At 65.6% G+C, this 115,343-nt stretch carries 92 protein-coding genes, 3 pseudogenes and 2 riboswitches (1 of these 97 running past the window's edge); of the genes and pseudogenes, 32 read left to right on the forward strand and 63 right to left on the reverse strand.

Going from position 1 to position 115,343, the window contains the following annotated elements; all coding sequences use genetic code 11:
* Positions 1-124 precede the first annotated feature (124 nt).
* Positions 125-1,372 carry an HlyD family secretion protein gene (locus tag C2862_RS17055; protein ID WP_136221341.1) on the reverse strand — a complete coding sequence of 416 codons (1,248 nt, stop codon included), beginning with the start codon at positions 1,370-1,372 and terminating at the stop codon, positions 125-127.
* Between the two features lie 546 nt (positions 1,373-1,918).
* Between C2862_RS17055 and C2862_RS17060 the strand changes: the two are divergent.
* Positions 1,919-3,053: pseudogene (locus tag C2862_RS17060) on the forward strand (IS3 family transposase).
* A 147-nt stretch (positions 3,054-3,200) separates the two neighbouring features.
* Here the strand turns inward: C2862_RS17060 and guaA are convergent.
* A complete protein-coding gene (gene guaA, locus C2862_RS17065; RefSeq protein ID WP_136221342.1) occupies positions 3,201-4,811 on the reverse strand; it encodes a glutamine-hydrolyzing GMP synthase in 1,611 nt (536 codons plus the stop codon).
* A gap of 139 nt (positions 4,812-4,950) precedes the next feature.
* Positions 4,951-6,411 carry an IMP dehydrogenase gene (guaB, locus tag C2862_RS17070; RefSeq protein ID WP_136221343.1) on the reverse strand — a complete coding sequence of 487 codons (1,461 nt, stop codon included), beginning with the start codon at positions 6,409-6,411 and terminating at the stop codon, positions 4,951-4,953.
* 152 nt (positions 6,412-6,563) lie between these two features.
* On the opposite strand from guaB, the gene C2862_RS17075 reads away from it, so the two are divergent.
* Positions 6,564-7,061 (forward strand): DUF4124 domain-containing protein, encoded by a 498-nt coding sequence (locus C2862_RS17075; RefSeq protein ID WP_136221344.1) that lies wholly within the window; start codon positions 6,564-6,566, stop codon positions 7,059-7,061.
* Positions 7,062-7,226: 165 nt separating this feature from the next.
* Here C2862_RS17075 and C2862_RS17080 read toward each other — a convergent pair whose 3' ends face one another.
* From C2862_RS17080 to C2862_RS17090, 3 genes are all read right to left on the reverse strand, one after another.
* Positions 7,227-8,420: a diguanylate cyclase gene (locus C2862_RS17080; RefSeq protein ID WP_136221345.1), complete on the reverse strand. Its 1,194-nt coding sequence runs from the start codon at positions 8,418-8,420 to the stop codon at positions 7,227-7,229.
* A gap of 233 nt (positions 8,421-8,653) precedes the next feature.
* The gene (locus C2862_RS17085; RefSeq protein WP_136221346.1) at positions 8,654-8,962 is read right to left on the reverse strand and encodes an RnfH family protein; all 309 of its coding nucleotides are present in this window, start codon (positions 8,960-8,962) and stop codon (positions 8,654-8,656) included.
* Positions 8,955-9,386, reverse strand: coding sequence for a type II toxin-antitoxin system RatA family toxin (locus tag C2862_RS17090; RefSeq protein ID WP_136221347.1), 432 nt, complete (start codon positions 9,384-9,386; stop codon positions 8,955-8,957). Before C2862_RS17090 ends, C2862_RS17085 begins: the two co-directional genes overlap by 8 nt.
* A 98-nt stretch (positions 9,387-9,484) precedes the next feature.
* On the opposite strand from C2862_RS17090, the gene smpB reads away from it, so the two are divergent.
* Positions 9,485-9,934 carry an SsrA-binding protein SmpB gene (smpB, locus tag C2862_RS17095; RefSeq protein WP_136221348.1) on the forward strand — a complete coding sequence of 150 codons (450 nt, stop codon included), beginning with the start codon at positions 9,485-9,487 and terminating at the stop codon, positions 9,932-9,934.
* Between the two features lie 118 nt (positions 9,935-10,052).
* On the opposite strand, the gene C2862_RS17100 is transcribed toward smpB, so the two are convergent.
* Complete coding sequence (locus C2862_RS17100) at positions 10,053-11,219, reverse strand: multidrug effflux MFS transporter (RefSeq protein WP_136221349.1); 1,167 nt, start codon at positions 11,217-11,219, stop codon at positions 10,053-10,055.
* A 202-nt stretch (positions 11,220-11,421) separates the two neighbouring features.
* Here C2862_RS17100 and C2862_RS17105 point away from each other — a divergent pair, with 202 nt between their 5' ends.
* A complete protein-coding gene (locus C2862_RS17105; RefSeq protein WP_136221350.1) occupies positions 11,422-11,844 on the forward strand; it encodes a hypothetical protein in 423 nt (140 codons plus the stop codon).
* 39 nt (positions 11,845-11,883) lie between these two features.
* Here the strand turns inward: C2862_RS17105 and lepB are convergent, their stop codons facing one another.
* The 3 genes from lepB to C2862_RS17120 all read right to left on the reverse strand — a co-directional run bounded on the left by lepB (position 11,884) and on the right by C2862_RS17120 (position 14,031).
* Positions 11,884-12,555 carry a signal peptidase I gene (gene lepB / locus C2862_RS17110; protein WP_136221351.1) on the reverse strand — a complete coding sequence of 224 codons (672 nt, stop codon included), beginning with the start codon at positions 12,553-12,555 and terminating at the stop codon, positions 11,884-11,886.
* A gap of 103 nt (positions 12,556-12,658) precedes the next feature.
* Positions 12,659-12,844: a hypothetical protein gene (locus tag C2862_RS17115; protein ID WP_136221352.1), complete on the reverse strand. Its 186-nt coding sequence runs from the start codon at positions 12,842-12,844 to the stop codon at positions 12,659-12,661.
* Positions 12,841-14,031 carry a PepSY domain-containing protein gene (locus tag C2862_RS17120; RefSeq protein WP_136221353.1) on the reverse strand — a complete coding sequence of 397 codons (1,191 nt, stop codon included), beginning with the start codon at positions 14,029-14,031 and terminating at the stop codon, positions 12,841-12,843. The genes C2862_RS17115 and C2862_RS17120 overlap by 4 nt, the downstream gene beginning before the upstream one ends.
* 110 nt (positions 14,032-14,141) lie before the next feature.
* On the opposite strand from C2862_RS17120, the gene C2862_RS17125 reads away from it, so the two are divergent.
* Positions 14,142-16,331, forward strand: coding sequence for a TonB-dependent siderophore receptor (locus C2862_RS17125; protein WP_136221354.1), 2,190 nt, complete (start codon positions 14,142-14,144; stop codon positions 16,329-16,331).
* Here C2862_RS17125 and C2862_RS17130 read toward each other — a convergent pair.
* The 6 genes from C2862_RS17130 to C2862_RS17155 are packed head-to-tail and all read right to left on the reverse strand — an operon-like array spanning position 16,328 to position 22,564.
* The gene (locus C2862_RS17130; RefSeq protein ID WP_136221355.1) at positions 16,328-19,498 is read right to left on the reverse strand and encodes an NACHT domain-containing protein; all 3,171 of its coding nucleotides are present in this window, start codon (positions 19,496-19,498) and stop codon (positions 16,328-16,330) included. The two genes, C2862_RS17125 and C2862_RS17130, sit on opposite strands and share 4 nt — an antisense overlap.
* Before the next feature lie 20 nt (positions 19,499-19,518).
* Entirely contained in the window at positions 19,519-20,343 is an 825-nt protein-coding gene (locus C2862_RS17135; protein WP_136221356.1) for an SDR family oxidoreductase, read from the reverse strand.
* Between the two features lie 14 nt (positions 20,344-20,357).
* Positions 20,358-20,768 (reverse strand): hypothetical protein, encoded by a 411-nt coding sequence (locus C2862_RS17140; RefSeq protein ID WP_136221357.1) that lies wholly within the window; start codon positions 20,766-20,768, stop codon positions 20,358-20,360.
* A gap of 22 nt (positions 20,769-20,790) precedes the next feature.
* Positions 20,791-21,711 (reverse strand): SPFH domain-containing protein, encoded by a 921-nt coding sequence (locus tag C2862_RS17145; RefSeq protein ID WP_136221358.1) that lies wholly within the window; start codon positions 21,709-21,711, stop codon positions 20,791-20,793.
* Between the two features lie 39 nt (positions 21,712-21,750).
* Entirely contained in the window at positions 21,751-22,173 is a 423-nt protein-coding gene (locus C2862_RS17150; protein ID WP_136221359.1) for an NfeD family protein, read from the reverse strand.
* Between the two features lie 10 nt (positions 22,174-22,183).
* Positions 22,184-22,564 (reverse strand): hypothetical protein, encoded by a 381-nt coding sequence (locus tag C2862_RS17155; protein WP_136221360.1) that lies wholly within the window; start codon positions 22,562-22,564, stop codon positions 22,184-22,186.
* Between the two features lie 292 nt (positions 22,565-22,856).
* Between C2862_RS17155 and C2862_RS25330 the strand changes: the two genes are divergently transcribed.
* Positions 22,857-23,015, forward strand: a complete 159-nt coding sequence (locus C2862_RS25330; RefSeq protein WP_168710099.1) for a hypothetical protein — start codon at positions 22,857-22,859, stop codon at positions 23,013-23,015.
* Between the two features lie 581 nt (positions 23,016-23,596).
* Here C2862_RS25330 and ppsA read toward each other — a convergent pair.
* Entirely contained in the window at positions 23,597-26,032 is a 2,436-nt protein-coding gene (ppsA, locus tag C2862_RS17160) for a phosphoenolpyruvate synthase (protein WP_136221361.1), read from the reverse strand.
* 176 nt (positions 26,033-26,208) lie between these two features.
* Between ppsA and C2862_RS17165 the strand changes: the two genes are divergently transcribed.
* From C2862_RS17165 to C2862_RS17175, 3 genes are all read left to right on the forward strand, one after another.
* Positions 26,209-27,057 carry a pyruvate, water dikinase regulatory protein gene (locus C2862_RS17165; protein ID WP_136221362.1) on the forward strand — a complete coding sequence of 283 codons (849 nt, stop codon included), beginning with the start codon at positions 26,209-26,211 and terminating at the stop codon, positions 27,055-27,057.
* A 179-nt stretch (positions 27,058-27,236) separates the two neighbouring features.
* Entirely contained in the window at positions 27,237-28,532 is a 1,296-nt protein-coding gene (locus C2862_RS17170; protein ID WP_136221363.1) for a DUF2254 domain-containing protein, read from the forward strand.
* Between the two features lie 3 nt (positions 28,533-28,535).
* A complete protein-coding gene (locus C2862_RS17175) occupies positions 28,536-29,771 on the forward strand; it encodes a sodium:proton antiporter (protein ID WP_136221364.1) in 1,236 nt (411 codons plus the stop codon).
* A gap of 4 nt (positions 29,772-29,775) precedes the next feature.
* Here the strand turns inward: C2862_RS17175 and C2862_RS17180 are convergent, their stop codons facing one another.
* Positions 29,776-30,282, reverse strand: a complete 507-nt coding sequence (locus C2862_RS17180) for a DUF421 domain-containing protein (RefSeq protein WP_136221365.1) — start codon at positions 30,280-30,282, stop codon at positions 29,776-29,778.
* Between the two features lie 30 nt (positions 30,283-30,312).
* Complete coding sequence (locus tag C2862_RS17185) at positions 30,313-30,774, reverse strand: DUF305 domain-containing protein (RefSeq protein ID WP_136221366.1); 462 nt, start codon at positions 30,772-30,774, stop codon at positions 30,313-30,315.
* Positions 30,775-30,925: 151 nt separating this feature from the next.
* Between C2862_RS17185 and C2862_RS17190 the strand changes: the two genes are divergently transcribed.
* The gene (locus C2862_RS17190) at positions 30,926-31,888 is read left to right on the forward strand and encodes a mechanosensitive ion channel family protein (RefSeq protein ID WP_136221367.1); all 963 of its coding nucleotides are present in this window, start codon (positions 30,926-30,928) and stop codon (positions 31,886-31,888) included.
* A gap of 14 nt (positions 31,889-31,902) precedes the next feature.
* Here the strand turns inward: C2862_RS17190 and C2862_RS17195 are convergent, their stop codons facing one another.
* On the reverse strand, positions 31,903-32,793 hold the full coding sequence (locus tag C2862_RS17195; RefSeq protein WP_136221368.1) for an ion transporter: 891 nt from the start codon (positions 32,791-32,793) through the stop codon (positions 31,903-31,905).
* Between the two features lie 63 nt (positions 32,794-32,856).
* On the opposite strand from C2862_RS17195, the pseudogene C2862_RS17200 reads away from it, so the two are divergent.
* Positions 32,857-33,834: pseudogene (locus C2862_RS17200) on the forward strand (BCCT family transporter); the annotation flags it as partial.
* 42 nt (positions 33,835-33,876) lie between these two features.
* Here the strand turns inward: C2862_RS17200 and C2862_RS17205 are convergent.
* Together C2862_RS17205 and C2862_RS17210 are read right to left on the reverse strand one after the other, a co-directional pair.
* Positions 33,877-36,288: an ATP-binding protein gene (locus C2862_RS17205; RefSeq protein WP_136221370.1), complete on the reverse strand. Its 2,412-nt coding sequence runs from the start codon at positions 36,286-36,288 to the stop codon at positions 33,877-33,879.
* Positions 36,289-36,321: 33 nt separating this feature from the next.
* Complete coding sequence (locus C2862_RS17210; RefSeq protein WP_136221371.1) at positions 36,322-37,854, reverse strand: S41 family peptidase; 1,533 nt, start codon at positions 37,852-37,854, stop codon at positions 36,322-36,324.
* A 136-nt stretch (positions 37,855-37,990) separates the two neighbouring features.
* Here C2862_RS17210 and C2862_RS17215 point away from each other — a divergent pair, with 136 nt between their 5' ends.
* From C2862_RS17215 to C2862_RS17225, 3 genes are all read left to right on the forward strand, one after another.
* A complete protein-coding gene (locus C2862_RS17215) occupies positions 37,991-38,980 on the forward strand; it encodes an HDOD domain-containing protein (RefSeq protein ID WP_136221372.1) in 990 nt (329 codons plus the stop codon).
* Positions 38,981-39,136: 156 nt separating this feature from the next.
* Positions 39,137-39,676, forward strand: coding sequence for a heme NO-binding domain-containing protein (locus tag C2862_RS17220; RefSeq protein WP_136221373.1), 540 nt, complete (start codon positions 39,137-39,139; stop codon positions 39,674-39,676).
* Positions 39,646-41,676, forward strand: a complete 2,031-nt coding sequence (locus tag C2862_RS17225; RefSeq protein ID WP_136221374.1) for a bifunctional diguanylate cyclase/phosphodiesterase — start codon at positions 39,646-39,648, stop codon at positions 41,674-41,676. Before C2862_RS17220 ends, C2862_RS17225 begins: the two co-directional genes overlap by 31 nt.
* Here C2862_RS17225 and fdhD read toward each other — a convergent pair.
* Both fdhD and C2862_RS17235 read right to left on the reverse strand, forming a co-directional pair.
* Complete coding sequence (gene fdhD, locus C2862_RS17230) at positions 41,673-42,515, reverse strand: formate dehydrogenase accessory sulfurtransferase FdhD (protein ID WP_136221375.1); 843 nt, start codon at positions 42,513-42,515, stop codon at positions 41,673-41,675. The genes C2862_RS17225 and fdhD overlap by 4 nt on opposite strands.
* Complete coding sequence (locus C2862_RS17235; protein ID WP_168710100.1) at positions 42,512-44,827, reverse strand: FdhF/YdeP family oxidoreductase; 2,316 nt, start codon at positions 44,825-44,827, stop codon at positions 42,512-42,514. The genes fdhD and C2862_RS17235 overlap by 4 nt, the downstream gene beginning before the upstream one ends.
* Positions 44,828-44,956: 129 nt before the next feature.
* Here C2862_RS17235 and C2862_RS17240 point away from each other — a divergent pair, with 129 nt between their 5' ends.
* The gene (locus C2862_RS17240; protein WP_136221376.1) at positions 44,957-45,784 is read left to right on the forward strand and encodes a metallophosphoesterase; all 828 of its coding nucleotides are present in this window, start codon (positions 44,957-44,959) and stop codon (positions 45,782-45,784) included.
* A 142-nt stretch (positions 45,785-45,926) separates the two neighbouring features.
* Here C2862_RS17240 and C2862_RS17245 read toward each other — a convergent pair whose 3' ends face one another.
* The 18 genes from C2862_RS17245 to rpsB form a co-directional block, all read right to left on the reverse strand.
* The gene (locus tag C2862_RS17245; RefSeq protein ID WP_136221377.1) at positions 45,927-46,514 is read right to left on the reverse strand and encodes a DUF6151 family protein; all 588 of its coding nucleotides are present in this window, start codon (positions 46,512-46,514) and stop codon (positions 45,927-45,929) included.
* Positions 46,515-46,548: 34 nt separating this feature from the next.
* On the reverse strand, positions 46,549-47,745 hold the full coding sequence (locus C2862_RS17250; protein WP_136221378.1) for an EAL domain-containing protein: 1,197 nt from the start codon (positions 47,743-47,745) through the stop codon (positions 46,549-46,551).
* 59 nt (positions 47,746-47,804) lie between these two features.
* The gene (locus C2862_RS17255; protein ID WP_136221379.1) at positions 47,805-48,587 is read right to left on the reverse strand and encodes an RNA methyltransferase; all 783 of its coding nucleotides are present in this window, start codon (positions 48,585-48,587) and stop codon (positions 47,805-47,807) included.
* Positions 48,584-49,252, reverse strand: a complete 669-nt coding sequence (gene rnhB, locus C2862_RS17260) for a ribonuclease HII (RefSeq protein ID WP_136221380.1) — start codon at positions 49,250-49,252, stop codon at positions 48,584-48,586. Before rnhB ends, C2862_RS17255 begins: the two co-directional genes overlap by 4 nt.
* Before the next feature lie 112 nt (positions 49,253-49,364).
* Entirely contained in the window at positions 49,365-50,516 is a 1,152-nt protein-coding gene (lpxB, locus tag C2862_RS17265) for a lipid-A-disaccharide synthase (protein WP_136221381.1), read from the reverse strand.
* Positions 50,500-51,288 (reverse strand): acyl-ACP--UDP-N-acetylglucosamine O-acyltransferase, encoded by a 789-nt coding sequence (gene lpxA, locus C2862_RS17270; RefSeq protein WP_136221382.1) that lies wholly within the window; start codon positions 51,286-51,288, stop codon positions 50,500-50,502. The genes lpxB and lpxA overlap by 17 nt, the downstream gene beginning before the upstream one ends.
* On the reverse strand, positions 51,288-51,773 hold the full coding sequence (fabZ, locus tag C2862_RS17275) for a 3-hydroxyacyl-ACP dehydratase FabZ (RefSeq protein WP_136221383.1): 486 nt from the start codon (positions 51,771-51,773) through the stop codon (positions 51,288-51,290). Before fabZ ends, lpxA begins: the two co-directional genes overlap by 1 nt.
* Positions 51,770-52,843, reverse strand: coding sequence for a UDP-3-O-(3-hydroxymyristoyl)glucosamine N-acyltransferase (lpxD, locus tag C2862_RS17280; protein WP_229467484.1), 1,074 nt, complete (start codon positions 52,841-52,843; stop codon positions 51,770-51,772). Before lpxD ends, fabZ begins: the two co-directional genes overlap by 4 nt.
* 2 nt (positions 52,844-52,845) lie before the next feature.
* A complete protein-coding gene (locus C2862_RS17285) occupies positions 52,846-53,361 on the reverse strand; it encodes an OmpH family outer membrane protein (protein ID WP_136221385.1) in 516 nt (171 codons plus the stop codon).
* A 41-nt stretch (positions 53,362-53,402) separates the two neighbouring features.
* Positions 53,403-55,739 carry an outer membrane protein assembly factor BamA gene (gene bamA, locus C2862_RS17290; protein ID WP_136221386.1) on the reverse strand — a complete coding sequence of 779 codons (2,337 nt, stop codon included), beginning with the start codon at positions 55,737-55,739 and terminating at the stop codon, positions 53,403-53,405.
* Between the two features lie 168 nt (positions 55,740-55,907).
* Positions 55,908-57,245 carry an RIP metalloprotease RseP gene (gene rseP / locus C2862_RS17295; protein WP_136221387.1) on the reverse strand — a complete coding sequence of 446 codons (1,338 nt, stop codon included), beginning with the start codon at positions 57,243-57,245 and terminating at the stop codon, positions 55,908-55,910.
* Positions 57,246-57,249: 4 nt separating this feature from the next.
* Positions 57,250-58,425, reverse strand: a complete 1,176-nt coding sequence (ispC, locus tag C2862_RS17300) for a 1-deoxy-D-xylulose-5-phosphate reductoisomerase (RefSeq protein ID WP_136221388.1) — start codon at positions 58,423-58,425, stop codon at positions 57,250-57,252.
* A gap of 19 nt (positions 58,426-58,444) precedes the next feature.
* Positions 58,445-59,290 carry a phosphatidate cytidylyltransferase gene (locus C2862_RS17305; RefSeq protein ID WP_136221389.1) on the reverse strand — a complete coding sequence of 282 codons (846 nt, stop codon included), beginning with the start codon at positions 59,288-59,290 and terminating at the stop codon, positions 58,445-58,447.
* Entirely contained in the window at positions 59,290-60,048 is a 759-nt protein-coding gene (gene uppS / locus C2862_RS17310) for a polyprenyl diphosphate synthase (RefSeq protein ID WP_136221390.1), read from the reverse strand. Before uppS ends, C2862_RS17305 begins: the two co-directional genes overlap by 1 nt.
* 168 nt (positions 60,049-60,216) lie before the next feature.
* Positions 60,217-60,777, reverse strand: coding sequence for a ribosome recycling factor (frr, locus tag C2862_RS17315; RefSeq protein WP_136221391.1), 561 nt, complete (start codon positions 60,775-60,777; stop codon positions 60,217-60,219).
* 32 nt (positions 60,778-60,809) lie between these two features.
* Entirely contained in the window at positions 60,810-61,526 is a 717-nt protein-coding gene (gene pyrH, locus C2862_RS17320; protein ID WP_136221392.1) for a UMP kinase, read from the reverse strand.
* 188 nt (positions 61,527-61,714) lie between these two features.
* Entirely contained in the window at positions 61,715-62,623 is a 909-nt protein-coding gene (gene tsf / locus C2862_RS17325; protein ID WP_136221393.1) for a translation elongation factor Ts, read from the reverse strand.
* Positions 62,624-62,773: 150 nt separating this feature from the next.
* Positions 62,774-63,523: a 30S ribosomal protein S2 gene (rpsB, locus tag C2862_RS17330; protein ID WP_136221394.1), complete on the reverse strand. Its 750-nt coding sequence runs from the start codon at positions 63,521-63,523 to the stop codon at positions 62,774-62,776.
* Positions 63,524-63,850: 327 nt separating this feature from the next.
* Between rpsB and map the strand changes: the two genes are divergently transcribed.
* The 7 genes from map to C2862_RS17365 all read left to right on the forward strand — a co-directional run bounded on the left by map (position 63,851) and on the right by C2862_RS17365 (position 74,172).
* Positions 63,851-64,675: a type I methionyl aminopeptidase gene (gene map, locus C2862_RS17335; protein WP_136221395.1), complete on the forward strand. Its 825-nt coding sequence runs from the start codon at positions 63,851-63,853 to the stop codon at positions 64,673-64,675.
* A gap of 4 nt (positions 64,676-64,679) precedes the next feature.
* Entirely contained in the window at positions 64,680-67,262 is a 2,583-nt protein-coding gene (locus C2862_RS17340) for a [protein-PII] uridylyltransferase (protein ID WP_136221396.1), read from the forward strand.
* Positions 67,263-67,297: 35 nt separating this feature from the next.
* Positions 67,298-68,044, forward strand: coding sequence for a pseudouridine synthase (locus tag C2862_RS17345; protein WP_136221397.1), 747 nt, complete (start codon positions 67,298-67,300; stop codon positions 68,042-68,044).
* Positions 68,045-68,175: 131 nt separating this feature from the next.
* On the forward strand, positions 68,176-69,033 hold the full coding sequence (locus C2862_RS17350) for a phosphate/phosphite/phosphonate ABC transporter substrate-binding protein (RefSeq protein ID WP_136221398.1): 858 nt from the start codon (positions 68,176-68,178) through the stop codon (positions 69,031-69,033).
* Between the two features lie 16 nt (positions 69,034-69,049).
* On the forward strand, positions 69,050-71,848 hold the full coding sequence (locus tag C2862_RS17355) for an EAL domain-containing protein (protein ID WP_210736030.1): 2,799 nt from the start codon (positions 69,050-69,052) through the stop codon (positions 71,846-71,848).
* 231 nt (positions 71,849-72,079) lie between these two features.
* On the forward strand, positions 72,080-73,579 hold the full coding sequence (locus C2862_RS17360; RefSeq protein WP_210736032.1) for a peptide MFS transporter: 1,500 nt from the start codon (positions 72,080-72,082) through the stop codon (positions 73,577-73,579).
* 50 nt (positions 73,580-73,629) lie between these two features.
* Positions 73,630-74,172 carry a GNAT family N-acetyltransferase gene (locus C2862_RS17365; protein WP_136221400.1) on the forward strand — a complete coding sequence of 181 codons (543 nt, stop codon included), beginning with the start codon at positions 73,630-73,632 and terminating at the stop codon, positions 74,170-74,172.
* A gap of 7 nt (positions 74,173-74,179) precedes the next feature.
* On the opposite strand, the gene C2862_RS17370 is transcribed toward C2862_RS17365, so the two are convergent.
* Together C2862_RS17370 and C2862_RS17375 are read right to left on the reverse strand one after the other, a co-directional pair.
* Positions 74,180-75,745, reverse strand: a complete 1,566-nt coding sequence (locus tag C2862_RS17370) for a class I adenylate-forming enzyme family protein (RefSeq protein WP_136221401.1) — start codon at positions 75,743-75,745, stop codon at positions 74,180-74,182.
* A gap of 50 nt (positions 75,746-75,795) precedes the next feature.
* Positions 75,796-76,572, reverse strand: a complete 777-nt coding sequence (locus C2862_RS17375; protein ID WP_136221402.1) for a crotonase/enoyl-CoA hydratase family protein — start codon at positions 76,570-76,572, stop codon at positions 75,796-75,798.
* 189 nt (positions 76,573-76,761) lie between these two features.
* On the opposite strand from C2862_RS17375, the pseudogene C2862_RS26010 reads away from it, so the two are divergent.
* Together C2862_RS26010 and C2862_RS17380 are read left to right on the forward strand one after the other, a co-directional pair.
* A pseudogene (locus C2862_RS26010) lies at positions 76,762-76,815 on the forward strand (hypothetical protein); the annotation flags it as partial.
* A 73-nt stretch (positions 76,816-76,888) separates the two neighbouring features.
* Complete coding sequence (locus C2862_RS17380; protein ID WP_229467486.1) at positions 76,889-77,458, forward strand: hypothetical protein; 570 nt, start codon at positions 76,889-76,891, stop codon at positions 77,456-77,458.
* A 1-nt stretch (position 77,459) separates the two neighbouring features.
* Here C2862_RS17380 and C2862_RS17385 read toward each other — a convergent pair whose 3' ends face one another.
* From C2862_RS17385 to C2862_RS17395, 3 genes are read right to left on the reverse strand one after another with little or no spacing between them, the layout of a single operon-like run.
* Positions 77,460-78,809, reverse strand: a complete 1,350-nt coding sequence (locus C2862_RS17385; RefSeq protein ID WP_136221403.1) for an ATP-binding protein — start codon at positions 78,807-78,809, stop codon at positions 77,460-77,462.
* 12 nt (positions 78,810-78,821) lie between these two features.
* Positions 78,822-80,291, reverse strand: a complete 1,470-nt coding sequence (locus C2862_RS17390) for an ATPase domain-containing protein (RefSeq protein WP_136221404.1) — start codon at positions 80,289-80,291, stop codon at positions 78,822-78,824.
* Entirely contained in the window at positions 80,292-80,705 is a 414-nt protein-coding gene (locus C2862_RS17395; protein WP_136221405.1) for a hypothetical protein, read from the reverse strand.
* 209 nt (positions 80,706-80,914) lie between these two features.
* On the opposite strand from C2862_RS17395, the gene C2862_RS17400 reads away from it, so the two are divergent.
* Positions 80,915-82,690 (forward strand): DUF885 family protein, encoded by a 1,776-nt coding sequence (locus tag C2862_RS17400; RefSeq protein ID WP_229467487.1) that lies wholly within the window; start codon positions 80,915-80,917, stop codon positions 82,688-82,690.
* A gap of 23 nt (positions 82,691-82,713) precedes the next feature.
* On the opposite strand, the gene C2862_RS17405 is transcribed toward C2862_RS17400, so the two are convergent.
* The 6 genes from C2862_RS17405 to smc are packed head-to-tail and all read right to left on the reverse strand — an operon-like array spanning position 82,714 to position 91,550.
* On the reverse strand, positions 82,714-83,076 hold the full coding sequence (locus C2862_RS17405; protein WP_136221406.1) for a hypothetical protein: 363 nt from the start codon (positions 83,074-83,076) through the stop codon (positions 82,714-82,716).
* The gene (gene def, locus C2862_RS17410) at positions 83,076-83,612 is read right to left on the reverse strand and encodes a peptide deformylase (RefSeq protein ID WP_136221407.1); all 537 of its coding nucleotides are present in this window, start codon (positions 83,610-83,612) and stop codon (positions 83,076-83,078) included. The genes C2862_RS17405 and def overlap by 1 nt, the downstream gene beginning before the upstream one ends.
* Positions 83,599-84,498 carry a UTP--glucose-1-phosphate uridylyltransferase GalU gene (gene galU, locus C2862_RS17415; protein ID WP_136221408.1) on the reverse strand — a complete coding sequence of 300 codons (900 nt, stop codon included), beginning with the start codon at positions 84,496-84,498 and terminating at the stop codon, positions 83,599-83,601. Before galU ends, def begins: the two co-directional genes overlap by 14 nt.
* A 23-nt stretch (positions 84,499-84,521) precedes the next feature.
* Entirely contained in the window at positions 84,522-86,852 is a 2,331-nt protein-coding gene (gene ligA, locus C2862_RS17420; RefSeq protein ID WP_373888262.1) for an NAD-dependent DNA ligase LigA, read from the reverse strand.
* 37 nt (positions 86,853-86,889) lie between these two features.
* Entirely contained in the window at positions 86,890-88,029 is a 1,140-nt protein-coding gene (locus C2862_RS17425) for a cell division protein ZipA C-terminal FtsZ-binding domain-containing protein (protein ID WP_136221410.1), read from the reverse strand.
* A complete protein-coding gene (smc, locus tag C2862_RS17430) occupies positions 88,026-91,550 on the reverse strand; it encodes a chromosome segregation protein SMC (RefSeq protein ID WP_136221411.1) in 3,525 nt (1,174 codons plus the stop codon). The genes C2862_RS17425 and smc overlap by 4 nt, the downstream gene beginning before the upstream one ends.
* A gap of 302 nt (positions 91,551-91,852) precedes the next feature.
* Here smc and C2862_RS25545 point away from each other — a divergent pair, with 302 nt between their 5' ends.
* On the forward strand, positions 91,853-92,464 hold the full coding sequence (locus tag C2862_RS25545) for a PEP-CTERM sorting domain-containing protein (RefSeq protein ID WP_210736034.1): 612 nt from the start codon (positions 91,853-91,855) through the stop codon (positions 92,462-92,464).
* A gap of 47 nt (positions 92,465-92,511) precedes the next feature.
* Here the strand turns inward: C2862_RS25545 and C2862_RS17440 are convergent, their stop codons facing one another.
* Positions 92,512-94,860: a DUF1631 family protein gene (locus C2862_RS17440; protein ID WP_136221412.1), complete on the reverse strand. Its 2,349-nt coding sequence runs from the start codon at positions 94,858-94,860 to the stop codon at positions 92,512-92,514.
* A gap of 337 nt (positions 94,861-95,197) precedes the next feature.
* Between C2862_RS17440 and C2862_RS17445 the strand changes: the two genes are divergently transcribed.
* Both C2862_RS17445 and C2862_RS17450 read left to right on the forward strand, forming a co-directional pair.
* The gene (locus tag C2862_RS17445) at positions 95,198-96,484 is read left to right on the forward strand and encodes a methyl-accepting chemotaxis protein (RefSeq protein WP_136221413.1); all 1,287 of its coding nucleotides are present in this window, start codon (positions 95,198-95,200) and stop codon (positions 96,482-96,484) included.
* A 210-nt stretch (positions 96,485-96,694) separates the two neighbouring features.
* Positions 96,695-96,928 (forward strand): hypothetical protein, encoded by a 234-nt coding sequence (locus C2862_RS17450; RefSeq protein WP_136221414.1) that lies wholly within the window; start codon positions 96,695-96,697, stop codon positions 96,926-96,928.
* Positions 96,929-97,207: 279 nt separating this feature from the next.
* Here the strand turns inward: C2862_RS17450 and C2862_RS17455 are convergent, their stop codons facing one another.
* Positions 97,208-97,768 carry an ATP-dependent Clp protease proteolytic subunit gene (locus tag C2862_RS17455; RefSeq protein WP_136221415.1) on the reverse strand — a complete coding sequence of 187 codons (561 nt, stop codon included), beginning with the start codon at positions 97,766-97,768 and terminating at the stop codon, positions 97,208-97,210.
* A 170-nt stretch (positions 97,769-97,938) separates the two neighbouring features.
* A riboswitch (glycine riboswitch) is annotated at positions 97,939-98,024 on the forward strand.
* A gap of 16 nt (positions 98,025-98,040) precedes the next feature.
* Positions 98,041-98,135, forward strand: a riboswitch (glycine riboswitch).
* Between the two features lie 58 nt (positions 98,136-98,193).
* On the opposite strand from C2862_RS17455, the gene gcvT reads away from it, so the two are divergent.
* From gcvT to gcvP, 3 genes are all read left to right on the forward strand, one after another.
* Positions 98,194-99,312, forward strand: coding sequence for a glycine cleavage system aminomethyltransferase GcvT (gene gcvT, locus C2862_RS17460; protein WP_136221416.1), 1,119 nt, complete (start codon positions 98,194-98,196; stop codon positions 99,310-99,312).
* 40 nt (positions 99,313-99,352) lie between these two features.
* Positions 99,353-99,733, forward strand: a complete 381-nt coding sequence (gcvH, locus tag C2862_RS17465; RefSeq protein ID WP_136221417.1) for a glycine cleavage system protein GcvH — start codon at positions 99,353-99,355, stop codon at positions 99,731-99,733.
* A gap of 116 nt (positions 99,734-99,849) precedes the next feature.
* Positions 99,850-102,735 carry an aminomethyl-transferring glycine dehydrogenase gene (gene gcvP / locus C2862_RS17470; RefSeq protein ID WP_136221418.1) on the forward strand — a complete coding sequence of 962 codons (2,886 nt, stop codon included), beginning with the start codon at positions 99,850-99,852 and terminating at the stop codon, positions 102,733-102,735.
* Positions 102,736-102,914: 179 nt separating this feature from the next.
* On the opposite strand, the gene C2862_RS17475 is transcribed toward gcvP, so the two are convergent.
* Positions 102,915-104,627, reverse strand: coding sequence for a methyl-accepting chemotaxis protein (locus C2862_RS17475; protein ID WP_136221419.1), 1,713 nt, complete (start codon positions 104,625-104,627; stop codon positions 102,915-102,917).
* Between the two features lie 223 nt (positions 104,628-104,850).
* Between C2862_RS17475 and C2862_RS17480 the strand changes: the two genes are divergently transcribed.
* A complete protein-coding gene (locus C2862_RS17480) occupies positions 104,851-105,855 on the forward strand; it encodes a DUF3108 domain-containing protein (protein WP_136221420.1) in 1,005 nt (334 codons plus the stop codon).
* 45 nt (positions 105,856-105,900) lie between these two features.
* On the opposite strand, the gene C2862_RS17485 is transcribed toward C2862_RS17480, so the two are convergent.
* The 7 genes from C2862_RS17485 to C2862_RS17515 form a co-directional block, all read right to left on the reverse strand.
* Positions 105,901-107,568: a peptide chain release factor 3 gene (locus C2862_RS17485; RefSeq protein ID WP_136221421.1), complete on the reverse strand. Its 1,668-nt coding sequence runs from the start codon at positions 107,566-107,568 to the stop codon at positions 105,901-105,903.
* A 135-nt stretch (positions 107,569-107,703) separates the two neighbouring features.
* Positions 107,704-112,320: a pilus assembly protein gene (locus C2862_RS17490; RefSeq protein WP_136221422.1), complete on the reverse strand. Its 4,617-nt coding sequence runs from the start codon at positions 112,318-112,320 to the stop codon at positions 107,704-107,706.
* A gap of 59 nt (positions 112,321-112,379) precedes the next feature.
* Entirely contained in the window at positions 112,380-112,982 is a 603-nt protein-coding gene (locus tag C2862_RS17495) for a hypothetical protein (protein ID WP_136221423.1), read from the reverse strand.
* Complete coding sequence (locus tag C2862_RS17500) at positions 112,982-114,142, reverse strand: PilW family protein (RefSeq protein ID WP_136221424.1); 1,161 nt, start codon at positions 114,140-114,142, stop codon at positions 112,982-112,984. The genes C2862_RS17495 and C2862_RS17500 overlap by 1 nt, the downstream gene beginning before the upstream one ends.
* 8 nt (positions 114,143-114,150) lie before the next feature.
* Positions 114,151-114,591, reverse strand: coding sequence for a hypothetical protein (locus tag C2862_RS17505; protein ID WP_229467488.1), 441 nt, complete (start codon positions 114,589-114,591; stop codon positions 114,151-114,153).
* Positions 114,588-115,214 carry a Tfp pilus assembly protein FimT/FimU gene (locus C2862_RS17510; protein WP_168710101.1) on the reverse strand — a complete coding sequence of 209 codons (627 nt, stop codon included), beginning with the start codon at positions 115,212-115,214 and terminating at the stop codon, positions 114,588-114,590. The genes C2862_RS17505 and C2862_RS17510 overlap by 4 nt, the downstream gene beginning before the upstream one ends.
* Before the next feature lie 44 nt (positions 115,215-115,258).
* Positions 115,259-115,343: the end of a type IV pilin protein gene (locus tag C2862_RS17515; protein WP_136221426.1), read on the reverse strand. It continues 329 nt past the right edge of the window; only the last 85 of its 414 coding nucleotides appear in the window; its start codon lies beyond the right edge, outside the window; it ends in the stop codon at positions 115,259-115,261.

Here is a 115,343-nt window from a genome sequence, read left to right on the forward strand (position 1 = left end):
CCTACTCGCACCGCTCGGCTATATACCGCCAGCCGAAGCTGAGGCAAACTATTACAAGCAACTGAGCAGTCAAGCCATTCCGGCCTGACTCACACTAACCGGCCTCCACGAAAGCCGGGGCGATTCATAGACCTTGTTCTTTCCCGTAGGTCTTAATTGTCTGCCGCGCCAATCTCACCTTAATCCGGTACAGCGCTTCGTTGTTGAATCTATTGCTGTTTTGCTGTGCGTTACTGAGGATCGTGCTCGCCAAACTCGACGGCAGTTCACCCGGGGCGAACGGCGCCGTACTGATATCGCTCACAACACCGCGTTGCAAGCCGAATTTTTGATATGGGAACGCTTGATAACGGATAAGTACTTCCTGCCCTCGAGCGACGAATCCCGCCGCTCGGCTGGGAGCATATAAGTGCGCCTCGAGTTCCCCTATGCTACTTTCACTCTTGGGTGTTGGTTGTGCCGTCGCAATAATTACTGCAAGAACTTGACCGACACTCACCGCCTGACCTGCCTGATTCGTAACGGTCGTGAGGACACCCGACTCCCGTGCAGTAATCATGAGTGATTTGCGCGAACTGTTTTCAGCCATTTCACGCGCTAAGCTTGATTTCGCACGGGAAATTTCCGACAGTTCACTTGCCATGGCCGTGTCAAGCCCGCGCAGCTCTGCTTCAACATCGCGTCGGTTCGCTTCAAGTTGAACAATATTGCGAACAACATTGCTCGCGCGCGTCTCCAGGTCGAGCAGGTCTTCTTGCTTCTGCTGTACTTGAGCCGACGACATATAACCGCTTGCCTGCAGCGATTCGTATTGTTTGAGGCTGCGTTCGGCTAATCGTAAGCGTCTCTGCGCCAATATGAGTTCTTCTTTAACCTGTTTGATTTCAGCAGCCAAACTCTCGACACGCTGTTGTAGCGCCAGCCGTCGCTCTTGATTTTGGGCGATACGAAAGCGTTGCTGGTTGTCCAAGCTACGTACTTCAGCCGCAAGTTGCCGGGATACGATCTCCGACACTTCCCCAGAGGCGACCTGCCGCTCAATAGACAATTCGAACAATGTCTGCCCCTTATGGACGTATTCTCCTTCTTGAAACATGCTCTTTATTAGTACGCCTGATGAGGGAGCGATTATGCTCAGGCTACCGCCCGCTGGCACAGTGATACCTATCACGCGCGCCTTTCTAGTAACACTTCCTACAATGATGAGGTAAATAAATGCTGTGCCGATCAGCAATGCTCCTACTGTAAACCACAGCGCCGAAATCGGTCGTGCGAGCCGTATGCTTCCGAGATCACCCTTGTTCGCCGCAGAAAATATCTCAGCTCGGAACAAGGATACGCCGGACTCAGCTGATTTCGACTCGATATTCAAGAATGTCTCCGTATTACCAATATGTTTAGCTCAACACATAATATCCGGACAAAAGTTGGCATCAGCAATTAGTAGCAGACGCATTACTACGAGTATGCAACTCTCGGCCGAACAAGGAAGGCTTGGTGGAATTTTTATTCACATAACATACTTAACGATAAGAGGATCTCTGCGTTAGGCATGTCAGGCCACGAAACTACTTTAATTTTACAAAACTTTTAAGATTGATCGGCTCGCTGCAAATTATTCCTCTCAAATAATCCGTTTCATTTTATTTTCAGCTTTATAGTGTGCTTCAGTGTATGTGACGATAAAGTATCTAGGCCTGCGCAGCATCATAATGTTTCCTCCAGGAACTTGATCCACTGCATAAGTTAGCCCATCGGAGGAACCCATCCATTGGCTCGCCCCCCTCTTTCGGAAGGTTCAGTCAGAGTGCGCCGAGTAGTGGACTTCCCCCACTCCGGTGGACATTTCTGACCTATGATTGGACTTCCCCACTCCGGTGGATATTTCTGACCTATGATTTGTGCATAGGAGAAATGAATGAGTACACAGCGTTACACGCCGGAATTCAAGGAAGAAGCAGTCAGACAGGTGGTAGAGCGGGGCTACCCGGTACCGGAGGTTGCGGCCCGGTTAGGGGTATCAGCCCATAGCTTGCACAAGTGGGTCAAGGCAGTGATGCCGACCAAGGACGAAAAGCAAAGTGCCGAGCTGGTCGAAGCAAAAAGCGAGATCTTGCGGCTGCATTCTCAGATGCGCCGGCTGGAAGAGGAGCGAGATCTGTTAAAAAAAGCCGCACGGTACTTTGCCAGGGAGCCCGAGTAAAGTACCGGTTCATGAACGAGCATCGGCACGAGTTTTCGCTTGTGCTGATGTGCCGGGTATTGAAAGTGGCCCGAGCCGGGTGTTACCAGTGGCTGCATCAACCGATCTCGGAGCGGGCAAAGGAAGATGCTCGGCTCGTCGAAGTGATCCGGCATTCCTATTCGGCCAGTGGCGGCGTCTATGGCGCGAACCGGGTTTTTGGCGACCTACGAGAGGCTGGCGAGACCTGCGGCCGCAATCGTGTAGCGCGGCTTATGCAGATCAATAAAATCAAGGCGGTACGCGGCTACAAGGCACCCAGAAGGATTGCTGGGCGGCCTTCGATCATTGCTCCCAATCGCCTGAATCGGGAGTTTACCGTCGACGCGCCTGACCAAGCTTGGGTGACCGACATCACCTATATTCGAACTTGGCAGGGCTGGCTTTATCTGGCTGTCGTTGTCGACCTTTTCGCACGCAAGGTTGTGGGCTGGTCGATGAAGCCGACCTTGTCGCGCGAGCTGGCGATCGACGCTTTGCTGATGGTGGTTTGGCGGCGTAAGCCCAAGAACCCGTACTGGTGCATTCAGACCAGGGTAGTCAATACGGCAGCGATGACTGGCGGCGCTTCTGCAAGGCCAATAATCTTGAACCAAGCATGAGCCGTCGCGGAAATTGTTGGGATAACGCTGTGGCCGAATCGTTCTTTAGCAGTCTGAAAAAGGAACGTATCCGAAAACGTATCTACAAAACCCGGGATTTGGCCCGGGCCGATATCTTCGATTACATCGAAGTCTTTTACAATCGAACCAGGCACCACAGCCATCTGGGCGGCGTCAGCCCGGAGGCCTTTGAACGCGCCTCAATGTGAGGTCGGAATTTGTCTACCGAACTGGGGGAAGTCCACTACTTGTTCGAGCATGTCCATCGGAAAGTAAAAAAAGCCGTTGATCATTCATCCGAAAGATCAACGGCTCTACAGCTTCCACTTCAAAATCAGCTATCTAGAGAAGTCCTGTCACTCCCACTCGATCGTCGCCGGCGGCTTCCCCGAAATATCATAAACAACGCGATTAATCCCGCGCACCTCGTTGATGATCCGGTTCGACACTTTACCGAGCAGCGAGTGCGGCAGGTGCGCCCACTGCGCCGTCATGAAGTCCAGCGTCTGCACCGCGCGCAGCGCGACCACGTACTCGTAGGTCCGGCCGTCGCCCATCACGCCCACCGATTTCACCGGCAGGAACACGGCAAAGGCCTGGCTGGTCGCTTCGTACCAGTTCACCGGCGCCTTGCCGGCGTCGATGCCGGCCACCGGCGGCAGTTCGAACGGGGTGTTGCGCAGTTCTTCGATGAAGATGGCGTCGGCTTCGCGCAGCAGGTCGGCGAATTCCTTCTTCACTTCGCCGAGGATGCGCACTCCCAGGCCCGGGCCCGGGAAGGGGTGGCGGTAGACCATGTTGTGCGGCAGGCCCAGCGCCACGCCGAGTTTGCGCACTTCGTCCTTGAACAGTTCGCGCAGCGGTTCCAGCAGTTTCAGGTTCAGGGTTTCCGGCAGGCCGCCCACGTTGTGGTGGCTCTTGATGGTTTGGCCCTTCTTGCCCTTCCCTGCCGATTCGATGACGTCCGGGTAGATCGTGCCCTGGGCCAGCCATTTCGCGTTGGTCAGCTTGCCGGCTTCGACCTGGAAGACTTCGACGAATTCGCGGCCGATGATCTTGCGCTTCTGCTCGGGGTCGTTCACGCCGGCCAGGTGGCCGAGGAACTGCTGTTCGGCGTCGATGCGGATGACCTTGACGCCCAGGTTCTTCGAGAACATGTCCATCACCATCTTGCCCTCGTCCTTGCGCAGCAAGCCGTGGTCCACAAAAACGCAGGTCAGCTGGTCGCCGATGGCGCGGTGAATCAGGGCTGCGGCGACGCTGGAGTCGACGCCGCCCGACAGGCCAAGGATGACCTCGTCCGTGCCGACTTGCGCGCGGATCTTTTCGACGGCTTCGCCGATGTAGTCGGGCATGTTCCAGTCGGATTTGCAGCCGCAGATCTCGTGCACGAAGCGGCCGATGATGGCTTCGCCTTGCGTGGTGTGGGTGACTTCCGGGTGGAACTGCAGCGCGTAGAAGCGGCGCTCTTCGTCGGCCATGGCGGCGACCGGGCAGCTATCGGTCGAGCCCATCAGCTTGAAGCCTTCCGGCATTTCCAGGACCTTGTCGCCGTGGCTCATCCAGACCTTCAGCATGCCGTGGCCTTCATCGGTGACGAAGTCGTTGATGCCGTTCAGCAGTTTCGTATGGCCGCGGGCGCGTACTTCGGCGTAGCCGAATTCGCGGACCTTGCCGTTCTCGACCTTGCCGCCGAGCTGGGCGGCCATGGTTTGCATGCCGTAGCAGATGCCGAGCACGGGGACGCCGAGTTCGAAGACGGCTTGCGGGGCGCGCGGGGAGTCGCCTTCCAACGTGCTGTTGTGGCTGCCGGAGAGGATGACGCCAGAGGCGCCGTAGTTGCGGACGAAGTCGTCGCCGATGTCGTAGGGGAAGACTTCGGAGAAGACGCCGGCGTCGCGGACGCGGCGGGCGATCAGTTGGGTGACCTGGGAACCGAAGTCGAGGATGAGGATTTTGGAGTGCATTGAGGCCAATTTATAGAAGTAATCAGTGTCGGTGGTGGCGTCCGGCGTCGCGGTCGATCACAGGGTGAGACCGCGTGGGCATGAATGCCCACCCTACAAAAGCGTATAGAAAAAGCGGCCGCTATCGGCCGCTTTCCTATCATTCCGAACGGTAGTTCGGCGCTTCCTTGGTGATCTGGACGTCGTGGACGTGCGATTCGCGCATGCCCGCCGAGGTGATCTCGACGAATTCCGCCTTTTCGCGCAGTTCGTCGATCGTCGCGCAGCCGCAGTAGCCCATCGACTGGCGCACGCCGCCGACCAGCTGGTAGATGATCGCGAGGACGCTGCCCTTGTAGGCGACGCGGCCTTCGATCCCTTCCGGCACGAACTTCTCGGCTTTCGCCTGCGCGTCCTGGAAGTAGCGGTCGGCCGAACCTTCGGCCATCGCGCCCAGGGAACCCATGCCGCGGTAGGATTTATAGCTGCGGCCCTGGTAGAGAATGACTTCGCCCGGCGCCTCTTCGGTGCCGGCGAACATCGAGCCCATCATGACGGTCGAGGCGCCCGCTGCGAGTGCTTTCGAGATGTCGCCCGAGAAGCGGATGCCGCCGTCGGCGATGCAAGGGACGCCCGTGCCTGCGAGGGCTTCGGCCACGTTCGAAATGGCCGTGATCTGGGGCACGCCGACGCCGGCGACGATACGGGTGGTGCAGATGGAACCTGGGCCGATGCCGACCTTGACCGCGTCCGCACCGGCCTCGACCAGCGCCTTGGCGGCCGCTGCCGTGGCGATGTTGCCGCCGATGACGTCCACATGCGGGTAACGGGTCTTGATCATCTTGACGGCGTCCAGGATGCCCTGCGAGTGGCCGTGGGCGGTGTCGACCACCAGCACGTCGACGCCGGCCGCAACCAGCAGCTCGACGCGTTCGCGGTCCTTCTCGCCCACGCCGACCGCCGCGCCGACGAGCAGCTTGCCCTGCGCATCTTTCGATGCAAACGGGTGCTCGTGCGACTTCAGGATGTCTTTCACGGTGATCAGGCCACGCAGCTCGAAGGCCTCGTTGACGACCAGCACGCGCTCGAGGCGGTGCTTGTTCATCAGGCGCTTGGCCTCGTCGGTGTCCGCTTCCTCGTTGACGTAGACGAGTTTCTCGCGCGGGGTCATCTTGGTGCGGGTTTCCGCATCCAGGTCTTCCTCGAAACGCAGGTCGCGGTTGGTGATGATGCCGACCACTTGCTTGCCTTCCACCACTGGGAAGCCGGAGAAGCCGTGCTGGTGCTGGAGGGCGATGACGTCGCGGATCTTCATCGTCGGCGGGACGGTGATCGGATCGCGCAGCACGCCCGCTTCGAAACGCTTGACGCGCGCAACTTCGCGCGCCTGGTCGGCCGGGCGAAGGTTCTTGTGGATAATGCCGATGCCGCCTTCCTGCGCCATCGCGATCGCCAGGCGGGCTTCGGTCACGGTGTCCATCGCCGCAGAGAGCAGCGGGATGTTGAGCGTGATGTTGCGAGTCAGCTTGGTGCGAAGGGAGGTGTCGGCCGGAAGAACATTGGAGTAGGCCGGGACGAGCAGCACATCATCGAACGTGAGTGCTTTTTGGAGTAGACGCATAGCATTTTCCTATAGGCGCAAAAGCGAATTATACAGAAAGCAGCGAATGTCGTCGCACGTTGGCTAAAAAAGACCTTCCCGATCGGCTTTCATTGACAGGCTGAACGAATCATGAGGAAATCTCGAATCGTACTCACAGGAAACTTTCGATCATGCTTCGCTCCCGCTCATCCCGTCTTGCCGCCCTGCTCCTCTTCTGCTGCGCGGGAGTGGCACAGGCCCAGTTCGTCTGGATCGGACCGAACGGCACGCGCCAGTATTCCGACCAGCCGCCGCCGCCCGGCACGCCGGCTTCGAAGATCCTGAAGGCGCCGGGCCGCCCTGCCCCGGCGCAGGAGTTGCCGGCGCAGTTACCGCCGAGCCTTGCGCCCGCCGACAAACCGAAGACGCCGACCTTGGCCGAACGCGAGGCCGACTACCGCAAGCGCGCAAAGGCACGCGACGAGCTCGAGAACAAATCGCAGGCCGAAGCGCAACGCGCCGCCGCCCGCGCCGAGCAGTGCGAGGGCCTGCGCAAGAACCAGCGCATCTACCAGTCAGGCATGCGCATCGCCGATGTGGACGGCAAGGGAGAGAAACGCTACCTGAGCGACGCCGAACGCGCCGCCGCGGCCGAACGTACCTCCCGTCAGCTGCAGGATTGCCGCTAATTTATTCGACGTGTACTCGTCGTTTTTGTAGGGGTGGGCGAGGCCAATGGTCTCGACTACGGCTTTATTGGGCGCCCCGTGCCCACCAAATTGAGAAGCAGGCACAGCGCGTGTATTCGGTGGGCACGGGGCGCCCACCCTACGTGATACGGGGTGATTCGACGTTTAGCGCCACTCGCGGCGTTCGGGCACCGGCACGACGCGCGGCGGCATGGGCGCGCTGACCACGCGGTTGCGTCCGTCCGCCTTCGCCACATACAGCGCCGCATCGGCGCGCGCCATCAGCTCGGCCAGGGTTTCGTTCGGCGCCAGCGTGGCCACGCCGATGCTGACCGTGTAGGCAACCGGCAGGGTCGACGGCGCCTGCGGCAGCGAGCGGTCGAGCGCCGTACGCAGGCGCGCGGCGACGTCCATTGCCGTCTGGTGGCTGGCGTCGGGCAACAGCACCGCAAATTCCTCGCCGCCCATGCGCGCGCAATAATCGATCTTGCGGATCACCTGCTGCGCGTGCAGGACGATGTCGCGCAGCACGCGGTCGCCGGTGGCGTGGCCGTGGGTATCGTTGATGCGCTTGAAATGGTCGGCGTCGAAGACCAGCAGCGACAGGCTGCTCCCGATGCGTTCCGCGCGCGCATGCTCGTGCTCGGCGAAGTTGAAGAAGGCGCGGCGCGACCAGGCGCCGGTGAGATGGTCGTGGTCGGCGGCGTAGGCGGTGTCGCCGATCACCCGGGCGTTGGCCATCATGACGGCGCCGAGCGTCAGGGCCGGCAAGGCCAGGGTACCGAATGCGAAGAAGGCGAGGTTGTACACGGCCGGCTCCAGGAAGCTCAGCGTTTCGCCCACCTGCAGGGCATAGAAGATGCCGCGGCAAGCGTGGACGCTGCCGAGCACGAAGGCGGCGCGGCGCGTGAACAGGAAGGCGTAGCGCAGCCGCGCTTCCGGCCCCGCGGGGATGCTACGGCCGATCGCGATATAGACGGAAAAGTGGAACAGCGAGACCACCACGGTACGCATCGGCAGCGCATCGACGCCAATGTGAAAGAAGACCAGGCCGGCCATGGTCGCGGTACCGCCCAGCAGCAGCGGCCGCGTCGGCACCGCCTGGCCGAGGTGGCGCCGGAACCCGGCCAGCATCAGCGCGACCGAGCCGATGAAGAGCAGGTTCGCGCCTTCGATCGAGAGGACGTCCGGCAGCACGCCGCGCGAGGCGAACAGCAGCAGCGCCAGCACGGCCATCGCATTGCCCTGCCCCCACTCGCGCACGCCCTGCACCCCGCTGCCCTTCAGCGAGGACAGCACGAACAGCATCACCACCGATAAGGCGGTGGTTACCAGCAATAGACTCAGGGCACTCAGCATCGGCGGCGACAATCAGGATGAACGGCGGCGCGAGCGCCGGCTCCCTCCGAAGACCGCACGGAATCCCGGCAAGCCCGCCTCATCGGCACGGCCTGCTCGAGCGTGATGTTATGCAACACGGGTACAGAGGCAAGCTCGGGATAGTAGCAAAGAAAGACGTGCTTGCGACCACTTTTTGCTGTATCGCAACAATTATGCGCGCTGGACGCGCATTGTTTCCTGCTTTGGAATAATCAGGCGGCCGGCCTGGCGGCAGCCGCATCCTTTTTCGCCGCGCGCTTGCGGCGCGAATCCTTGGGATCGGCGATCAACGGACGGTAGATTTCGATGCGGTCATTGGCCCGTAACACCGTGTCCAACGTCTTCTTTTTCGCAAAGATGCCGACCGGCTGGGTCACCAGGTTGATTTCCGGGAAGGCAGCCAGCACGCCGCTGGCTTCGATCGCCTGGCCGATGGTCGTGCCCGGCGCTACGTGCATGAGCTGCGAGAATTCCTGCTGCGGCCTGGCGTAGCAGACCACGACTGGCAGCAGCTCAGCCATAGATCGCCTCGGCCCGCTTCGAGAAGGAATCGACCATGGTGTTGGCGATCATGCCGAACACGGGACCGACCAGTTGTTCGAGGATGATGCTGGAGAACTCGTAGTGCATGTCGAAGTCGATCTTGCAGGCATCGGCACGCAGGGACTTGAAAGTCCAGGTTGCCTCCAGCACCTTGAAAGGGCCGTCGACGAGATGCATCTTCATCTGGGTGGGACGCATGTTGTGGTTCGAGGTGGTGAAGCTTTGCTTGACGCCATGGAAATTAATGCCAAGGGTGGCGACCAGCTTGTCCTCCGTGCGTTCGAGGACTTTCACACTGCTGCACCAGGGCAGGAACTTCGGATAGTCTTCCACTTTCGCCACCAGATCGAACATCTGTTCTGCGCTATAACCCAATAAAACTGATTTGTGCACTACTGCCATTGGTCAACCGTTTGTTATGATGTTGGATAAGTTGCATTTTGCGCCAACTTCTGGCGCGGCAGCGCTAGTTTAACCGACCCGCGGATTTTCGCTATTTCATGAGCATCGCTGACAATAAAAAAGCATTTTTCGACTACTTCATCGAGGACCGTTACGAGGCGGGCCTGGTCCTGGAGGGTTGGGAAGTCAAGGCCATCCGCGAAGGACGGGTCAACATCAAGGAAGCCTACGTGGTCGTGCGCGGGGACGAGCTGTTCCTGTTCGGCTGCCACGTCAGTGCCCTGACGACGGCCTCCTCCTTCAGCCACCCCGAGGCGCTGCGCACCCGCAAGCTGCTGCTGCACCGTGCCGAGATCGACAAGCTGCGCGGCAAGGTCGAGCGCTCCGGCTATACGCTGGTGCCGCTCAATCTGCACTACAAGGGGGGGCGCGTGAAGTGCGAAGTGGGTCTCGCCAAGGGCAAGAAGCAGCACGACAAGCGGGCGACGGAGAAGGACCGGGATGCCAAGCGGGAAGTCGCGTCGGCGATGAAGACCCACCGGCGTTAATGAGCGGCGGGTGTGCACACGTGCGTAACGCGGGCATGCCCGCCCTACGTTGCGCATCAGTCCGTGGCAGCAGCGAACCGTAGGGCGGGCATGCCCGCGCAAACGGCGTGCATTGCGATCACGCCAGCTTACTGGCCCTCCACGCCCCAAAACTCAGCAGCAAGCCCACTCCCACCCCGCACGCCAGCTTGAAGGCGCTATCGAACAGGATCGGCGCCACCAGCCCCGACACCAGCGCAAACGACATCATCTGAATAAACCCCAGCATCGACGAGGCCAGCCCGCGGTTATCGGGAAACAGCCCCAGCGCCGTCATCTGCACCGCCGGCATCGCCACGGCCAGGCCGAAGGTATAGATCGCCAGCGGCAGCACCGCCCAGGGAATCTCGGCCTTGAAGACCGCGTTGTAGCCGATGTTCAGCACAGCCGCCACCAGCATGGTGCCGAAGCCGATCCACTTCAGGCGCCCCGCTGCCATGTGCGCGGCGCGCTTGCCGCCCCAGGCCGAACCCGCCACCATGCCGCCGATCAGCGGGATGAACATCCAGGCAAAGGCCGTCTCCGGCAGGCCCAGGATCACCATCACGAAGTTCGCGGCGGAGCCGATGTAGAGCGACAGCCCGCCGAAGGCCAGGCCCACCGACAGCGACAGCAGCAGGAACTGCGGATGGCGCAGCACCTTCATGTAGTTGGCGGCGATCGTGCCCGGATGGAAAGGCTGGCGCTTCTCGACCGGCAGGCTTTCCGGCAGCAGGCGCAGGGTCATCACGATCAACAAGGTACCGAAGGCGGCCAGGAACCAGAAGGTCGAGCGCCAGCCGTAGTGCACGTGCAGCCAGCCGCCGACGATCGGCGCGATGGCCGGCGCCAGGCCGAACACCATCATGATGTGCGACATCATCTTCTGCGCCTCGGCGCCTTTCAGGCGGTCCTGCACGATGGCCTGGCCGATCACGGAACCGGCGCCCGCCGACAGGCCCTGCAGCGCGCGGCAGGCCAGCAGGAAGCCGAAGCTCGGCGCAAAGGCGGCGCCCACCGAGCCGATCGTGTACAGCACCAGCGCGACCAGGATCACGCGGCGGCGGCCGAAGGAATCGGACAGGGTGCCGTAGAACAGCATCATGAATGCGAAGCAGAACAGGAAGACCGAGAGGGTCTGCTGGACGGCGACGTTGCCGACGCCGAAGTCGCGGCCGATGGCCGGCATCGAAGGCAGATAGGTGTCGATGGCAAGGGCCCCGGCCATGCCGAGGCAGGCCAGGACGACGGTAAGAACTCTGTACATCGGGGACTTTCAGTGAAGCGGGAGAGGCCGGGATTGTACAGAGATTTACGCCATGGCATCGTCGCCTGTCATTTCCTGACGTTCTGTCTTCGCCCGAATCGAGACAGTTTGGTGATGCCGCCTTGCCGCAGCTTGTGAACATGCGAAGCCGCCCTAGACTGAATCGTCCAAGGGATTTTTGTTTGTTCAAAAGGAGACGATCATGCGCCCCCTGGCTTTGCTGCTTCCGGCCACGCTGCTCCTGACCGCCTCGAGCGCGCCGGCCCAGACCACCCCCTACCCGCCGGCCGACACGGCGGCCATCTCGACCGTCGAGGTGACGGCCCCGGCCAAGATCATCCGCATCCGGCCCGAACAGGCCGAGAAGATCGGCGGCACCTATGACATGTCGAACGGCTGGCACCTGAAGGTACGCACCACCTCGCGCTACATCGACGCGACCATCGACAACCAACGGCCGATCCGCCTGGTCGCCACCACGCCCTACCACTTCAGTTCGGGCGACGGTAATGTCAGGATGGAATTCAACCGCGGCGAATATGGCGACGACATGCTGATGAGCTATGTGCCCGCACCGGGCCTGGCCGCCATCGTCGTCAGCGCGGCGCCGATCGCGCAGCGCTGAGGAAAGCCCGCGTGGAGTCGGGACTCCACGCCTGACAGCTCATTCGTAAAGCGACATGCCGAAGCGCTCGAAGCGCGGCGTCCAGTTGTTCAGCGTGTCCGCCGAGACCAGCACGCGCTCGGCGCGACCGATCAGCAGATTGCGCGGCACGAAGCCGATGTAGCGCGAGTCGTGGCTGTTGTCGCGGTTATCGCCCAGCATCATGTACTGGCCGGGCGGCACCGTCACGGGGCCGAAGTTGCGGGCCGGGGTATCGACCCTCGGAATGAACTGGACGCGACGCTCGTGCCCGTCGAGATGTTCGCTGATGCGCAGCGCCGGCACCTCGACCTGGCCGATCGGCTCCATCACCTGCTGCACGGCGTCGTACTGCGCCTGCTTGCCGTTGATGATCAACATCTCGTTGCGCATCTCGACCACGTCGCCCGGCAGCGCCACCAGGCGCTTGATCAGGCGCGTGCCGTCCTTGGGGGAGCTGAAGGTGACGACGTCGCCGCGCTGCGGCTCGCCCATGTGGGTGAGGATAGTGTCGGTCAGCGGCAGCTTCAGGTCGAAGGCGAGGCGGTTCACGAAGACCACATCGCCCTCCAGCAGGTTGGGCCGCATGGAAGAAGAAGGAATCGGGTTCCAGTCCGCGACCGCCGTTCGGAACACGCCGAACAGCAGCAGGAAAGCGATAAGGCCCTTGTTGGCGCGGATGAGGTTCTTCACTGGCGTCTCCCGATGGGTGGTGGTTGGTATGGCCACCGTTATACGGGCGAATCCTTTGGAAAGACTTAAGCTTCTATCAACTCGCTGTCGTTCAAGCCTGCCTTCAGCGCGGCTTAAGCTTCCAGCCACGCAGGCTGTGCCAAAGGCCCAGCGCCACCGGGATGCCGAGCGCGAAAGCGGACACGGTGTCCCAGATCCCGTCGCCCAGCAGCGCGCTGATCAAGCCAATGGTGGTGAGCACGCCGAGCAGGATCGGCATGCCCCAGAGTTTCATGAAGGGGGTATTCATCGTCTTTCTCCGCTACGTGCCAGTACCGGTGCGGCCTGGCTGATCCCTGTTCCCTGCTGCGCGGCTGCCTGCGCGTGGCGCTTCACGGCGCGCCCGCGCTGGACCCACAGGTACAGGCCGCTGCCCAGCACCACGATGGTGGCGACGTCGAGCAGCGCCCACAGGAGCTTCATCCAGCCGCCGCCATAGTCGCCGAAGTGCAGCGGCTGCGAGATCAGCAGCGCCGTCAGGTACCAGGGCAGCTCGCGCTGATCCGTGATCGCCCCGGTCTGGGCGTCGATCAGCACCGGCTTGTACAGGCGCGAACTGAAGGCCTCGTTGCCGCGCATGTAGACGCCGTAGTGATGCGGGCTGGCGAAAGGCGTACCGGGGAAGGCGACGAAGCCGACCTGCATGCCGGGCGAGACGCGCTCGGCCAATTTGACGGCCGCGTCCATCGAGGCCAGCCGGGCCGGCGGCGGCGCGCCTTTGTATGGCGCGAGCATGTCGGCGATCTCGGTCGCCTGCCAGTATTTCAGCAGCACGTCGGCCCAGGTGTTGACCATGCCGGTCGCGCCCACCACCAGCGCCCACACCAGCGTGACGATGCCGAGCAGATTATGGAGATCGAGCCATTTGAGACGCTGCGTGCGGCCGTGGCGCACGGTGCCGAAGTCGAGCTTGCGCATGAAGGGCGCGTACAGCACGACGCCGCTGACGATCGCGACCAGCAGCAGCAAGCCCATGAAGCCCAGGAAGAGTTTGCCGGGCAGGCCGGCGAACAGGTCCACGTGCAGGCGGAACATGGTCGACATGAAGGCGCCGCCCTCGAAGGCCGGTTCGACGATGACTTTCGCCGTGCGTGCGTCCACCGCGATCGGCTTGTAGTGTTCGTCGTTCGGCGTGTCGCCCAGGGTCACGTTCCAGATCGCCGGCTCGTCGGCCTCCTGCGAGATGTACATCGTAAGCTTGTTCGGATACAGGGCGCGGGCACTGGCGATGACCTCGTCGATGTTCGCGCGCGGCGGCTTGGCCGCCAGCTCGGGAGACAAGGCCGGCGCCTCGACGTCGTTGCCCAGCAGGTGGCCGATCTCGTGGTGATAGATCAGCGGCAGGCCGGTCAGGCACAGCAGGAGCATGAAGACGGTGCAGACCAGGCTGCTCCATTTGTGGATCCAGGACCAGCGGCGTAGGGAGTGCGAAGACATGGGGATTTTCTTGATGTTGAGCCCAGATAATAATGGTTCTCATTTACAGCCGCAAGCTTTGCGCGCATAATAATGAGAACTATTCTCATTTCAAAAAGAACAAGCCTCTCATGAATCAATTCCGCCTGAACCCTCTCGCCCTCGGTGCCCTGCTCCTGTCCGCCGGCTACGCTTCCGCCCAGACCACCGCTCCCGACACCACGGACCAGCCGATCCAGACCGTCGTCGTCACCGCCTCGGCCGATGCCTCGGCCCAGGGCCTGCCCAAGGACTACGCCGGCGGCCAGGTCGCGCGCGGCGGCCGCATCGGCCTGCTCGGTAACGTCGACATGATGGACACGCCCTTCAACACCACCAACTACACGCAGGCCCTGATCCAGGACCAGCAGGCGCGCAGCGTCGCCGACGTGGTGCAGAACGACCCGTCGGTGCGCGTGGCGCGCGGCTTCGGCAATTACCAGGAGCTGTACGTGATCCGCGGCTTCGCCGTGAACTCGGACGACCTCGCGTATAACGGCCTGTACGGCCTGCTGCCGCGCCAGTTCGTCGCCTCCGAACTCCTGGAACGCGTGGAAGTCTTCCGCGGCGCGAACAGCTTCGTGAACGGCGCGGCGCCGGGCGGCGGCGGTGTCGGCGGCATGATCAACCTCGTGCCCAAGCGCGCGCCGAACGCGCCGCTGAACCAGGTGACGGTCGGTGTCGAGAGCGGCGGCCAGCTGTACGGCGCCTTCGACCTGGCGCGCCGCTTCGGTCCGGAGGGACGCTTCGGCCTGCGCGTCAACGGCGTGCGCCGCGACGGCGACACCGCCATCGACCGCGAAGAGCGCGAGCTGAGCGTGTTCTCGGTCGGCGCCGACTACCGCGGCCGCGGCTTCCGCGTCTCGGCCGACGCCGGCTACCAGAACCACCAATTGAACAATGCGCGTCCGAGCGTGACCGTGGCCGCCGGCCTGCCAATCGTCGCCGCACCCGACGCCGACAGCAACTGGGCCCAGCCCTGGACCGTGTCGAAAGAGCGCGACGTGTTCGGCACCCTGCGCGCGGAAGCGGACCTCGGCGCCGACTCGGTGGCCTGGGCCGCCTTTGGTGCGCGCAAGGGCGACGAATCGAACATCCTGGCGTCCGCCACCGTCACCGCAGCGGACGGCAGCGCCACCATGACCCGGTTCGACAACGTGAGGGAGGACGAAGTGCGCACCGGCGAAATCGGCGCCCGTACCAGCCTGCGCACGGGCTCGGTCGGCCACACGCTGTCGGCCACCGCCTCGGGCTTCCATTCGGAGTCGAAGAACGCCTACGACCTCGGCGACTTCTCAGGCTGGTCGACCAACATCTACCGCCCCGTCGACATCGCCGCGCCGGCCACCGGCTTCTGGCCGGGCGGCGACACGAACAACCCGCTCCTGACCCGCAAGACCATCTTGTCCAGCGCCGCGATCGCCGACACCCTCTCCTTCGCCGGCGACAAGGTCCTGCTGACCGTCGGCCTGCGCCACCAGCGCATCAAGGACGCCGGCTTCGACTACGTGACCGGCGCCGAAACCTCGCGTTACGAGTCGAGCGCCAACACGCCGGTCGCCGGCCTCGTCTACAAACCGGTACAGGGTGTCTCGCTGTATGCGAACTATATCGAAGCCCTGCAGCAGGGCACGGTCGCCAGCAGCGGCGGCTTCGGCGCGCCGCTCGCCAACGAAGGCCAGGTGTTCGCACCCTATGTCTCGCGCCAGAAGGAAGTCGGCGTCAAGGTCGATGCCGGCAAGTTCGGCGCCAGCGCGGCCCTGTTCACCACCGGCCAGCCGCAGGCGAGCGTCGTCGACAACGTCTTCGGCCTGTTCGGCGAACAGCGCAACCGCGGCCTGGAACTGTCGGTGTTCGGCACCCCGGCAAAAGGCCTGCGCCTGCTGGGCGGCGCCACGCTGCTCGACAGCGAACAGCTGCGCACCAACAACCCCGCCACCGACGGCCGCGAAGCCATCGGCGTGCCGGAAATGCAGTTCAACCTCGGCGCCGACTGGGACGTCCCGAACGTGCAAGGCCTGTCGCTGAACGCACGCGCCCTGTACACCTCGACGCAGTACGCCGACGCCGCCAACCTGCAGAAAGTGCCGTCCTGGACGCGCCTGGACATCGGCGCGACCTGGGCTACGCGTTTCATGGAGCGCAACCTGACGCTGCGCGCCCGTGTCGACAACGTGCTGGACAAGAACTACTGGGCATCGGCGGGCGGTTATCCGGGTTACGGCTACCTGGTGGCGGGTGCGCCGCGCACGGTGAGCGTGACGGGGACGATCGACTTCTAGTCATCCCGATCGAACCTGTGCGCCCTTGCTAACACCTCGTACATCTCCTGGCGTTCCGGCTGGGGCGCACCGAAGCGTCGTTCGAGTCGCGCCAACATGTCGGCGTTGAACGGGTGCGCAGGACCGTTCTGATACAGCTTTTGTCGCAAGGGTTCAAGTGTACTGCCATCCTCCACCTGAACAAGGACACGCGCGAGCTTGGTGCGAAAAGCTTTGGCTAGGGCGGGAAGCGAACTGCGCCGGACGCCCAGGCTGTAGAACAACAGCGGGGCGCGCACGCGACCGCTGCCGTCCGCCGCAAGCTTGAGGGCCGCCCGGAAGAACGTCCGATACGGGCCTGTTTCGTCCCACTCCAGCTTGCGAAGGATCGTTTCGAGCGCCTCGGAGGCGGCGCGCCGGGCCCGCTGGTCTGTGGAAGTAATGACCCCGCCGAACAGCTCGGTAACGAGCGGCCAGTGTTCAGGTGGGACGGCAAAGGGATCGAACCGTGCTAGACAGCCGTAAGGATCACGCTTGTCCACTGCGCCGCTGAAGATGGCCCGCAGTGGCACGTGCGCCTCCGCGCCCGCCAGCATGACGAGCCACCAGATATCGGTCCAATACAATGCGTCGAGCGCCCCGAACAACTCGTCGAGATGATGACGGTACGGCTTGAGTGTCAATGCGCACAACAGAAGACGGCGTCGGCTTCGTCCGGGGCCGGCCAGCGCAAGCAGTTCATCGGTCATCGCCTCCCACTCGCCGTTCGCGCCCGGGACAGGCTCATGAACCACAGCCCGGACCAGGGCTTTGAAGAAATCGTCGACGACTTCGTCGACCGCTGCGGCTGATTTGCGTGCCCGTCCAAGCGCATGGCGCGCGAAACCGAGCGGATAAAGGGTGGCCAGGTTCGTGGTCACGTCCCTGCCGACGAGCTTTAGCCTCATGCAGCAAGACAGCGTTTCCGGCAATGCCACGGCTGCCGCTTCAAAGAGGAGCGCCGTCGCGATCGCGTGACGGATTCCTCCTCCGGCTTGCCCGGCCAGCTCTTCGAGCAAGGCCATGCTGTCGATCGGGTGGCTGCGGACCATGTCGCATATCGTGGCCGCAAAGGGCGTAACCGTACGGCCGCGCGCGTCCGGATCGAGCCAGAACTTCCAACGCCAGTCATCCTCGTCCTCGTGATCGGCTAGTCGCATGAGCAGGTCGAACCGGTCCGGCACCGGCAGGCGCAGGTCATCCATCAGCTCATGCAGATTCGAGGCATACAGCGCTAGATTAGTCCAGTTCCATGCGTCGAAAATCTCGCGCAGGACCGGAAGATGACGACTGTGATCCTCAACCTCTGCCATGATCCGTGCGGCGAGTTCGTACCAGGTCCCTGAGTCCTCCCGAATGCGGGGCAGAACGGCCGCCAGCAACGCAGGCAGCTCGGCTTCCCTGCCGGGCAACTGGGGAGCCAGCGCGATCGCACCGAGAAAAATCGGATCGGTCCTGCCCTCCTCAACCGCCAAAAGCGCCTTCCCGACGTCGAGTTCAAGGGCGATCAGATACTCGGCCAAATCGTCGCTCTCTGGCCGCAGCCACGGGGGTTCGCTGACCAGAATATCCTCCCGATGCAGTTCGTCGAGGAGGGTCGTGTTACCGAGGAAGTCCTTCGAGCGTATCCGCGCATCCGGCACAGCCGCCAAGGCCCGACTAAGATCGCCGAAAGCACGTTCGACATCGATCCTGCCGAATGCAAGAGTAAGCGTTGCCTGTCGCTGTGCCACGCTGCTGTCCAGCAGCCTCGCGCGCGTCACCGGCCCGCCGAGCTCCCCCTTCAACTGCGACAGGCGGCGAATCAGCGAAGGCGTCCGCAAGGGACGATGATGCTTGATCGGTGACAGCCCATAGGCGCGGTATAAGGCCTGCGCCTCTTCATCCGACAACAAACCCAGATGGCAGGGCTGGTGCACCGGGGTGCTCATGCAGCTTCCGATTCTGCGCCATTCTTCGTTGCGCGAAACCAATATCACGCGCGACGGCAGCTCCGCCGCTGCTGCAAGTGAATTCTCGATCCAGGTCGGCAGCTTGCCCCGCGCCTGCGCCGAAACTCTGTCCAAGCCATCCACCAAGAGTAACCGGTTGTCCGCCTCCAGCCAGCGCCACACTGCCGCCGTCATGTCAACACCGGTCAATTCCGCCGGGATCGCGTTCGCCCTGAGCAGACGGGCGAGCGTCTCGGCGAGGTTGACATCGGTATCGGCAAGATCCTCTCCCTTGATGAGCAGAACCTTCCAGCCGGGTGGAGGCGAGTCCAGTAGATTAGCTGCCCACGTCGTCTTCCCGTGGCCTGATCCGCCGGTGAGTACGAACACGCGTTCTCCCGAGCGCAGGAAGTCGGCGAAAGCGCGATCGATGACGGCCGACGGAACATAGGCCCCGGATGCGAGGTTGCCGGTTCGCTTGAAGCGGACAATCGCCTGATGCGCCAAGCGATCGACGAGCATGCCGACTTGCTCCGCGTCCGGCGACACAGGCACGTCGCCAGGACCACGAAAAAACCAGCGACGCACGTCCGTGTGCGCGATCAGGCGAAGCGAGATCGCCGTCTGCCCGACATGGGCAAAGCGCAGGCCCTGTGCGATGGCAATGACCTGGCGCGCCTCGTCCTCGGGCGAGATGCCGTGCGGCGAGGCCTTTTGCAATGCTTTGCTCGCCTTACGTGCCGCCTCTACGTGATCGACAAGGGTGGCCGCGTGCTCCTTGAAATAACGGTTCGGCTCCATGAAGAACTTGCCCGCCTCTTTCGTGACATCCCGCGCCGTCCAGAACTCGTAACGAAAATCTTTCGCCTGCGGCATCAGGGAAGGGTTGCGAAGCGCAAAAAGCAGGAATTTGAACAACTCTTTGAGCACGTCGCTCATCCCGATCGACTTTGCGTAGCGCTTGCACTGCACTACGCCGACCGGCAACTGCTCTCTGTACAAAACCACGTCCCGGCCCTCGTCAGCCCCATAGCTCAGGAGCAGGGCGGAATCATACAGCTCCTGACTCGGACTGTCCGCATCAACCAGAAGGTGGGCCAGCACCTCGAACTGGCGGTCGGTCAGGTAGGTGAGTGGAAAGGTCTGGTCCTGCGCGACATAGCAGGCCTGCTTGCACTGCGTCGAGCGCGTGGCTGCTGTTGGCAATAATGTACACATCCGTGAATTGCTATCTTTCGTTACCTGGGCCTGACGTCGTCCTTCAACGCCGCCAGCGCGATCTTCTCGACCACGCCCGGCGCCAGCAATTTGAGGAAGCGCCCGAGCTTGCCCTTGGCCGTCATCACGACTTCGCGCTTGCGCCCGTTCATGCCGTCGATGATCAGGCGCGCGCATTCCTCGACGCTCATCGCGCCCTCTTCCTTCAGGCCGCTGACACCCGCCGCCTCGCCCTGGGCATTGAAGCCGCGGTAGCGGATCTTCGTATCGACCACGCCTGGATAGGCCGTGGTCACGCTGACGCCCGCGCCTTTCAGTTCGGCCCGCAGCGCCTCGAAGAAGCCGGTCATGGCGAACTTGGTGGCGCTGTAGGCCGTGCGCCCCGGCACGCCGACCAGGCCCGCCAGCGAGGACACCGCGACAATGCTGCCGCGGGTGTTCTTGAGGTGCGGCAGCGCAGCCTGGGTGCACCAGACACTGCCCCACAGGTTCACCCGCATCAGCTCCTCGTACCAGCCGAGATCCTCGACCTGCTCGAACAGCGCGTGCGCCGAACGGCCCGCATTATTGACCAGTGCATCGAGGCGGCCGAAGCGCTCGACGGCAGCGACCACGAGGCGGCGGCACTGGATCTGCACGCCGACGTCGGTCGGCACCGTCATCGTTTGCGCGCCGAAGCTCGCGCATTCGGCGGCGACCGCGTCCAGCTGCTGCGCATTGCGCGCCGCGAGGACCAGCGCAATGCCCGCGCCCTCTTTCTCCGCCAGCTGGCGCGCCATCTCGGCGCCGATGCCGTCGGAGGCGCCGGTGATCACGATAACGCGAAGTGTTTGTGGCCCGTTCATGGCTTCGTCCTGGTTCAAGCGATGCCGGCGGCGGCGATCATGCCCAGGCTGGCCGCGAACACCAGCAAGACGAAAAAGCCGACCAGCCGCGCCAAGCCGCGCAGTTTCTGCCCGCGCGGCCGGCTGACCAGCACGTAGACGAGGATCGTCACTGGCCCGAACAGCAGGATGGCGATATTTGCCCACATCGAACGCCGCAGCCCGCGCGCATCACGGTCGAGCCGGAACCAGCAAAAGGTCAGGAAGTTCAACAGGAAGGCCGACAGCAGCGACCACCACACGGGTTCCTCCATCTGCCGCTGTTCCGCCACGCCGCTCATCAGGCCCGAGACGAACATCGTCACCAAAATCGCGGCCAGGATGCGGCGCATGGCGCTGGCGTGGGCCGAGGAAGCGATGTCAGGCGCGCCCGGCAAGGTGCTCATTTCTGCATTCATTGCCTACCCTTTACTTCTGTGTTTTCACGATCTGCAGCGCGCTCGCAATCAGGCCGCTCATCTCGCCCAGGTTCGCCGGCACGATGATCGAATTATTGGTCTTCGCCAGATTACCGAACGCATCGACGTAATGTTCGGCCACGCGCAGGTTCATGGCGTCCTCGCCGCCCGGCTCGCGGATCGCGGCGCCGACCTGGCGCAGCGCGGTGGCGCTGGCTTCGGCCAGGGCGACGATGGCATTGGCCTCGCCCTGGGCGCGGTTGATCGCGGCCTGGCGTTCGCCTTCGGAGCGCGCAATCGCCGCTTCGCGTTCGCCGCTGGCGATATTGATCTGCTCCTGGCGCCGGCCTTCCGAGGCTGCGATCAGCGCGCGCTTCTCGCGTTCGGCCGTGATCTGGCGCTGCATCGAATGCAGGATCTCGGCCGGCGGCGTCAGGTCCTTGATTTCGTAGCGCAGCACCTTGACGCCCCAGTTCGCGGCCGATTCGTCGATGGCGTTCACGATCGTCGTGTTGATGTGGTCGCGCTCTTCGAAGGTCTTGTCGAGTTCCATCTTGCCGATCACCGAACGCAGGGTCGTCTGCGCCAGCTGGGTGATGGCCTGGATATAGTTCGAGGAACCATAGGAGGCGCGCATGGCGTCGGTCACCTGGAAGTACAGGATGCCGTCCACTTGCAACTGCGTGTTGTCGCGCGTGATGCAGACCTGGGGCGGCACGTCGAGCGGGATCTCCTTCAGGCTGTGCTTGTAAGCGATGCGGTCGATGAAGGGAATCACGATGTTCAGGCCCGGCGCCAGCGTCGCGTGGTACTTGCCGAGACGTTCGACCACCCAGGCGTGCTGCTGGGGCACGACATTGATCGTCTTGAAGACGAACACGATGGCGATGATGAAGATGACCAGCGCGACGGTTCCGAACGAAAATTCCATGAGCATCCCTTATAGATGAGGTTCTGTTATCAGCTGTTCTTATGAATTCGCGACGATGAGGCGATTGCCCTGCACCTCGACGATGCGGTATTCGCCCGCCTCCGGCTGCGCGCCCGGCCCCAGCTCCACGTCCCAGAGCGCGCCGCGGTACATCACGCGCGCGCGGCCGTTCTGCCAGCTCGGGACGGTGACGCGACCGCCGATGTCGAGATTCACGTTCTGGTCGCGGCTGGCGCTGATCTTGGCCGGCCGGCCGAAGCGGCTGCGGTGCAAGATGCTGGTGGCGACCAGGCCGGTCGCGGCCGCGACCAGGGTCTGGATCGGCCCCGACAGGCCCAGCAGCGCGGCGATGCCGCCGCAGGCCAGGCCGATGGCGATCATCAGCAGATAGAAGGTGCCGGTGAAGAGTTCGGCGATCACCAGGATTCCCGCGCCCACCAGCCAGTTCATCCAGTCGGACATGACGTGCTCCTCAGCCGCTCTTGCGCGGCGTATAGATCGGCGAGGCCGGCGCCTTGGCTTCGGGCGCCTTGCACGAGCGCTCGCAGCGCTGGTAAGTCGTATCGCAGGCGGCGACGCGCTGCATGCGGCGCTTATGCAGGGCCGTCTCGACCGGTGCACGGGCGCCCGTCTGCGAGGGCGCGCCGGTATTCGCCGCGGTGCGCGCAAGCCGGTTTTTCTCCTCTACGGCGAGCAGGTCCTCACGGTCCTCCATGGCCAGCTGCTGCGCGTCGGCCTTGCAGGCGCGCCGTTCGCTGTCGCAGACGGAGTGGCAGAAACCGGGATCGGCGGCGTAGGCGGCGGTGGACAGCAGGCAGCCGGCCAAGGCAAGCGTCAGGGATGCGAGGCGCATGAAAGTCTCCAGTCGATGTGAAAAACCCCCACCACCGCAGGGGTGGCGAGGGTTTCCAAAAGTCTAACTAGTTCTGACAACGAGTCAAGCATTTTGTTGCCATTAGGCTATTAGCTCTACGGCGCGGCTGGCCCAAGGGGCGTCGAAAATACTTACAAATGTACGCTCAAGACAAGCTTCCCGCTCACCTAAGGCTCTGAAAATGTTAAATATTTTCCTTAAGATTGTCGCCGGTACAGAATTTGCTTATTTCGTCTAAATGACGGCATCAGCGCCCGGAGAGGAGAATACCTTGAAAAACCATAAAGAAAATACGCATTCGGTCCGATCGAAACAAGGGCATGCGTCCTTGAATCGCTTTCCTCTAGTTGGTCTGGCAATGCTCCTGGCCTGTGCGGCGGTGGTAGGGTATGGCATTCTTTATCTTTGTTTTTCGCTTGCAGGCTCGTGAACACGAGCAGAATTTGCATCTGTTAGTGCAGCTTTTACTATCCAATGCGACCTCGCAATTGAGCGCCAGCATAATCAGATTTGCTCTACCATGATTCGTCAAAGATACAACGTCTAGCTTCTTCGCACCGGTTGGAACATGTGCGATGAAGCGAAGCGTCGTGCCTATTTTTGCTGTGCGCACATCTTGTCCGGGATGCGCCGCTCGGCATCAACTTAACGCTTCGGTGAACTGTAGTTCGACTGAAAGACGAACCATGTTAATGAATGAGTTATCGAGGGCCATTGGCACTGTCAATGATGCCTCTCCCATCCCCCTGTCCCCAAGCGCACACCCCTACGTTCGAAAGAACGATCTGCTGGCAAGGACTGTGTATCGAGCGCAGCTGATCCGTCGTATTGCCGGCACCAGTGCAGCCCGCACTTTCCTGGCATGCATGCGTGTCGAGGCCGCGCTGGCCGAACGTGTTGTCTCGTCCTCATTTTCCAAGCTGAGACGTTAAACGCTCTTAGAAAAAAACCCCGCGACCCATGTGGGAGCGGGGTTTTGTCGATCAGCCTGCTACTGCAGGCTGTCCTGTCTTACTTGGCTGCCAGCTTCTGCCAGGTGTCGATCACCGAATCGGGATTCAGCGACATCGACTCGATGCCCTGCTCCACCAGCCACTCCGCGAAATCAGGATTGTCCGACGGACCCTGGCCGCAGATACCGATGTACTTGCCCTGCGCACGGCAGGCCTTGATCGCCAGCGACAGCATGGCCTTCACGGCAGGGTCGCGCTCGTCGAAGTCCTTGGCCAGCAGCTCCATGCCGGAGTCGCGGTCCAGGCCCAGGGTCAGCTGGGTCAGGTCGTTCGAGCCGATCGAGAACCCGTCGAAGTGCTGCAGGAACTGCTCGGCCAGGATGGCGTTCGACGGCACTTCGCACATCATGATGACGCGCAGGCCGTTCTCGCCGCGCTTCAGGCCATACTTGGCCAGCAGCTCGATGACCTTCTCGGCCTGGCCCAGGGTACGTACGAACGGGATCATCAGTTCGACGTTGGTCAGGCCCATCTCTTCGCGCACGCGCTTCATGGCGAGGCATTCCATCTCGAAGGATTCGGCGAAGTCCTCGGCCAGGTAGCGCGCGGCGCCGCGGAAGCCCAGCATCGGGTTTTCCTCGTCCGGCTCGTAGCGCGAACCGCCGATCAGCTTCTTGTACTCGTTCGACTTGAAGTCGGACAGGCGCACAATCACCGGTTTTGGCCAGAAGGCGGCGGCGATGGTCGCCACGCCTTCGGCGAGTTTATCGACGTAGAAGGCCTTCGGCGAGGCATGGCCGCGGGCGACCGATTCGACCGCCTTCTTCAGGTCGGCGTCGATGTTCGGGTACTCGAGGATGGCCTTCGGGTGCACGCCAATGTTGTTGTTGATGATGAACTCAAGACGCGCGAGGCCGACGCCGCCGTTCGGCACCGACTGGAAGTCGAAAGCCAGCTGCGGGTTGCCGACGTTGAGCATGATCTTGGTCGGGATCGGCGGCAGTTCGCCGCGCGAAACTTCGGTCACTTCCGTTTCCAGCAAGCCGTCGTAGATCTTGCCCTCGTCGCCTTCGGCGCAGGAGACGGTAACAAACGTGCCGTCCTTCAGGGTCTCGGTCGCGTCGCCGCAGCCGACGACGGCCGGCACGCCCAGCTCGCGCGCGATGATGGCCGCGTGGCAGGTACGGCCGCCGCGGTTGGTGACGATCGCCGAGGCGCGCTTCATGACCGGTTCCCAGTTCGGGTCGGTCATGTCGGCCACCAGCACATCGCCCGGCTGGACGCGTTCCATTTCCGACGGGTCGGTAATCACGCGCACGGGACCGGCGCCGATCTTCTGGCCGATCGCACGGCCGCTCGTCAATACGGTGCCGGTGCCCTTTAGGCTGAAGCGCTGCTGGGCGTCGGTCGCCTTCTGCTGCGATTTGACGGTTTCCGGGCGCGCCTGCAGGATGAACAGCTTGCCGTCGCGGCCGTCCTTGCCCCACTCGATGTCCATCGGACGGCCGTAGTGGTTCTCGATGATGACGGCGTACTTCGCCAGCTCGACGACTTCCTCGTCGGTCAGCGAGTAGCGGTTGCGCATCTCGATCGGCACGTCGACGGTCTTCACCGAACGGCCGGCCTTCGCCTCGTTGGTGAACTCCATCTTGATCAGTTTCGAGCCGATGTTGCGGCGGATGACGGGCGACTTGCCTTGCTGGAGCATCGGCTTGTGGACGTAGAACTCGTCCGGATTGACCGCGCCCTGCACCACCGTTTCACCCAGGCCGTAGCTGGAGGTGATGAAGACCACGTCCTTGAAGCCCGACTCGGTGTCGATCGTGAACATGACGCCGGCGGCGCCCACGTCCGAGCGCACCATGCGCTGCACGCCGGCCGACAGCGCGACTTCGGCGTGGGTGAAGCCCTTATGCACGCGATAGGAAATGGCGCGGTCGTTGTAGAGCGACGCGAAGACGTGCTTCATCGCTTCCAGGATGTTGTCGATGCCGACCACGTTCAGGAAGGTCTCCTGCTGGCCTGCGAAGGAAGCGTCCGGCAAGTCTTCGGCGGTGGCCGAGGAACGCACGGCGAAGGACATCTCGGCGGTCGAGTCGGCGACGAGGCGCTCGTAGTAGCTGCGGATTTCCTGTTCCAGGCGCGGCTGGAACGGGGTCTCGACGATCCACTGGCGGATCTCGGCGCCGGCCGCGGCAAGCGAACGCACATCGTCGATGTCGAGGCCTTCCAGGCGGGTGGCGATGCGGGCTGCCAGCGATGGGCCGCCGTCGACGGAATGCTCGAGAAAGTCGCGGAACGCCTGCGCCGTGGTGGCGAAGCCGGTCGGCACGCGCACGCCGGCGCCGGCCAGCTGGCTGATCATTTCGCCGAGCGAGGCATTCTTGCCGCCGACCGATTCGACATCGGTCATGCGCAGGTTCTCGAACGGAGCGACGTAGACGCCGGCGCCCTGATCGGGTTGTTTCAATGCTGCATTAGACAGGTTAGTCATGGTAAAGCACCTTACTTGATGATGGAAACCTTTGGGCGCGGCTGCAGGCCTGTTCTTGTTATTCTTGAAGCGGTGCAGCACAATGCAAAAATCCGTTGCCGAGCATTCTACCCCGTGTGCCCACGATTCACATCGCACAACACTGCAAACCCGACAGTATTCATTAAAAAAATATCATGACGCTCGACGCCCGCCCTCCTCTTCCCGCCCCGGCTCGCACTGTTTTCTTCGTCTCCGACGGCACCGGCATCACCGCCGAGACCTTCGGCCACGCGGTGCTGAGTCAGTTCGAAATGCGCTTCCGCCAGATCCGGATTCCCTTCATCGACACCTTGCAAAAGGCAAAAGACGCGGCCCGCCGCATCAACGAGGTCTACGCCGCCGACAACCAGCGCCCCATCGTGTTCTCGACCCTGGTCAAGCACGATCTGTCCGGCGTGATCCGGGCGTCGAACGGCATGCACATGGACCTGTTCCAGACCTTCGTTGCACCGCTGGAAATGGAACTGGGCGTGAAATCGACCCACACCATCGGCCGCATCCACAACGTGGTCGACTCCGAGGAATACAAGAACCGCATCGAGGCCATCAATTTTTCCCTGGCGCACGACGACGGCCAGTCGCACAAGAACCTGGCCGAGGCCGACGTGATCCTGGTCGGCGTGTCGCGTTCCGGCAAGACGCCGACCTCGCTCTATCTCGCCATGCAGTACGGCATCAAGGCGGCCAATTACCCGCTGATCCCGGACGACTTCGAACGCGGCAAGCTGCCCTCTTCCCTGCCGCCGTTCAAGCATAAGCTGTTCGGACTGACCATCACCCCGGAGCGCCTGACCGAGATCCGCAACGAGCGCCGCGCCGGCAGCAAGTATGCGTCGATCGAGAATTGCCGCTACGAGGTCAACGAAGCGGAGATGATGATGAAGCGCGAGGGAATCCGCTGGCTGTCGTCGACGACCAAGTCGATCGAGGAGATTGCGACGACGATCCTGCAGGAGATCAAGCCGGACCGGCGCGAGTATTAATCTTCGGGCTCGCCATGCCCCCGATCGATCACCGCGGCGAGCGGCGCGCAGGTGCGGGTAGTGTTGCCGAACGAACCGACAGGCCCGTCCTGTCCAGCTAAGCTGGGCTATCTCGCGCCATTGTCGCGCCTTTGCACACGCGAAGCCGGCAGCGCAAGCGAACGAAGGCGCTTGTCTATATGTACATACCAGGCCATTTCCAGTTTTTATTGAATCGCCTGCGCGAGCGATTATGGGTCAAGCCCGTCATCGCATGCGTACTGTCGGTGGCCGGGGTCTTGCTGGCGCATGCCGCGGACGGCGTCGCGCTCGGCTGGAAAGTGCCCGACATCGCACAGTCCTCGGTCATCGACCTGTTGAAGATCGTTGCCGCCAGCATGCTCGGTGTCGCCACGTTCGCAGTCGCATCGATGGTGGCGGCATATGCCTCGACCGGTCAATCGGCAACGGCGCGTGCCTTCCCGCTGGTCGTCGCCGACGACGTTTCGCAGAATGCGCTGTCGATTTTCGTCGGCACCTTCATTTTCTCCATCATCGCCTTGAGCGCGTCCACCAACGACTACTTCGGCAAGCCCGGCCGCTTCACCCTGTTCGTGCTGACGCTGCTGTCCCTGATTATCGTGGTGCTGGTATTCGTGCGCTGGGTCGACCGCATCGCGCGCCTGGGACGGCTGGGCGCCGTGATCGGCAAGGTCGAGCAGGCGACGGCGCAGGCCATGGCGCGGCGCAGGGAGCGCCCCTGCCTGGGCGGGCTGGCGGCGGACGGGCCGCCCTGCGGACTGGCCTTCCATAGCGAGGAACACGGCTCGCTCCAGCGCATCGACATGCCGGCCCTGCAGCGCCTGGCGGCGCGATGCCGCGTCCGTATCACCCTGGCCGTCGTTCCGGGCGCAGTGATCGTGCCCTCACGCCCGCTCGGTTATGTGCTGCCGGATGCCGGGGCTAGCGAAGCGGTCGATCCCTCACTCTTGCGCAAGGCCTTCGTGATCGGGCCGCATCGCCATTTCGACGAGGATCCCCGTTTCGGCCTGGTCGTACTGGCAGAGATCGGTTGCCGCGCCCTGTCTCCCGCAGTGAACGATCCCGGAACGGCAATCAGCGTACTCGGCGCCCTGCAGCGCCTGTTTGCCGGCTGGGTCGCGCCGGCGCAGCCGGCTTCGCCCGAGTACGACCGGGTCGAAGTACCCCGGCTGTCGCTGGACGACATGTTCGACGACGCATTTCCGGCCCTGGCACGCGATGGGGCGGGCCTGATCGAAGTGGCAATGCGCGTGCAGCGCGTACTCGGCGAACTTGGCCGTTGCGGTGACGCGCAGCTGGCGGCAGCAGCGCACCGTCATGCAGTCCTGGCGCTGGCGCGTGCCGAGCGCGCGCTCGCTTTCCCCCCTGACCTGTACCAGCTGCGGCTGCGGCACGCCGACTACCTGGGGCCGTGCCCGGCTCATGGCGCGCAGGCCGCAGACACGAAAGGATGAACCATGCCGGAAGTCGTACCCGTCTTCCTGGCGATTACCGCCGTGATCGCCTGGATCAACGCCCGCTTCCTGAAACTCCCATCGACCATCGGCGTGATGGCCGCCGCGCTGATCCTGTCGACCGCCACGCTGCTGCTGGACTATGCCGGTTACGGCAGGCCGCGCGACTACGCCGCCGAGCTGTTCGGCGCCATCGACTTCTCCGAGGTGCTGATGGAAGGCATGTTGAGCATCCTGCTGTTCGCGGGCGCCTTGCAGGTCGATTTGCAGCATCTGGCGAAGTACCGCTGGCAGGTCGGCCTGCTCGCGGTATTCGGCACCGTTGCCGCCGCACTGGCCGTCGGTGTCGGCCTGTACCATCTCCTGCCGCTGACGGGGCTCGAGCTGCCGCTGGCCTTCTGCCTGGTGTTCGGCGCCCTGATCGCGCCCACCGATCCGATTTCAGTCACGGGCCTACTGCGCAAGGTAGGCGCGCCGGCGAACCTCGAGACCGTCATCTCGGGCGAGTCCCTGTTCAACGATGGCGTCGGCATTGTCGTGTTCACGGTCATGGCGGCGGTCGCCGAGCACCATGCGCCTGGCGGCGCCGCGACCTCGGCGCTGCTCCTGCGCGAAGCGGCCGGTGGAATCGCCTTCGGCCTGGCCCTGGGCTACGTCACCTATCGCATGCTCAAGAGTATCGATAGCTACCAGGAAGAGGTGCTGCTGACGGTGGCTGCGGTATTGGGCGGCTACAGCCTGGCGCACCATCTCGGCGTGTCGGCTCCGCTGGCGATGGTGGCGGCTGGGATCCTGATCGGCAACCGCGGCCGCCGCAAAGGCATGTCCGACCTGACGCGCGAGCAGCTCGACCACTTCTGGGAACTGCTCGATTCGATGCTGAACGCGGTCCTGTTCGTGTTGATCGGCTTCGAAGCCCTGCTGCTGCCCTTCTCCGGACCGCTCCTTGCGGCCGGCGTGCTCGCGGTGTGCGTGACGCTCGTGGCGCGCCTGCTGACGGCGGGCCTGCCGGTCGCCCTGCTCGGCAGGCGCTCCGGCCTGCCGCAGGGAGCGTGGCAGGTACTGACCTGGGGTGGACTGCGCGGCGGCATTTCGGTGGCGCTTGCGCTGTCGCTGCCGGCCGGCCCCGAGCGTGACGCTCTGGTGACGATCACCTATATCGTGGTCGTCTTTTCCGTGCTGGTGCAAGGGCTCAGCGTGGAGCGGCTGGTACGCCGGATCGTGCCCTGCGCCGGCTGACCGTTCATCCGGCCAGGGTACCGTACGCGGACCGGCTTCCCGCCTGGCTAACCGAAATCACCGACAGGCTGCCGTCGGACTCGAGGATGACGGCGTCGATATTCTCGAGCGCGCCCTGGCCTTGCTGGCGCACCGCGGCGCGTACCTCGTCTTCGGTCACGCGCGCACGCTTCATGGCCGCGTGACGCATCTCGCCATCGAGCATCAGCACGGTCGGCCTGGTCTTCACGATGCCATTGACGAATGAAAAACGCACCGAGCACCAGGTAATGGCCAGCTGCAGGACAACCAGCAGGCCGAGGGCGGCGAGGCCCTCCGCCAGGGTGACATCCGTGTTCACCAGGATGGTCGAGAGCGTCGAGCCGAAAGCGACCGTCACGACCAGGTCGAACGCATTCATTTTCGAGAGCGTCCGGTTTCCGCTCAGCCGCAGCAGCAGGACCAGTCCGGCGTAGGCCAGGATGCCGACGACCGCGATACGGTAGATATTCTCCCAGCTATCGAACAGCATCCGCCTTCTCCTCGCTTCCTGCGTACCCGCTCACTTGCGTGGTCCATTGCGCTCGATGTCGGCGATCAGGGTTTCCATCTCCGCGATTTCCCTGCGCTGGGTGGCTGCGATGTTGTCCGCCAGCTTGCGCACCCGGGCATCGCTGATGCCGGCGCGCTCGCTGGTCATGATCGCGATCGAGTGATGGGGGATCATCGCGCGCATGTAGGACACGTCGTCCACCGTGCTCTGGCTGCGCACCAGCCACAATGCGAGCGCGAACAGCAGCGCGGCGCCGGCGAAGATGCCGGCATTGACCCGCTTGTCCTCGTACATGCCGCCCATGAATGCGAGCATGACGATGGCCATCGCCGCCCCCATCACCAGCGCCATCCAGGCGCGCGTCTGGCTGAAGTGGACATGGGCCGGCTCGTAGGTGTTCAGGTACATCAGGCCATACATGACGAGTGTCGAGACCAGGATCATGAGGCCGAAACGGCGATAGCTTCCCATCGTTTCTCCAGGCAGGTGGCAAGTGAGACCGCCAGTATCGCCAAAATGCGCGCCACGGCGCGCACGCGACCGCCCTTCCTCAAGCCTGCGCCGCCTGCCCGCCAAATCCGCCATCATCGGGGTTCGACATTCAAGGGAGAGACCCGTACCCATGTCCGCCGAACTTGCCGCCCTGATGCAGCGTGTGCATGCCCTTGGCCTGGGTGCCACGCGCATGCTCCCCAACCTCGCGATTGCCCTGCTTGTCTTCCTGCTGTTCCTCTTCGTCGCCAGCTGGAGCCGCCGGCTGGTGCAGCACCTGAATGCGCGCAAGCACGCGAACCTGGTGCTGGTCCTCGGCCGCCTCACCCAGTGGAGCATCCGGCTGCTGGGTCTCCTGCTCGCCGTCACCATCGCCTTCCCGACTTTCACGCCGGGCAACCTGATCAGCGCGCTCGGGATCACGGGTATCGCCATCGGCTTCGCTTTCAAGGATATCTTCGAGAATTTCCTGGCAGGGATCCTGATCCTGCTGACGGAGCCTTTCCGTATCGGCGACCAGATCGTGTTCGGTGGCTTCGAAGGCACCATCGAGGAAATCGAGACGCGCGCGACCAAGATGCGGACCTACGACGGACGGCTGGTCGTGATTCCGAATTCCGACCTGTACAAGGGCAGCTTCATCGTCAACACGGCCTATCCCGAACGCCGCCTGCAGTATGAGCTCGTGATCGGCAATGGCGATGACATCGCCGCGGCCAGGCAGGTAATCCTCGATGCGATCCGTTCGCTGCCCGGGGTCGAGACCGAGCCTGCGCCCGATGTACTGGTCGTGGAGTATGCCGATGCCGGGGTGAAGCTGCGCATGCGCTGGTGGATCAGGCCACCCCGCCGTGCCGACGCCCTCGACCTGCAGGACAAGGTGCTGGAAGCGGTCAAGACTGCACTGACTGCGCATGGGATCGACCTGCCCTTCCCGACGCACCAGGTGCTGCTGCACGACCAGACCGAGGCGAGCGACGGCGACCGCAGGCGCCAGCGCGAAGGCTGGCCCGCCGGGAAGGGCGAGGTGCCCGAGCCGGCAGGCCTGGCGCGGGCGGTACGGATGGCAGCCGGGCCAGCGCGCGAGGACTGAGCCTGTTTCGTTCGCTAGGAGCGAGCGCCAGTCCCGGACAAGGCCGCCCCGCAATCCTTGCAAAAACGCGCACCGGGATCATGGTCGCTGCTGCCGCAGTCGCCGCACGCGAGCAGTGGGCGGCTGCCGTGGCGCCGATCGTTGCGGCGCGCCGTCATTTCGGCAGTGACGATACCGGTCGGCACCGCCAGGATGCCCCAGCCGAGCAGCATCATGAAGGAGGCGATCGCCTTGCCGAGCGCGGTCTGCGGGGTGATGTCGCCGTAGCCGACCGTGGTCATGGTGACGATCGCCCAGTACATCGCGGTTGGAATGCTGGTATAGCCGTGTGCCGGACCTTCGGTGACGTACATCACCGTACCGAGGATGAGGACCGCCATGAGCACGACCGAAATGAAGACCATGATCTTGCGCCGGCTGGCGGCCAGCGCCTCGCCCAGCCGCGTGTATTCCTCGATATACAGCGTCAGCTTGAAAATCCTGAACACGCGCAGCAGGCGCAGGATGCGGATGTCGATCAGCGCCTCGCTGCCGGGCACCAGCAGCGAGACATAGGTCGGCAGCACCGACAGCAGGTCGATCAGGCCGTAGAAGCTCACCGCATAGCGCAAGGGATGCCGCACCGTCGCCAGCCTTGCCGCGTATTCGGCGGTGAACAGCAAGGTAAACACCCACTCCAGCGCGTACATCAATTCGGCATGCGGGCCGCCGATGGCCGGCACGCTGTCGAGCACGACGACCAGGATGCTGAGCAGGATGGCCACCACCAAACCGATGTCGAAGGCGCGGCCGGCCGGCGTATCGATGCCGAAGATGATTTCGTGCAGGCGTGCACGCCACCCGCCGGGAGGGCCGCCGCACTCAACGGGATGAAAGGCGTCGCGCTGGCTGGAAGGTGTCTTCATCAGCGGTGAACGAAAGGAATTCAGAAATCATAGCGCAGGCCGAGCGCCAGCGCATGGCCGCCGCCGGTGGCCGCATCGCTATCGGCCAGTATTTCACGCGGGCGCACCATCCGCGAGTTCGTCACCGGCGTCCTGCTGGTGCCGGTGCTGTTCACCTTCCTGTGGATGACCGTATTCGGCAACACCGCCATCGCACTCGACCTCAGCGGAACAGCCGCCGTCGCGCAAACCGTCACCGACAACCTGCCGGTGGCGCTGTTCGAGGTACTCGAGCAGCTGCCCTTCTCCCTGGTCGCCTCCGGACTCGCCACCCTGCTGGTGATTACCTTTTTCGTGACCTCGGCCGACTCCGGCGCCCTGGTGATCGACATGATCACCTCCGGCGCGGCGCCGAACCCGCCCGTCTGGCAGCGCATTTTCTGGGCGGTGTGCGCCGGCATCGTGGCGGCCGTGCTATTGCTGGCCGGCGGCCTGAAGGCCCTCCAGACCGCGGCCCTGGCGAGCGCGCTGCCCTTCGCCGTCGTGATGCTGTTCATCTGTTACGGCCTGATGCGGGCCCTGCAGACGGAGACGAGCGCCTCGTCCCTGGATCTGTCCGGCGCCGCGGAGACGCTGCCCGAGCCGGCAAGCCTGAGCTGGCAGGAGCGGCTGCGGAACATCACCAACTTCTACGACAAATCCGAGATCACCGCCTTTCTCGACGATACGGGGCGCTCCGCACTGGAAGCGGTGGCGGCGCAGATGCGCGAAAGCGGCCTGGTTCCCGAGGCGCGCTATCGCCCTGGCCAGCTCGACCTGCATGTGCCGCACGGCGACCGCGGCAGCTTCCACTACACGATCCGCGCGCGCAGCTTCCGTTCTCCCAGCTTTGCATGGGCCGAGACCGAGGGCGGGGTGCGGGAGAACAGGCACTACCGGGCCATGGCCTACGGCTCCGAAGGCGACCAGCAGCACGACGTGACCGGCTATACGCGCGACCAGCTGATCAACGACCTGTTGAACCGTTACGGCCGCTTTCGCCACGTGCGCAGGCTGGCCTGAGGGCGACCCGCATCGGAACGCGGGTCGGGCGCGTTCCAGCGATCAGGACAAGCCGGCTGGCCGCACCGCCCCCAGCACCTGCCCCAGCCGCTCGATATCCATCGGCTTGACGAAATGATGCTCGAAGCCGCTCGACTTCGACAGGATGCGGTCGTGCGCCTGGCCGTAGCCGGTCAGCGCGATAAACAGGGCCGAGGAGGTGGCCGGATCGGCGCGCAGGCGCCGCGCGAGTTCGTAGCCGTCCATCTCGGGCAGGCCGATGTCGAGGATGAGGACTTCCGGCGGGTCGAGCTGCGCCTGCGCCAGCGCCGGCACCGGGTGCGCTTCGACCCGCACCTGGTGGCCCTGGGCTTCGAGCAGCACGGCCAGCGATTCGGCGGCGTCGACGTTGTCGTCGACGATCATAATGCGCAGCGGCGAAGGGCCGGCCAGCATGCCTTCGCGCGCGGCGTCTTCGATGTGTTCCTTCAGGCGCTGGGTGATGGCCGGCAGGCGGAGGGTGAAGGTGCTGCCCTTGCCAGGGCCGGCGCTGTCGGCCGTGACGGTGCCGCCATGCAGCGCGACCATGGTCTTGACCAGGGCCAGGCCGATGCCCAGGCCGCCCTGGGCGCGGTCGGGCGTACGCGCGGCCTGGGTGAACAGTTCGAACACGTGCGGCAGCAGCAGCGTGTCGATGCCGATGCCGTTGTCGATCACGGCGATGTCGACCCAGCCCTCCTCCGCGTGCACCGCCAGCGTGATCTCGCCGCCCTGGGGCGTGTACTTGGCCGCGTTGTTGAGCAGGTTGGCGATCACCTGCACCAGGCGCGTGCGGTCGCCCAGCACGGTGGCCTGGGTGGCGTCGGTGCGCACGGTCAGCGCATGGCGGCGGGCCTCGATCAGGGGCCGGGCCTGCTCGACGGCGCTGGCCACGGCCCCCTTGATGTCGACCAGCTCCTTTTCCAGCTCGACCAGGCCGCGCGTGACGCGCGAGACGTCGAGCAGGTCGTCGACCAGCGCCGTCATGTGCTTGACCTGGCGGCTGATCACTTCGCTCGCCTTTTTCGTGCGGGTGTCCGCGGCATTCGTCAGGCGCAGCATCTCGGCGGCGGTGCTGATCGGCGCCAGCGGGTTGCGCAGTTCGTGCGCCAGCATGGCGAGGAATTCGTCCTTCTTGCGGTTCGCTTCGCGTAGCTCGAACTCGGCCTGGTAGCGCTCGGTCACGTCGACCGTCACGCCGCGCATGCGCACGGCCTTGCCTTCATCGTCGAACTGCACCTTGCCGCGGCTGTCGAGCCAGACCTGCCTGCCGTTGTCGGGTCGGAGGAAGCGCACCACCTCCTGGTAGGTGCCTGCGCCCGCGATCGCCTCGCGGTGGGCGCGGTCGATCTTCTCGCGGTCGTCGGGGTGGATGTGCGGGCCGACGACGTCCATCGCGGTCGGCGAAAAGCCGAGCACGAGGCCGATGTTGTCCGAATAGGCCAGTTCGCCGGTGGTGAAGTTCCAGTCCCAGACCGCCATCTTGGCCGCGTCCATGCCGTCGCGCAGGCGCTCGTCACTCTCGCGCCTGGCCGCCTGGGCCTCGACCGCGTCGGTGACGTCGTAGCCCTGGGCGAAGATGCCGACCGTGGTGCCGTACTGGTCCTTGTAAGGCTCGTACACGAGGTCGATGTAGCGCTGGCTGATCGGACCCTCGCGCTCGCGCTGGATCGCGATCGGCATGGCGCGCGTGATCCATGGCACGCCGGTGCGGTAGACCTGGTCGAGGAACTGCTCGAAGCCCTGGCCCGCCACCTCGGGCAGCGCGTCCCACACCGCCTTGCCGATCAGTTCGCGGTGGCCGACCAGCTGGTAGTAGGCCTCGTTGACCATTTCGAAGACGTGCTTCGGTCCCATCAGCACGGCGACGAAACCCGGCGCCTGGTTGAACAGGCTGCGCAGGTGTTCGCGCTCGTTGTTCAGGATGCGCGAGAGCGCCTCGTGCATCTGGGCGCGGTTGAAGTTCTCGGTATTGTTCTCGCTCGGGAGCGCCAGCTGCAGGGTCGCCACCTCGTTCTGCTGGTCGTAGCGATACAGCTCGGTGACGTCGACCGGGTTCTGGACCACGAGAATGGGCGTACCCTCCTCGTTCAGCACCGGCGTATGGACGGTGCTCCAGTAGCGCTCCTCGAACCGCTTGCCCTGCGGCGTATTCACCTCGACCGCGTAGCGGACAAAGGCCGTGGTGTCCGGCTCGCCCTTGGCCAGCGCGCGCAGCAGCGAAGCCTTGACCTCGCCGATGTTGGTCGCCTCGGCATTCCCTTCCTCGGCCGGGAAGGCGTCGAACACGTTGCGGCCGACGATCTCTTCCAGGCTGCGCTGGACCGAGCGCAGGTAGGCGCCGCTGGCGCCGACGATGGTGAGGTCGGGCGTCATCACGAGATAGGGATAAGGCGTGGCGCGAAAAAGCGCCTGGTAGTCCGAGAGCGTCATCATGCGCGCGATTGTCGCATGGATGGCCCCGAAGAACTAACGCCCACCGGTGCGCTCCCCCGCCCGCCGGTGCGCCAGGTCGGCCTCGACGGCTTTCAGCAGCGTCGGCACCGACCAGACGATGTCGCGCACTTCGATCTGCGGCCTGTAGATCTCGCCGTTGGCGCGCTTGCGGTTGACGTAGACCTTGTTCGGCACGATGACCGCCGCGCGCCCGGATTCCAGCTCGGCGACGCGCACGTCCATGTAGGTCGAGTCGGCCGAACTCGGCGCCCCGACCAGCACCGTATTCGGGAAGCGCGTCATCACGTCCAGCGCGTCCAGGCAGGCGCTGGCGCAGTTGCCGGGAACGATCACGTACACGGGGCGGGTGAAGGGCGGACCATCCGGCTCCGCGACGGCGCCGGCGGCCGCCTCGCTCGGCTCGACATAGAACGGAGCGCCGCGCGCCAGTGCCTCGCGCATGCCCCGCCCATAGGTGGCGATGCGGGCACCAAGCTGCGCGTGCCCTTCGCGCACCAGCCGCTCTGCAAGGCTTGCTACGTAGCTGGTGTTGTCCGGCGAGGCGCGCCACCAGACCTCGACGCCTGCATCGTAGTTCTCGCTCGCCTGCGCCACGCGCGCCTTTCCCCACAGGGCTTTGGCGAAGTCCAGGCTCCAGCTCGAAGAGCCCCCCTGGTTCTTGCGCAGGTCGACTACCACCGCATCCGCCGCCAGCCAGCGCGCGCGCCGCGTCTCCACATCGCGGTAGAGCGCGCGGTAGGCGGCGCGCTCGGCCTCGTCCGGATGGAAGGTCGGCATCGACACCCACAACAGGTTCTTGCGCTGCTCGGTGACGCCGACCGGTCCGGCATCGCCGCCGTTGCTCTCGTCCAGCCAGCGCTCGCCCTCGGTGTCGAGCGGGCGCCATGCCAGCGCGTGCTCGGTCGTGGTGCCCTTCGCCTCGAAGATGCAGCGCTGCGGCAGCGCGACGAAGGGATTGTGTTCGTCTAGGAAGACGCGGCGCGCGCGCGACCACCATTGCCCGGCCTCGTCCACGCGGCCCTGGAAGCTGAACACGTTGTCGCGAATGAGCTGCTCGGCCGCCTTGCCGTCGCAGGAGCGCAGCTTGCTGCCCACTGCCGGCGCGCCGGGCCGCGAGGAATGCACATACAGGCCGTCGCTGCGCCAGACAGTGACGAAGCCGGGCCAGCGCTGGGGCGGCGTGCTCGTACTGTCCAGGCGCGATACCATGCCTGCGTGGCCGTCCCTGATGCGCACATTGAAGCCCTGCACCGCGGCGACATAGCCCGGCGCATCGGTTACCCGCGCGGCCAGCGCCAGCCCATGGCTGCGCGCCGCTTCCAGGTTGTTCGAAAAACCGGGATTGTGCACATCGTAGGGCCCCGGATGGTTCTCGCGCGTGATGCGGACGGCGGCCTCGATGTCGGCCTGGGCGGCGGCGCGCCAGGCTTCGGGCGTGGCCGGCAAGCTGGCCGGGCCGGCGGCACACGCCGCGGCCGTCGTCACGGCGGCCAGAGCGGCGCCGGAGCGCGCCAGGGTGCGGAAACGGAAGGGTTGAAAGAACACGCTGTCCTCGTCATCGATGCAAGTTGGTCAAGCTTGCCAGAATAGCATTTGCGGCCCTCCCGTTTGTTCGAAAATTGTCGCTGCATGCATATCCGGGAGCCACCGCCGGCCCTACGTCCTCATGTAAAATCCGCCCGTGACATTCGACATGGGTAGCGGCATGGGTTGGTTCGGCAAATCGAAGGGCGGCGACGAGGCGCCAAAAGCGGCAGCGGCGCTACAAGCCGCGCCGCCAGCGCCCGCGCCGGAACCGGCGACCACGCTCGAGATCGACGTCGCCTGGTACCGCTGGCTGACGGCCGCGCCGCCGCCGCGCGCGCCGGCCCCCATCGAACGCCGCATCCTCGAGGAACTGGCCGGCCTGGCGCAGGCACCCGTGGCCGGCGCCGCCCTGGTGCCGCGCGTGCCCGAGATCATCCCGCAGCTGATGCGCACCTTGCAGGCCGAGGAGCTGAACGCATTCGACCTCTCGCGCCAGCTGAGCCAGGACACCCTGCTCGTGGCCGAGGTCTACCGCGAGGCGAACCGGCCGGCCTACCTGCCGCGCTACCACTCCGGACCACCCGTTAACAGCATCCAGGCCGCGATCATGCTGCTCGGGCAGAACGGCATGCGCATGCTGCTGGCGCGCGTGGCCTTCCGCCCCATCGTCAGCATGCAGAGTGGCGTGCTGGCGCGCCGCGTTTCGCCCGTGATCTGGCGCCAGTCCGAGAAGGCGGCGCTTGCCGCCAGCCTGCTGGCGCCCGGCCTGCGCGCGAACACTTTCGACGCCTATCTCGCCGGACTGATGGAAAACGTGGGGCTGGTCGTCGCCTTCCGCCTGCTCGACCAGATCTGCGGCGACCAGGCCCTGCCCTGGTCCGAGGAATTCGTCGAGGGCCTGTTCCGCCACGCGCGCACCCTGTCGGCGCGCATCACGACGCTGTGGGAATTCCCGGAGGCGGTGGCCGAAGCGATCGAGATCTCAGGCAGCCCGGAGGCGCGGGCATTGGCGCTGGGCGACCGGCTGGCCAAGCTGCGCATGCTGGTCGACGGCGCCCAGTTCGCGCCGGACGATCCGTTCGTCACGGATGGCTTGAACGAACAAGCGCTCATTGTCTTCGCAAAACTCCAGGACGAAGAATAGAGACCGGCCCGCGCGACATGCACGTCGATGATGCAGTTTGACAACACGAGTAGCCTTATTCAGGTGTGAACCGGTAGGAGCCTGCGCCGCCCGCACACGGACGCGGTATGCAGCGTACAATCCAGCCTGTATCTAAACTTACCTGGAAGAAATATCATGAAGGGCATCGTATTCAATCTGCTGGAAGAAGCGGTCAGTACCGAGTTCGGCGACGCGACATGGGACCGCCTGCTCGATGACGCCGGCCTCGACGGTGCCTACACCTCGCTCGGCAGCTACGACGATGCCGAGATCTTCCGCCTGGTCGGCGTGGCCTCGGCCGCTCTGGGCATGCCGGAACAGGACGTGCTGCGCTGGTTCGGCCGGCGCGCCATGCCGCTGCTCGCCAAGCGCTATCCGGCCTTCTTCGCCGGCCATCCGAACACGCGCAGCTTCCTGCTCACCCTCAACAACATGATCCACCCCGAGGTGCGCAAGTTGTATCCGGGCGCGTCCCCGCCCGTGTTCGACTTCGATACCGCCGACAGCGAACAGCTCGTGATCGGCTATAACTCCGCGCGCCGCCTGTGCGCGCTGGCCGAAGGCTTCATGCAGGGCGCGGCCGAACACTTTCAGGAGCAGGCCGCCATCACGCAGTCCCAGTGCATGCACGCTGGCGATGACAAATGCAGCTTCCACGTCCGGTTCCCCAAGTGAACGCCGGTGAGCCGGCGGGAGCGGTCGACCCCGAGATCGCGCGCCTGCAGCGCCGCCTGCGGCGCGAAACGGCGGCGCGCCAGGAAGCCGAGGCCATCGCCGAGCGCGGCCTGCGCGACCTGTTCCAGCGCCAGCAGGAAATCGCGCTGCTCGAGTCCATCGCGGTCGCCGCGAACGAGGCTGCCAGCGTCGACGACGCCATGCGGCGTGCGCTCGAAGCGGTCTGCCGCTATGCCGGCTGGCCGTTGGGCCACCTGCTGCTCGTGCGCGGCAAACATCCCGACGCGACGCTCGACTCGACCGCCATCTGGCACGACGAAAGCGGCGGCCGCTTTGCCGCGCTGCGCGAACTGAGCGAAGCGATCGCTTTCGACGGCCAGGTCGGTTTACCCGGCCGCGTACTGCTCAGCGCGGCACCTGCTTGGGCGAACGCCGACGCGGCCAATGCCGGCGACTATCCGCGCATGCCGCTGCTGGTGCGGCTCGGCCTGTCCTCGCTGTTCGCATTCCCTGTCGTGATCGGCAACGAAGTGGTGGCGATACTGGAATTCTTCAGCCGCGAGCTGCAGACGCCCGACGACTCCATGTTGCGCCTGATGGCGCAGATCGGCACCCAGCTCGGCCGCGTGATCGAACGGCGCCGCGCCCAGGACCGCCTGGTGCATGACGCGCTGCACGATCCGCTCACCCAGCTCGGCAACCGCAAGCTCTTCCTCGACCGCCTCGAACACTTCCTGGTGCGCTCGCAGCGCATTTCCGGTTACCAGTTTGCCGTCCTGTTCGTTGACCTCGACCGCTTCAAAGCGATCAACGACGGCCTCGGCCACCAGGCCGGCGACCAGGTCATCGTCGCCACTGCCCAGCGCCTGACAGCCTGCTTGCGCCAGAACGACATGGTGGCGCGCGACGCGGCCGACGGCGACTACGTCGTCTCACGCCTGGGCGGCGACGAATTCACGATCCTGCTCGACAACGTAGCCAATGCCTCCACTCCGATCCGGGTCGCCGAGCGCCTGCTCAAGGCGCTCGCCACGCCATTGCTGGTCGGCCAGCAGCAGGTCTTCGTCACCGCCAGCATCGGCATCGCCCTCAGTTCCAGCGGCTACCAGGACGTCCAGGACATGCTGCGCGATGCGGACATCGCGATGTACCACGCCAAGCAGAATGGGCGGGCGCGCTGGATGATGTTCGACCAGACCATGCAGGAAGGCGCGTTGCGCCGTCTGACGCTTGAGGCGGAGCTCCGCCAGGCGGTGGGGTCGAGCCAGCTGTTCCTGCAGTACCAGCCGATCGTCACGCCGCGCGACGGCCGGATCAGCGGCTTCGAAGCGCTGCTGCGCTGGCGCCATCCGGTGCTGGGCATGATCTCGCCGATCGAATTCATCCCGGTCGCCGAGGAGGTTGGACTGATCGGAACGATCGGCAACTGGGTGCTGGAAGAGGCCTGCCGCCAGTTGCGGCGCTGGCAGCAGGACCATGGTGTTCCCTTGAGCATGAGCGTCAACGTATCCGCGACCCAGTTGGCCGGGGGCGAGCTGGTGGACGCGGTCAAGCGCGTGCTTGCCGAAACGGGCATCGCCCACGGCAGCCTGAAGCTGGAACTGACCGAAAGCGCGGTGATGGCCGACGCGGAGCATGCCCTGGCGGTATTCAAGGAGCTCAAGGCGCTCGGTGTACGCCTGAGCCTGGACGACTTCGGCACCGGCTATTCCTCGCTCAGCCACCTGCGCCGCCTGCCGATCGACACCCTCAAGATCGACCGCTCCTTCGTCAGCGCCATGGACAGCCACAGCGACAAGCGCCAGATCGCCGAAGTCGTGGTCATGCTGGCCCGCACCCTTGGACTGGACGTGGTCGCGGAAGGCGTCGAGACCCGCGCCGAGCTGGACATCCTGCGCGAGATGGGCAGCGACTTCGTGCAGGGATACTTTTATTTCCGGCCGCTCGATGGCGAGGCCGCGACCACGACCCTGGCCGCGCAGGCCGGCAGCACGCGCTAGGCGCCAAGGCGCTCGGGGCGGCTGTAGACCACGTGCCTGCCGCCGCGCACGAAGCCGGCCAGGGTCAGGCCCGCGCCCTCGGCCATCCGCACGGCGAGGGCCGTCGGCGCCGAGATCGCGGCCAGCAGTTTGATCCCGGCGCGCGCCGCCTTCTGCACCATCTCGAAGCTCGCGCGGCTGGTAACGACGGCGAAGCCTTCGTTCACGTCCGTTCCCGCACGCGCCAGCGCGCCGACCAGCTTGTCGAGCGCGTTGTGGCGGCCGACATCCTCGCGCACGCACAGCAGGCTGCCGTCGCGCCCGGCCCAGCCGGCCGCATGCACGGCGCCGGTGGCCTGGTGCAGCGTCTGGCGCGAAGCCATCTCGCCCATCGCCCGGTGCAGCGCGGCGGATTCGAACGGCGCCTGCACCGGCCGCGCCAAACAGGGTTCGGGCGAACACGCGTCCTGTTCGAAGTAATCGAGGCTGTCCACGCCGCACAGGCCGCAGCCGGTCTTGCCAAGCCGCGCCATGCGCGTGCCTTTCAGGCGCGCCATCGCGCCCGAGGCGATACGCAGCTCGACCGCAATGCCGTGCGCCGTGTATTCGACCTCGATGTCGTAGACGTCGCGCGCGCTGCGCACGATGCGTTCGCCCAGGGTGAAGCCGAGTGCGAAGTCTTCCAGGTCGAGCGGCGAGGCCAGCATCACCGCGTGGTTGACGCCGTTGTAGCTGAAGGCGACCGGCACTTCCTCGGCCACCAGTTCGCTGCCCTCCTCCACACCTTCCCGCGTGCAGCGGCTGGCCGGCAGGCGCCGGGTCGCATCGGGCGCTTCGAGGAAGGGTTCGGCCGCGTTCATTGCGCGCCCCCGCTCGGTTGCCCACTTCTCTCGATCCGCACATCGATCGCCTTCGCAGCCGGCACCTTGCTCTCCTTGGCATGGTGCCAGAGCGGGATCAGCGGATTACATTCGGGGAAGTAGCCGGCGATCGTCCCCGGCGGAATATCGTAGGGCACCAGCACCAGGCCCTCGACCCGCCGCGTCACGCCGTCGTCGGCGGCGCAGCTGAGTGCGACCACGTCGCCCGGCGCCATCGCGTGCGCCGCCATGTCGGCGCGGTGCATGAACAGCACCATGCGGCTGCCGTACACGCCCCTGAAACGGTCGTCGCGGCTGTAGATCGTGGTGTTGAACTGGCCGTCGCTGCGTACCGTGAACAGGCGCAGCGTGTTTTCGCGCGGCTGCAGGTCGGGGTGGCCCGCCAGCGCCTCGGGTGCGCTGAACTGCGCCCGGCCGCTCTCGGTCTTCCAGACCCGGTGCGCAGCGCCGACGGGTTTCCGGAAACCGCCCGGGGTCCACATGCGCGCATTGAAGTTGTCGAAGATGTCGGGATAGGTCTCGGCGATGGCGTCGCGGATGCGGCCATAGTCGGCCACCCACGCATCCCAGTCCAGCTTCGGATTCGGATCGAGCGTCGCTTTCGCGATGCCGGCGACGATGGCCGGTTCGGACAGCAGCGTGTGCGCCGCCGGTTCCGCCATCCCGCGCGAGCCGTGGATGCAGGCCGTGCTGTCCTCGACCGTCACGGACTGCTCGCCGTTTGCCTGGCGGTCGACTTCGATCCGTCCCAGGCAAGGCAGGACATACGAGGCCTTGCCGTGGATGATGTGGTTGCGGTTCAGTTTCGTGGCGATCTGCACGGTCAGCGGGATCTCGCGCCAGGCCGCTTCCATCAGCACGGTTTCGGGCACGGCGCGCAGGAAATTCCCGCCCAGTGCGATAAAGGCCGGCACCTTGCGCGCGAGGATAGCCTCGCAAGCCTCGACCGTGTTCATGCCCTTCTTGCGCGGCGGTTCGAAGGCGTATTGCTCCTTCAGCTTGTCGAGCGGCGCCAGCTCGGGCTTCTCGGTGATGCCGACCGTGCGCTGGCCCTGCACGTTGGAGTGGCCGCGCACCGGGCAGACGCCGGCGCCGGGTTTACCGATGTTCCCGCGCAGGAGCAGCAGGTTGACGATCATCTCCACGTTCTGCACGCCGTTGCGGTGCTGGGTCAGGCCCATGCCGTACACGCCCAGCACGGCGCCCGCACCTGCATACACCGCGGCCGCGCTTTCCAGCGCCGCGCGCGTCAGGCCCGACTCGCGTTCGATCGCGCTCCATTCGCAGGCACGCACGGAGGCTTCGAACTCGGCGAAGCCGTGGGTGTGCTCCATGATGAAGGCGGTATCGATCACGCGCTGCTCGCCGGCCTGGACCGCCGCGTCGTCGAGCGCGAAGACCGCCTTGCACAGGCCCATGATGGCCGCCGTGTCGCCGCCGGGTTTTACCTGCAGGTAGTCGGTGCTGATGACGGTTTCGTGCCCGGTCAGCATCTCGACCGGGGACTGCGGATTGGTGAAGCTGACCAGGCCGCGCTCGCGTAGCGGATTGAAGGTGACGATGGGGACACCGCGCCGGCGCGCTTCCTGCAGCTGGTGCAGCATGCGCGGACTGTTCACGCCCACGTTCTGGCCGAAGAAGAAAATACAGTCGGTCTGGGCGAAGTCGTCCAGCACCACGGTGCCGACGCCGTCGCCGATGCTCTTCTGCAGCGCCACCGAGGTGCTCTCGTGGCACATGTTGGAGCTGTCGGGCAGATTGTTGTTGCCGTACATGCGCGCCAGCAGGCTGTACATATAGGAGGTTTCGAGCGAGGCCCGGCCCGAGCTGTAGAACACGACCTGTTCGCGCTCCATGGCGCGCAGGGCCGCGCCGATCTCGGCGAAGGCCGTGTCCCAGCCGACCGGGCGGTATTTGTCGCTGGCCGCATCCCAGCGCAGCGGCACGGTCAGGCGGCCCAGGTCTTCCAGTTCGTGGTCGCCCCAGGCTTCCAGTTGCGTAAGCGTGTGGCGCTCAAAGAAGGCGGGGTCGATGCGCTTGCTGGTGGTTTCCCAGGCGGTAGCCTTGGCGCCGCTTTCGCAGAATTCGAAGGGATGCGGATTGGCCGGCTTGGCCCAGGCGCAGCTGACGCAGGCGTAGCCGTCGGTCTTGTTCTGCTTCGCCAGCAGCGGCGCGTCCTTCAGCGCCGAGCGCTGGTCGAACAGGATGTGCGCCACCTCGCCTACCGAGCCCCAGCCGCCGGCCGGCATGTTCGCCGGCTTGACGCGCAGATTGTCTGTGTCCTTGCTCATGCTGTCCCCCTCCGCTGGTCGATGCTGCACCGTAGCCCGGGCACCGCCCGGGTTCTGTGCGCTTGCGCACCCTTGCCGCGTTTCGGGTGTACGCTACGGGACGGAGCCGGGTCAGGCTATACTGCCGCCATGCGCATACAGCTGTTCTCCGACCTCCACCTCGAACGCTATCCGGCCTTCCAGCCCGAGCTGGCGCCCGACGCCGACCTCATCGTCCTCGCCGGCGACATCGGCTCCTACCAGAACGGCTCGCGCCTGACCGGCACCGACTTCGGCCTGGAACGCTTCTCCCCGCTGCTGGGCGCAACCAGGGCCAAGGTGCTCTACGTGCCGGGCAACCACGAATACGACGGCCTCGACTTCGACGCGACGAACGCGCGCCTGCGCGCCACCTGCGAGCGCCTCGGCATCACCTGGCTCGACCGCGAGACCGTGATCGTCGACCACGTGCGCTTCGTCGGCACCACCCTGTGGGCCGATTTCGACGCCCTCGCCGTGGGACACGAATTGACGAAACAGCTGCAGCTGCGCGAAAAAGCCTTCCGCGCCGCGAATTTTTATCTAGGCAAGAACACCACCCTGCGCAACGGCGAGCCGGTGCTGGCCGAGGGCTGGCGCGCCATGGCGCTCGACTGCCAGGCCTGGCTGCGTGCCGCGCTGGCCGAACCCTTCGATGGCGTGACGGTCGCCGTCACCCACTTCGCCCCCAGCCTGAAAAGCGCCGACCCGCGCTACGGCGTCACGCCGGGCACCGCGGGCTTCTGCAACGCCCTCGACGACTTGCTGCCCCTGGCCGACGTCTGGATGCACGGGCACCTGCACTGCATGAACGACTACGTGGTCGTGGGCGTGGAAGATGGCCAGCCCTGGTCCTGCCGGGTCGTGGCGAACCCGCTGGGTTACCTCAGCAAGGGCGAGCAGGAAGGCTTCCGGCCGGAGCTGGTGATCGAGGTGTAGGGTGGAGTCCTGACTCCACGCGGTGATACGTAGCTGCCAGATTATCCGGCACGAAATCGGAGCCTGTAGCGATCACTGGGTTACCTCAGCAAGGGCGAGCAGGAAGGGTTCAGGCCGGAGCTGGTGATCGAGCTCTGATCCCTTACGGTGTGACGGCCGCGCGCTCCTCGCGGCTCAGGACGCGTGGGGCTCGTACCGGCGCGCCTGCGGCGTCGAAGAAGGGATTCTGGCGCCAGCCGCCGCCGATGCGCGCCCCGACCAGCATGGCGCCGAGCCTGGGCACTGCGCGCAGCACGGCGAAAGGCGTCGCTTTCACCGGCGCGTGCGCCGACTCGGTATTTGCCGTCATGCGCCCGCTGCCCAGCTGGCGGTCCAGCTCTTCCGGCGCCGCGGCGAGGCAGGTACGCACCAGGCCGAGGTAGGAAGCTTTCGGATTGCGCGGGGTATTCCCGACCGGCGTATTGCAGCAGGACGCGTACCAGCGGTAGATGCCCTTGGGGCTCAGCGACATGCAGGCCAGGTGCTCGACGCCCCTGGTGAAGCGCAGGCCGGCCGGCGGCATCGCCTCGACCTCGGTGCCGCCCGCACTGTCGAGCAGGCTGCCGTCCGGCGCGAGGAAGCGCGCAAAGGCCTGGCAATCCTTGCAGTAGCAAACCGCCCGCGCCTTCACGCGCGTGGCATCGACTTCACCTTCCAGCTTGCCGCAACGGCAGCGCAATGCAATGCCCATCCATCCTCCTCGACAGAAGAAAAACGAAGCGCGTTTAAAAGAAGTGACGCCAGTCTTCGAGCCAGCCGGGGAAAGCGGTGGCCTCCATCGGATTGGCGATGTGATAGCCCTGCGCATAGGTGCAGCCGAGCCCCTGCAGGAAGTCCCAGTCCTGGCGCGTCTCCACGCCCACCGCAACCGACATGCGGTCCAGGCTGTGCGCCAGGCTGAGGCAGGAGCGCAGCACGGTGCCGAGCGGACGCCGCTTGGAGGCGCCGTCGACGAAGCTGCGGTCGATCTTCAGCTCGGTGAACGGGATGCGCGCCAGCAGCTGCAGGTTGGAGCGGCCGGTGCCGTAGTCGTCGATGGCGAGGCCGAAACCCATCATGCGCAGGCGCACCAGGCGTTCGATGAAGTTCGGGTCGGTGTTGAGCACCGAGGATTCCGGCATCTCGAAGGTGATGTAGTCGGGCAGGACCGCATGGCGGCCGAGCACGACGCCGAGCTGGCGCAGGAAGGCCGGGTGCGCCAGGGTCTCGGGCGCCAGGTTGATCGAGATCGAGATCGGCGTGCCCTGGTCGTGGAACCAGCGGCAGCGCTCGACCGACAGCTCGATCATGCTCCAGTCGAGGAAGTCGATGCGGTTGTTCTGCTCGAGCGCGTCGATGAAGGCCGAGGGGCCGAGCAGACCGTGCTCGGGGTGGCGCCAGCGGGCGAAGGTTTCCAGGCCCTTGACCTGGCCCGTGGCGAGCTCGATCTTCGGCTGGAAAAAGGGTTCGAACTGGCGCTTTTGCAGGCCGGTGCCGATTTCGGCGAAGGAGAAGCGCGGCGTCGTGTCGGCCGCGGCATGGTTTGGGGCCGGCGCGTAGTTGTCGAGCAGGGGTTTCAGCTTGGCGGCGGTAACCGGCTTGGAGATGGAACCGAGCAGGTCGATGCCGTAGACCTGGGCCAGGGTCTCGACCGAGAACAGCAAATTGGCTGCTTGCGCGCCGGTGACGATCAGGCTGATGCCGGAATCGAGCGCGGCCAGGTTGCGGATCAGTTCCAGCCCGTCCATGCCAGGCAGGGCCAGGTCGACGATCGCCACGTGCACGCGCGGCGTGAAGCCGGCCTGGAAGGTGCGCAGCGCCATGTGCCCGTCGGGCACCTCGGTGACGCGGCTGGCGCCCAGGCGGCCCAGCATCTCGACCAGCCCGGCCCGCTGGGCGCTGTCGCCCTCGGCTACCAGAAAATGCAAATGCGCGATGTCCATCTCTACTGCTCCACGGGTTCGTTAGCCGGAGCTTACCCTACCGGCCCGGCTGCCGTCCATTACGCTCTTTGGCGCAGCTGTTCGAAGAAGCAGACCGCGGCGGCCGCGGCCACGTTCAGCGACTCGACCTGGCCCGCGTGCGGGATCACGACCTGGTGGGTGGCGCGACTCATCAGCTCGTCCGCAACGCCCTGCCCTTCGTGGCCCAGCAGCCAGGCGACCGGGCCGCGCAGGTCGACCTCATACAGTTTTTGCTCGGCATAACCGCTCATCGCCAGCACCGGAATGCCGGACGCGTCGATCAGGGCGGCCAGGTCGACATTCTCGAAGATCTCGAGCACGAAGTGGGCGCCCATGGCCGCGCGCAGCACTTTCGGCGACCAGCAGAAGGCGGTGCCGGGGCTGCAGAAGACCTGGGTGATACCGGCCGCGCCGGCGCTCCTCAGGATCGAACCGACGTTTCCCGGGTCCTGCACGCCGTCGAGCAGCACCGCGGACACGCTCAGTGCGGTGGGTTGGGCCGCGCTCGGGGTCTCGACCAGGAACAGCAGGTTGACGCCGTGCTCGACCTGGCTGAGGGCGCCGAACAGGGCGTCCGGCAAGGCCGTCACGTGGGCGCGCAGGCCTTCGCAGCGGGCGACGATGTCCGCCACTTCGGGATTGTGCAGGGCTTCTTCCGAAACCACGCAGTGGCTTGGCGCACCGCGCAGGTCGAGCCAGGACTGGCACAGATGCACGCCGTCGAGCAGCGTGCGGCCGGCCTTGCGCCGCGCCTGCGAGCTCGATGCCAGCTTGACCAGGTCTTTATAAAAGGGATTGTCGCGCGAGGTGATGGTCTTCATGCGAACGCCACACTTTCATCCGGCGGCGCGAACAGGTCGACCTGCAGCAGGCTGCGCACAGGCGCGAAGGAGCGGCGGTGCACCGGCGAGGGGCCGTGCCGGCGCAGGCGCTCCAGGTGCAGCGCCGTGGAGTAGCCCTTGTGCTGGTCGAAGCAGTATTCGGGATATTGTGCATGCAGGCGCACCAGTTCGGCGTCGCGCGCGGTCTTGGCCAGGATCGAGGCGGCCGAGATCGCGTGGCACTTGTCGTCGCCCTCGATCACGGCGTGGGCGCGGATCTCCATCGGCGGACAGCGGTTGCCGTCGATCAGGGCGATGGTGGGGACCATCGTGAGCGCTTCCACGGCGCGGCGCATGGCGAGCATGGTCGCGTGCAGGATGTTCAGGGTGTCGATTTCTTCGCAGCTCGCCTGGCACACGGCCCAGGCCAGCGCGTTCTCGCGGATCTGCGGCGCCAGCTCGTCGCGGCGCGCTTCGGTCAGCTTCTTCGAGTCGCGCAGGCCCTCGATCGGACGCCTGGGATCGAGGATGACGGCGGCGGCGAACACCGGCCCGGCCAGCGGACCGCGGCCGGCCTCGTCGACGCCGCAGACGATGTCGAGGTCGGTGAACGGGCGCAGCCGGGGCGGCAGGCCGGGGTAGAAGTTGACGCGTTTTTTGCTCATGGTGCTTGTTTGTTTGATTCGATATTCAGGGAGCGCGGCACGCGGATCCGTGCGTCACGCGGGCATGCCCGCCCTACGGACCGGTGCGTAACGTAGGGCGGGCATGCCCGCGTTACGGCCGGATGATCCGCAGCACAGCCTCGGCACTCAGCGCGCCGCTGTCGCGCAGGAGGCTATGATGCATCTCCGTGAAGCGCGCCGCAAGCCGGTCGCGCCCTGGCGCGTCATTCAGTTGCTTCCACACCGCATCGGCCAGCGCTTCCGGCGTGGCGGCGTGCTGCAGCAGCTCCGGCACCAGGAATTCGCGCGCCAGGATGTTCGGCAGGCCGATCCAGGGCTGGTAGCCCATGTGGCGCATGATTTCCCAGGACGCCCGCATGACCTTGTAGGCGATCGCCATCGGCTTCTTGAACAGCGCCACTTCCAGGGTCGCCGTGCCCGAGGCCACCAGCACCGCGTCGGCGGCGGCGATCGCCGTATGCGAGTTGTCGACCAGCTGGAGTCGGATGTCCTGCAAGCCCGCCTGGGCGACGATCTCCGTGAAGTAGGCGCGCTGCTTCTCGCCGGCCATCGGCACCACGAACTGGAGGCCGGGGTCGCGTTTTGCAAGTAGCCCGGCCGCGCGCACGAACGGCTCGGCCAGGTATTTCAGCTCGCCCATGCGGCTGCCGGGCATCACGGTGACCACGCGCGCGTTCGGCGCGATCCCCAGTTGCGCGCGCGCCGCGGCCACGTCGGGCACCAGCGGGATCGTCTCGGCCAGCGGATGGCCGATATAGGTCACCGGCACGCCGGCGTCCCGGTAAATTTTTTCCTCGAACGGGAAGATCACCAGCATGTGCGACACCGCGCGCTGGATCTTCTTGATGCGCCCTCCCCGCCAGGCCCAGATCTGCGGGCCGACGAAGTGCACGGTCGGAATCCCGGCGGCGCGCAGCTGCTCTTCCAGGCCGAGGTTGAAGCCGGGGTAGTCGGCGCCGATGAAGGCGGCCGGCCGCTCCGCCAGCAGGCGATCGCGCAGGCGGTTCTGGATGCCCTTGATTTCGCGGTAGCGCGGGATGATCTCGAACAGGCCGCGCACGGTAAGGGTCTCGATCGGGACATCCGACTCGAAGCCTTGCGCAATCATGCGCGGGCCGCCGATGCCGTGGAAACGCGCGTTGGGGAGATGGGGACGCAGCCCGGCCAGCAGGCGGGCGGCGAGCATGTCGCCGGACACCTCGCCGGCGACCAGAGCGAGATTCACTTCAGCGGACGATGCCACGGGTGGCGATGCCGAGGAAGTCGCGCATCGCGCGGATGCCGTCGGCCGCCTCGGGCATCGAGGCCTCGTCCTGGGCCAGCGCGGCCTTGGCCTCTTCCAGCGTCAGGTTTTCGCGGTAGATGTGCTTGTATGCGGCGCGGATGCCGTCGATCTGCGGACGGGTGAAACCGCGGCGCTTGAGGCCCTCGATGTTCACGCCGCGCGCGCCGGCCGGGTTACCCGAGACCAGCACGAAAGGCGGCACGTCCTGGGTCAGGCTGGTGTACATGCCGATGAAGGCATGGGCGCCGATCTTGCAGAACTGGTGCACGCCGGCGTAGCCCGACAGGATCGCGTGGTCGCCCACGTGCACGTGGCCGGCCAGCTGCGCGTTGTTCGAGAAGATCGTGTGGCTGCCGACCTGGCAGTCGTGCGCCAGGTGCACGTAGGCCGAGATCCAGTTGTCGTCGCCCAGGCGGGTGACGCCCTCGTCCTGGGTCGTGCCCAGGTTGAAGGTGACGAATTCGCGGATGGTGTTGCCGTTGCCAATTTCCAGGCGGGTCGGTTCGCCCTTCCACTTCTTGTCCTGCGGCGCGGCGCCGATCGAACCGAACTGGAAGAACTTGTTGTCCTTGCCGATCGTCGTATGGCCTTCGATGACCACGTGCGGACCCACGACCGTGCCGGCGTCGATGCGCACGTTCGGGCCGATGATCGAATACGGGCCGACCTCGACCGAGCTGTCCAGCTCGGCCTTCGGATCGACGATCGCGCTTGGATGAATCTTACTCATTACTGCCCCGCTGCGTTTTCATTAGCGCGGATGGTGCACATCAGTTCACCTTCCACGGCAACCTTGCCGTCCACGCTGGCGGTCGCCTTGTACTTCCAGATGCCGCGCGCGACGCGCAGGATCTCGACGTCCATCACCAGCTGGTCGCCGGGACCGACCGGGCGCTTGAAGCGCGCGTTGTCGATGCCGACGAAGTACACCACCGAGTTCTCGTCCGGCTTCACGTTCATCGTCATGAAGGACAGGATGGCGGCGGTCTGGGCCATCGCCTCGATCATCAGCACGCCCGGCATCACCGGCTGGTGCGGGAAGTGGCCGTTGAAGAATTCTTCGTTGACGGTCACGTTCTTGATCGCGGTGATGCGCTTGCCTACCTCGACGTCGAGCACGCGGTCGACCAGCAGCAGCGGATAGCGGTGCGGCAGGTATTCCTTGATCTCGGTGATGCCGAGGGTACGCTTTTCAGTGGTGGTGGTATCGGTCATTTTTCTTCACTAATCGTTTTAATTGTTTTCTCCAGGGCGCGGATCTTGTCGCGCATGGAATTCAGGTTGCGCACGATGGCCGCCGACTTCTCCCATTCGGCGTTCTTCGCCAGCGGGTAGAAACCCGTGTACTGGCCCGGCTCGAGCACCGAACGCGAGACCATCGAGCCCGACGAGATGTGGACATTGTCCGCGATCTCGAGGTGGCCCAGCACCATCGCCGCGCCTCCGAAGGTGCAGCGACTGCCGATCTTGGCGCTGCCGGCGACGCCGACGCAGCCGGCCATCGCCGTGTGCTTGCCGATGTGGCAGTTGTGGCCAATCTGGATCTGGTTGTCGAGCTTGACGCCGTCTTCGATGACGGTATCGGCCAGCGCGCCGCGGTCGATCGAGGTGTTCGAGCCGATGTCGACGTCGTCGCCGATCACCACGCGCCCGGTTTGCGGAATCTTGATGTACACGCCGCCTTCGTTGGCGAAGCCGAAGCCGTCGCCGCCGATCACCGCGCCCGAGTGGACGATGCCGCGCGCGCCGATGATGCACTTGCGATGGAAGGTGACGTTGGCGAAGAAGTGCGTGCCCTCCCCGACCACGGCGTCGCGGCCGACGAAGCAGCCGTGATCGATCACGGCGCCGGCTTTCACCACTGCGCCCGCTTCGATGGTCACGTGCGGGCCGATGTGGGCAGTGGCGTCGATTTCGGCCAATGGATCGACCACGGCGCTCGGATGGATGCCCGGCAGCGGCGCCGCTTCTTCCAGCGACACGAAGTACTGCGCGGCGCGGGCGAAATAAGCGTAGGGGTTGGTGGTGACGATGCGCGCGCCCGTGTAGGTGGCCGCGACCGACGGGTCGTCCAGCGGCGACAGGATCAGCGCCGCGGCCTCGCTTTGCGCCGCCAGGGCGCGCAGCTTGCTGTTGCTGAGGAAGCTGATCTGGGTGGGACCCGCGCTGTCGAGCGGGGCGATCGAGGCGACCACCAGGTCGGGGTCGCCCGTCAGCTGGCCGCCGAAACGCTCGACCAGGTCGCCGAGGCGCACGCCCGGCCGGGTTTGTTCACGTTGTTCCAAAATTACTTGTCCAGCAGTTTCAGGATGCGGTCGGTGATGTCGATGCGCGGGCTCGACCATGCGGCTTCCTGCAGCACGGCGTCGAGCTTTTCCTGCTCGGCGATCTGTTCGATCAGCTTGTAGGCCTTGGTGGCGATGGCGGCGCGCTCTTCGCTCTTCCTCTGCATGAGGTCTTCGGTGAACTCGCGGTTCATGCGCTGCACGTCCTTCTCCATGTCGAACAGTTCGCGCGCACGGCGGGTGCGCTCGATGTCGGTCAGGCGCGGTGCGTCGGCGTCGAACTTCTCGCTCATCGTCTTGAACTTGGCCATCAGCTCTTCGTTCGTCTTCTGGCGCTTCGAAAACTCGGCCTGGATCTTGGCGTCGGCCGCCTTGGCCATCTTCGATTCGGTCATCAGGCGCTCGGTCGTCACGAAGCCGATCCGGCTCGGCGCCGTCTGCGCCATCGCCAGCGGAGCGGCGCACAGGGCTGCCAACATCAGGACGGTTGGCAGCGTGGCTATCGGATTTTTCAACATAATTCTCCGCGATGAAAGGATAAGTGCCAGTACAAGCCCGGTCAGAAGCCCGTGCCCATCTGGAACTGGAAGCGCTCGAGCTGGTCGCCCGGTTTCGCGTTCAGGGGCTTAGCATAACTCAAGCGCAGCGGGCCGACCGGCGAAATCCAGGACAGGCCGATACCGGCCGAGTAGCGCAGCTCGCCCAGGAAGATCTTCGACTTCTCCTGGTAGACCTGGCCGCCGTCCATGAAGGTGAACCAGCGCAGGGTGCGGTCCTTGGTATTGCCCGGGAACGGGAACTGAAGCTCGACGTTGCCGATCACGCGCTTGGAGCCGCCGATGGCGTCGCCGTAGACAGGATCGACCACGCCCAGGGTCGAGCTCTCGTAGCCGCGCACCGAACCGATGCCGCCCGCGTAGAAGTTCTTGAAGACCGGGTAGGAGCTGCCGCCGATGCCCTTGCCGTAGTCGAGCTCGCCGCGCAGGGCCAGGGTCATCCAGGTGGTCAGCGGACGGTACCACTGGTGTTCGTAGACGACGCGGAAGTACTTGGCGTCGCCGATCGCGTCGACTTCGAGGTTGGCGCGCTGGTAGCGGCCGATGCTCGGGGTCAGCGCGCTGTCGCGGCTGTCGCGGCCCCAGGCCACGGTCAGCGGGATCGAGATGCTCTTGCCGGTACCGATACCGTTGGCCGGGCCGCCGTTCTGGGCCACGAAGTTGCGGTACAGGGCCGGGCTGGTGGCATCGGTTTCGAGCGAAGTGCGCTCCAGGCCGGCGCCGAAGTAGACGGTGTCGGTTTCCGAGAACGGCACGCCGAAGGTCAGGTTGCCGCCGGTCTGGCGCACCGTATACGAACCGATGTTCGACAGCGGCGGACGTGTCGTGCGCAGGTAGAGCTGGAAGGCGCGCGAGACGCCGTCGTCGGTGAAGTACGGATTGCTGTTCGAGAACGCGATCGTGCGGCTGTACTTCGAGGTGTTCAGGTCGATGCCGACGGTCTGGCCGGAACCGGCGAAGTTCGCCTGCTGGACCGAGGCCGTGAAGGTGAACTTCTCGGCCTGCGAGAACGAGCCGCCGATGGTGAAGTTACCGGTCGGGCGTTCTTCGACCGACAGGTTGATGTCGACCTGGTCGCTGGTGCCCGGGGACTCCGGCGTATCGACCTTCACGTCCTTGAAGTAGCCGAGGCGGTCGACGCGGTCGCGCGAGAGCTTGACCTTGTCGGCGTCGTACCAGGAACTTTCGAACTGGCGGAATTCGCGGCGGATGACTTCGTCGCGGGTGACGGTATTGCCCGAGACGTTAATGTGGCGCACGTAGGCGCGCTTGCCCGGATCGACGACGAAGGTGAAGGCGACTTCGCGCTTCTCGCGGTCGATCTGCGGGTCGGCATTGACGTTGGCAAAAGCGTAGCCGAACTGGCCGAGGCGTGCGGCGATGCGCTTGTTCGAGGCTTCCTGCAGCGCGCCCGAATAGGTCTTGCCCGGCTGGAGGACGATCAGCTGGCGCAGCTCTTCCTCGCGTCCGAAGGTCTCGCCTTCCAGCTTCACGCTCGAGACGGTGTACTTCTCGCCTTCGGTGATGTTGATGGTCAGGTAGATCTGCTTCTTGTCCGGGGTGATCGCCACCACCGTCGATTCGACGTTGGCTTCGAGGTAGCCGCGGTCGAGGTAGAAGGACTTGACCGCTTCCAGGTCGCCGGTCAGCTTGGTCTTCGAATACTGGTCGGCCTTCGAATACCAGCTGAACCAGCCCGAGGTTTCCAGCTGCAGCACTTCGCGGATCTGCTTGTCGGTGAAGGCCTTGTTGCCGACGATGTTGATGCCCTTGATGCGCGCGATCTCGCCTTCGTCGACGTTGAACATGACGTTCACGCGGTTGCGCTCGATCGGGGTGATCGTGGTGGTGATCTTCACGCCGTACAGGCCGTGCGAGAGGTACTGGCGCTTGAGTTCCTGTTCGGCGCGGTCGACCGCGGCCTTGTCGTAGATCTTGGCTTCGCCGACGCCGATGTCCTTCAGCGCCTTGACCAGCATGTCCTTCTCGAATTCCTTGGTGCCGGTGAAATCGACGGTGTTGATCGCCGGACGTTCCTCGACCAGCACCACCAGCACGCCGTTCTCTTCCTCGAGGCGGATGTCCTTGAAGAAGCCGGTGGCGTACAGGGCCTTGATCGCGGCGATGCTCTTGGTGTCGTCGAAGGTTTCACCCACGCGTACCGGCAGATAGCTGAACACGGTGCCGGCTTCGGTGCGCTGGATGCCTTCGATGCGGATGTCCTTGACGACGAACGGATTGACGGCAAGCGCTTGGCCGGCGCACAGCGCCAGCACGGCCGCGCCGATCAGGCTGCGGCGAATGAACGGCAGGGCAAAACGATCTGGTTGTGATTTCATTGGCTAATCAGTCAGTGGACAACGTACGTACATATTCTTGTTTGCCGCGGCGAGCATCTGACAAAACCTTCATGGCGGCGTTGCACCGTCTCGCCGTACAGTTCGTACTGTCTTCGACGGTGCGCCTTGCCCTGAAGGTTTTGTCAGATGCTCTATACCCTGGCGTCGCTACAGCCGCTGCGACAGGTCATTGAAGATGGCGAGCGCCATCAGCATGAACAGCAGGGCCACCCCTGCGCGCTGCGCGAATCCCTGGATTCGCTCGGACAGGGGACGCCCGGTCAAAACTTCCAGCGAATAATACAACAAATGCCCCCCATCCAGTACGGGGATTGGTAACAGATTCATTACACCCAGGCTCACGCTGACTACCGCGATGAAGCCCAAAAAGGTCGCCAGGCCCATGCGTGCGGTCTGTCCGGCGTAGTCGGCGATCGCGATCGGACCGGTGATGTTCTTCAGCGAAGCCTGCCCCGTGACGATCTTGCCGATCATGCGGAAGGTCAGCGCCGTCATCTCCCAGGTGCGGCCGGCGCCCTTGGCAATGGCCTCGACCGGTCCCGATTGCACGGTCACGCGCTCGATGGCCGGGGCCAGCTGGACGCCGGCCAGGCCCTGCCCTTTCGCGTCCCGTGCGGGCGTCAGGGGCAGCGTGACGACCTGGCCGGCGCGCCGTACCTGCAGCTGCAGCGTGCGGCCGGGCGCGGCGCGTACCGCCTGCACGAAGTCGGCGGCATGTTGGAAAGCCTTGCCGTCCGCGCCCAGCACCACGTCCCCTGGCAGCAGGCCGGCGCGCGCACCGGCGCCGTCCTCGGCCGCCTTTTCCACTTGCGGCATGCCGATCCAGACATCCAGGCCGAGCGCGGACATCGGATCGCTGTCGGGCCCCGGCTCCTTGAAGGCCGTGGCCGGAATCGTGGCTGCGTACTGGCCGCCATCACGGCCGCGCATGGTGAGATGAGCGTCCTGCTTGTCGACCGCGGCATGGGTGATCTGCCAGCGCAGGTCGGACCAGCTTGCAACCTGCTCGCCATTCACGGCAAGGACGCTGTCGCCGCCGCGCACGCCGGCGACATACGCAGGCGTATTCGTTGCCATCGGGCGCAGCTTGGTGGCCGGCTCTTCGATGCCGTGCATGAACAGGGCCGCGAACAGGACGATCGCCAGCAGGAAGTTGGCGGTCGGGCCGGCGGCGACGATGGCGATGCGCTTCCAGACGTTCTGGCGCACGAAGTCGCGCGCTTTTTCCGCCTCGTCCTTCGGCGTGGTGTTCGGATCGCGGCTGTCCAGCATCTGGACGTAGCCGCCCAGCGGCAGCGCGGACACGGCCCACTCGGTCTGGTCGGGGCCGAAGCGGCGCGACCACAGCACCTTGCCCATGCCGACCGAGAAGCGCAGCACTTTCACGCCGCAGGCGCGTGCGACCCAGTAGTGGCCGAGTTCGTGGAAGACGATGAGCGGCCCCAGCGCCAGGATGAAGGCGACCGCGGTGTAGAGGAAGCTCATGGCTTTACCTTGAAAGAGAACTGACGATGCTGGAAGCGGCTGCGCGGGCGCGCGCATCCTGGGCCATCACGGCCTCGATGTCGTGCGCGGCGCCGTGCTCGTTCTCGTCCATCACGCGGCGCACGACGCGGTCGATGTCGCGAAAGCCGATGCGCTCGGAGAGAAAAGCCTCGACCGCGATCTCGTTGGCCGCGTTCAGCAGGGCCGGCGCGGTTCCGCCCGCGCGCAGGGCGTCGAAGGCCAGCGCCAGGCAGGGGAAGCGCTCGAAATCGGGCTGGTAGAACTGCAGCGCGCTCATTTGCGTCAGGTCGAGCTGGGCGACACCGGAGGCGATGCGCTGCGGGTAGGCGAGCGCGTGCGCGATCGGGGTGCGCATGTCGGGGTTGCCGAGCTGGGCCAGCACCGAACCGTCGACGTAGGACACCATCGAGTGGATCACGCTTTGCGGATGGATCACGACCTCGATCAGCTCGGCCGGCGCGCCGAACAGCCAGTGCGCCTCGATCACTTCCAGGCCCTTGTTCATCATGGTCGCGGAGTCGACCGAGATCTTGCGGCCCATCGACCAGTTCGGGTGCTTGCAGGCCTCCGCCGGCGTCACGCGGTCGAGGGTCTCGACGGTGCGGTGCAGGAAGGGGCCGCCGGATGCCGTCAGCAGGATCTTCGCCACGCCCGATTCGCTCGGGCTCCGCGCGTAATTGCCCGGGAGCGACTGGAAGATCGCGTTGTGCTCGCTGTCGATGGGCAGCAGGGTCGCGCCGTTCTCGCGCACGGCGTCCATGAAGAGCTGGCCCGACATGACCAGGGCTTCCTTGTTCGCCAGCAGGATTTTCTTGCCGGCGCGGGCCGCGGCCAGGCTCGGGGCCAGGCCGGCGGCGCCGACGATGGCGGCCATCACGGTGTCGGTGTCGGGGCTGGAGGCGATCTCGCACAGGGCCGCTTCGCCGTGGGCGACGTCGATGTCCAGGCCCTCGAGCAGGCGCGCCAGTTCAGCCGCGGCTTCCGGCGTGCCGACGACGGCGCGCTGCGGCCGGAATTGGCGGCACTGCGCGGCCAGCTCGGCCACGCGCGCATGCGCGCTCAAGGCGTAGACGCGGTATTGGTCGGGATGACGCGCGAGCACGTCGAGGGTCGAGACGCCGATCGAGCCGGTGGCGCCCAGGATGGTGATGCGTTGCATTGTAAAACTCCGTGAGAACCTACAGCCAGGCGCCGATCAGTGCCGCCAGCGGCAGTACCGGAACCAGGGCGTCGATCCGGTCGAGCACCCCACCGTGGCCCGGCAACAGGTTGCTGCTGTCCTTCATGCCGGCGCGGCGCTTGAGCTGGGATTCGAACAGGTCGCCGACGATGCTGGCGGCGACGATCAGGATCAGGATGGCGTACGTGGCAGCCCAGCCAAGACTGGCCTGCACGCGCACCGGGAAAGTGTTAGACAGCGCGCCGCCCGCGGTGTTACCGCCGAAGACGATCACGCCGGTCGCGATCGCGAGCACGGCGATGCCGCCGCCGATCGCGCCTTCCCAGGATTTGCCGGGCGAGATCGACGGCGCCAGCTTGCGCTTGCCGAAGGCCTTGCCCGAGAAGTAGGCGAAGATGTCGGCGGCCCAGACGATGGCCATCACCGACAGCAGGTAGAGCGGCGAATACGAGAACAGGGTCACGATGGCTGCGAAGCAGCCGACCAGGGCCACGGCATAGGTCAGGCTCAGCAGGGTGTTGGCGGTACTGTCGAGGGCCGGCAGGCCGACCTTGAGCGAGGGTGCGAAGCGCAAGGCCCAGAGCAGGATGCTGATCGCGAACCAGAAGGTTGGCGATGCGCCATTGCCGCTGAAGAAGAAGGTCCAGGCAAAGGCGGCGGTCCAGAACACGGCCACCACGACGGCCTTGCCCGACTTCGGGTTAAACAGGCGGAAGGTTTCCCAGATCGCGGCGCCGAAGAAGGCGGTCGCCACCACCGCGAAGGCCGTGAAGTTGTTGGAATACAGGACCGGCAGCAGGACTGCCAGCAGCACGAGCGCGGTGAGGATCCGGGTTTTCAGCATCAGTTGTTGTTTGTCTTGTTGGCCACTTGTTCGCCGGTGCGGCCGAAACGGCGCTCGCGGCTCTGGTAGGACGCGATCGCCGCGTCCAGGGACTCGACCGAGAAATCCGGCCAGTAGGTATCGGTGAAGTACAGCTCGGAATACGCCAGCTGCCACAGCAGGAAGTTCGAGATGCGCTCTTCCCCGCCGGTGCGGATGAACAGGTCGGGCTCCGGCGCATAGGCCATCGCCAAGTGCGGCGCCAGCATGTCTTCCGTAAACTCGGTGACGCCGGGGTTGGCGGCGACCATCTTGCTCGTTGCCTGCATGATGTCCCAGCGGCCGCCATAGTTGGCGCAGACGGTGACGGTCAGGCGGGTATTGTTGGCGGTACGGCGCTCGGCGTTGGCGATCATCTCGCGCAGCTTGGCGTCGAAGCGCGACAGGTCACCCACGACTTTCAGCCGGATGTTATTCGCGTGCATCTTCGAGACTTCGCGCTCGAGCGCGGTCACGAACAGGCGCATCAACAGCGAAACTTCTTCTTCGGGACGGCGCCAGTTTTCCGAGGAAAATGCGAACAGGGTCAGGTATTCGACCCCGCGCAGCACGCAGGCCTCGACCACGCCGCGCACCGCTTCCACGCCCTTGACGTGACCGGCCACGCGCGGCAGCAGGCGCTTGGTCGCCCAGCGGCCGTTGCCATCCATGATGACGGCGATATGGCGCGGGACGGTCGGCACATCGGGAACTACGGTCGTCGAACTCTTGAAGATCATAAATCGATTGCCATCGCGGCAATTATTCTAAAAAATACGGTGAAAGAAGCGGTGAAAAAAGCGGTGAAAAGCGGACCCCTGCGGATTTTGGCCCGCACGCGCCCGCTTGCTGCTTTCAATTACTTTTTGTTACCAATCCAGTGCAGGTGCAGGAAAGGACCCGCCATCTTACACGGTCAGGACTTCTTTTTCCTTCTCGGCGACCAGCTTGTCGATGTCGGCGACAAACTTGTCGGTCAGCTTCTGGATGTCGTCCGATGCGCGGCGCTCGTCGTCTTCCGAAGCGGTCTTGTCCTTGACCATTTTCTTCAGCTGTTCGTTGGCGTCGCGGCGGATGTTACGCACGGCGATCTTCGCGTCTTCGGCTTCCGACTTGACCAGCTTGACCATTTCCTTGCGGCGCTCTTCGGTCAGCGGCGGGGTCGGCACGCGGATCATTTCGCCGAAGGAGGACGGGTTCAGGCCCAGGTCGGCATCGCGGATCGCCTTTTCGACCGTGGTCAGCATTTTCTTCTCGAAAGGCTGCACGCCGATGGTGCGGGCGTCGATCAGGGTGACGTTGGCGACGCCACTCAACGGGGTCGGCGAACCGTAGTATTCGACCATCACGTGATCGAGGATGCCGGTATGGGCGCGGCCGGTACGGACCTTGGCCAGGTCGGCCTTCAGGGTCTCGATCGACTTGTTCATGCGCTCTTGCGCATTTTTCTTCACGTCAGCTAAGGACATGCTGCTCTCCTGTTATTTACGAGTTACTAGATTTAAACGTGCACCAGGGTACCTTCGTCTTCGCCCATGATGACGCGCTTGAGCGCGCCGGGCTTGACGATCGAGAACACCTTGATCGGGAGTTTCTGGTCACGGCAGAGGGCGAACGCGGTGGCGTCCATCACCTGCAGCTGCTTCGAGATCGCCTCGTCGAAGGAGATCGATTCGTAGCGGGTGGCGCTGGCATCCTTGGCCGGATCGGCCGTGTAGACGCCGTCGACCTTGGTGGCCTTGAGGACGATCTGGGCGCCCACTTCGGCGCCGCGCAGGGCGGCCGCGGTGTCGGTGGTGAAGAAGGGATTGCCGGTGCCGGCGGCGAAGACGACGACCTTGCCCTCTTCCAGGTATTGCAGCGCTTTCGGGCGCACGTAAGGCTCGACCACCTGGTCGATGCCGATCGCCGACATCACGCGCGCGGTGATGCCGACATGGCGCATGGCGTCGGCCAGTGCCAGCGCATTCATGACGGTGGCCAGCATGCCCATGTAGTCGGCGGTGGCGCGGTCCATGCCCTGCGCACCCGGCGCGACGCCACGGAAGATGTTGCCGCCGCCAATCACGACCGCCAGCTCGACACCCAGCTCCGCCACTTCCGCGACGTCGGCAACCATGCGATCGATGGTGGCGCGATTGATGCCGAACTGATCGTCGCCCATCAGCGCTTCGCCAGACAGTTTGAGGAGGACTCGTTGGTAGGCTGGTTTTGTCATGATGAAGCGCTCTCCTAAAAATGTATGGTTCGAATTCGGTTCTGGCTTCAGGCTGGGCCTGGAGCCTCATCTGCAAATGTACAGATGGCGGCGAAATCGTGTCGCCGTCGTACGGCGCGCACGCCGTACGAACCCATCGCGTATAAAACGACGGGTTAAAAAAACGGGCCTTGCGGCCCGCTTTCACATTACTGCTTGTTGGCAGCCATCTGGGCTGCGACTTCTGCTGCGAAGTCGTCGACCTTCTTCTCGATGCCCTCGCCCACGACGTACATCGTGAACGACTTCACCGTGGTGTTGGTGGCCTTCAGCATCTGCTCGATCGACTGCTTGTCGTTCTTCACGAACGCCTGGTTCAGCAGCGACACTTCCTTCAGGTACTTCTGGACCGAACCTTCGAGGCGCTTGGCCAGGATTTCCGGCGACTGGGCCGGCTTGCCTTCGGCGGCGGCCTTCTCGGCATCTTCCTGGGCCTTCAGCTGGGCAACCGAACGCTCTTTCTCGATCAGTTCAGCAGGCACTTGCTCCGACGACAGAGCGACCGGCTTCATCGCGGCGATGTGCATCGCGACGTCCTTGCCGACCTGCTCGTCCGCGCCTTCGTATTCGACCATGACGCCGATACGGGTGCCGTGCAGGTAGGAAGCCAGCTTGCCGGTGGTGTCGAAACGCTGGAAGCGGCGCACGGTCATATTTTCACCGATTTTGCCGATCAGTGCCGAACGCAGCGCGTCGAAGGTCTGGCCGCCGGCGTCCAGTTGCGACAGGGCAGCGACGTCCGCTGGGTTCTGCTCAGCAACCAGCTTGGCTGCCAGGTTGGCCATGGCCAGGAACTCGTCGTTCTTGGCGACGAAGTCGGTTTCGCTGTTGATCTCGACCAGCGCGCCGACGTTGCCGGCGATGTAGGTCGCAACCACGCCTTCGGCGGTCACGCGCGACGAGGCCTTCGAGGCCTTGCCGCCCAGCTTGACGCGCAGGATCTCTTCGGCACGGCCCATGTCGCCTTCGGCTTCGGTCAGGGCCTTCTTGCATTCCATCATAGGCGCATCGGTCTTCGCGCGCAGTTCACCCACCATCGCTGCAGTAATCGCTGCCATGTTTTTCTCCCAAAATGTGTTCAGTGTCGCGGATGTTCGCTAAAAACATCCACACGATAATTTCTTGCTAATTCGGTGTTTAAAAAAAGGGGTGCGCAGCCATGGCCCAGCACCCCTTTCTACGCGGCGAGCGTCATGCCCGCCTACGATTTATGCCTGCTCGGAGACTTCGACGAAGTCGTCGCCGCCGGCCTTGACCATCTCAACGACTTCGTTGGTGGCGTTGGCACGGCCTTCCAGGATCGCATCGGCGACGCCGCGTGCGTACAGGGTGATGGCCTTCGACGAGTCGTCGTTGCCAGGGATCACGTGGGTGACGCCTTCTGGCGAGTGGTTGGTATCGACCACGCCGATGACCGGGATGCCCAGCTTGCCGGCTTCGGTGATGGCGCCCTTGTGGTAGCCGACGTCGACGACGAAGATTGCGTCAGGCACGCCGCCCAGTTCCTTGATGCCGCCGATCGACTTCTTCAGCTTTTCCATTTCGCGCGAGAACATCAGCGCTTCTTTCTTCGACAGCTTCTCGACCGAACCGTCTTCCACTTGCGCTTCCATGTCTTTCAGGCGCTTGATCGAGGTCTTGATGGTCTTGAAGTTGGTCAGCATGCCGCCCAGCCAGCGCTGGTCGACGTAAGGAACACCAGCGCGCTGGGCTTCAGCGGCGATGATGTCGCGCGCCTGGCGCTTGGTGCCGACCATCAGGATAGTGCCGCGGTTGGCCGAGATCTGCTTGATGGTTTTCATCGCATCCTGGTACATCGCCATGGTCTTTTCCAGGTTGATGATGTGGATCTTGTTGCGATGACCGAAGATGAACGGTGCCATCTTTGGGTTCCAGAAACGGGTCTGGTGGCCGAAGTGAATACCGGCTTCCAGCATTTCGCGCATAGTAACGGACATGTAATTCTCCAGGGTTAAGTCTTGAATAACGGCCAGTCACCATAAAGGCACCCTTGTCGGCCGCATTCGCGATTTGTTAAATAAATAGTCTACTCAGTGAGCAACTGAGCAACATTGCCGGACCTCAGCCCAAGCAACCCGAGATTCTAGCGGGATTCAGTCCGTTTTTCAAGCGTAACAATGTATGCGCGGCGGGTGGGACGGAACGGCCGGGCTCCTCTCTTCGGCAGGGGCAGTACGCATACCTTATAATGTCGGCATCCTGGCCGCGCTCCGAAACACTGAAACATACGCGCCGGCCCTCACCGAACGAATACCGAACCGCTTATGTCCATCTCCATCAAGACTCCGGAAGAAATCGAAGGCATGCGCCTGGCCGGCCGCCTCGGCGCCGAAGTGCTCGACTACATCACGCCTTTCGTGAAACCGGGCGTCACCACGGGCGAGCTCGACCGCCTGTGCCACGAATACATGACTAACGTGCAAGGCACCGTGCCGGCGCCGCTGAACTACGCGCCGCCCGGCTACCCGCCCTTCCCGAAAGCCGTCTGCACCTCGGTCAACGACGTGATCTGCCACGGCATTCCCGGCGACAAGGTGCTGAAAAGCGGCGACGCCGTCAACATCGACGTCACCGTGATCACCAAGGACGGCTTCCACGGCGACAACAGCCGCATGTTCCTGGTCGGCGAACCCTCGATCCTGGCGCGCCGCCTCTCGGAAGTGACCTATGAATGCATGTGGCTGGGCATCTCGAAGGTGAAACCGGGCGCGCATCTGGGCGACATCGGTTTTGCAATCCAGCAGCATGCCGAAAAGAACGGTTACAGCGTGGTGCGCGAATTCTGCGGTCACGGCATCGGCAAGGTCTTCCACGAAGAGCCGCAGGTGCTGCACTACGGCAAACCCGGCACCCTGGAAAAGCTGGAGGCGGGCATGATCTTCACGATCGAGCCGATGATCAACGCCGGCCGCCGCGAGATCAAGGAAATGCCGGACGGCTGGACCATCAAGACGAAGGACCGCAGCCTCTCGGCCCAGTGGGAACACATGATCCTCGTGACCGAGACCGGCTACGAGATCCTGACCCAATCGGCCGGCACGCCGCCACCGCCGGCGATCGTCGCCAACAAAGACGCGGTCCCGGCCTAAGCCCATGTCCACCGCCGCGCAGCTCGAGCAGGCCCGCCCCGAACTCAAGGGCCGTCTGAAGTCCGAACGGCAAGCGCTGTTCCACGCCTTCGGCGCGGACGGCAAGCCGGAAAAGCTGCTGCGCGGCCTGCGCCAGAGCGTCGACGCCATCCTGACCGACGCCTGGCTTGCTGCGCGCCTACCCGCCAACACGGCCCTGGTCGGCGTCGGCGGCTACGGGCGCGGCGAACTCTTCCCCTATTCCGACGTCGACCTGCTGATCCTGCTCGGCGCCCCGCCGGACGCCATCACCCAGGCCAAGCTGGAAGGCCTGGTGCAGCTGCTGTGGGACCTGGGCCTGGAGATCGGGCACAGCATCCGGACCGTGGACGAATGCCTGCAGGAGTCCGCCGCCGACATCACGGTCCAGACCTCGCTGCTGGAAGCGCGCCTGGTCACAGGCGACGCCGGCCTGTTCGCCCAGCTGGAAGAACGCTACCGCGCCGCCCTCGACCCGCAAGCCTTCTTCCAGGCCAAGACCGCCGAGATGCGCCTGCGCCACGCCAAGTACGAGTACACGGCCTTCGCGCTGGAGCCGAACTGCAAGGAGAGCCCGGGCGCCCTGCGCGACCTGCAGGTGATCCTGTGGGTGGCCAAGGCGGCTGGCCTGGCGAACTCCTGGGGCCAGCTCGCCACGCGCGAACTGATCACCCAGGACGAAGCGCGCCAGCTAATGGAAAAGGAGCGCGCCTTCAAGGACATCCGCATCCGCCTGCACCTGCACACCAAGCGGCGCGAAGACCGCCTGCTGTTCGACGTGCAGACGGCGATCGCCGAATCCTTCGGTCTCACCGGAGATGCGCCCGGCCCCGGCGCGCGCCGCGCCAGCGAATACCTGATGCAGCGCTACTACTGGGCGGCCAAGACGGTCACCCAGCTGAACACCATCCTGCTGCAGAACATCGAGGCGCGCCTGTTCCCGCAGCCGACCGTGCCGGTGCCGATCAACGATTGCTTCAATGATGTCGGCGGCTTCATCGACATCGTGCGCGACGACACCTTCGAGACCACGCCGTCCTCCATCCTGTCGATTTTCGTGACCATGACCGAGCGCCCCGAGATCAAGGGCATGACGGCGCGCACCACGCGCGCGCTCTGGCATGCGCGCAACCTGATCGACGAGGACTTCCGCGCCGACCCGCAGAACCGCGCCAACTTCCTGCGCGTGTTGAAAGCGCCGCAAGGCCTGGTGCACGCGCTGCGCCGCATGAACGACTTCGGCGTGTTGGGGCGCTACCTGCCGAACTTCCGCAATATCGTCGGCCAGATGCAGCACGACCTGTTCCACGTGTACACCGTGGACCAGCACATCATGATGGTGGTGCGTAACCTGCGCCGCTTCACGATGGCCGAACACGCCCACGAATACCCCTTCTGCAGCCAGCTGGTCGCCAATTTCCGCGACCGCTGGCTGCTGTACGTGGCCGCCCTCTTCCACGATATCGCCAAAGGCCGCGGCGGCGACCATTCGGAGCTGGGGAAGGAAGACGCCGCGGAGTTCTGCCGCGACCACGGCCTGAGCGAAGCGGACACCGAGCTGGTGGTCTTCCTGGTCGAGCAGCACCTGACCATGTCGCAGGTGGCGCAGAAGCAGGACCTGTCGGACCCGGACGTGATCCAGGCCTTTGCCGCCGTAGTCAAGGACGAGCGCCACCTGACCGCGCTCTACCTCTTGACCGTGGCCGACATCCGCGGCACCAGTCCGAAAGTGTGGAATGCCTGGAAGGCCAAGCTACTGGAAGATTTGTACCGCGTCACGCTGCGCGTGCTGGGCGGCGAGCCGCATTCGGCCGACCGCGAACTGCGCATGCGCCAGCAGGAAGCGCTGGCGACCCTGCGCCTGTTCGGCCTGCCCGCGAACGCGCACGAAGCGCTGTGGGACCAGCTCGACGTGGTCTATTTTCTCCGCCACGACGCCTCCGACATCGCCTGGCAGACGCGCTGCCTGTACGACAAGATCAAGAGCACCAGGCCGGTCGTGAAAGCGCGCCTGGCGCCGGCCGGCGCCGGCCTGCAGGTGGCTGTCTTCGTAAAAGACCAGCCCGACCTGTTCGCGCGCATCTGCAGCTACTTCGACCGCAAGAACTTCAGCATCCTGGATGCGAAGATCCATACCACGCGGGACGGCTATGCGCTCGACAGCTTCCTCGTCACCGAAGAGAACTTCGCGCGCAACTACCGCGACATCATCAGCTTGATCGAGCACGAGCTGTGCGAGCTCCTGACCTCGAACGCGCCGCTGCCGCCGCCGACGCGCGGGCGCCTGTCGCGCCTGTCGCGCCACTTCCCGGTCGCGCCGAGCGTGGAACTGCGCCCGGACGAGCGCGGCCAGCACTACCTGCTCTCGATCGCGGCCAACGACCGCACCGGCCTGTTGTATGCGATCGCCAACGTGCTGACGCGCTACCGCATCAACCTGCACACGGCCAAGATCATGACCCTGGGCGAGCGCGTCGAGGACGTCTTCCTGGTCGACGGCCCCAACCTGAACAACCCGCGCGTGCTGGTGCAGCTCGAAACCGAGCTGCTCGACGCGCTGGCGATCTGAAACAACCTGTCTCACTTATTACTTGATCCTGACTCATGACCGAACCGCTCCGCCTCTCCAAACGAATGTCCGAACTGGGCCTGTGCTCGCGCCGCGAAGCCGATGAATGGATCGCGCGCGGCTGGGTGCGGGTGGATGGCAAGGTCGTCTCGGAGCTGGGCAGCAAGGTCCTGCCGAGCCAGCGCATCACCGTCGAGCGCCAGGCCGCGGCCGAGCAGTCCAAGCGCGTCACGGTCCTGATCAACAAGCCGGTCGGCTACGTGTCGGGCCAGGCCGAGGACGGCTACACGCCGGCCGTCGCCCTGATCAAGCCGGAAAACCGCTGGGCCGAGGATCCCTCCACCGAACAGTTCCACCCGACCCAGCTGCGTTCGCTGGTACCGGCCGGGCGCCTTGACATCGATTCCGTGGGCCTGCTGGTGCTGACCCAGGACGGCCGCATCGCCAAGCAGCTGATCGGCCAGGACACCAGCATCGACAAGGAATACCTGGTCCGCGTGGAATACACGAAGCCGGGCAAGCTGCCGGATTCGGACCTGAAAAAGCTGAACCACGGCCTCTGGATGGACGGCAAACCCCTGCTGCCGGCCAAGGTGCGCTGGCAGAACGAGGACCAGCTCAGCTTTACCCTGAAAGAAGGCAAGAAGCGCCAGATCCGCCGCATGTGCGACATGGTCGGCCTGAAAGTCGTCGGCCTGAAGCGCGTGCGCATCGGCCGCGTCAAGCTGGGCGATTTGCCGGTCGGGCAGTGGCGCTATCTGCAGCCGGACGAGCAGTTCTGAACGGCGGCGCCGTTCGGGGATGGTGGCTTTACAACAGGAATAAGTTGCATTACGGAATTTTCCGTTTCCTTCTGGTATAGTCACGAGCTTCGCGTATTCCGCGCCGCCTCCTGCTTTTCATTACCATGCGCATGTTTCGCCCAGCCGGCCTCGGGCCATTCCTGGCTGTCGCCCTGGCCGCCGTCCTTGCCGCGCCGGCCGCCGTGGCCGCCGACGCCCCGGCCTACAATTTCTCGCCGGTCAACCAGTACAACCTGAAGGTGTCCGCCAGCTTCTGGAACCCGATCGTGCGCTACGTCTCGCACAAAAGCGGCGTGCGCCTGAACCTGAAACTCGGCCGCACCTCGGCCGACACCACCAGCTTCGTGCTCGCGCGCGAAGTCGATTTCGCCTTCACCAACCACCTGTTCAGCCCCGAGCGCATGAAGATGGGCTGGACCGTGTTCGGCCGGCGCGATGCGGCGCCGGTCCAGGCCCAGATCGTGGTGCCCGCCGATTCGCCCGTGCACAGCCTGGCCGACCTGGCCGGCAGCACGGTCGTCTTTCCCGGTCCCGAGGCCCTGATCGCCTACAAGGTGCCCTACGCCCAGCTCCTGCGCGACAAGATCGCGGTCACCACCGTCTTTGCCGGCAACATGGATGCCGCCTTCACCCAGCTCTTCAGCGGACGCGCCAAGGCGGCCGGCGCCAATTCGCAGCTGGTGCAGAATTACGCGGCGCGCGAGAACAAGGCCTTCCGCGTGCTGTGGAGCTCGGCGCCGTTCAACGACCTGGCGCTGATGGCCTCGAACCGGGTGGCCCCAGGCCAGCTGCGCGCCGTGGCCCAGGCCTTCCTCGGCATGGACAAGGATCCGGAGGGCCGCAGGATCCTGCAGGCTGCCGGTGAACTGGTGCGTGCGCCGGAACCGGTGCGCTTCGTCGCCGCCAGCGACGCCGACTACGCGGCCTACCACCAGTTCTACCAGGCCGCGCCGGCCGAGCTGCGCTGACCTGATGTTATCGATCGTGCTGCGCCTCCTCCACCGGCTGCTCCCGCGTTCGCTCGTCGGCCGCGTGTTCGCCCTGTTCGCCGTGAGCATGCTGGTCTTCGTCGGTGTCGGCATGGGGATGTTCTACCGCCACCAGTACCTGCAGCACATCGAGGAAACCCAGAACAACGCCGCGACGCTGGTCGAACTGGCGGCCCAGGCGGTCGAGGACAGCGCCCTGATCGGCGACTACGACACCGTCAAGCGCACCCTGTCCACCATGATGAAGCAGTCGCCCTTCGCCAGCGCCGCCTTCATCGACGTCGGCGGCGCCACCATCCGCGTCGAGGCCGTGCGCGATGCCGGCCTGGCGCCGGCGCCGGGCTGGCTGCTGGACCATGTCGGCGGCGAACTCTACGACGTGAACCGCGTGGTCGCCGTGGGCGGCAAGGACTACGGCGTGCTGCGCCTGCACTTCGACGAGCGCAAGCTGGCCTCGCAACTGTGGCTGCTGCTGGTGCAGTCGACCAGCCTGGCGGCGCTCGTGCTGGCGATCAGCCTGGCGCTTGCGCGCACCCTGCTGGCGCGCTGGCTGAAAGGCCTGGACAGCCTGCGCTTCCACGGCATCGATGCCGCCATCCATCCCGACGCCCCGCTCGAGATCCAGGCGGCGATCCAGGCCATGAACCGCAGCGCCGCCAGCATGCGCGACGAATACGGCCAGCGCATCGCGGACCTGATGAATTCCCTGGTCCAGCACAAGAGCGCGCTCGACCAGGCGGCCATCGTCAGCGAAGTCGACCGCGACGGCATCGTCACCGCCGTCAACGACCAGTTCGTGCGCGCGTCCAGCCGTGCGCGCGAGGAGCTGGTCGGCCGCCCGCTGGCCCAGGCCGGCGCGAGCTGGGCGCCGTCAAGCACGGTCTGGCGCGGCGAAGTCGCGGTGCCGGGCCGCGACGGCGAGCGCCAGTGGTACCGCACCATCGTGCCCATCCTCGACGCCGCGACCAGTATCGAGAAGTACATCTGCATCGATTTCGATATCAGCGAGCGCAAGGAATTCGAGGACGCCATCGTGCGCAATGCGATGCGCCAGGGCCTGCTCGCGCGCCTGGGCCGCAAGGCGCTGGAAGCCGGCCCGCTGCCCGAGCTGTTCGAGATGGCGGCGCGCCTGGCCTGCGACGGCCTGGGTGCGCGCCATGCGGCGCTGTTCGCATTCGACCGCGAGTCCGGCACCGCCTGCCTGCAGGCCTCGCGCGGCTTCCCGTCCAACACCCGCGCCACGCCCTTCCCCTGCGGCGCCGGCCTGGAAGCCAGCGAAGCCCTGGCGCGCTGGACCACAGGCCTGCTCGGCTTCGACGACGCCGGCAGCACGATCGACGCGGTGGTGATCTGCGCCGGCCGCCCGTTCGGCGCGCTGGCTGTCTACGCGCCCGAGACCCGCACCTTCCAGGAAGACGAAGAAGCCTTCCTCAACGGCCTGGGCAACATCTTGGCCACCGCCGTCGAGCGCGAGGAAGCGCGCAAGCGCCTGACCTGGCTGGCCCAGTTCGACACGCTGACCGGCCTGCCGAACCGGCACCGCCTCGGCGTCTGCCTGGAAGCGGCCATTGTCGATGCCGCCGCCGGCCGGCGCCGCGCCGGCGTGATGTTCATCGACCTCGACCGCTTCAAGAGCGTCAACGACATGCTCGGCCATAGCGCCGGCGACGAACTGCTGGTGCAGGCCGGCGCGCGCCTGCGGGACTGCGTGCGCAGCGGCGACGTGGTGGCGCGCCTGGGTGGCGACGAATTCGCCGTGGTGCTGCCGCAGCTGGGGCCTGCCGGCGAAGCCGAGGACATCGCGCGCCGCATCGTCGACGCGCTGGCCGAGCCCTTCCTGCTGCAGGGCCAGCAGCTGTTCGTCTCGGCCAGCGTCGGCATCGCGGCTTATCCGGACGACGGCATCGACGCCGCCACCCTGCTGAAAAGCGCCGACACGGCGATGTACAGCGCCAAGCAGAACGGCCGCAACAACTTCCAGTTCTATCTCGCCGAGATGAACGCCAACGCCGCGCTGCGCCTGCAGACCGAGCACCAGCTGCACCTGGCCCTCGAGCGCGGCGAGTTCGAGCTGCACTACCAGCCCAAGGTCCAGCTGGCGACGGGCGCCGTCAGCGGCTTCGAAGCCCTGCTGCGCTGGCGCCATCCCGAGCGCGGCCTGGTCGCGCCTTTCGAATTCATCTCCATCCTCGAGGAGACGGGCCTGATCCTGCCGGTGGGCGAATGGGTGATCGCCGAAGTCTGCCGCCAGATCGGCGCCTGGTCGGCGCGCTATCCGAGCGTGCCGCCGGTGGCGATCAACCTGTCGGCGCGCCAGCTCGGCCACGCGGGCCTGCCGCAGACGGTACGCGGGATCGTCGACGCGGCCGGCGTCGACCCGGGCCTGCTCGAATTCGAGCTGACCGAATCGATGCTGATGGAAGATCCGGAAGCGGCGGTACGCATCCTCAGCGACCTCAAGTCCCAGGGCATGCGCCTGTCGGTCGACGATTTCGGCACCGGCTATTCGAGCCTGGCCTATTTGAAACGCTTCCCGCTGGACGCGCTGAAGATCGATCGCACTTTTGTCCGCGACCTGCCGGGCGACAGCGACGACGCGGCGATCACCAAGGCGGTGATCAGCCTGGCGCACAGCCTGAACCTGAAGGTGGTGGCCGAGGGCGTGGAGACCATCGGGCACGTGGATGCGCTGCGGGCGTATGGCTGCGACGAGATCCAGGGGTATTACATTGGCAAGCCGGTGCCGGCGGCGGCATGTGCACCTCTGCTGCAACCGGAATCCTTGGTCGCGTAGGGGTCATTGCGGCCAATGGCCGCAATGACGGGTTCACTGGGCATGCCCGCGCGTGAACTTCGCGCCGTGTTGGCTTCGCTCCCGGAAAGACCCCGCCAACACGATGCGGGCGGCACGCGCGGGCATGCCCGCCCTACGGATATTGCCTATTCCCCTGCCCTCGCGTAGCATGCAACGGCTTGCTTCCGGTCACGAGCTGGAATCGACAGTCAACAATTCCAAGGAGAAAACTTGAAAACGGAAATCCTCCCGTACAGCCAGACCCGCTCGTTCGTGACCGTCTGGATGATCGAGCTGTGGGAACGCTTCGGCTACTACGGCATGCAGGCGCTGATCGTCTACTTCATGGTCCAGCGCATGGGCTTCGAAGACAGCCGCGCCAACCTGGTCTGGGGCGCCGCGGCGGCCCTGATCTACGTCGCACCGGCCATCGGCGGCTGGATCGGCGACAAGGTGCTGGGCACCAAACGCTGCATGGTGCTGGGCGCCATGATCCTCTCGCTCGGCTACGCCCTGATGGCGGTGCCGACGACCAATACCTGGTTCCTGTTCTCGGCGCTGGGCGTGATCGTGGTCGGCAACGGCCTGTTCAAGCCAAACACCGCCAACCTGGTGCGCAAGATCTACGAAGGCGACGATTCGAAGATCGACAGCGCCTTCACCATGTACTACATGGCCGTCAACGTCGGCTCGACCTTCTCGATGCTGGCCACGCCGGCGATCAAGGATTACTTCAACGCGGCCCACGGCAGCGAAATCGGCTGGCACATCGCCTATGGCGTCTGCAGCGTCGGCCTGATGATCGGCATCCTGACCCTCCTGATGATGCGCGCCACCATCCGCCACGTCGGCTCCCTCCCTGACGAACGTCCGCTCGACATGGGCAAGCTCGCCATGGTGCTGGGCGGCGGCGTGGTCGCCGTCGGCGTGTCGGCCGTGATCCTGCAGTACCAGAGCATCGCCCGTGTCTTCGTCTACCTGGCCGGCGTCGTCGTGCTGGGCATCTTCGTGCACCTGATCAGGAAGAGCGAGCAGAGCGAACGCGCCGGCCTGATCGCGGCCCTGGTCTTGACCTTGCAGACCGTGTTCTTCTTCATCTTCTACCAGCAGATGAGCACCTCGCTCTCGCTGTTCGCCCTGCGTAACGTCGACCTCGAATTCAATGTGCTGGGCGCCCACCTGTGGACCTGGTCGCCGGCCCAGTTCCAGGCCCTGAACGCGATCTGGATCATGGTCCTGAGCCCGGTCCTGGCCCTGGTCTACACCCGCGCCGGCCGCACCGGCAAGGACCTGTCGATCGCCGGCAAGTTCGCGCTCGGCTTCACCGTGGTTGCCGCCGGCTTCTTCACCTACGGCTTCGCCGGCCAGTTCGCCGTGAACGGCCTGACCTCGTCCTGGATCATGATCGCCGGCTATGGCCTGTATTCGCTGGGCGAACTGCTGGTCTCCGGCCTGGGCCTGGCCATGGTGGCGCGCTACGTGCCGGCACGCATGGGCGGCTTCATGATGGGCGCCTATTTTGTCGCCACCGGCATCTCGCAATACCTGGGCGGCGTGGTCGCGAACATGGCCAGCGTCCCGCAAGGCATGACCGATCCGCTGCAGACCCTGCCGATTTACACCAGCCTGTTCAACAAGCTGGGCATCGCCGCCGTGATCTGCACCCTGATCGCGCTGGCCGTGCTGCCGATGATGCGGCGCCTGACGGCGACGCATAACGCGCACCAGTAAGCGCGCAATGAAGGGCCGGTTCGCCGGCCCTTTTTTATGTCGGAACACCCATGACAATTCTGAGCACCGAACGCCTGCGCCTGGAACCGATCGACGATCATCACTTCGACGGCCTGCAGGCCATGAACCGTCTGCCCGAGGTGATGCGTTTCATCACGGGCGCGCCCGAAACGCCGGAACAGACCCGCCGCATGATCGCACTCCTCAAGGAACGCTGGGCGCACCATGGCTTCTCGTGGTGGGCCTTCATCGAGCGCGAGACCGATCGCCTGGTCGGCGCCGGCTGCATCCAGCACCTGGGGCGCGATCCGGCCAGCCCGCACGAGATCGGCTGGCGCCTGGTGCCGGACAAGTGGGGACAGGGATTGGCCCTGGAAGCTGCGCAAGCGATGGCCGGCTGGGCCTTCGAGGCCTTCGAGGCCTTGGAGGCGCCGCTGCTGGTCGCGGTCTGCCTCCCGGAGAACGCGAATTCGGCCCGTGTGATGCAAAAACTCGGGATGCGCTACCGCGGCGAAGAGACCTGGTACGAACGGCCGCACGCCACGTGGGAGATCACGCGCCAGGCGTGGCAGGAGCGGTCCGCCACGCCATAAGCCGCGCCTATCCGCGCAAGGAATCGCGCAAGGCCTTGCGGTTCATCTTGCCCACCGTCGTTTTCGGCAGGCTGCCTGCGAACACGATGCGGCGCGGCTTCTTGTAGGAGGCGAGCGCCGCGCCGACGTGGGCGATCAGTTCCGCTTCGCTCGGCTGGTGCCCTGCCCGCAGCACCACCACCGCCGTCACCGCTTCCACCCACTTCTCGTCGGGCAGGCCGACCACCGCGCACTCGCGCACCGCAGGGTGGGTCAGCAGCGCATTTTCCACCTCGCTCGGATAGACGTTGTAGCCGCCGCTGATGATCATGTCCGAGGTCCGGTCCTTCAGGCGCAGGAAACCCCGTTCGTCGAACACGCCGATGTCGCGCGTGCGCACCCAGCCGCCTTCGACGAAGGTGTCGGCATTCAGTTCCGCCGCGTTGTGATAACCCTTGAAGGCCGAGGGGGCGCGCACGGTGATTTCGCCTGGCGTGCCGGGCGCGGCCTCGCGGCCGTCAGCATCGAGCAAGCGGATCTCGACATCGCCGGCGGGCTGGCCGCAGCTGTCGAGCAGTTCATCGACGTGGTCCTCGGGCCGCAGCACCGTCAGGCACAGCGGTACTTCGGTCTGGCCATAGTACTGCCAGAAGCGCTCCCGGCCCCAGGCGGCCATGGCGCGCTCGATCACGGCGCGCGGCATCGGCGAGGCGCCGTAGATCACGTATTTCAGCGACGTGACATCGAGGCCTGCGGCATCCGGATGCTCGAACAGCATCTGCAGCATGGTCGGCACCAGGTTGATGGCGGTGGCGCGGTGCTGCTCGATCGCGCGCAGGAAGGCGCCCGGCTCGAAGCCCGGCAGGATCACGGTGCGCCCGCCGCGCAGCCAGAACGGCAGCACGAAGACGCCGCTGGCGTGGATCAGCGAGGCCGCGTGCAGCATGACGTCGTCCGCCGTCGCATTCAACAGGTTGGTCAGGACATTGCGGCAGATGGCCGCGAAAGTGGACTGGGTGTGCTGGGCCGCCTTCAGGGTGCCGGTGGTGCCCGAGGTGTAGAGGGTCAGCACGACGTCGTCGGGCTCGATGTCGATGCGCGGCGCCTCGCTCGGGAAGGCATCCAGGTGCTGGAGGAAATCGGGCGCCGGGGTGGCGAACTGACCGCCGCTGGCGCCAATGCCGACGCAGCGCAGGCCGGGCAGCGCCGCGGCCAGGGCGGCGGCCTGCTCGGCCAGGCCCGGACCGAAGACCAGGCTGGTACAGCCGGCTTCCCGCAGCATACGCGTATGCTCGGCCAGCGAGAGCCGGGTGTTCAGCGGCACCCGGTTCATGCCCGCCTTCACGCAGGCGAAATCGACCGGTACGCGGTACAGCCCGTTATTCAGCAGCAGGCCGATCCGGCTACGCTGCGGGGCCAGCCCCAGCAGCGCATGGGCGAGGCGGCTGCTGACGGCATCGACCTCGGCAAAACTCATCGTCTGCTCGCCGAAGACGATGGCGGTGCGCGGCCCGTGCTGCAGCGCCCCGCGCCGGATCAGTTCGAGATAGGTCGGGCCCTGCGCCCGCCCGCTCTGCTTCGATTCCCCTTGCATCGATGTCTCCTGTCTGCGTTGATGTGATTACCGGGCCGGTGCTGCGTGTCTCAGGATTGGTAACTGCCGTGGCGCCCTGCGCCTCCGACGAATTCGCTGGCGCCGGCCAGCCCTTCGGCAAAGACCACCGGTGTGCCGCGCGCGCCTTCCTGGCGCAGCGCCTCCGGCAGCGGCAGGTCCCACTGCGCGTAGGCGGAACTGCGGTCGGCCAGCATGCAGGCCTGCGGGAAGGCCGCGATGGCGTGCGCCAGATCGCAGGCGCGGTCGAGGGCCTTGCCGGGCGGGGCGAGGTAGTTCACCAGGCCCATGCCGAGCGCCTCGGGCGCGCCCACCGGACGGCCGGTCAGGATCATGTCCAGCGCACGTCCCATGCCGATCACGCGCGGCAGGCGCACCGTGCCGCCGTCGATCAGGGGCACGCCCCAGCGCCGGCAGAACACGCCGAACACCGCGTCCTCGTCCGCCACGCGCAGGTCGGCCAGCAGCGCCAGTTCCAGGCCGCCGGCCACGGCGTAACCGCTGACGGCCGCGATCAGGGGCTTCGACAAGGCCATGCGGGTCGGCCCCATCGGGCCGCTGCCGCCGCCGCTCGGATCGAGTTCGTTGCGCAGGGCCGGGTTGGCGACCGCGGCCAGGTCGGCGCCGGCGCAGAAGTTGCCGCCGGCCCCGGACAGCACCGCCACGCGCAGCGCGGGATCGCGCTCGAAGCGCTCAAAAGCGGCGCGCAGCGCCACCGCGGTCGGTCCGTCGACGGCGTTGCGGCAGTCGGGACGGTTGATCGTGATCGCGCAGACGGCGCCATCGGTCGTGAACAGGATGTCTTTCAAAGCCTGCCTTCTATTGCTTTCCAATCGGTAATAAGGAGATACTAAGAATTGTTTCCTTATTACGCAACCGTGGACATGACCTGTAATATCGCGCGCTCCCAGCCCAAGGCGCCGGAGGTGATCCTCGACCTCCTGATCGCCAACGGGACCGCCCTCTCCTCGCACGTGCTGTGCCGCGCCGGCGCCGTCATGGGGCTGAGCGAGACGGCGGTGCGCGTGGCGCTGAACCGCCTGTGCGAACAGGGCAAGCTGCGCCAGCCGGCGCGCGGGGTGTATGCGATCAGCCCGGGGGCGCGGCCGCTGTTCGGCGACGTCGATGCGTGGCGGCGCAAGGGTAGCGGGATGGTGGCGTGGCACGGCGACTGGGTGGGCGGTGCACGACAGCCTGGTCCAGCGCGCGGACAAGACCGCGTGGCGCCGTCACTGCCTGGCCCTGGCCCTGCGCGGCTTCGCCCAGTTCGAGCCCGGCCTGCACCTGCGCCCGGACAACCTGGAAGGCGGCGTCGAAGGGCTGCGTACGCGCCTGCCGGGACTGGGCCTGGCGCCGCAGGCGACGCTGTTTCGCCTGACCGGCCTGGACGAAGCGGGCCAGGCGCGGGCCAGAAGCTTGTGGAAAACGGAAGCGCTGGAACGTCGATACGTCGCCGTGGCCGGCGCGCTGGAGGCCCACACGGCGCACATGCGCGAGGATGGGGTCGTCGAGGCCTTGCGCGAGTCCCTGTTGCTGGGACGCGAGGCAATCGGCCTGCTCGTGCGCGATCCGCTGCTGCCGCCCGAACTGATGGCGCTTGACGCGCGCCAGATCCTGATGGCCGCGGCGGCGCGCTACCAGGACGCGGCGCGGGACCTGTGGCGCACGTGGATAAGCGGGATCGTCCCGGGATGAATCAGGCGCGCGCCGCCACCAGTGCCAGCAGCGCGTCCGGGCTGACCGGCTTCACCAGGTAGTGGTCGAAGCCGGCGGCCGTGGCGCGGGCGCGGTCCTCGAGCTGGCCGTAGCCGGACAGGCCGATCGCCACCGGACGCGCGCCGGCGTCCGAAGCACGCAGGCGGCTCATGACCTCCAGGCCATCCATGCCGGGCAGGCCGATGTCGCAGACGACGACGTCGAAGTCCTGGCCGAGCAGCGCGTCGAGGCCGGCCTGGCCGTCGCGCGCCGTCGCCACCTCGTGCCCTTCCATATCGAGGAAGGCTTTCAGGGTTTCGCAGGCATCGGGGTTGTCTTCGATGATCAGGACCCGGCAACGGCCACCGGACAGGCTTGCGGGTGACGGCAGCACCGGGGCGGCCGCCGGCAAGGCGCAGCTGGGCAGGCGCAGGGTGAAGCGGCTGCCCTGCCCGACACCCGGACTGTCGGCCGTGATCGTGCCGCCATGCATGCTCACCAGGTTGCGCACCACGTTCAGGCCCACGCCCAGTCCCCCTTCCGAGCGCGCCAGCGAGCGCGGTCCCTGGGTGAACAGGTCGAAGATATGCGGCAGCACTTCCGGGGCGATGCCGGTGCCGTTGTCGGCGACCACGGCGACGATCTCCTCGCCTTCGCGGCGCACGCTGAGCGAAATATGTCCGCCGTCGCCCGTGTATTTCGAGGCATTGCCGATCAGGTTCGTGAACACCTGGGTCAGGCGCACACGGTCGCCGCGGGCAGCGATTTCCTCCTTGGGGAGATCGAGCGTGAATTCCTGGCTGCGCTCGGCGATACGCGGCAACACGGTTTCCAGCGCCTGGTCGATCGTTTCCGAAAGCGACAGCGGTTCCAGGTTCAGGGTGATCTTGCCGCTGCTGATGCGCGCGGCGTCGAGCAGGTCGTCGAGCAGGGCCGCCATGTGGTCGACCTGGCGCCGGATGACTTTGGTGAAATTCAGCAGCTGCGGCGAGGCATTGGCCGAGCGTTCCAGCAGCATCGACGACATGCTGATCGGCACCAGCGGGTTGCGCAGTTCGTGCGCCAGCATGGCCAGGAATTCGTTCTGGCGCCGGTTGGCCGCTTCGGCATCGTCGCGCAGGGCCTGCTCGTTGATGGCCGCCAGCACCAGGTGCTCGTTGGCCTCACGCAGCCGCGCCACGCTTTTTTCGAGCTCTTCCTTGCCGGCCAGGGCCGCGCGCAGGCGCGCCACTTCCTGCTCCAGGCTGCCGATGTGGCGATGCAGGGCATCGGTGTAGACGTCGGGCGCGGCGCTGGCGTCCGTGGGATCAAGGGAACGCTGCATCGAACCGGTCTCGTCGTCGTGGAACATTCCCTGTACTCCTCATCTCGGTCCGACCGTCCGGACGCAGCCGCCGGCAAGTACGCCGGCCACCTCGGTGGCATCGCCGTCGATCTCGAGCCCGGCATCGGTGATCCGGTAGCCGCGCAAGTCCGTGCTGTGATCGCAGCCGCGCACCTTCACGACCGACATGAACTTCTGCAGCCGGCCGTCGACCTCGGCGTAACGCAGGGCCACGATCGCATCGGTCAGATAGGAGATGTTGGCCTGGCTGAAATGCAGTCCCGTGAAATCGTCGTCCACGCCGAGCGTGACCAGGGCCGTGACGCCATGCTTGGCGACCACGCTCAGCAGGCGGAACACGGCCTGGCGCAGGTCGGCGTGGAATTCCGGCGCCATGTAGAGCGCAAATTCGGACAGCGAATCGATCACCAGGCGGCGCGCGCCGGTGCGCTGCAGGGTGGCCTGGATCTCGTCGATCAGTTCGTCGACGGTGAGGTCGAGCAGGCGGCTTTCGACAATGGCGACGTGGCCGCCCTGGACCATTTCCGCCAGCTCGGCATTGCGCAGGCGCGGCGTGCCCTTCTCGAAATACACGGCCACGCCCTTCTCGCCCTGGTGCACCCCTTCCTGCAGGAAGCGGGTGGCGATGATGGTCTTGCCCGAACCGGTCGGCCCCGACACCAGCAGCGTGTGTCCCTGCGGCAGGCCGCCGTGCAGCAGCTCGTCCAGCCCGGGCACGCCGGTGGGAATGCGGTTCGGTTCGCGGTCGACGGCGACGCCCGGCTGGCGGTCGTCGGCCAGCGGCGGCAGGATGCGCGGGTAGGTGCGCAGGCCGTCGTCGGTGATGCGGAAGTTGTGCGAGCCGGCCAGGTGGGCGCGCCCGCGCATTTTGACGACGCGCATCTTGCGCACGACGGTGCTGTGCTCGTGCACCTGGGTCAGCGAAAGCATGCCGTCGGCCACCGTCATGATTGGATTGGCTTCCGGGTCGGTGTGCATGTATTCGCCGATCAGGAAGGTCGTTGCCTGCCAGCTCGTCATGCGGGTGCCCAGTTCCTGGATGAAGTACTGCAGGTCGGACACGCCCTCGTTGCCGGCCTTGGCGGTCTGGACCACGGAGCGGAAGGAATCGACGAACACCAGCGAGGGCGAGAAGGACTCGACCTCGGCCATGATGCGGTCGAGTACGCCGCTGAAATCGCCCGCGCGCAGGGTTTCGCCCAGGTTCACGTAACGGATCGCCGGCCCCACCTTTTTCACGTCGAAGAAGGAGAACTGCTGCTGGTAACGCAGCATCTTGAGGGGCGGCTCGCCCAGCACAGTGAAGAACAGCGCGCGCCGCTCGGGCGTGGCAAGGGCAAACATGATCTGGTGCGCCAGCGTCGTCTTGCCGCTGCCGGGCGGACCGGCCACGAGATTGAACGAAAACTCGGGAAGGCCTCCACCGAGAAGCGTGTCCAGTCCTGGCACACCGGTTTGCAAGAGCCCCAAGGCTACTTTATCGCTCATTTACTTCTGCTCCTGTCCATGCTTCTGCCCGTTTGCGCCTTCTTGTGCGACGTGTAACAGCTGTTGCGTTAGCGCTTCGCCGATCAAGTTACCCAGCAGCGTAGTGAAAGTGCCGAGCAGAACGCCATTCGCTTGCGCGGCGTGCTCGGGTCCGATCTCGTTCAGGGTTCTCGTCAGGGACATCAGCAGGTCGGCCACGGGCCGGGCGCTGTCACAGCTGCCCAGGCGCTCGAAGCGGACGGTCGACAAGCGCAATGCGCGCCCGAACAGGGCGCAAAATCCGCTTTCGCCGATCAGGGGCGTGAGCTGTTCGCTCAGGAGCAGCCAGGGCTCCACGAGTGCCGCGGTGCCGGTGCTATTGATCTCGTCGGCATCGTCGGGCGACCGTGGCCGCCGGCCTTCGTTGTGGTCCATGCTCGCTGTTCAGCTGTCGTTTGTTATATGTTCATCCGCCGTCTGGCCGGCTGAACATCGATTATAGAGGTAATACGGGCAATTTTTATTTTTTCATATGAAGAAGGGGCAAATTCCTACGCGTTCGATGGTTTCCGGACAAGTTTTTTAGCGGCGCAATTTTTTGTACGACATAATGCCATTCAGAAAAACAGACACGAGGGCGGGAGATGATGAAACACACCGTGGCCGCAGCGCTATGCGGAGGCATCCTGATGTGCGGACCGGCGCCGGCCGCCCCTGCCCGCGCAGCCCCTGCGCCTGCCGCCGCCGGCGCCGACGCGCGCTTCGCGGCGATCCACCGCGCCGAGTGGCAGTGGCGCGTCCAACAGCGTCTGGCGGACGACGATGCCGCCCGGGACGAGGTCAGCAGCGATTACCCGCATGTGGACGCCGCCTCGCAGGCGGCGCGCCTGGCGCACTGGCAAGACGTGCTGCGCCAGCTCGACGCCATCGACGCCGCCGCCCTGTCCGCATCCGGGAAGATCGATTACCAGGTCTACCGCGCCCAGATCGCCGCCTTTGTCGAGGAACTGCGCTTTCGCGAGTACGAGCAGCCTGTGAATGCCGACAGCGCCTTCTGGACCGACGTCACCTACGGCGCGCGCCAGCCCATCGCCAGTGCCGCCGGCTATCGCCGCTACCTGGCGCGCCTGGGCAAGCTGCCGCGCTACTTCGACGAACAGCTGGCCAACATGGGCGCGGGCCTGGCGCGCGGCTTCACGCCGCCGCGCGTGACCCTGGCCGGACGCGACGCGGCGCTGGCATCGGTGGCGGAAAGCGCGCCCGAGGCCACCGTCTTCTACCAGCCCTTCAAGGTGATGCCTGCCGCGATTCCCGCAGCCGAACAGGCGCTGCTGCGCGCGCAAGGCCTGGCCGCGATCCGCGAACACGTGCAGCCCGCGTATGCGCGCGTGCTGGCCTTCATGCGTTCCGATTACATGCCGCGTGCGCGCGAGGCACTGGCCGCGACCAGCCTCCCGGACGGACAAGCCTATTACCAGTCGAAGATCCTCGAGTTCACGACCACGAAGCTGAGCGCCGACGAGATCCACCGCATCGGTCTTGCCGAGATGGCGAAGATCCGCGCCGAGATGATGGAAACGATCCGCCAGTCGGGCTTCAAGGGCGACCTGCCCGCCTTCCTGGCCTATCTGCGCAGCGATCCGCAGTTCTACGCCAAGACGCCCGACGAACTGCTGATGCGCGCGGCCTGGATCGCCAAGAAGTTCGACGCGAAAGCGGGCCAGTACTTCGGCTACCTGCCGCGCCAGCGCTTCGCGATCCGCCCGGTGCCGCTAGAGCAGGCGCCCTACTACACGGCCGGCCGCGGCGGTCCCGGCGTCTACCTGGTCAACACCTGGAACCTGCCGGCGCGCGCCCTCTACAGCCTGCCCGCCCTGACCCTGCACGAATCGGCGCCCGGCCACGCCTTCCAGATGCCGGTGGCGCTGGAACAGAAAGGCGTGCCGCCCTTCCGCAGGGCCTACATTTCCGCCTTCGGCGAAGGCTGGGCCCTGTACGCCGAGCGCCTGGGCAGCGAGATGGGCATCTACGAGACGCCCTATGAGGTCTTCGGCATGCTCAGCTACCAGGCCTGGCGCGCCGCGCGCCTGGTGGTAGACACCGGCATCCACGCCAAGGGCTGGACCCGCGCGCAGGCCCAGGCCTACCTGCGCGAAAACACGGCGCTGTCCGAACACGAGGTGACGACGGAAGTCGACCGCTACATCTCCTGGCCAGGCCAGGCGCTGTCGTATTACCTGGGACAGATGGCGATCATGGAGGCACGCGCCAAGGCGGAAGAGGCGCTGGGCAGCAAGTTCGATATCCGCGCCTTCCACGATACCGTGCTGCAGCTGGGATCGGTGCCGCTGCCAGTGCTGGCGGCAAGGATCGACCGCTTCATTGCGGAGGGTGGGAAGAGTCCGTATCCGAAAGAATAGCGTGGGCGCGCACGCGGCCCGGATCAAACCTCACGCAGCCAGGCCTGCGCCGCATCGACATCGTCATAAAACACCCGATCCTCGCCCTCAAAGAAGGCGATGCGCGCCAGGTAGGCCAGCCGGGTTCCGGGCACCACGATCGCGCGGCGCAGCTTGATGCCGCCGAGCTGGCCGTCGAGCTCCTGCTGCATCAGGGCGATGTCCGCTCCGGGAGCAAGCATCGCGCGCGCGTCGTACAGCACACGGCGCAGGCCGGTCACATGCGCCAGTTCCAGCACGCGCAGCTGGCAGTCGCGCAGCATGGCTTCGTTCATCTCGCCTTGCGTCTCGACCAGCAGCAGGTCGCCACTGACGCGCACGTCCAGCATCTGTTCCTGCATCGCCATCAATCGTCCGCCGCCGGATCCAGCCCCGGGAACATCACCTCGGTAAACCCGAAGCGCGAAAAGTCCCGGATCCGCATCGGATACAGGATGCCCAGCAGATGGTCGACCTCGTGCTGTACCACGCGCGCATGGAAGCCTTCGGCGTCAACCCGGATCGGCTTGCCGTACTGGTCGACGCCCTCATAACGCAGGCGGGTATGGCGCGGCACGCTGCCGCGCAGGCCGGGGACCGAGAGGCAGCCTTCGAAGCCCTCTTCCATCTCGTCCGACAAAGGTGTCAGGACGGGGTTCAGGAGCACCGTTTCCGGCACTTCCGGCGCGTCCGGGTAGCGCAGGTTGTTCCGGAAGCCGAAGATCACCAGCTGCAGGTTGACGCCGATCTGCGGCGCGGCCAGGCCGGCGCCGTTCGCGGCGTGCATGGTATCGAACATGTCGGCCACCAGGGCCTCCAGTTCCGGCGTGCCGAATGCGGTGACGGGATCGGCCACGCGCAGCAGGCGCGGGTCGCCCATCTTCAGGATCTCACGTACTGCCATGTCCGTTCTCCTTTGCCAGCTTGGCCAGGAAAGCCTGGAAGCCCGCAGCCGTTTCCGGGTGCTTCAGGCCCATCGCCGTCGTCGCCTCCAGGTAGCCGAGCTTCGAACCGCAATCATAGCGCTGTCCGGCGTAGCGGTAGGCGAGCACGCGTTCGGCGCGCATCAGCGAGGCGATGCCGTCGGTGAGCTGGATCTCGCCCCCGGTGCCCGTGCCCAGGTTTTCCAGGTGGTCGAAGATCGCGCCCGACAGGACATAACGCCCGACCACGGCCAGGGTCGAGGGCGCCTCGTCCGGCAGCGGTTTCTCGACGATGTTCGAGACCAGCTCGAGATGCTTGCGATAGGCGTCGGCCTTGACGATGCCGTACTGGCGCGTGTTCTCGCGCGGGACGTCCTGCACCGCCAGCACGCTGCACTTCTCGTAGTCGTAGACCTCGGCCATCTGGGCCAGCACCGGCTTGGTGCCGCGCTCGGTATCCATGAAGTCGTCGGCCAGCAGCACGGCGAAGGGTTCGTTGCCGACCACAGGCCGCGCGCACAGCACCGCGTGGCCCAGGCCCAGCGGCGCCGACTGGCGGATGTAGATGCAGTTGACGTTCTTCGGGATCACGCCGCGCACCAGTTCGAGCAGGGCCTGCTTGTTGGCCGCTTCCAGTTCGGCCTCGAGTTCGTAGGCCTTGTCGAAATGGTCCTCGATGGCACGCTTGTTGCGGCCGGTGATGAAGATCATCTCGGTCACGCCGGCGGCGACCGCCTCCTCGACCGCGTACTGGATCAGCGGCTTGTCGACGATCGGCAGCATCTCCTTCGGCTGCGCCTTGGTGGCGGGAAGGAAGCGGCTGCCCAGGCCTGCTACAGGAAAGACGGCCTTGCGAATCTTGTTCATCGTTTGATCTCCTGCCTTGTTCTTTATTGGGCCTGCGCCTGGGCCAGCAGCGCCAGCAGGCCTGCCTCGTCGAGCACGGTCACGCCGAGCGATTCGGCCTTGGCCAGCTTGCTGCCCGCTTCCGCGCCGGCGACGACGTAGGAGGTCTTCTTCGATACCGAGCCCGACACCTTGCCGCCGGCGGCCTCGATCAGCGCGCCCGCTTCGTCGCGCGACATGGTCGGCAGCGTCCCGGTCAGCACGAAGGTCTGGCCGGCGAGGCCGCCCTGCACTTCTTCGCTTTGCTCCGGCAGCTGGGCGAGCAGTTCGCCGCGCAGGCTCGAGAGGGCCTGCAGCGTCTCGCGCCTGCCAGATTCGGCCATCCAGGCTTCCAGCGCCGCGACGTTCGCTTCCGGCAGGCCGAACACGCTGAACACGCGCAGGTGCGCCAGGTCTTCGAGCGTGCGCCCGGCCAGCAGCTGGCGCGCACGCGGCTCGGTCAGTTTCGGGATGCCGAGCGCGGCGAGCAGTTCGACCTCGTCCAGGCGTTCGCGCAGCGCGGCCTTGGGCGCATGCTCGCCGCTTGGCGCCACGCCGGCCGCCAGGAGCGCGTCGAGCGCGGCCTGGTTCTTCGGCTCGGCGAAGAAGTCGGCAATCGATTCGGCCACGGTCCCGCCAATGTCGGGCAGTACGCGCAGCAAGGCCGCCGGCGCGCGCCGCACCAGCGCCAGGGAACCGAGCCAGTCGGCCAGGGTCTTCGCGGTCGACTCGCCGACGTGGCGGATGCCGAGCGCGAACAGCAGGCGTTCGAGCGGCGGGTGCTTGCTGGCGGCGATCGCGTTCAGCAGGTTATCGGCCCACTTGGTCGGCACCTTGCCCTGCTTGACCGTCTCCGGCGTCGTGCCTTCACGCTCGTCGGCGAGGCGCTTCATCTTGAGCAGGTCGTCCAGGTTCAGTTTATACAGGTCGGCTACGCCGTGGATCAGGTTGCACTCGACCAGGCTGTCGATGTAGCGGTCGCCCAGGCCTTCGATGTCCATCATGCGGCGGCCGGCGAAGTGGCGGATCGCTTCCTTGCGCTGGGCGGCGCAGCTCAGGCCTCCCGAGCAGCGCGCGACGGATTCGCCTTCTTCACGCACCACGTGCGAGCCGCACACCGGACAGGTGCCCGGGAGCGTGTAGATCATCGGTTCAGGTTGCGGCCGGCGCTCCAGCACCACCGACAGCACCTCGGGAATCACGTCGCCCGCGCGGCGCACGACCACCGTGTCGCCCACGCGCACGTCTTTTCTCCGCACTTCGTCCTCGTTGTGCAGGGTCGCATTCGTGACGGTCACGCCGCCCACCGACACCGGCACCAGGCGCGCCACCGGCGTGATGGCGCCGGTACGGCCGACCTGAACGTCGATCGCCGAGACGACCGTCAGCGCTTCCTCGGCCGGGAATTTATGGGCCAGGGCGAAGCGCGGCGCGCGTGAAACGAAGCCGAGCTGGCGCTGGTCGGCCAGGCGGTCGACTTTATAGACGACACCGTCGATCTCGTAGGGCAGCGTTGGCCGCTTTTCTCCAATGCTGCGGTAGTAGTCGAGCAGGCCGTCGCGGCCTTTCACGACGGCGCGCTCCTTCGACACGGGCAGGCCGAGGCGGTCGAACCAGTCGAGCACGGCGGAATGCGATTCCGGCATGTCGGCGCCTTCCAGCAAGCCGATGCCATAGGCGAAGAAGCGGAGTTTACGCTGGGCCGTCATGCGGGCATCGAGCTGGCGCAGGCTGCCGGCGGCGGCATTCCTCGGATTGGCGAATTCCTTCTGGCCGGCCTCGCGCTGGCGCGCATTCAGCTTGGCGAAGTCGTCCTTGAACATCAGGACTTCGCCGCGCACTTCCAGGATGTCCGGGATGTCGCTCCCATGCAGGCGCAGCGGGATCACGCGCACGGTGCGGATGTTGGCGGTGACGTCCTCGCCCGTATAGCCGTCGCCGCGGGTGGCGGCCTGCACGAACACGCCCTTCTCGTAGCGCAGGCTCATGGCCAGGCCGTCGAACTTCAGTTCGGCGGCGTAATCGACCTCGCCCGCGTTCGGGTTCAGGTCCAGTCCTTCGCGCACGCGGCGGTCGAAGTTGTCGACGTCCTCATCCTGGAAGCCGTTGTTCAGCGAGAGCATCGGCACCGCGTGCGTCACCTGCTTGAACTCGGGGATGGGCGCGGCGCCCACGCGCGAAGTCGGCGTGTCGGGCGAGACGGCTTCCGGATGCTCGGCTTCCAGCGCCTGCAGTTCGCGGAACATGCGGTCGTACTCGGCGTCCGGAATCGTCGGCGCGTCGAGCACGTGGTAGTTGTAGATGTGGCGGTTCAGTTCCTCGACCAGCGCTTTCATGCGCGCCAGATAGTCAGCTTGCTCCGTCATCGAGACCTCAGCTGAACAGGCGCAGCGCGCGCGTCGAGCCGGCCGGGATGTCGGCCGCTTCCATTTCGGTATAGAAGTCCTTCACCTGGCCGGCGATTTCGTCCAGGGTCGCGTCCAGCAGCGGCTGCTCGAAGTCGTCGACCATGGTCGCGTCCAGGCGCAGCATCAGGTCCTTCGCGCACTTCACCATTGCGCCGAAGCCGTCGCGGCTCGGGGCCACGCAAGGCACGTCGAGCAGCAGGGTCAGGCGGTCGGTGGAGTCGGCGCCCATGTTGACGTTGGTCGAAAGCGTGAACAGCACGCCGCCGGCGCCGTCGGGCATGGCGAAGCGGCCGTCGGGACGGACGTCGAAGCCGGCGTTTTCCAGCGCGCCGATCAGGGTCGACATCGCCCATGGCGCGCCGTTCGACTTCAGGTTCACGCCCAGCTGGGCATCGTGGCCGGCAACAAAACGGTGCAGGGTGCGCGCTTCGCTCATCACTTCGATCATGTCCGGCACTTCCGGCTCGGCGCCGATCTCGTCGGCCACGGCGCGCAGGCGCGTCACCAGTTCCGAGTATTCCAGCTCGTTCAAGGCAGTCGTGCGGGTCGCCATCTGCACGCCGGCCTGCAGCTTGGTGTACACGCCGCCGTGCACGATCGGTTCCCAGTCGCCGTTCACGGCCAGGCCGATGTAGTGGATCGGCTTGTTGCCGACGCGGCGCAGCTTGTGCAGGGCCGGCAGGATCTTGTCGCCGCGCGCCGCGCCTTCCAGGGCCAGCGGGACCATGCAGTCGATCAGCGGGTCGACCAGGTTCTCGGCCACCTCGGCCGGTGCGGCATCCGGCGCGATGCCGGGCAGCGGCGCGGCCGGCGCCAGGGACTCGGCGGCCTCGCCGCTGCCGGTGTCGCCGGAGACACCGGTGGCCGCACCGGTGCCGAAGCCCGGCTCGACCGGCCCCATCGAAGGCGTGGAACCGATGTCGAGCACCGGTTCGCTGCGCTCGCTCGGGGTGCCGTCGGGACGCATCAGGACATCGTCATGGTCGGACGCGAAGGCGCGTTCGACGGTCTTGCGCGCCTTGTGCTCCTGCCACTTGTTGTAGGTGATGACGCCGACGACGAATACGCCGCCCGCCGCGATCAGGCTCATTTGGAAGTCTGTCATGCTGCTTGTGCCTCTTGTGCGAAGTGGGCGGCGGACTCCATGTCCACCGCCACGATGCGCGATACGCCCTGCTCCTGCATCGTCACACCGATCAGTTGATTGGCCATCTCCATCGCAATCTTGTTGTGCGAGATGAAGAGGAATTGGGTATGGTCCGACATGCGCTTCACCATGCGGCAGAAGCGCTCGGTATTGGCGTCGTCGAGCGGCGCGTCGACCTCATCGAGCAGGCAGAACGGCGCCGGGTTCAAACGGAACATGGAGAACACGAGTGCCGTCGCGGTCAGCGCCTTTTCGCCGCCCGACAACAGGTGGATGGTCGCGTTCTTCTTGCCCGGCGGCTGGGCCATGACCTGGACGCCGGCATCGAGGATCTCGTCGCCCGTCATCACCAGCCGCGCTTGTCCGCCGCCGAACAGGATCGGGAACAGTTCCGAGAAATGCGTGTTGACGCGCTCGAAGGTGTCCTGCAGCAGGTCGCGCGTTTCCTTGTCGATGCGGCGGATCGCGTCTTCCAGCGTGGCGATGGCTTCGTTCAGGTCCGCGTTCTGCGAATCGAGGAAGCGCTTCCTTTCGGTGGCAGTCGCCAGTTCCTCGACCGCGGCCAGGTTGACCGCACCCAGCGCGGAGATCGCATTCGTCAGGCGCGTGACCTCGCCCTGCAGGTACTGCGGCTTCAGCTCCGGATCGAGCTTCAAGGCCAGCGCCGCTTCATCGGCGCCGGTGGCGCTGAGTGCTTCGGCGAACTGCTCCTGGTTCAGGCGCGCGGCTTGCTCCTTCAGCTGCATTTCCGTGATGCGGTCGCGCTGCGGCTGCAGGTTGCGCTCGGAGCCCATGCGCGACTCTTCCGCATGGCGCAGCTGCTGCGCCACCTGGTCGAGTTCATGGCGCGCGTCCGACAGGGCTTTTTCCTGGTTCGTGCGGCGATCGAGCAGTTCCTGCAAGCCCTCGTGGGCGGTGCCGCTTTCCAGCGCCGCCAGTTCGGCCTGGCCGCCGCTGAGCGATTCGGCCACTTGCTGTGCCTGTTGCGTCGCGGTGGCGATGCTGCGCCGCAGTTCCTCGATGCGGGCGCGGCCCGTCTTCTCGGCGAACAGCGCTTCCTGGGCGCCGCGTTCCAGTTCGCGCAGCTTGTCGCGCGCTTCGCTGAGCGCCGCTTCGCGCTGCAGGAACAGCGTTTGCCCGTCCTCGAAGCTGCCCTGCAGTTCGGCCAGTTCGGCATCCAGGGTTTCGAACTGCTGCTCGGCCTCTTGCTGGACCATGCGCTGCTCTTCCTCCTGGGCCGCGATCTCGGCGAGATCGACGTCGATCTGGCTGCTCCTCTGGTTGAAGCGCGATTCGACTTCGTTCTGGCGCACCACCTCGATCTGCAGCGCATGGGTTTCGCGCTGCAGGGTGGCGATGCGGGCGCGCGCGTCCTGCAGGCGGCGCGTCAGTTCCGTCACCGCCGCCTCCGCGCGCACGGCGCGGGTGCGCGCATCGTCCGTCAGCAAGGCCTGGGCGCGCAGCTGGGTCGTCGTGTGGTCGATGTCGTGCTGGCGCTGCAGCATGCCGTCCTGCTCGGCGTCGGCCGCGTAGAAGCGCACGCTGGTGCCGGTCACGACGTGGCCCTGGCGGGTAACGAAGGAGCCGCCCTGCGGCAGGCGCGCGCGCTCGGCAAAGGCCTCGGTGACCGTCTCGGCGATGAACACCAGGTGCAGCCAGTCGTTGAGGACGCCGCGCACGCCGGGGTCGTTCAGCTTCAGCAGCGTGGCGAAGGATTTGAGGCCGACGACGTCGGGCGCGGCCGGCGCGCTCGGCGCAGGTGCGTACAGCGCCAGGCGCGCAGGCGGCGCATCGCCGGCAAAGGCCTTGGCCCACTCGATGTTGGAGAGTTCGAGCGCGCCGGCGCGTTCGCGCAGCACGGCTTCCAGCGCGGTCTCCCAGCCCTCCTCGATCTGCACCTTCTGCCACAGGCGCGGCAGCGCATCGAGCTCGTGCTTTTTCAGCCAGGGCGCGACCTTGCCTTGGGTTTGCACCCGCTCCTGCATCTGCTTCAGGGCCGACAGGCGCGCTTCCAGCTGGGCGTTCTTCGCGCTCTCCGATTGCGCCGCGGCCTGCGCTTCGCGCCTTTCGGTCTCGGCCGCTTCCTGGCCGGCTGCGGCCTCTTCCTGCATCAGGGTCTGCTCTTCCAGTGCCTGCTGCTTTTCTTCCAGCTGCATGCGCAGGTTGGCCAGGTGCGCGCTGTCGGGCGGCGCCAGCGCCTTCTTCTCGGCTTGCAGGCGCTCGCGCCGGGTGGCGAGGCCGCTCAGGATGTTGCCGGCGTTGCGGCCGTGGGCCGCGGCCAGCTCGATGCGCTGGCGCACTTCGCCGATGCGGGCGCGCGCTTCGTCGCCGCGGCGCTGGGCTTCGCGCCAGGCCGCGTCGAGTTCCGGCAGGCGCTCGTTCTGGGCCTCGACCGCGATCTGGGCGCCTTCCGCGCGCGCGGCCAGCTCTTCGACTTGATAGGTCGCTTCCTCGATCTGCTCTTCGTATTCCTGTGCCTGGGCCAGCCACTGGTCGCGCTGGGCAGCCAGGGTGCCGAGCTGGTTCTGCAGGCGGGTGCGCGACTCGATCACGAACTTGATCTGCGCTTCCAGGCTGCCGATCTCGGAATTGGTCTGGTACAGCGCGCCCTGCGCCGTGTGCAGGCGGTCGCCCACGGCGAAGTGATGCTGGCGCAGGTGCTCGAGTTCGAGTTCGACGTTGCGCAGCTTGGCGGTCTGTTCTTCGAGGCTGTTCTGCGCTTCTTCCATCTCCTTGAAGTAGCGCGCCTGTTCGGCCTTGGCTTCGTTCTTGCGCAGCAGCCAGAGCAGCTTCTGCTTTTCTTCCTGGTCGCTTTGCAGCTGGTGGAAGCGGTTCGCTACCGCCGCCTGGGCTTCGAGCTTTTCCAGGTTGGCGTTCAGCTCGCGCAGGATGTCTTCCACGCGCAGCAGGTTCTCGCGGGTGTCCGACAGGCGATTCTCGGTCTCGCGCCGGCGTTCCTTGTATTTGGAGACGCCCGCCGCTTCCTCGAGGAAGACGCGCAGTTCTTCCGGACGCGATTCGATGATGCGCGCGATCATGCCCTGGCCGATGATGGCGTAGGCGCGCGGACCGAGACCGGTGCCGAGGAAGATGTCCTGGATGTCGCGCCGGCGTACCGGCTGGCCGTTGATGTAGTAGGTCGAGGTGCCGTCGCGCGTGAGGGTGCGCTTGACCGCGATCTCGCCGTACTGGCCCCACTGGCCGGCGGCCTTGCCAAGGCTGTTGTCGAACACGAGTTCGACCGAGGCGCGGCCCGAGGGCTTGCGGTGGGTCGAGCCGTTGAAGATCACGTCCTGCATCGACTCGCCGCGCAGCTCGGATGCTTTCGATTCGCCCAGCACCCAGCGCACGGCGTCGATGATGTTCGACTTGCCGCAGCCATTCGGACCGACCACGCCGACCAGCTGCCCGGGGACCTGGAAATTGGTGGGATCGACGAAGGACTTAAATCCCGACAATTTAATGGAGGATAGTCGCACCTTGGTTCGGCTATGAGGGAATCGATAAAGCACGCATCATACCATCTGTTGCTTGCTTTTCGGCCAAGTTTCTGGCATGGACGCGGGTTGACGAGGTCCGATCGTGCTGATGCAGAAGCCCGCTCGGGCACACAGACAACTTGGATTTTGTCGAGAATCTTTACAGTACAGGAAATGATATTGCTGAATAATAAAGGTTGTCAAAAATAACTTATTGATTTCAATAGGAAATTTTCTTCTTGGAAATTGCTGGCATGCAGCTTGCTGTGTCATGCAGCACACACTATTTCCAGAGGAAAACCATGAAGAAACTCGTCTTTGCCGCCACCCTCGCCCTCGCCTTCTGTGCCAGCGCCCACGCCGCTGTCCTGACGACGACCTTCGCCAACAACAACAGCCATAACGGCAACATGTTCGACGTCGTCACCAAGGGCAGCGCGCTGACGGTCACGGGCTTCAACCTGAACCTGGATGCCGGCACCCACACGGTCGAGATCTACAGGAAGGACGGTAGCTGGCTGGGTGCATCGAATGACCGCAATGCCTGGTCGATGGTCGACAACCTGAGCCTCACGGGCAATGGCGCCGGCCAGGCGACCTTCCTCGACGTCGCCGACTTCCACCTGGACGCGAGCACGACGACGGGCCTGTACATCACTGTCAGCACTGGCGGCTGGCTGAACTACACAAACGGTAGCGCCGTCGGCAACATCGCTAGCCAAGATGACTACCTGGCAATCCTGGAAGGTGCGGGCAAGGCTTACGCGTTCGGTGACACTTTCACGCCACGCATCTGGAACGGCAGCATCTATTACGAGCTTGTCAGCAACGAAGTCCCGGAACCGGGCTCGCTGGCCCTGTTCGGCCTCGGCGTGGCCGGCCTGGGCATGCTGCGCCGTCGCAAGCAGGTTTGAATCCCAAGAGGTGAAGAAGCCGGCGCCGCGTGCGCCGGTTTTTTTGCTCAGGCGCGCAATGGCGTCGGATCGTTGACGGCATCCTGCAGCGCCTCGGTCAGCACGCGCCCCACCACACCCTCGAGCGCAAGGACCCGGACCGCCCCGCTGCGCAGGCCCTCGAGCAGCTTCTCGGCCGCCAGCGAAAAGGCTTCCTGGCGCAGGCCGCCCGAGAAAATGAAGAGCGTGCGCAGCGGACTGACCCAAGCCAGCTTGAGCTTGCGCACGCTGCCATCGGGCTGCCTGAACTCCAGGCGCGCGCCGCGCTCCAGTGTCTCGACCAGGCTGGCGGCATCGTCCGGCTCCACCGCCTCTTCCTGGGCCGCCGCCTGTTCCAGGGCGATGCGGCGCAGCGCGTCCTGCTGGGCGGCCTCGACCGCCAGTTCAAGCTGGCGCTCCGGCGACAGTTCCAGTGGCGCGCGCACGATCGACAGGTGGCATTTCGCCAGTTCGGCAAAGAAGTCCAGGCGTTCGGCATCGCGCCACTTGATGGCGTCCAGCCATTTGTTGAGGGCGGTGAGCAGGCTGGGGAGCTTGGCAAGCAGGGCCTTGCGCTGCTCCTGCGTGGCTTTCGGCTTCACGGTCCAGACCAGCTCGTCCATCGTCTGGGTGGCGTTCTCGATCGCGCCCGGCCGCTCTTCCTCGATCAGGTAGGCAAAGGTCAGCACGTCGACCCAGCGCTGCTCGAGGAAGCTCGAGACCACGCCGACCAGCTCGCCATCCGCCATGCGCACGCGCACGGCCTGGCGCGCCGAACGCGCGGCCACCGTCTGCTTTTCGATCTTCGTGGCGCGTGCGATCGGCGCGGCGATCGCTTCCTCGGCCGCCCGTTCCTCCACCGCCAGTTGCGCTTCCAGTTCCGCCACCGCCTCGGCGAACACGGCCGGCTGGGCGTCGCCTTCGCGCCCGATGCGCTCGACCCCGCGCTGCATGGCCTGCATCACCGGATCGTCGACGCCCTTGCGGCCCTCCCAGCCCATGTTCGAGAGCAGGTCGATCATGCGCCGCGCCGGGTGCGCTTCCTCGAAGAAGAAGTTCTGGTCGAGCAGCGCCGCCTTCAGCACCGGCACCTGCAGGAAGCGGATCAGTTCGCGGGTCTCGGGCGGAATGCTGTCGTCCAGCAGCACCGTTTCAAAAATGCGCGACAACAGGTCGAGGGTATGTTCCTCGCCGCGCGGCAGCGCGCCCTGGGGCAGGCTCTGCTTGAAGCGCGGCAGATAAAAGACGTTGTGCCCGTTGTGCGGGACAGCGGCGCCGGCCTGGCCGGGCTGAGCGGCGGACCCGGCCGCCGGCAGCGGCAATCCGGCCAGCAGTTCGAGCAATGCGCCGGGCTGGCCGAACGAGCTGGCGGGCATCACCGGGCCAGGCGCGCCCTCGCCTGCCGGTACGAAGCCGGGTGCGGCGGTGGCGCTACCCGATTGGCCGGGTCCGAAACCGGGATGGGCGCCGGCGGCCGGCCGCGCGCTTGCCGGCGTACCGGCGGCGCCACTGGCCGCGGCTGCGGCCGGCGCTGCCTGGGCGAACCCGGCCGCGGAACTCGGCCGCCAACCATTCCCTTGCGGCATATTCGGTAAGTCCGGCACCAGCGGGGCGCCCTCGCCGTCGCTGCCGAGCAGGCTGCGCAGTTGCTGCGCCAGCGCCGCGTCCATGCCGGGGCGGCGGCCACGGCCCGTGTCGCTGGTCTTGCTGATGTGGAAGCGTTCACGCGCCTGCTTGCTGCGCGCACACAGGGCCGCGTCCGCCGCCGCCAGGAGCGGCCCCAGGTCGAGGAAAAGCTCGGGGCGCAGCAGCGGCAGCAGCAGCGGATGGTCGTCGGCTTCCGGCGCAAAGGCGCGCCAGGCGTCGTGGATGGCGGAGACGAAAACTTCCGGGCGGAAGGGATTCTGGCCGGGACGCAGCAGCGCGCGCCCGAGCAGCATGCCGATGCGCACGCACAGGCTGGCCAGCACCTCGGAATGGGCGATCTCGAAAGGCCGGCACAGGGTGCCGAAGGCGATCCGGTTGTCGATCTCTTCCAGCGGCACCAGGCTGAGCGATACGGCGTCGGCGCGGCTTTTCGCGCCCGGGACCAGCTCGTCGACCGCTTCGCGCAGCGCGCGCTCGATCGCTTCGCCGGCCAGGTGGACGAAGGCGTAACTATTGTTTTTCAGGAGCGCGCCGGCCTTGGCGCGGCGGTAGGCGGCCTGCGGATCGAGGCCGCCCGTGGTCATGTCGCCGAGCGCCGCCACCATTCGGTTGACCATGGCGCCCAGCTGCTCGTTGGCGGCGGCGCTCGCGTCGCGCACGAGCTCGGCCAGCACCTCGCGCGGGGGCGCGGGCGGCTTGGCTTGAGCGTGATCATTGGCAGCGTGGGCCATGGCTTATTTCTTCCTGTGGCGCAGCTGCGCCGACACGGTATTGTTGCACATTATTGCTGCATGGCAATAGTTAGGGTTAAAAATTATTCGTGCGCTTGAGAGTGCCTAAGAAAACCGTCAGGGCAAGGCGCAGCGCCGAAGACAGTACTAGAGTACGGCGAGGCGCTGCAACGCAGCCATGGCGGTTTTGTTAGGCGCTCTAGGCGCCGCGCTTCCCTTCCCCTCGTTCACGGCACCCTAGCCGGACTCTTTAGCTTGCGATGACGCAAATGCCAGGCTTTTTGTTTCCCTAACATAACAAAGTCCCCTCCACTCCATCCCCTCCGAGGAAGCTTCCATGAAACAGATTCGTCAGCTCGACACCCGCTTCAAGATCGTTGGCGCCTTCGCGCTGCTGTTCCTGCTGGCTTGCGTCTGTGTGCTGTGGCTGATGGCGCAACTGGGCCCAGCCGCCGCGCCGCTACGCGGGGGCGTTTGGCTCTGCCTGGCCGGCGGCCTGGCCGTGACCGGCCTGCTGGCCTCCTGGATCGTGCGCGAAGCACAGCGGCCGGTACGCGACGCGCTGGCCCTGGCCCAGCGCCTGCTCGATGGCGACCTGCGGGTGCGCACGGCAAGCGGCACACCGGCCGCAGCGGGTGAATCCGGCACGCTGATGGCGGCCCTGAGCACGCTGGCCGGCAAGCTGGCCGCGATGATCGCCGACGTGCGCGTGGGCGCGGCCGGCATCGCCACCGGCACCACGGAAATCGCGACCGGCAACATGGACCTCTCGAAGCGCACCGAGCAGCAGGCGGCCTCGCTCGAAGAAACGGCCTCGTCGATGGAAGAACTGATCGCCACCGTCCGCCAGAACGCCGACTCCGCGCATACGGCCAGCAAGCTGGCGCTGTCCGCATCCGAGGTGGCCGTGAAAGGCGGCGCCGTCGTCAGCGACGTGGTCGGCACCATGGCCTCGATCAACGATTCCTCGAAGCGCATTGCCGAGATCATCGGCGTGATCGACGGCATCGCCTTCCAGACCAATATCCTCGCCCTGAACGCGGCGGTCGAAGCGGCGCGTGCCGGCGAACAGGGACGCGGCTTCGCGGTGGTGGCGTCGGAGGTGCGCAGCCTGGCCCAGCGCTCCGCGGCCGCAGCCAAGGAAATCAAGGCCCTGATCGACGATTCGGTGGCGAAGGTCGATGCCGGCACCCAGCTGGTGGACAAGGCCGGACGCACGATGGACGAGGTGGTCACCAGCGTCAAGCGCGTCACCGACATCATCGGCGAGATCGCCGCCGCCAGCGCCGAGCAGACCGCCGGCATCGAACAGGTGAATGGCGCGATTGCGGCGATGGACCAGGCGACCCAGCAGAACGCGGCCTTGGTCGAACAGTCGGCCGCGGCCGCCACGGCGGTGCGCGAACAGGCCGCCAGCCTGGGCCGCGCGACCGGCGCCTTCATGCTGGCCGGCGACACTCCCGCGGCAGCGCAAGCAGCGTCCTCCGGCACCGTGCGCCAGCTGCCGGCCGCGAAGCCGGCAGCGCGCAAGCCTTCTAAGCCGGCGCCGGCCGCGGCCGCAAAAACCGTCACGCCGATCCGGCGCGCGGTGACCAAACCGGATATGGATTGGGAAGAGTTTTAAGGCGTGGCGCGAAAATCGCTAACGAAAAACATTGAAGTATTCAGGGCATCGATTATTTTCAATGTGTAGGAACACATCCTACACAGGCTCAGGCGGTCATCCGATACCGGTTCAACAGTCCGGCTCGCATGATTGCAACACCGAAAAAACTGCTGAATACACAGTAGTTCGGAGAGCAGGCGTATTTCTCAACTTTGAAAGGAAATAATCATGGCCTCGAATCAAAAGCGCACCCAAGGTGGCACCCCTGAGCAGCACGCGGAAGCCGGCCGTCAAAGCCACAAGAACGACGGCAACAAGCAATCCGGCTCGGGCTCGGGCTCGAAGCAATCGGGTTCCGGCTCCGGTTCGCGCTCCGGCGGTGGCTCGGGCATGCGCGGCGGCACGCCGGAGCAGCATGCCGAAGCCGGCCGTCAAAGCCACAAGAACGACAACAAGCGTTAATTCGCTTCGATACGCCACCCCGGGGTGGCGCTGAAATAAAAAGGCCTCGAGCGCAGATGCGATCCGGGCCTTTTTATTATGGTCGCTTGTTTTATTTATTGTCCGGCTAACGCGACAATATCGGCGAATTTGAGTTTATATCGCAAAAGACTCGTCGATTAATATCGATATATACTCGAGTTAACCCGGCCATATAATCGAAAGCAGGTGATTATTCGAGAATTGCCTGCAAAGATTATTTGCATCGGCAACAAAATCGCCTGATTTAATTTGCAGGCATCAGATATTGCGCAGAATCGCGCCCTTCGGCGGCGCGAAGTCGGTGATCTCGTTGATCATGCCGGCCGTCTTGGCGTCGCGCGAATTCAGGTGCAGGTCGGAGTACTGGTGGATGGCCCACTGCTCCGGCGTCAGCTCGACGTGCTTGCGCAGGATCGACTCGGTGCGGGCGTCGTCCGCGCGCAGGCCCTCGACGATGATGTTCAGCGCGTCCGGGCGCGAACCGGGGGATGCCGTCGCATGCGACTTGTGCACCATGAAGCGCGCTGTTTCGCTGGCGTAACGGCGCGTGCCCGACAGGTACATGATGACGGCGATCGAGGCCACCGCCCCGCCGTTGTACATGACGAACTCGATCGGCGACTTCGACATGAAGTTGTACAGGCACAAGCCGTCGCTGACATAGCCGCCGTTCGACTGCACCAGCACGTGGGCCGTCTCGATGCCGTCCTCGGTCATGTGGCCGACCGCTTCGAATACCCGGTGCACCATGTCGCTGTTGACGTCGCCCGACAGCGTGAACCAGGCCTCCTTGCTTTGTTTCGCTTGATCTTCGCTCATAGTCTTGTTTTGCCCCGCAAAGTGTGAACCTCAGTTTAACAAATCGAGGAAAAAGCCTGCGCGCACGCCCTCCAACGGTGCGCGCGTGCCCACCCTGGCTCAACAGTCGATGCAGGCCGCTTATTCGCCCTGCCAAGATTGACATGCGTGCATGGGTGACATATCCTCCACAGTCTTGACCGGGAGAGCGCAGCACAGGCTGCCGCCGAAGGGGCATCACCCAAAAACTCTCAGGCAAAAGGACCGGTCAGGGGTCGTCGCGCGGCGCGCGAAGGCCACACTCTGGAGAGCGGCCTGTACAGGCCCACCGAAGGGGCAGGCGGAAACGATCCGCTATCTCTCAGGTACCAAGGACAGAGGGGCGCAGCCCACGTTCGGCTTCCGGCCGGCGTGGCGGCTCCCTTATATTCTGCCCTGAGGATTCCATGACGCTCAAAGCGACCCCGCTCAATTCCGCACACCGCGCACTCGGCGCCAAGATGGTCGATTTCGGCGGCTGGGACATGCCCGTCAACTACGGTTCGCAAATCGAAGAGCACCACGCCGTGCGCAGCGACGCCGGCATGTTCGACGTTTCGCACATGTGCGTGGTCGACCTCGAAGGCACGAACGTGCGCGCTTTTCTCCGCGGCCTGCTGGCCAACAACGTCGACAAGCTGCAGGTGCCGGGCAAGGCGCTCTACTCCTGCATGCTCAATCCGGAAGGCGGCGTGATCGACGACCTGATCGTCTACTTCTTCCGCGAAGACTGGTTCCGCCTGGTGGTCAACGCCGGCACCGCCGAGAAGGACATCGCATGGATGCGCCAGCAGAACGAGGCCACCAATAGCGGCCTGACGATCACCGGCCGCCGCGACGGAGAGAACGCCATCGCACTCGTTGCCGTGCAGGGTCCGAACGCCCGCGCCAAGGTCTGGGAAGTATTGCCGACTGCCAAGGAAGCGTCGCAGGACATGAAGCCCTTCAACGTCGTGATCGTGCCGGACACCGCCTTCGGCGAAGCCATGGTCGCGCGTACCGGCTACACCGGCGAAGACGGTTTCGAGATCGGCGTCCCGGCCTCGCAGGTCGAAGCGCTGTGGAACGCCCTGATCGCGGCGGGCGTGAAACCGGCCGGCCTCGGCGCACGCGACACGCTGCGCCTGGAAGCGGGCATGAACCTCTACGGCCAGGACATGGACGAGAACGTGAACCCGCTCGACGCGGGCCTGGCCTGGACCATCGACCTGGTGTCCGAGCGCGACTTCATCGGCAAGGCGGCCCTGCAGAGCAAAGGCCAGAACGCCCAGTTCCTGGGCCTGATCCTGCGCGAAAAAGGCGGCATCCTGCGCGCCCACCAGAAAGTGATTTCGGCGTCGGGCGCGCTTGGTGAAATCACCAGCGGCACCTTCAGCCCGTCGATGCAGCAGGCGATCGCCCTGGCGCGCGTGCCGATGGACGCCGCCGTCGGCGACACCGTGCACGTCGAGATCCGCGACAAGAAGCTGGCCGCGACCGTCGTCAAGCTGCCCTTCGTCCGCAACGGCAAAGTCCTCGCTGCCTAAGATTTATAATACCGCCACCATCCAACCTGGAGCCTTTTTAATGAACATCCCAACCGACCTGAAATACACCGAGTCCCACGAGTGGGTCCGCCGCGAAGCAGACGGCACCCTGACCGTCGGCATCACCGACTTCGCACAGGACGCGCTGGGCGACATCGTGTTCGTCGAACTGCCGCAGGTCGGCAAGACCTTCACGGCCGGCGACGACGCCGCCGTGGTGGAATCGGTCAAGGCGGCCAGCGACATCTACGCTCCAGTGAGCGGCACCGTCACCGAGGTGAACCAGGCGACCGCCGACGCGCCGGACTCGATCAACACCGACGCGTTCGCGGCCTGGCTGTTCAAGCTGAAGCCGAGCGACGCCGGCGCCTACGACGGCCTGATGGATGCCGACGCCTACGGCAAGTCGACCGGTAACTGATCCTTGCAGTAAAAGCCTGCGGCGCGCAGCTTGCGCCGTGGGCTGCGATCCCCACATACCCCTCTTAGTCCGGCCGGCCCTGCCCGTCCACCCGTCTTCTCTTTTTGGCCACCACCATGACCCGCACCAGCCTCACCCAACTTGAAGCCCGCGATTCCTTCATCCCGCGCCACATCGGCCCATCGACGCTCGAGGAAGCCGCGATGCTGTCGACCCTCGGCTACGAATCGCGCGCCGCGCTGATCGACGCGGTTGTTCCCGCCAACATCCGCCGCAAGGACAAGCTCGACCTGGGCCAGTTCTTCGAACCGCTGCCCGAGCAGGCCGCCCTCGCCAAGCTCAAAAGCATCGCCTCCAAGAACAAGGTGATGAAGTCGGTCATCGGCCAGGGCTACTACGGCACCCACACGCCACCTGTCATCCTGCGCAACATCTTCGAAAACCCCGCCTGGTACACCGCCTACACCCCGTACCAGCCGGAGATCTCGCAGGGCCGCCTGGAAGCGATCCTGAACTTCCAGCAGATGATCACCGACCTCACCGGCATGGGCATCGCCAACTCGTCGATGCTGGACGAAGGCACGGCCGCCGCCGAAGCGATGACGCTGATCCAGCGCGTCGGCAAGTCGGCCTCGAAGGTGTTCTACGTGGCCGACGACGTGCTGCCGCAGACCCTGGAAGTCATCAAGACGCGCGCCGAGCCGATCGGCGTCGAAGTGCGCACCATCGCAGCAAGCGACATCGACAAGCTGGACGAGACCTGCTTCGGCGTGCTGCTGCAATACCCGGGCGTGAACGGCGAAGTGCGCGACTACCGCGCCGCCTGCGAGAAGCTGCATGCCGCCGGCGCGATGATCATCGCCGCCGCCGACCTGCTGGCCCTGACCGTGCTCACGCCGCCGGGTGAATGGGGCGCGGACGTGGTCGTCGGTAACAGCCAGCGCTTCGGCGTGCCGCTCGGTTTCGGCGGCCCGCACGCCGGCTACCTGGCCACCCGCGACGAATTCAAGCGTTCGATGGCGGGCCGCCTGGTCGGCGTCACCGTCGACGCCCAGGGCCAGTCGGCCCTGCGCCTGGCGCTGCAGACCCGCGAACAGCACATCCGCCGCGAAAAGGCGACCTCGAACATTTGCACCGCCCAGGTGCTGCTGGCCGTGATGGCGGGCATGTACGCGGTCTACCACGGCCCGCAAGGCCTGACCCGCATCGCCCGGCGCGTGCACCGCATGACGGGCATCCTGGCGACCGGCCTGAAGCAGCTGGGCCTGGAACTGGCGAACGCCACGTACTTCGACACGCTGACGATCAAGACCGACCGCGCCGCCGAGCTGCACGCCGCTGCCAACGAGGCAGGCGTGAACCTGCGCCGCGTCGACGACCAGCACGTCGGCCTGTCGCTGGACGAGACCACCACCCGCGAAGACCTCGCCCTGCTGTTCTCGATCTTCGCCAACGGCCAGGCAGTCCCGGACGTCGAGTCGCTCGACAAGGATGCGGCTGAAGCCTTCCCTCAAGCCCTGGCCCGTACCAGCGCCTTCCTGACTCACCCGACCTTCAACCGCTACCACGCCGAGCACGAAATGCTGCGCTACCTGCGCGGCCTGGCCGACAAGGACCTGGCGCTCGACCGCACCATGATCCCGCTCGGCTCGTGCACGATGAAGCTGAACGCGACCTCGGAAATGATCCCGGTCACCTGGCCCGAGTTCTCGAACATCCACCCGTTCGCGCCAGACGACCAGACCGTCGGCTACCGCGAGATGATCGCCCAGCTGGAAGACATGCTGTGCGCCGTCACCGGCTACGCCGCGATCTCGCTGCAGCCGAACGCCGGCTCGCAGGGCGAATACGCGGGCCTGCTGGTGATCCAGAAGTACCACCAGTCGCGCGGCGAAGGCCACCGCAACATCTGCCTGATTCCGTCGTCGGCCCACGGCACCAACCCGGCATCGGCCAACATGGTCGGCATGCAGGTCGTCGTCACGGCCTGCGACGAGAATGGCAACGTGGACCTGGCGGACCTGAAGAAGAAGGCCGAGCAGCACAGCGCCAACCTCGCCTGCGTGATGGTGACCTACCCATCGACCCACGGCGTGTTCGAGGAAGGCATCCAGGAACTGTGCGAGATCATCCACTCGCACGGCGGCCAGGTCTACATCGACGGCGCCAACATGAACGCGCTGGTCGGCGTGGCCGCGCCGGGCGCCTTCGGCGGCGACGTCAGCCACCTGAACCTGCATAAAACCTTCTGCATCCCGCACGGCGGCGGCGGTCCCGGCGTCGGTCCGATCGGCGTCGGCGCCCACCTGGCCCCGTTCCTGCCGAACCAGCGCTCGACAGGCTACGTGCGCAGCGAAGACGGCATCGGCGCCGTCAGCGCCGCGGCCTACGGCTCGGCCTCGATCCTGCCGATCTCGTGGATGTACATCGCGATGATGGGCGCGGAAGGCCTGACGAATGCGACCGAAACCGCGATCCTGAACGCCAACTACATCGCGCGCCGCCTGGCGCCGCACTACCCGGTGCTGTACACCGGCCACGACGGCCTGGTCGCGCACGAGTGCATCATCGACCTGCGTCCGCTGCAGGACAAGACCGGCATCAGCAACGAAGACGTGGCCAAGCGCCTGATGGACTTCGGCTTCCACGCCCCGACCATGAGCTTCCCGGTGCCGGGTACCCTGATGATCGAGCCGACCGAGTCGGAATCGAAGGTCGAGATCGACCGCTTCATCGAGGCGATGATCACGATCCACGCCGAGATCGTCAAGGTCGAGCGCGGCGAGTACGACAAGATGGACAACCCGCTCAAGGGCGCGCCGCACACGGCGGAAGTGGTGACCGCCGACGACTGGCAGCACACCTACTCGCGTGAAGTGGCGGCCTTCCCGGTGGCCTCGCTGCGCAAGAAGAAGTACTGGCCGCCGGTCGGCCGTGCCGACAACGTGTACGGCGACCGTAACCTGTTCTGCGGTTGCGCGCCGATCAGCGATTACGAGTAATCGTTCATCGGTGAATTAAACGGCGGCGTGGGGAGCGATCCCTGCGCCGCCGTTGTCGTTTTAAAGGACGGTGGGGCAGCGCGTGGGTACGACGGCGTGCGCACGAGTGCGCACCCTACCGCACCGTAGGGTGCGCACTTGTGCGCACGCGGTACGGCGCCTGACGGTCGAAACGTCTTTTACGAATCCTTGCGCGACGCCAGGCGCAAATGCGGCCGCGGCGACTTGCGCCGCTCCGCCTTCGGCGCGATGCTGGCATCGCGCCGCCCGTCCTTCAACACGTCGCGCATGTCGATCTCGGCCACGCTCGACGGCTGGGACGGCTCGGGTGCCAGCATCGCCTCGTCCAGGCGGAAGGTCGCCACCGCCTTGGAGAGCGTCAGCGCCTGCATCTGCAGGGTGCGCGCCGCCTCGGCTGCCTCTTCCACCAGCGAGGAATTGCGCTGCGTGACCTGGTCCATCTGCACGATCGCCTCGTTCACTTCCGACAGCCCGCTGGCCTGCTCGAGGCTGGCCGTGCTGATCTGGTTGATGATGTCGCCGACCTGCTGCACCGATTCGGCGATCGTCGCCATGCTGGTGCCGGCCTGTGCGGCGAAGGCCGTGCCGCCCTCGATCTCGGCCACCGACTGGTTGATCAGCTCGCGGATCTCGCGCGCCGCCGCGCCGGTGCGCAGGGCCAGCGAACGCACCTCGCCCGCCACCAGCGCGAACTCGCGCCCCGCCTCGCCGCCGCGTGCCGCTTCCAAGGCCGCGTTCAGCGCCAGTGTCCCGGTCTCCACCGCGATGGCGTCGATCTGCTGGGTGATTTCGCCCACGCGGCAGGCGCTGCCCTTCACCGATTCCATCGTCGTCACCAGGCGCTCGGCCACGGTGCCGCCCTGCTGCGCCACGTTGGAGGCCGAGGCGGCCAGCAGGTTGGCGGCCTGCGCGCTGTCCGCGGTGAGGTTGACGGTGGCCGCCAGCTCCTGCATCGAGGACGCCGTGTGCTCGAGAGAGCTGGCGCGGAACACGGCGCGCGTGGTCAGGTTCAGGTTGCCCAGCGCGAGGTCGCGCGAGGCCGAGCCGATCGAGCGTGCCGATTCGAGGATGGTGCGCAGGGTCCCGTTCAGGTTGCGGATGCTGGCGTTCAGGGCGCGCGAGGTTTCCGCGATCTCGTCGTTGCCGTAGACCCGGTCCTTGACGGTCAGGTCGCCGCTGGCCAGGTCCACCGCGGCGGCGCCGATGCCGCGGATCTCGGCCAGCAGGGTGCGCCGCACGGCGACCGTGATCCCGAGCGAGACTGCGATCGCCAGCAGGATCACGCAGGGCATCAGCCAGGCCATGGCGCGGAACTCCGCTTCGGCACTGCTGGACGCCGCCTGCGACAGCGACTGCTCCAGCTGCGACAGTGCGTTCAGGCGCTGGGCAACGTCGGCGAAGGCGCTTTCCGCCTTGCTCGTCGCATTCGCGCTGATCGATTGGTCGTCGCGTGCGATTTCGATCACGTCGCGTACCGCCTGGACGTAGCGCGCGTAGGCCGATGCCGCGCCTTCCACCAGGGCGCGCTCCTCGCCGCCAGCGGGCGTCATCTCGGCCAGGCGCTGCAGGCCGGATGTCGTCAGCGCGTGCTGGCGGTGGATGTCCTGGATCAGGGGCTCGATGCGGCTTTTCGGGAAGCTGCCGCCGATCCAGGTCTGCAGCTGGTAGATCTCGGCATGGCCGCGCTGGGCCGTGAACACCAGGTCGCTGGCCGCGCGCATGTGGACCGCGCGTTTGCCGACGATGTCGTCCAGCGAAGCGTTCTGGCGCACCATCGCATACCAGGCGCCGCAGGACAGCAGCAGGAGCAGGACCAGCACGACGCCTGGCGCCAGCAGGAGCTTGGGACCGATCTTCAGGCGGGATAGCATCTCAGCGCCCCTCCATGAAGAAAAACGATGCGGCAGGCATGGCCGCGGCGGGGAAAGCTTCTGACGTGTGCATGATGGCCTCGCAAGTCGACAACGCGCGCTATTTCTCGATATTTCTTTAATGCATTCGACCAATCTAAGTCATCGTCCCGGCCATGCGTTTGAGCGGCGTCAACACCATCCCGAAGGTGGACAATTGCAGACAGACCGGTACACTAGCGCAATGAAAATTGCCGTCCACCTGGCCCGGCACCGGCGCCTGGTGGCGCTGGGCGGGCTGTCCCTGCTGCTGCACCTGCTTGCCATTGCCCTGATCGATGCCCTGGTGGCGCCGCCCCCGGTAGAGGTCGGCGCGCCGATCGCGCTGCGCCTGGTGCGCGAGACTGCGGCTCCCGCGCAGACGGCGGCGGCGCAGGCGCCCATGGCAGAAGCCACACAAGCATCGGCGCCCGCTCCGTCACCCGCGCCACCACGGGCCGAACTGCCGGCCATGCAGCCGCTGCTGCCTGGCGGCGGGTCCGACATGAGCAGGTCCGCCCCCTCCTCCGGCGCCACGTCCGGCATCGCACCGGTGCAAATGCCGGGCCGCTACCGCGTCCAACTGCCGCCGTCCTCGCGCGTCGTCTATGCGGTGACGCGCGGCGCCCCCGGACAGCCGCCGGCAAAAGGCGAGTCCGCCGAACTGGTATGGGAACGCAGCGGCGGCAGCTACCGCCTGCGCCTGGACGGCGTGCTCGGCGCGTTGGCCAGCACCGGCGGCGAGGACGACGCCGGCCTGGCCCCGGACGAGGCCCGCGAAGCCGGTCCTGCCGGCGGCGCGCAGATCACCCGCTTCAACCGCGCCGAGGGACGCATCGAACAAGGCGTCAACACCAGCGAAGCGCTGACCCAGGGCAGCCAGGACCGCGCCTCGGTGCTGCTGCAGCTGGCCGGCATCGGCATGGCCGACCCCGACCAGGTGCAGGACACGATCGACATCGTGGTCGCGGGCAGCGGCGGCGCACGGATCGCGCGCTGGCAGGTGGTTGGCCGGGAAAACCTCGAGACGCCGCTTGGTGCGCTCGCAGCCGTGCACCTCCTGCAGCTGGCGCCGGCCGGCGAAGCCCGCGTCGAAGTCTGGCTGGCGCCGCAGCGCGGCTGGCTGCCGGTTCAGCTGCGCGTGACGCAGGCCGACGGCACGGTCGCCAACCAGCTCGTCACCGCGATCGAACAAGCGGCGGGGCAATGAAAAAGGCCGGCATGCAGCCGGCCCTTTTCTTCTTCTGAAGCCGGCTTACGCCAGCTTCGCCGCGTGCTCGCGCGTCGCGTGGAAGGTCAGCTTCGGCCAGCGTTCCTGGGTCAGGCGCAGGTTGACGCCGGAGGTAGCCAGGAAGGCCAGGTTGCCGGCAGCGTCGTAGGCGACCTGATGGCCGAGCTGGTTCTCGAAGTCCGCCAGCGCCTTCTTGTCGTCGGAGGACACCCAGCGCGCACTGCTGATGCTCGACGATTCGAACACGGCGTCCACGCCATACTCGTTGAGCAGGCGGCTCGCGACCACTTCGAACTGCAGCACGCCGACCGCGCCCAGGATCAGGTCCGAACCCAGCACCGGCTTGAACACCTGCACCGCGCCCTCCTCGCCCAGCTGCTGCAAACCTTTGTGCAGCTGCTTCACCTTCAGCGGATTACGGATGCGCACCGTGCGGAACAGGTCCGGGGCAAAGTACGGGATGCCGGTGAAGGTCAGCATCTCGCCTTCCGAGAAGCTGTCGCCGATCTGCATGTTGCCGTGGTTCGGCAGGCCGATGATGTCGCCCGCATAGGCTTCTTCCACCTGCTCGCGCGAGGAGGCCATGAAGGTCACCACCGAGGACAATTTGACCTCCCTGCCAAGCCGCAGGTGCCGGACCTTCATGCCCTTGTCGAAGCGTCCCGAGCACACGCGCAGGAAAGCGATGCGGTCGCGGTGGGCCGGGTCCATGTTGGCCTGGATCTTGAACACGAAACCCGTGAACTTCGGTTCTTCCGGCTTCACGGCGCGCACCGTGGCGTCGCGTTCGCGCGGGCCCGGGGCCCAGTCGACCAGCGCCGAGAGGATCTCGCGCACGCCGAAGTTGTTGATCGCCGAACCGAAGAAGACCGGGGTCTGGATGCCGGCCAGGAAGCGCTCGAGGTCGAAGGGGTGGCTGGCGCCGTGCACCAGTTCCACTTCCATTTTCAGCTGCTCGATCTCGAGCGGGAACATCTCGGCCAGCTTCGGGTTGTCGATGCCCTTGATGATCTCGAAGGCGCCGTCGGCCTTCTCTTCGCCGGCCTTGAACAGCATGATGGTGTCGTTCAGCAGGTGATACACGCCGCGGAAGTTCTTGCCCATGCCGATCGGCCAGGTCACCGGCGCGCATTCGATCTTCAGCACCGACTCCAGTTCGTCGAGCAGTTCGAGCGGATCGCGGGTTTCGCGGTCCAGCTTGTTCATGAAGGTGACGATCGGGGTGTTGCGCATGCGGCAGACGTCGAGCAGCTTGATGGTCTGCGCCTCGACGCCCTTGGCCGCGTCGATCACCATCAGGGCCGAGTCGACGGCGGTCAGCACGCGGTAGGTGTCTTCCGAGAAGTCCTGGTGGCCCGGCGTGTCGAGCAGGTTGATGACGTGGTCGCGGAACTCGAACTGCATCACCGAGGACGCGACCGAAATGCCGCGCTGCTTCTCGATGTCCATCCAGTCGGAGGTGGCGTGGCGGCCGCTCTTGCGGCCCTTGACGGTACCGGCGAGCTGGATCGCGCCCGAGAACAGCAGCAGCTTCTCGGTCAGCGTGGTCTTGCCCGCGTCAGGGTGGGAAATGATGCCGAAGGTGCGGCGGCGCGCCACTTCGCGTGCGATCGCGGCGGGAGCGCGGGTCGTTGCAGGGGCGCTTGCGTCGCCCATGTCTTCGGTTGCAAGGATGTCAGGATCGTTGGACATAGTCGAGCCCCAGTGGCCCAGATGAAGAAAACCCTCGATTTTACCGATTCCCGGGCCGCCCGTGTGAATTGAATGCGCACCTAGCGGGAGCATTCCTGCTCCCGCCCGGCCGCATGGCCCTGCTGGATCCCGCCTTTATTCGCGCACGCGACGCCAGCCGGTGCGCGAGGCGGGCGGCGAGATCGCATTGCGCACCGCATTCGAATCCATGCCGCCGCCGGCATCGGTCGTGATCTGGACGCCGTTGCCCTTCGGGGTGGTGATGATGATCGAGCCGACCGTGGCCGCCGCGTTGGACAGGGTCTGGCCGGCCACCATCACCTGGCTCGTGGTGCCGTTGGGGCCGTCCACGGTGAGCGAGGTGAGCGGCTCGGCGGTGCAAACGTTGACCTGGTAGACGTTACTGGTGCCGCCCACCTTGCAGCTCGACGAGGAGCTCGGCATGTTGGTCACCATGTTCAGGGTGCCGAAGATGACCTGCGGGTCGAGGTTGACGCGCTCGCCGCTGTTCTGGTTGAAGTCGACATACCAGCCCTGCTGGGTGTTCAGGTCGACCTTCACGCCGTTGATCGTGTAGGCCGTGCTGGTGTTCGCCACTTTCGCCAGGCTCTGCTTCGCCATCGTGCTCGAGCGCCACTGGGCGGAGCTGATCGCCGTGCCCGAATCCTTGAGCACATAGGCGCTCTGGACGTCGCTGTTGCCGATGTCGGCCAGGTCGAGCAGGCGGCCGGTGCCGAAGGCGACGACGCGGTGCACGGCGCTGGTCTCGGTGCCGTCGGCGGCGATCCCGTTGACCTGGCACATGGTGACTTCCGGGCGTGTCGTGATCGGCTGCTTGACGCCGGCGTCGCCCATCTTCAGCACTTTGGCGCCGGCCTTGTAGTCGGTGAAGTCGAAGCGCCACATCTGGCCAAGGTTGTCGCCGCCATACACGTAGGTCACCACCGGGTCGGTGTGCGGGTTCTCGGAAATGGCCGAGATGCGCGCCAGGCCCGAGGGCGTGGTGGTGTCGCCCGAACCGGTGCTCACCTTCGCGAGCACGGCCCCGGTGGCGATGTCGACCACGAAGACATAGCCCTTGCCGCTGCCGCCGGCGACGCCGTCGGTGCCCGGCACGTTGTTGTAGCCCGAGGACAGGAAGGCCGCCCAGTGCTGCACGCCCGCGCCGTCCTTCCAGACGCCGATCTGCGCGCTGCCGAAGCTCAGCCCGATGTCGGCGTCGTAGTTGATGCCGCTGCAGACGGCCGGATCGGCGCACAGTTCCCACAGGGCCACCGGATTGGCGGGGTCGGTCACGTCCAGCGCGTAGTAACCGCGTCCGCCCGCGTTCAGGCCGGCCACCAGCACCGCGCGCCACTTGTCGCCGATCTTCACGTCCGCCACCTCGGGTGAGCCGTCGACCGTGAACTGGTGGCTGGTGGAATACGTGGTGCTTGCCTGCGCGTACAGCTTCTTCATCGTGATGCGCGGCGCGTAGGCCCACATCTCTTCGCCGGTGGTGGCATTGAAAGCGTGCAGCATGCCGTCGTTGGCGCCCGCGAAGACAGTCGGCTGGCGGTCCTGGTTGTCCTGCTGGTAGTCGAAGTAGGAAGACTCGGTATAGGCCTTGCGCGGGTCGCGCAGGTAGGCCGGCTTGGACGAGGCGATATCGCCCAGCACGATCGGCAAGGGCGCCGCCAGGCCGGCCGGGATGGTCGCCGTCTTGGTATAGGCGCGCAGCAGCGTGTCGTTGGCGTACTGCTGCTGGCCGCGCAGCCAGTTGACGATGTTTTCGCCGCTGTCGACGATCTTGCGCTGGGCGGTGTCGAGGGTCGGGCATTGCGCGAGCAGGCTGCACTTGTTGCTGAACCAGGCCTGCTCGGCCGGCGTCATTTCCGCGTAGGCGAAGTCCTTCAGGCCGCCGTTCTCGACGTCCAGCATCAGGATGCGGCGCGTATCGGCGGCCGCGCTCACCTTGCGTCCGACGATTTCCGACGAGTTCCACTCCACCTTCGGCAGCACTTCGCCCGTCAGGACGTCGATCTTCTTGCCCTGCAGTTCACCGTACCAGCGCACCGTGGTGAAGGTGGCGGCGAAGATGTCGTTATCGGACTGCGACACGTTCGGGGTCGAAGTGGCGGCCGCGGCGGCCGCGCCGATCTTGACCTCGATGTTGGACAGGGCCGAGCGCAGGCCGTCGATCACCTGCAGCGGGTCGGATGCGCTGAAGTACTTGCCGTGGCCGTTGATGGCCGCGTGCCACAGGTCGTCGACGCGCGACTGGTAGGTGGCGCTGCCCGACTCCTCGCCGGTGATCGGGTTCGGCCAGACATAGGCGCCGCCGCCATTCCACGGGCAGCCGCTGGTGACGCCCGTGATCAGCTTGTGGAAGTCGCCGCCCGGCGTCGGCGCGGTATCGTATTTCGGCTCGTAGTTCATGATGCCGTCCACGCCCAGGCCGAGCGCGTAGGTGTTCATGTGCAGGCGCGTGTTCTCGCCGGCGGCGGCCGCCACAAGGCCGTCGCGTTCGCTCCAGTTCTCGAGCGAATCGCGCAGCGAGGCGACCTTGTCGTTGGAGCCGCCGTTGTACCAGTAGAGGGCGACGTCGGCCAGCGAATTCAGGGATTGTTCGCTCGGGTCGACGCAGCCCTTGGCGCGCGAGCAGAAGCGCGCGGAGCTCTCCTTGTTGTCGTTGTTGACCACGTCGGCGGCGGCGGCGCCGTTCCAGTAGCCGTCGGTGGTGACGAAGGTGAAGTTCTGCTGGCACGGGAACTGGATTACCTCGTTGCCGGCGCTGTAGTTGTAGGGCGCGCGGTTGGCGTACATCTTGCCGATCGCGTGCAGGGCCTGGCGGATCGGGGTCGACCCGCTGGTCGACATGCCGTACAGGGAGCTGTACCAGCTGCTGCGGGCCGAACCCTCGAAAACCTTGGGCGCCTTCATCGTGCCCTCGGCGGCGGCGACCGACAGCGACACGATGCCGACGTTGTAATTGTTGCCGATCGGCTGGAAGGCCTGGCCGACGGCCGTCTTCATCATCTGGTTGCGCGTCTTGTAATAGGCGTACCAGTTGGCGAAGTTGGTCATCTCCTCGTCATAGGTGCAGGTCGACCCGGCGCAGTCGCTGCGCGCCGGGGCCTTCGGGTAGCTGGTGCGGGTCGACACGATGTCGGTGCGGACGAAGACCGACGCGCCCAGCGGCGTGACCGAGGTCGGCACGCCGTCGGTGCTGGCCGTGCTGGCGCCGAAGCTCAGGTAGGTGGTCTTGCTGGCCGTATTGTTCGAGAGCGAGCCGAGGGCGATGTTGTCGCCTTCCGCATCGAGCGCAGTCGTAATCAGGCAGACGACGTTACTGCCCGCCGCCTCGCACAGTGGCGAGGTGTTGCTGGTGCCGCCGATATAGGCCTTGATGCTGCCATTGGTGCCGACCTTGTTCTTGATCGCGGTCGCGACGCTGCCGGCGTTGACGCCTTTCGAGAACTGCAGGGTGCTGGAGAACAGCTGGGTGCCGCCCAGCGACAGGCCGGACAGCACCTGGTTCTTGTTCGGATTGGTGCTGCCGCTGACGCTCAGCAGCGCCGTTACCGAGGTGCCCGAGGAAACGATCAGGTCGCGCCCTGCCCGGCTGCCGTCGGAAGCCAGGGTGCAGGGGCCGACCGCCTTGCTGGTCGTACCGGCCGGGCAGTTGATCGGCACGACGGCCACCGTACTGGTGCTCTCGAGCGTGATGCCGAAGCTCGAGCAGGCCGGCACGCCGGTCACGCTCGGCGTCTTCACGCAAGCCGTGTACTGGGCCGCGAGGCCGGTCCTGGCGATGATCGACGCGGCCAGCGCGTTGGCCAGGGCCGCCTGCTTGGTCGTCGTATTGGTGCCGCTGCTGGCGGTAACGGCCGTGTTGGTAAGGGTGAAGCTGCCGTTCGGCTCGACGACCGTGACGCTGTTGATCTTCATCGAGATCGTCGTGCTCGAGGCGCCGATGGTGATGGTGCCGTACCAGTCCGGATTGCGGTTCGGGTCGGAGAAGCGCGGGTACTTGAAATTGCCGACGTACTTGGCCTGGCAATTGGTCAGGGCGCGGCTGTCGCACCAGCGCACGCGTGCCGGTTCCGGGTAACCGCTTGGTGCCGGCGCGTTGACGGCGGTGACGCGGCAGTTGGTGAGCGTGCTGTCGGTGCAGTACTCGGCAACGTTGATCGTGTAGTAGTAGGGATTGGCGGTGAAGCTTTGCGCCGTGTAGCGCACGTCGTTCGGATAGGCGTAGCCGCTGGTGTTGGTGCCGCAGCTGCTACCGTCGCACCAGCGCAGGTCGGGGAAGCCGGTGACCAGGTTGGTCTTGTCGACGTTATTGCCCAGCAGGTCGGTGTTGTTGACGTTGAAGCCGTCGGTCGTGACCGAGGTCCAGCCGGTCGTGTTCGCACGCGTCATCGAGTCGAAGGACAGGCCGGTGCTGGTGACCGGCGGCAGGTAGCGCACCTTCGGGTTGTAGTACTGCTTGTTGAAGTCGGCGCTGGCGAAAGGCGGGTCGCCGATGCGGCAGGCCTTGGTACCGCCGCTCATCGTCGCGCGCGAGCGGCAGGTGGTGCTGTCGTCCACGTAGTCGGGCGTGAAGGTGCTGGTCATCGAGCCCGAGTTATCGTAGAGGAGCATCAGGTTCGGCTTGACCGTGCCGGTGCCGGTGATGTTCAGGAGCGGCAGCTGGGCGATCGCGGTCGGGCCGGCCTGGGCCGCCGACGCCAGCAGGGCCAGCGCGAGCAGGGAGAGAATGCGGTTCATGAGACGATCCATCGTGTATCCATTCATCGGCCGCAAGGGCCTCGGTTCGGTGCGCGGCGTCAGCCGCCGATCAGCACCATCATCTGGTTGACCACGTTGCCGCCGCGCGCGCCATCCATACGCGCCGTAACCTGGTAGTGCACGCGCGGCACGCCGTTGTAGCGCGGCGTGGTGATCACCATGCTCGACCCGGGCGCCAGCGGCGAGCCGGCCGCGAGCGGGTTGTCGGTGGTCTGGACGCAGGTGTTGTCCTTGTCGTTGTAGGGCAGCGCCAGCAGGCACATGCGGTGGATCACGTACTCGATCCGCTTGTCGCCGACGGTCACCACCTTGGCGCCGACCCAGAACGCGGGATTGCGCACGCCCTGGCTGGGGTCGTAGGTGGCCACGTAGCCTTGATTCGCCGCGTTCATGTCGAGCAGCGCGCGCTGGCTGGTCGAGGACGAGGTGGCGGCCAGCCATTTGTAGGCCTCGTTCAGGCCCTGGTCGACCGCGTGGCTCTGGGCCGCATCGTAGGCCAGGTTCGAGGCCGTCAGCGTGGTCGTGTTGCTCGACTTGAGCAGGTAGATGCTCGAAATGAGCATCACCAGCAGGATGACCAGCATGACCGGCAGGGCAATGCCGGCCTGCCGCGCGAACGGACGGGAGGATGGACGCTTCATCATGGATTCCAGCCCGCGTTGCGCAGCGGGACGATGGTTTCGAAAACGCGGTAGCTGTAGCAGCGCCAGTCCGCGCTGTCCCCCGCCACCGCCACGTCGACCGTCATCGGCACCGGCGTCACGCCTTCCGGCTCCTTGCTGGCGAAAACGACCGGCTTGTTGGTGGTGGTGCTGCAGGCGGCGCCGGCAGGCGGCCGTTCGCGCGTCTTGCTGCGCGCGACCACGGCGATGCGCAGCGCCGCCAGGTGCTCGTAGTCCCCTGCGCCGCCGGTCTCGCCGTCACCGTCGGCATTGATCATCTGCGGCGACCAGGTCCCGATCTTCAGGCCCTTGCGGTTGTCGAAGGCGCTGCCGGTGCGGGTGTCGAAGCCGTACTGCGCCTTGATCGAGACGATGTTGTCGGCCACCGTCGCCGGGGTGGCGGCCGAACCGGCCATGTCGGTCGAGCGCAGGCGCAGGAAACCGTTGGCGACCGACCAGGTATGCAGCGACAGCGAGGCGGCCGGGCCGAGGTTGAACAGGCGCGTCTTGCCGCCCTTGAAATTGATGCCGAGTTCGCCGGAGTTGAAGCGGAAATCGGTGCCGCCACCCACGTTCACCTGGGCCGCCGCGCCCGGCCGCGCCGAGATCTGTGCCAGCGCGCAGTCGCCGCCGCGGTTTTCCGGCGCCACGACGACCACGTCACCCAGGTTGAAGCCATAGGACGGTACCCGGTCGACGTTGACCAGGGTGCCGCCGAAGTAGTCGGTGACCACGCGCAAGGTACCGGTGCCGGTCGGCGAGCTGCCCGAATACAGGGAGATGACGTCGGGCGCGCTGCCGTTCGACTCGATGACGGCCGGCGCCAGCGGGCGCACGGTGGCGGCGCCGCGCGGCGCGCCGGCCAGCACATAGCCTTCGCTGTCGTTGAAGCGCGTGTTGCAGCCGATGATAATTGGGTCGTTCAGGCCGAAGCCCGCCTGCTGGGCGTCGTTACTGATCGAGAACATCGCCAGCATCCCGTTCTGCATCGAGTCCGAGCTGCCCAGCGCCGACTGCTTGCTCTGTTCGGAGCCGGTGATCAGGCGCGTGGCGAATACCAGCGCGAGCATGCCGACGGCCAGGCTGACCAGCAGTTCGACCACCGAGAAGCCCCGCATACGGACGCTAGAAATGCCCATGTCCGCTCCTAGATGGTGGCACGCACGGTGTGCGTGTTGGCGGGGTCGCCGGCCTTGCGCTGCCAGCTGATCGCGACCGTCACGGTGGCCGCGCCGCCGCCGGTGCCGTTGGCGATCGTCACCGTCACCTTCGCGCCGGGGATGCTCTTGCGGGTGGCGTCGTACCACGGCGTCAGGCGCGCGCCGGGCGTGCCGCCGCTGGCCAGGGCGTAATCAGAGAGGCGCTCGGAATCGGTCGTCATCACGCCGAGCAGGCGTTCGGCCGCGATCGTCGCCTCGGCGCGCATGCTCGCTTCCGACAGGGCCGAATAGGCGCGCGCCTGCAGGCCGATCGTGCCGAGCAGGCCGATCGCGAGCAGCACGGCGGCGATCAGCGCTTCGAGCAGGGCGACGCCCCCCTGGCGCTGCTTGAGGCGGCGCGGCGGGCGAGGCATGGGGCGGGAGGTCATGGCGGGCACCTTTGCGGATCGGTGGTTGCGGCGAGCGGGTTGCAGCGGATGGCATTCCCGGCCATGGTCAGCACGAGCGCAAGCGGACGGGCCGCGGCCGCATGCTTGCTGCTGGGGGTCAGCGCGAGGCGCTCGATGCGCGGGCCGATGGCCGGATCGACCCAGCCGACCGGCGTGAAATAGACGGCATTCGCACCCTCCGGGCCGATCGACGGAACCAGGTCGGCCGCCGGCGGCAGCGCTTCTGCGCTGCGCTGCAGGGACTTGAAGCCGTTGGCCGCGCCGAGCGGATCGCGCGTGGCCGGAGCGGCCGCACTCGACCAGTTGGTGCTGATGTCGTTGCAGGGTTCGTCCGAACGCGGGAAGCAGACGTCGATCTGCCAGTCGTACTGGCCATTGGCCGCGTTCTTGCTGAGGACCAGGCGGCTGACGCCGTTCTGGGTCAGGGCCTGGTTGCGTGCGAGCGCAAAGCCTTCGGCATAAAACTGGCCGGCGGCGGCGACCTTGCTGGCGTAGATCCACTCGGCCATGCGCGGCATGCCGATCGACAGCACGATGCCGAGGATCGCCAGCGCGATCAGGGCTTCGAGCAGCGTGAAGCCGCGGTCGATGTGCTTACCCATGCCTGGTCTTATTGCCTGCCTCATTGGCTGCCTCATTGGCTGCCTCATTGGCTACATTGACCGCTCTTGTCGCGCACCCAGCATTTCGTGCTCGTGGCCCAGCCGCTCGGTACGCCGGTGGTGGCGCGC

Origin of the sequence: Massilia sp. Mn16-1_5 (assembly GCF_004798585.1) — a bacterium.
Lineage (GTDB): Bacteria > Pseudomonadota > Gammaproteobacteria > Burkholderiales > Burkholderiaceae_D > Telluria.

Bases quoted from the DNA above. Each gene is read 5' to 3' on its own strand.
- guaA (WP_136221342.1), bottom strand. From the start codon at position 4,811: ATGCACTCCAAAATCCTCATCCTCGACTTCGGTTCCCAGGTCACCCAA.
- guaB (WP_136221343.1), bottom strand. From the start codon at position 6,411: ATGCGTCTACTCCAAAAAGCACTCACGTTCGATGATGTGCTGCTCGTC.
- C2862_RS17075 (WP_136221344.1), top strand. From the start codon at position 6,564: ATGCTTCGCTCCCGCTCATCCCGTCTTGCCGCCCTGCTCCTCTTCTGC.
- C2862_RS17080 (WP_136221345.1), bottom strand. From the start codon at position 8,420: ATGCTGAGTGCCCTGAGTCTATTGCTGGTAACCACCGCCTTATCGGTG.
- C2862_RS17085 (WP_136221346.1), bottom strand. From the start codon at position 8,962: ATGGCTGAGCTGCTGCCAGTCGTGGTCTGCTACGCCAGGCCGCAGCAG.
- C2862_RS17090 (WP_136221347.1), bottom strand. From the start codon at position 9,386: ATGGCAGTAGTGCACAAATCAGTTTTATTGGGTTATAGCGCAGAACAG.
- smpB (WP_136221348.1), top strand. From the start codon at position 9,485: ATGAGCATCGCTGACAATAAAAAAGCATTTTTCGACTACTTCATCGAG.
- C2862_RS17100 (WP_136221349.1), bottom strand. From the start codon at position 11,219: ATGTACAGAGTTCTTACCGTCGTCCTGGCCTGCCTCGGCATGGCCGGG.
- C2862_RS17105 (WP_136221350.1), top strand. From the start codon at position 11,422: ATGCGCCCCCTGGCTTTGCTGCTTCCGGCCACGCTGCTCCTGACCGCC.
- C2862_RS17115 (WP_136221352.1), bottom strand. From the start codon at position 12,844: ATGAATACCCCCTTCATGAAACTCTGGGGCATGCCGATCCTGCTCGGC.
- C2862_RS17120 (WP_136221353.1), bottom strand. From the start codon at position 14,031: ATGTCTTCGCACTCCCTACGCCGCTGGTCCTGGATCCACAAATGGAGC.
- C2862_RS17125 (WP_136221354.1), top strand. From the start codon at position 14,142: ATGAATCAATTCCGCCTGAACCCTCTCGCCCTCGGTGCCCTGCTCCTG.
- C2862_RS17130 (WP_136221355.1), bottom strand. From the start codon at position 19,498: ATGTGTACATTATTGCCAACAGCAGCCACGCGCTCGACGCAGTGCAAG.
- C2862_RS17135 (WP_136221356.1), bottom strand. From the start codon at position 20,343: ATGAACGGGCCACAAACACTTCGCGTTATCGTGATCACCGGCGCCTCC.
- C2862_RS17140 (WP_136221357.1), bottom strand. From the start codon at position 20,768: ATGAGCACCTTGCCGGGCGCGCCTGACATCGCTTCCTCGGCCCACGCC.
- C2862_RS17145 (WP_136221358.1), bottom strand. From the start codon at position 21,711: ATGGAATTTTCGTTCGGAACCGTCGCGCTGGTCATCTTCATCATCGCC.
- C2862_RS17150 (WP_136221359.1), bottom strand. From the start codon at position 22,173: ATGTCCGACTGGATGAACTGGCTGGTGGGCGCGGGAATCCTGGTGATC.
- C2862_RS17155 (WP_136221360.1), bottom strand. From the start codon at position 22,564: ATGCGCCTCGCATCCCTGACGCTTGCCTTGGCCGGCTGCCTGCTGTCC.
- ppsA (WP_136221361.1), bottom strand. From the start codon at position 26,032: ATGACTAACCTGTCTAATGCAGCATTGAAACAACCCGATCAGGGCGCC.
- C2862_RS17165 (WP_136221362.1), top strand. From the start codon at position 26,209: ATGACGCTCGACGCCCGCCCTCCTCTTCCCGCCCCGGCTCGCACTGTT.
- C2862_RS17170 (WP_136221363.1), top strand. From the start codon at position 27,237: ATGTACATACCAGGCCATTTCCAGTTTTTATTGAATCGCCTGCGCGAG.
- C2862_RS17175 (WP_136221364.1), top strand. From the start codon at position 28,536: ATGCCGGAAGTCGTACCCGTCTTCCTGGCGATTACCGCCGTGATCGCC.
- C2862_RS17180 (WP_136221365.1), bottom strand. From the start codon at position 30,282: ATGCTGTTCGATAGCTGGGAGAATATCTACCGTATCGCGGTCGTCGGC.
- C2862_RS17185 (WP_136221366.1), bottom strand. From the start codon at position 30,774: ATGGGAAGCTATCGCCGTTTCGGCCTCATGATCCTGGTCTCGACACTC.
- C2862_RS17190 (WP_136221367.1), top strand. From the start codon at position 30,926: ATGTCCGCCGAACTTGCCGCCCTGATGCAGCGTGTGCATGCCCTTGGC.
- C2862_RS17195 (WP_136221368.1), bottom strand. From the start codon at position 32,793: ATGAAGACACCTTCCAGCCAGCGCGACGCCTTTCATCCCGTTGAGTGC.
- C2862_RS17205 (WP_136221370.1), bottom strand. From the start codon at position 36,288: ATGATGACGCTCTCGGACTACCAGGCGCTTTTTCGCGCCACGCCTTAT.
- C2862_RS17220 (WP_136221373.1), top strand. From the start codon at position 39,137: ATGAAGGGCATCGTATTCAATCTGCTGGAAGAAGCGGTCAGTACCGAG.
- C2862_RS17225 (WP_136221374.1), top strand. From the start codon at position 39,646: ATGCAGCTTCCACGTCCGGTTCCCCAAGTGAACGCCGGTGAGCCGGCG.
- fdhD (WP_136221375.1), bottom strand. From the start codon at position 42,515: ATGAACGCGGCCGAACCCTTCCTCGAAGCGCCCGATGCGACCCGGCGC.
- C2862_RS17235 (WP_168710100.1), bottom strand. From the start codon at position 44,827: ATGAGCAAGGACACAGACAATCTGCGCGTCAAGCCGGCGAACATGCCG.
- C2862_RS17240 (WP_136221376.1), top strand. From the start codon at position 44,957: ATGCGCATACAGCTGTTCTCCGACCTCCACCTCGAACGCTATCCGGCC.
- C2862_RS17245 (WP_136221377.1), bottom strand. From the start codon at position 46,514: ATGGGCATTGCATTGCGCTGCCGTTGCGGCAAGCTGGAAGGTGAAGTC.
- C2862_RS17250 (WP_136221378.1), bottom strand. From the start codon at position 47,745: ATGGACATCGCGCATTTGCATTTTCTGGTAGCCGAGGGCGACAGCGCC.
- C2862_RS17255 (WP_136221379.1), bottom strand. From the start codon at position 48,587: ATGAAGACCATCACCTCGCGCGACAATCCCTTTTATAAAGACCTGGTC.
- rnhB (WP_136221380.1), bottom strand. From the start codon at position 49,252: ATGAGCAAAAAACGCGTCAACTTCTACCCCGGCCTGCCGCCCCGGCTG.
- lpxA (WP_136221382.1), bottom strand. From the start codon at position 51,288: ATGAGTAAGATTCATCCAAGCGCGATCGTCGATCCGAAGGCCGAGCTG.
- fabZ (WP_136221383.1), bottom strand. From the start codon at position 51,773: ATGACCGATACCACCACCACTGAAAAGCGTACCCTCGGCATCACCGAG.
- C2862_RS17285 (WP_136221385.1), bottom strand. From the start codon at position 53,361: ATGTTGAAAAATCCGATAGCCACGCTGCCAACCGTCCTGATGTTGGCA.
- bamA (WP_136221386.1), bottom strand. From the start codon at position 55,739: ATGAAATCACAACCAGATCGTTTTGCCCTGCCGTTCATTCGCCGCAGC.
- rseP (WP_136221387.1), bottom strand. From the start codon at position 57,245: ATGAGCTTCCTCTACACCGCGGTCGCCTTCATCCTGGCGCTGGGGCCG.
- ispC (WP_136221388.1), bottom strand. From the start codon at position 58,425: ATGCAACGCATCACCATCCTGGGCGCCACCGGCTCGATCGGCGTCTCG.
- C2862_RS17305 (WP_136221389.1), bottom strand. From the start codon at position 59,290: ATGCTGAAAACCCGGATCCTCACCGCGCTCGTGCTGCTGGCAGTCCTG.
- uppS (WP_136221390.1), bottom strand. From the start codon at position 60,048: ATGATCTTCAAGAGTTCGACGACCGTAGTTCCCGATGTGCCGACCGTC.
- frr (WP_136221391.1), bottom strand. From the start codon at position 60,777: ATGTCCTTAGCTGACGTGAAGAAAAATGCGCAAGAGCGCATGAACAAG.
- pyrH (WP_136221392.1), bottom strand. From the start codon at position 61,526: ATGACAAAACCAGCCTACCAACGAGTCCTCCTCAAACTGTCTGGCGAA.
- tsf (WP_136221393.1), bottom strand. From the start codon at position 62,623: ATGGCAGCGATTACTGCAGCGATGGTGGGTGAACTGCGCGCGAAGACC.
- rpsB (WP_136221394.1), bottom strand. From the start codon at position 63,523: ATGTCCGTTACTATGCGCGAAATGCTGGAAGCCGGTATTCACTTCGGC.
- map (WP_136221395.1), top strand. From the start codon at position 63,851: ATGTCCATCTCCATCAAGACTCCGGAAGAAATCGAAGGCATGCGCCTG.
- C2862_RS17340 (WP_136221396.1), top strand. From the start codon at position 64,680: ATGTCCACCGCCGCGCAGCTCGAGCAGGCCCGCCCCGAACTCAAGGGC.
- C2862_RS17345 (WP_136221397.1), top strand. From the start codon at position 67,298: ATGACCGAACCGCTCCGCCTCTCCAAACGAATGTCCGAACTGGGCCTG.
- C2862_RS17350 (WP_136221398.1), top strand. From the start codon at position 68,176: ATGTTTCGCCCAGCCGGCCTCGGGCCATTCCTGGCTGTCGCCCTGGCC.
- C2862_RS17365 (WP_136221400.1), top strand. From the start codon at position 73,630: ATGACAATTCTGAGCACCGAACGCCTGCGCCTGGAACCGATCGACGAT.
- C2862_RS17370 (WP_136221401.1), bottom strand. From the start codon at position 75,745: ATGCAAGGGGAATCGAAGCAGAGCGGGCGGGCGCAGGGCCCGACCTAT.
- C2862_RS17380 (WP_229467486.1), top strand. From the start codon at position 76,889: ATGCGTGGCGGCGCAAGGGTAGCGGGATGGTGGCGTGGCACGGCGACT.
- C2862_RS17385 (WP_136221403.1), bottom strand. From the start codon at position 78,809: ATGTTCCACGACGACGAGACCGGTTCGATGCAGCGTTCCCTTGATCCC.
- C2862_RS17390 (WP_136221404.1), bottom strand. From the start codon at position 80,291: ATGAGCGATAAAGTAGCCTTGGGGCTCTTGCAAACCGGTGTGCCAGGA.
- C2862_RS17395 (WP_136221405.1), bottom strand. From the start codon at position 80,705: ATGGACCACAACGAAGGCCGGCGGCCACGGTCGCCCGACGATGCCGAC.
- C2862_RS17400 (WP_229467487.1), top strand. From the start codon at position 80,915: ATGATGAAACACACCGTGGCCGCAGCGCTATGCGGAGGCATCCTGATG.
- C2862_RS17405 (WP_136221406.1), bottom strand. From the start codon at position 83,076: ATGGCGATGCAGGAACAGATGCTGGACGTGCGCGTCAGTGGCGACCTG.
- def (WP_136221407.1), bottom strand. From the start codon at position 83,612: ATGGCAGTACGTGAGATCCTGAAGATGGGCGACCCGCGCCTGCTGCGC.
- galU (WP_136221408.1), bottom strand. From the start codon at position 84,498: ATGAACAAGATTCGCAAGGCCGTCTTTCCTGTAGCAGGCCTGGGCAGC.
- ligA (WP_373888262.1), bottom strand. From the start codon at position 86,852: ATGAAAGCGCTGGTCGAGGAACTGAACCGCCACATCTACAACTACCAC.
- C2862_RS17425 (WP_136221410.1), bottom strand. From the start codon at position 88,029: ATGACAGACTTCCAAATGAGCCTGATCGCGGCGGGCGGCGTATTCGTC.
- C2862_RS25545 (WP_210736034.1), top strand. From the start codon at position 91,853: ATGAAGAAACTCGTCTTTGCCGCCACCCTCGCCCTCGCCTTCTGTGCC.
- C2862_RS17440 (WP_136221412.1), bottom strand. From the start codon at position 94,860: ATGGCCCACGCTGCCAATGATCACGCTCAAGCCAAGCCGCCCGCGCCC.
- C2862_RS17445 (WP_136221413.1), top strand. From the start codon at position 95,198: ATGAAACAGATTCGTCAGCTCGACACCCGCTTCAAGATCGTTGGCGCC.
- C2862_RS17450 (WP_136221414.1), top strand. From the start codon at position 96,695: ATGGCCTCGAATCAAAAGCGCACCCAAGGTGGCACCCCTGAGCAGCAC.
- C2862_RS17455 (WP_136221415.1), bottom strand. From the start codon at position 97,768: ATGAGCGAAGATCAAGCGAAACAAAGCAAGGAGGCCTGGTTCACGCTG.
- gcvT (WP_136221416.1), top strand. From the start codon at position 98,194: ATGACGCTCAAAGCGACCCCGCTCAATTCCGCACACCGCGCACTCGGC.
- gcvH (WP_136221417.1), top strand. From the start codon at position 99,353: ATGAACATCCCAACCGACCTGAAATACACCGAGTCCCACGAGTGGGTC.
- gcvP (WP_136221418.1), top strand. From the start codon at position 99,850: ATGACCCGCACCAGCCTCACCCAACTTGAAGCCCGCGATTCCTTCATC.
- C2862_RS17475 (WP_136221419.1), bottom strand. From the start codon at position 104,627: ATGCTATCCCGCCTGAAGATCGGTCCCAAGCTCCTGCTGGCGCCAGGC.
- C2862_RS17480 (WP_136221420.1), top strand. From the start codon at position 104,851: ATGAAAATTGCCGTCCACCTGGCCCGGCACCGGCGCCTGGTGGCGCTG.
- C2862_RS17485 (WP_136221421.1), bottom strand. From the start codon at position 107,568: ATGTCCAACGATCCTGACATCCTTGCAACCGAAGACATGGGCGACGCA.
- C2862_RS17490 (WP_136221422.1), bottom strand. From the start codon at position 112,320: ATGAACCGCATTCTCTCCCTGCTCGCGCTGGCCCTGCTGGCGTCGGCG.
- C2862_RS17495 (WP_136221423.1), bottom strand. From the start codon at position 112,982: ATGAAGCGTCCATCCTCCCGTCCGTTCGCGCGGCAGGCCGGCATTGCC.
- C2862_RS17500 (WP_136221424.1), bottom strand. From the start codon at position 114,142: ATGGGCATTTCTAGCGTCCGTATGCGGGGCTTCTCGGTGGTCGAACTG.
- C2862_RS17505 (WP_229467488.1), bottom strand. From the start codon at position 114,591: ATGACCTCCCGCCCCATGCCTCGCCCGCCGCGCCGCCTCAAGCAGCGC.
- C2862_RS17510 (WP_168710101.1), bottom strand. From the start codon at position 115,214: ATGGGTAAGCACATCGACCGCGGCTTCACGCTGCTCGAAGCCCTGATC.